Raw genomic sequence first — 104,477 nt, 5'->3', positions numbered from 1 at the left:
AAACAGGTTGACTGTATGGTATACTAGTGTGGGTTTCTATCTAGAATCCACCCATACCACCCATGCCGCCCATACCACCCATACCGCCCATGTCGGGTGGCATGCCGCCGCCTGCAGGGCCATCATCTTTCTTCTCAGGCTTGTCTGCAATCATGGCTTCCGTTGTGATTAGTAGTCCTGCAACAGATGCCGCATCTTGTAAGGCAGCGCGAACGACTTTAGCCGGATCAATTATTCCAGCTTTGACCATGTCTCTGTATTTTTCAGTTTGGGCGTCAAAGCCAAACCGGTTGTCTTTAGACTCTAGGATTTTTCCAATGACAATGGATCCATCCGTACCAGCATTCTCAGCGATATTTCTTAGTGGCATACGAAGTGCTTTATTCACAATTTCTATACCAACTTGCTGGTCAGGGTTATCACCTTGAAGTTTCGGTAGTCCCTTTGAGCTATATATTAATGTGATGCCGCCGCCGGGAACAATTCCTTCCTCCACAGCAGCACGAGTTGAATGCAAAGCATCCTCAACTCGGTCCTTACGCTCTTTTACTTCAATCTCGGTTATGCCACCGACTTTTATGATAGCTACACCACCGGCAAGCTTAGCCAGCCGTTCCTGAAGCTTTTCCCTATCATAATCGGAAGTGGTTTCTTCAATTTGAGCTTTGATTTGATTGATCCGGCCATCAATGCCCTTCTTTTTACCCGCACCATCAACGATGGTGGAATTTTCCTTATCAATCATCACCCTTTTGGCACGGCCCAGCATGTCGAGAGAAACATTTTCCAGTTTTATGCCAACGTCTTCCGAGATAACTTGACCTCCCGTAAGGACTGCGATGTCTTCTAGCATTGCTTTCCTTCGATCGCCAAATCCTGGAGCTTTTACACCAGCAATTTTGAGGCCACCACGCAATTTATTAACAACGAGTGTGGCCAGTGCCTCACCTTCAATATCCTCCGCAATAATTAAGAGCGGTTGACTAGATTTCACCACTGATTCCAGTAAAGGAAGTAGCGATTGCAGATTTGATAACTTCTTTTCGTGAATAAGAATATATGGATCTTCTAACTCACAGGTCATCTTCTCAGGGTTGGTAATGAAATATGGAGACAAATAACCGCGATCAAATTGCATTCCCTCCACTACATCAAGCTCTGTATCTAGACCCTTAGCTTCTTCAACGGTGATGACGCCTTCTTTGCCAACCTTCTCCATTGCCTCGGCTATGATATCACCAACGTCACTCTCGCCATTTGCAGAAATTGTACCAACTTGGGCAATTTCTTGCTGACTAGCAACACGCCGGGCTGTTTTGGCAACATGTCCCAAGACATTTGTAACGGCTTTGTCGATACCACGTTTAAGGTCCATTGGGTTCATACCAGCAGCCACAGCTTTAGACCCTTCGCGGACAATTGCTTGGGCTAGTACTGTGGCGGTTGTGGTTCCATCGCCCGCGACGTCACTCGTCTTACTGGCGACTTCGCGCACCATTTGCGCCCCCATATTTTCGAATTTATCGCTGAGCTCAATTTCTTTAGCAACCGTCACACCGTCCTTTGTAACTCGGGGTGCTCCGAAAGATTTATCGAGAACAACATTACGGCCCTTCGGGCCCAAAGTAACCTTGACTGCGTTTGCCAAGGTATCTACGCCGCGAAGCATACGTTCGCGGGCGTCAGCACTAAATTTTACATCTTTAGCAGGCATGTTCCTAATTCCTTACTCGATGATGCCCATTATATCGGATTCCTTCATTATCAACAGTTCTTCACCTTCAACTGTTACTTCGGTTCCCGACCATTTTCCAAAAAGTATCGTGTCGCCTTTCTTAACATCCAGCGGCATGACTTTTCCATTATCGTCGCGGGCCCCAGAACCTGCGGCTACGACTTTGCCCTGCATGGGCTTCTCCTTGGCGGTGTCAGGGATAATTATACCCCCTGCACTCCGCTCGTCCTCCTCCACGCGCCTAACCATTACGCGGTCGTGTAGCGGCCTGATTTTCATCCGTGCCTCTCCAAATCTATAGTTTCCTTTGTAAATCCACTAATAGCACTCTGATACAGCGAGTGCCAACTCAACTATAAGGCCATATAGGAACTGGGAGGGGAACTGTCAAGGATTAGAGGCCTTCTAACACCAAATATTTTAAAATAAGCTCGGTTTTGCGCTTAGTGGCCCAAAACTCGATTGAAATTTGGCTTTTTTCCCTGGTTCCATGCTCACTTTAAGTAACAAATCAGTTTTTCCTTCAATACGGGACAAAACTACTCCGTTGCGGTACAACCACGCTAGAGCAGACCCGTCAGACATCGGTATTTTAATTTCAAAAATTTGGCGTTGCTTCATGAGGATTGCGTCTATTGATCTTAATAATTCATCACATCCCAGACCTGTTTTACTGGAAATTGATACTACATTCTTTTTCTTTTTTTTCGCATACAACTCAGAAATCGATGTATTATCAATAAGTAAATCAATTTTATTAAGAACTTCAATCATCTTGAGATTATTATCTCCATCCTCGATACCCAGCTCCTTTAACGTCTTCTGAACATCACGTTTTTGGTTCAGATTATCAGGATCAGAGAAATCCCTGACATGGAGAAATATGCTTGCGTGACATAGCTCCTCTAGCGTAGCCCGAAATGCGGCGATTAATTCAGTTGGGATATCCCCAATGAAGCCCACCGTATCAGATAGAATAACCGGGGACCCGGAAGGTAAGACAATTTTACACATCTTTGGGTCTAGAGTGGCGAAAAGTTGATTAGCAGTGTAGGTATTGGACCTACTTAAGCGATTAAATAAGGTTGATTTTCCAGCGTTCGTGTAGCCAACTAAAGCCACTAGGGGTAGGGGAATTTTTTCTCTTGGTATTCTTTGCACCTGACGGGTTTTTACAACTTTATTGAGGGTTGCTCGGATTTGATTTCTCCGTTGGTCAATTTGTCTACGATCGGCTTCAATTTGAGATTCGCCTGGGCCTGCTAAAAATCCACGTCCGCCGCGTTGCCGCTCTAGATGGGTCCAGGCTCTAACTAACCTACTTCTTTGATAATCAAGGGCTGCGAGTTCCACTTGGAGGCGTCCTTCGTGAGTATTAGCCCTAGTTTGGAATATTTCTAGAATGATTCCGGTGCGGTCAATAACCTTGCATTTCCATTCAGTTTCTAATTTGCGTTGCTGAACTGGCGAGAGCTTACCATCTACAAACACTAATTCTATTTTCTGATTATCGATGTTTACTGCTAGAGATTTTATTGTACCTGTTCCAAAAAGTGTTGAGGGACTTAGTCGTCTAATTTTAACGATTTTCGCGTCAACCACTAGAAGGTCGATTGACTTGGCAAGGGCTACGGCCTCTTGAATCCCGCGCTCTGGGTCACGATATGCGTTTTTTGAACAGAAAATATCGGGACGAATTATAACAGTTCGGGTCAAATGCGATTACTCTGTCGCTTTTGGCAATTCTTTAGATCCACTTGATCTTTGCCTGTCATTAGTCATTCATCTTCGAAGAGGCTTAATTCATCAGACGGCATAATTGTAGAAATTGCGTGTTTATAAATTAACTGAGTTTGAGATTCACGCTTGAGTATAATTGAAAAATTATCAAACCAAGCAATACTACCTTGCAGCTTTACTCCATTAACGAGAAATATTGTGACAGGTACACGTTGTTTCCTGACATTGTTCAAGAAAATATCCTGAACATTTTGATTCTTTTCTGCGGCCACGATGGGTTTCCTCCAAAACTCCAGTTGAAGTGTACTTACCCCTGTCATCCGGGAGACACATACTTCGTTTCCTCAATCCGCTTAACAGCTAATAATAGCACAGGCTAACTTAGCTGTTATTAAATAAAACAATTTTCTAACTATATAAAGTTATATGTATTTCAATAGGTTAAGATAGTAATTGGTATATTCAGAGAATTTTATAGGTGCTAAAAGATATTTCATTCGGTTCCGAAATTGAAATTAAGGGTCACCTCATAACTTTTTTGTAAAGTCATTATATAGAGTTTGTATCGCAGTAGTGACGGGGCCACATTTACCCGTACCAATTTTATGCCCATCAATTTCAATAATAGGCACTACAAATGAACTTGTGCTGGTCATGAAGGCTTCAGAAGCAGCTTTAGCTTGAGTAACCGTAAAAGGTGCTTCCAACACCTGTATACCATTCGATGTTGCTAGATCAATAATTCTATTGCGGGTGACACCACTCAGCATTTTGACCCCTTCAGGATGGGTCACTACCTGGCTAGTTTGGGTAACAATCCACGCGTTTGAACTACTGCCTTCAATTACAATTTCTTTTCCCCCACTCTCCACCAACCAGGCTTCAAAAGCGCCTCTCTGCGCCGCTTGATTTTTGGCCAATACGTTGGGAAGCAAGGACACAGATTTTATATCAGGACGTTTCCATCTAATATCTTCTGTGGTGATAACTGAGACACCTTGTTTGGCATGTTTACCGCCATTAGGTTTTGAGTGTTTTGCAGTTATTACTACTGACTCTTTAATTAGGTTCGGAATCACATGGTTTCTTGGTGCCGATCCTCGAGAAATTTGAAGATAAATAAGGCCTGATTTCAATCGGTTCTGCCGTATTATTTCTTTGATATTTGAATGTAAAGCGCTAACAGACATAGGCAGATTCATCTTAAGCTCGGTTAATGAACGAGAAAGACGTTTATAATGCATTTGCGAGTCTACTAAGTTACCGGAAATGACTGCAATTACTTCGTATACGCCGTCGCTAAACTGAGTAGAACGATCTTCCACATGGAGGCAAGCCTTGTTGTGTGGAAGATATCTACCATTCACGTATGAAATTTGGGACATTTGTTCTTCAATTCCGCCAAAAAGAAAAATTAAGAAGTACTAGAACACACAAAATTTCCAACCGCCCCATTAACATTCCTAACATCAAACCTAATTGTGCTACCCAGGGAAGTTCTAGAAGAAAGTTAGTCTCCTCAGAAATTTCAATGATATTAGGCCCATTATTGGTTACAGTTGCAATGGCTAACGTTATTGCCTGAGGAAATTCTATATTATTCAATGACAAGAAAGCCGTGAGCAGGCTTATTAGTCCAATAAAGCTGATGGAAAATACAGATAATACTTTCATCGAGTCTGTGGAGATGGAATGACCTCCATAATTTATTGGGGTTACGGAATGGGGATGGATCAAGCGGTATAACTCTTGTTTGGATTGTTGCAGAAAAAAAGTAAGTCTTGCAATTTTGAACCCGCCGGACGTCGAACTTCCGCTCCCCCCTAAAGCCGCTAAAAATAGAAGTAATAAAAAATAAAAATCTGGAATAAAAGTATCCGGTTGGGGGGAAGGATAACCGGTCGTTGTTACGATTGAGATTATTTGCATCATTGCGTTGTAAAAGTTCAAGATTCCTTTTGTGGAATCGTCAACAATTGCTACGGCAATACATGCACTGAGAAGGATTAATATAAGAAAATTCTGGCTCTCCTGGTCTTGTAAATAGTTTCTTAAGGATCCCGATAAAGCTTTTCCATGTATTACAAAATTCATAGCACCAAGTACCATAAATAACATTATAACAATTTCTACCGCCCTATTCCCAGATTCCAGCGGGCTATCACTTTCAACTAGAAAACCACCCGTGGATACAGTGCTCATAGCATAACAAACTGATTCAAATAATGGCAGGCCCGAAACAAACAGTGACAGAGCGCAAACAATGCTGATAACTAAATAGACTGTTAGCAGAGTTATTAAAGTCTTCTTAAAAGATGATTGTGGGAACAAATTGTGTTTCTCATGGCCATCTTTGGCGGCTTTGAGCGCTCCTCCAAATCCCAAATATGGAAGCGCCCAAATAACCAAAATCAAAGTACTATACCCGCCCATCCACTGGAGAATGGCTCGCCATAAAAGTTCACTTTGGCTGAGAAGTTCTGGTTTTGGATGCAAACTCATGCCGGTTGTTGTGAGCCCGGAGAGGGCCTCAAAACTAGCATAAAAGAAGGGTTGGAAGCTTCCGCATAGATAGAGTGGCAATGCGCCCAGAATGGTCGCAGTAGTCGCGATTATGGGGATTAGAATCGCCAAATCCCTCTTGCCCAGAGCAATTTTTACCCGATTTGTGGTTAGCAATGCAGTGACACCAATAAACAGTGAAACACCTAGGCTAACAGCAAAAGCATGCTGTGATATGTGTTCTTCGCTCGCTATGGCAAATACCAGAGGAGCTAGCATCCAAAAGGCCTTAATCAGGCATACTATGCCAAAGACACGCAAGATTGATGAAGGATGCATTAGGTTAGAAGGTTCTTAATATATTAAAAATAACCAAAGGCGACTGAGAATAATTTTTCTACTGCTTTAATAGCCTCTTTAGGGGAAAAAATAATAACTCTGTCACCCGTTTGAATCATAGTTTGTCCCCTTGGAATTATCACTTGATTGTCACGAAGAAGCGCGCCTACTAGCACCCCGCGAGGTAATTTGGCGTCTTGTAGTGGTACCCCTATAACAGGAGCTGATTCCAAGGCATCGGCCTCAATGACTTCGGCGTTTCCACTCTGCAGGGAGTGAAGCGAATGAATTCTTCCCCTCCGAATGTGCTCTAGAATACGGGAGACTGTAATATCACGAGGACTTATGGCTGTATCAATTCCTAAGGGCGATATTAGGGGCGCATAAGTAGTTTCATTGATCAGCGCTACGGCACTAAAGCAACCATAGCGCTTGGCTAATACGGATGATAGAATATTCACCTCGTCATCATCGCTTACTGCGATAATTGTATCAGTCCCAGCTATATTAACCTCTTCTAAAATTTCCTTTTCCAGAGCGTCTCCATGTATAACAATCGTGGCGTCTAGTTCCTCGGCAACTTTTTGCGCTCGTTCTTTATTAGATTCTATTAATTTAATATTTATTCCTTGCGCATTTTTTTGAAGGTTTTTGCAGAGTTGTAACCCAATATTTCCTGCTCCAATTATGACAATGTTTTGAGCGGGAACTTCTTCGTGTCCAAATATCTGCATTGCTCGACCTACGTGAGCACTGTCAGCTATGAAATAAATTTCGTCTTTGGGAAGAAGTTGTTCCATTTCCTTGGGATGGATATGTTCTTCTTCTCTAATTATGTAAACCACTGTAATATTGAGATCCGGGAACAATTCAGTTAATTGCTTGAGTGGGGTGTTTATTACTGGACAATCTTCATTTAATCTCATGCCAACCAATTTAATGCGGCCCTCTGAAAATCCTATAATCTCAGTGGCGCCTGGAGATTCAAGAAGACGTCCTATGGATTCTACAACCTCATTTTCTGGAGATATGATGACATCTATTGGCATTTGATCCCTGCTGAAAAGGTGCTGCCAATTTGGTTCGAGATATGCGTGGTGCCGAATTCTAGCAATTTTGATTGGTATATTAAAAAGTGTGTGGGCAACTTGGCAAGCAACCATATTAATTTCATCAACCTGAGTGACGGCTATCAACATATCAGTAGTTTCGGCGCCAGCTAACTGCAGTATGTCTGGATATGATGCAAACCCTTGGAGGGTCATAACATCTAATGCGTCATTTACTTTACGTAAGCGCTCATAGTCGTGGTCTATTACGATGACATCATTATCTTCGGCACTTAATTGCCGTGCAATGTCAAACCCTACCTGCCCTGCCCCACAAACTATTACTTTCACCTTATTAATTCCTTATAGATGCGAACATTTCCGAATGAATTTTAAAGTTTTTCACTTGGATAAATGCCCAGAGCCTTTAACTTACGATGTAATGCCGAACGTTCCATCCCTATGAAGGCTGCAGTTCGAGAAATATTATGTCCAAATCGGCTAATTTGAGACTCCAGATATTGTCGTTCAAATATTTCCCGCGCTTCTCTTAGCGTCAACGCCATAACTTCTTTTGCTTTATCTGGTCGTAAAGCCGTTGGAGTAGATTGGGTTAATTCTGGCGGTAACATAGATGGATCAAGTGGGGTTTGTTCGCCACCCGGAGCCATAATCAATAACCATTCTACAACGTTTTTTAATTGCCTTACATTTCCCGGCCACTCACAAGTTTGCATAACAGCTATGGCATCCTCTGTGAATTTTCTCCCAGGTATTCCTGTTGTTTCTGAGGCAAGATCCATAAAATACTTCAGTAATTCAGGAAGATCCTCTGGCCGCTCTCGCAAAGCGGGAACCTGAATTGGAACCACGCTAAGCCGATAGTATAAATCTTCCCTGAAATTTTTCTTAGTTATTTCTTCCAATAAATTTCGACTACTTGCTGCTATCACTCTAACATCTACTAATACTTTCTTGCTTCCACCCACCCGAACAAAACTTTGCTCCTGTAAAACTCTTAAAATTTTTCCCTGTGTCTCAATTGGCATATCCCCCACCTCATCGATAAAAAGGGTGCCTCCATGTGACTGCTCAAGTGTGCCAATATGAATTGATCCATTAGCAGATGAACCGGCTTGCTCAGAACCGAATAACTCCTTTTCAACAATTTCAGGAGTCATCGACGCCGAATTTAATGCCACAAAAGGGCTGTCAGAACGTGGGGATTTCTGATGAATGATACGCGCAATAAACTCTTTGCCACTGCCCGGAGGCCCTCCAATCAAAACTCTACTTTGTGTGGGGGCTACACGTTCAACCAACTGTCTAACCATACTTATTGGGGTTGACGTTCCTATAATGTCTAATTTAGTACCAGTTTTTCGACGGAGTTCGATGTTCTCTTTTTCTAATTTGTTTCTTTCAAGTGCTCTTTGTACAATCAACAATAAACGTTCAACTTCGAATGGTTTCTCAATAAAATCGTAGGCACCTAAGCGAATGGCTTTAACAGCTGTCTCGATATTTCCGTGACCACTTATCATAATAACAGGAATCCCTTCATGTAATTCCTTAATTTTAGCTAAAATTTCTAGTCCGTCAGCAGGGCTCCCTTCTAACCAAATGTCTAAAAGTATCAGCGATGGAATTCGTTTGTGTATCTCAGAAAAAGTTGTGGAACTATCCCATGCCTCTCGGGTTTCTATGCCGTTATCACTGAGGACGCCGGAGACCAATGAACGAATATCACCTTCATCATCCACTACCAAAATGTCGGTTGCCATTCAATTTTCCAACTATAAGTTATTACGTTTATTTTTTTACTATGGTGTGTTTTTTGATATGCCAGTCATGTTATCAATGGGAAATCTTAAGGAAATAGATGCGCCTCCACCAGGACGATCATTTAAGTTTAGTACACCACCGTGATCTTCGATGATTTTCTTAACAATAGCTAAGCCTAGACCGGTTCCTTTGTCTCGGGTTGTGATATACGGCTCCACCAGACGATCAATTAGTTGTTTTGGAAGACCGCACCCATTATCTTCCACCATTAATTCAAGTTCGGTTGTGCCGATTCTAACAAGTTTTACATCGATCTTTTTGGGGGAACGACCGCTGTCAGGAAGATGCTCAACCGCATCTATGGCATTCAAAATAAGATTGTTAATTGCTTGACTGAATTGTTTGTGGTCACAAGAAACATGAATCGCATCTTCCATAGGCGTTGTCGTAAATTCTATCTGTGGAGTCGCCAATCGGTGCATACTTACAACACCTTTTATTAATTCAGCAATATTGACTCGCTCCCGAACAGGAGCGGGCATACGTGCAAACGTTGAAAATTCATCAACCATGCTGCGTATAGATGCTACTTGCCTAACTATGGTTTCTGTGCACATTGCAAATATGTCTTTATCTTTATCAATATCCGACAAAAACTTTCTCTTTAATCGTTCTGCTGACAATTGAATGGGGGTTAAGGGATTTTTGATTTCATGAGCGATTCGTCGCGCAACATCACTCCAGGCTGCTGCCCTTTGAGCATTTACAAGTTCAGTAATGTCGTCAAATGTTACCACATAACCAAGCGTTGTATGTCTCTCTTTTTGGGCATTCATGCGTACTAATAAAGTTCGAACTCTTCCTTTTCTGTTTATCCGAATTTGATCTTGAACCATGGTCTGCTGAGAATCTTGAAGATCTTCCATCAGCGGCATGAATTCTGGAAGAACATTATTAATCATTAACCCTATTAGTTCATCCGGCTGCGCCATAAGAAGATCAAGTGCCGCACGATTGGGGATAAAAATTTTTCTATTTTGATCCAAACCAATCACACCAGAGGAAACACCTAACAGTACAGTTTCTGTAAATCTTCGGCGTTCATCAAGCTGCTGATTTGCATTGATAAGATCTTTTCTTTGACGTTGTAGCTGGCTCGTCATCCGGTTAAATGCTCTATTAAGCGAACCGATTTCATCACCTTCCACCCCTTCGGAAACTCTGGTGGTCAGATCTCCAGCACGGACCTTTTCGGCTGCGACGACAAGATCTGATATCTCACGAACTAAACGGTTTGCAAACATCATTCCAATCCAGATAGCCACAAATAATAATAACAAAGCCACCATAAGATATAGTAGTGTGAAAATAATTTGGATGTTGGAGGACTTACTTTGCAATGCTTCGTATTCGTTTACTGCAATAGTCACTCTTTCTAGATGTTCAAGAACTTCGCGATCTACAAAGCGCCCAATATAAACAAACGTACCCGGGATATTGTCTAACCGGGCGAGAGCCCTTACCCTATCGCTGCTATCGCTGGTGGCGATAATAATTTCGCCTCTAGAGGCTTGCTCGAGAAAATTGTTTGACAAGGAATCGAAGGTCAGCAAGAAACTTAGCTTAGTACTAGCTAGGACCTTTCCGTCCCTCCTAATTACGATAGCTTCGGATACCGATCGCTCGTCTGCTAAAGAATTTAGTAATTTACTAAAATCAGAAAAATTAGCAGTTATCTCTACATCCGTGCGGTTGATGGCAGCTGCTATGGATAATACATCAGCTTTTATAAACTCTTGATGGTCCTTGATATAGGCAGAGGCAACGGCACGTGATCTCTGAAATGCTGTGACTACCCGTTCGTTAAACCAGGCCTCCAGCCCAAAATTGAAAAAGGAAATTGAAAATACTGCAACGACAACGGCGGGAGTCGCAGCAACTAAACCAAATAAAGTAAGCATTCTGGAGTGAAGCCGGGACCCAATAGAGCCCTTTCTTCGTTCGTTCCATAGCCTATTTACTCGGAGTGCTAATAATGCACCTAGAGCCAAAAGGAGCACCAGATCAACATTCAACAGAATTAAAATAGTTAATGGATCTGCTCCCTCAGCAGAGACGGCTCCAGTTAAGGCGGAGTATGTGGCCAAACCAAAAAAGATAGAGGTAATTACAACAGAAATTGCAAATTTTCTTGAAGCAAAAATAACCTTCATTTGGGCAAAAATCTTTGCTCTGTACGTCGATTTTTTATTGGAAGACTGCAATGTTGATGCCATTCTTATCTGTTTCCACGGGCAACTCGGACATCTAGTTTGCGAATTTTCGCTCGTAATGTATTGCGGTTGATCCCTAAAACTTCCGCGGCCTTTATTTGGTTACCTTTCGTAGCCGCTAGTGTCCTACTTATTAGTGGCTGTTCTATCTCTCGAAGAATTCGCTCATACAATCCACTGGCAGGCAGAGTATTTTTATGAGCTGTAAAATATTTTTCCAAGTGCTTGTCTATGGTTTGTGCCAATCCATCACCTGGTGTTTCCTTAATTTCCTTTTGATTTTCATAAGTATCGAGTAAAGAGGTTTTTACGATCTCATCGCTAATGAGTTCATCAGTGTATAGAACACACACTCTTTGAACAAAGTTTTTAAGTTCCCTTATGTTCCCTGGCCATTTGTATATCTTTAATCTGGAAATAGCCTCTGGTGAAAAGCGGCTAGAAGATGCCTTGGAAGTGTGAAAAAGCTGCACGAAATATTGAATTAAAGTTGGGATATCTTCTGCCCTCTCCCTAAGCGGAGGCAATCGTAGAGGAACAACATTGAGACGGTAAAAAAGATCCTCTCGAAATAATCCTTGAGCAACCAGACTTCGCAAATTCCTTTTTGTCGCTGTAATTATCCTTACATCAGAAGGTACGAGCCCCTGTCCTCCAACCGGGCTATATGCGTTTTCCCGTAAAAGCTTTAACATTTTAGCTTGTGCTTCCAGAGACAAAATTGAGATTTCATCTAGGAATAATGTGCCTTTCTCAGCTAAACTTAGTTTTCCGGGTGAGATAATTCTTTCTCCCGAAATACGATGTTCATGTCCAAAAATTGCTTTGGTAATAAGTTCAGATGGAACCGATTCAAGTTTTACACTGACAAATAATAAGTTTCGGCGTTGGCTGCAATCGTGAATGTTCTTTGCAAGCAGTTCCCTACCAGTGCCCGATTCACCCGAAATAATTACAGTTGAATCAGAGTTGGTTAATCGAGCAATTGACCTGTAGATATCTTGCATAGCCGGGGAATTCCCGAGAAGGGGAAGCTTATCTACTATCCCCTTAGAAACCTTAGTGTTTTGAGAAATTTGTACATTTTTGAAGGTTGAGAGACTCTTGATAAGCCCGATTAGTTCATCAAGATCAAATGGTTTTGATACGTGCTTAAACAAATTTCCCTGTTCGTTGTTAGTCGAGGAAAAGACATTATTTGTGCTTAGCAGAATTATTGGAAGTTTGGGTCGAGACTGACTTATTTGGGACACTAAATCAGCTCCGTTTCCAAGGGTCAGTGTTGCGTCGACAATCGCAACCTCTCCTTGTCCTTTCGAGATCCATTTCATTAACTCATAGGAAGATGAGGTTGATCTCACATGATGTCCTGCCCTACTTAAGGCTCGAGATATTACTGTTCTTACTGAAGGATCTCCCTCCGCTACTAGTATTTTTTTTATCGTTTCGTCCAATTTTTGGGCAACCTTAGTTTGAACCGATGTTTTTTGCAGAATGTACTGGAAGAAAAACCGTTATGGTGGTTTTTTGAAAAGTAGCATCTAATTCGACAATACCGCCATGGTCATCAATAATTTTAGCTACCAAAGCTAACCCCAAGCCAGTTCTATTTGGTTTTGTAGTAACAAATGGCTCAAAGATAGACTTTTCGATGTCTTCAGGGATTCCTATGCCATTGTCGGTTATACTCACTGCTATCGGCAATTCAAATTTTTCACGGCCCCCCAGAACTGACGCTAGTGAACCATGCCGATAACTTGTTACAATTTTTATTAGCCCTTTGTCTTTATCAAGCGCTTCGTAGGAATTTTTAACCATATTATCAAACACTTGTATCAGTTGCTCTCTATTTCCAAATACTAAAGGCAACGACGGGTCGTAATTTTCCTCTATTAGGACAGTTTTTTCTAAATTCGGTGTCAATTTTTCTTTCACATGACCTAAGACATCATGAATATTTACAGCACTTCGGGTTAATGGCCTATCGTCTGAAAAAAGTTCCATTCGATCTACAAGATCCTTTATTCGGTCAGTCGCATCCCAAATTAATTCTGTTAATTCCTTATCCGAGTCTGATACGGATTCTCCCAGTAATTGAGCTGCGCCACGAATTCCAGAGAGAGGATTTTTTACCTCACGAGAAAAAATAGCCGTAAGGCCAGAGATTGATCTGGCTGCTCTACCAAGTAGATTTTGGCCATCTAGTTCGCTTGCCAGAGAACATTCTTGAATGCTTGCAATTGCGAATTGGGAGTTTTCGGTGGGCCCCGATACTCTCACATCAACTTTTTGCTTTTTTACTCTGGGCCCCGCTAGCATAAGCCCGAATTCTCGAACACTATGTCGTTCACTAAAAGCTCGCTGTAGAAGCGATACTAACTCACCGTCTTCATCAATTAAGGTAGTTATAGTTTTATGAATAAGAAAGCCTGAACTCAAGCCAAACAAAAGTTCAGCGGCTGCATTGGCCATTTTTATATTTAGGGATTCGTCAAATACGATGATTGCTGTTGGAAGGTTTTGAAGTACTTCAACTGGAGACGGCTCAGCATCCGATAAGTTCATTAAACTCTTCATGAGTTTACCCTGTCTCAAGGCGTGCAAGCCTTTGAGTTGTGTTTACGGCAGATTCCAGAAGTGATTGGATACTTTTAAGGTTTGGGGCCCTTAGCAAGGACTTACGAACCTCCTGGGAGAGGAGTAAATTTTGAGCGTACCAAGCAAGGTGTTTCTTAGCTATCCGAAAGCCGCGCTCAAACCCATAGAACGTTAGCATCTCTTCCAAATGTAATAGAATTTTTTGGAGTATTACTCCGTGGGGTGGGTCGGCAAGTTGCGATCCCGTTTTCAAATAATGATTGACTTGATTTAGAAACCAAGGTCTTCCTTGACAGCCTCTTCCTATCATCACCCCTTGGCATCCCGATAGAAGTTGCATTTTTTTGGCGTCTAAAATTGTGGTGATGTCTCCATTCCCTATCACCGGAATGGAAACCGCATTAACGACTTCTCCAATAAATCTCCAGTCAGATTTACCCGCATAAAACTGGGATCGGGTTCTTCCATGAACTGTAATCATTTTTGCTCCACAATCCTCAGCAATTTTTGATAGCTTCGGAGCATTTCGATTTTTATTATCCCATCCAGTCCTCATTTTAACAGTAACTGGAACTTGTACTGCTTTAACTAAAGAAGAAATAATCTGGGCGACAAGGGATTCTTCTTGCATTAACGCGGACCCTGCTAATCCCCCTACTACCTTCCGTGCAGGGCATCCTAAATTGACATCAATAGCACTCGCCCCTAGGTCCTGGCAGAATAGTCCACATTCAGACATTACTGATGGATCCCTGCCCAATAGTTGAACTACGGTAGGTGGACCATTTGATTTATTATTGTTCAAACCAGTCAATTTTAATTGCTGTTTAGAGATTATTTTGGTAGCGACCATTTCTGTATACAGAAGTCCCACCCCAAAAGAACCAACTAAACGGCGAAATGGGAGGTCAGTAACCCCTGACATCGGTGCCAACAGCGTGGGGTTACTTATATTGATGGGGCCAAGTTTTAAGGGCATAGTGAAAACCGATTGCCTAATGTTTAGGCATTTTTACTCCTCTATCGCGCTCTCGGCAATGTTATTTAGCCTATAAATTACTCAAAAAATATCAGCCATAAAGATTTTCATTTGAAAATATGATAATAGGCACAGAGTACCTCTTAGGATTCAGGCTTTAGAGCTTTATATGAAAGAAAAGCAACCCACAGTAGCCCTAGTTTTGGCGGGAGGCCAGGGAACCCGAGCAGGTGTCGGCCTGCCCAAACAGTACCGTAATTTAGCGGGTAAACCGCTTCTGCGCTGGTCGCTGGAAACATTGTGTCGGCACCAGAAAATAGATCATGTTAAAGTGGTAATACGTCCAAATGATGAGCCACTCTATCGCGATGTGACTGCTGGTCTACAATTAATGGAGCCAGTTTACGGTGGGGAGACCCGTTATGAATCTGCCCGTAATGGAGTCCAAAGCTTGAAGGAGCTCGCTCCAGGAATTATTTTGATTCATGATGGTGCTCGTCCCTTTATCACCCCAACATTGCTAGATCAATTGATCTCAAGTTTAACTTCTAGAGTGGCAGTTGTTCCGGGGATACAAATAATTGATGCGGTTAAGAAAGTTGATAATGGCCTGGTTGAGCAGGCAGTAGATCTATCAAACTTATGGCGAATACAAACCCCACAAGCATTTCAATTTGATGCTATTTTCTCCGCATATCAGCTGGTCTCTGAACATAATTTCAGAGATGATGCGGGGGTTGCTCAACACTCGGGTATCACAGTTAACGTGATAGAAGGATTGGAGGAGAATATCAAAATTACGATTCCTAGAGATTTTGAGAAGGCCTCGAAAATAATGGCAGAGGAGCGATTACAAATTCATGTAGTGACAGGATTTGATGCTCATAAATTTGGATTAGGTGATCATGTGACACTTTGCGGAATAAAGATACCCTGTTCTCATGGATTAATTGGCCATTCAGATGCAGATGTGGCGCTTCATGCTTTAGTTGACGCCTTATTAAGCGGTATTGATGGTGGGGATATTGGGCAACACTTCCCTAGTAACGAAGAAAAGTGGCGAAATCGAGCTTCTGATGAGTTTCTTTCATATACTATGAAACTGGTAAATGAAAACAGTGTAAAAATTAATCACATAGACATGACAGTTATTTGCAATGAACCGCGCATTTCGGAATTTAGGGATGCGATGCGCAATAAATTAAGTCAATTGGTGAACGTATCTAAGAAAAGGATTAGTATAAAAGGAACTACCACTGATGGGTTAGGGTTTACTGGTCGAGGCGAGGGGATTGCTGTCCAAGCAACAGTTACAATGGTTGTAGATAATGAGCAGTAATCAGCCATCATTACCGCGCTGGCATCCTGTAACAATATTACTGACATGGTTCTACAGTGGTTTTTCTTCTGTCGCTCCAGGGACCTGTGGTTCACTCGCTGCAATTCCTTTTGCCTGGATTGTTCTCACCCTCTTCGGCACATACACTTTTCTAATAATTCTATGTTTTCTATTGGTGCTTGGCATCTGGTCATCCCACTGGGCGCTGCAAAAACTAAAAGAAAAAGACCCTAAAATTATAGTTTTGGATGAAGTGATAGGACAAGGTCTAGTCCTTGCTGTGGCTCCTATTACTCCAGTCTCATACTTGCTGGCCTTTATACTATTTCGACTATTTGATATATACAAACCTTGGCCAATTCACCTAATTGATAACAAAATGAAGGGAGCGCTTGGTGTAATGTTGGACGATGTAATTGCCGGTCTTTATGGTGCAGTTACACTTCTCATAATTTTAGAGTTAATGGGATGAGCAGTGCTGTTTAACAATACTTTAAGACAAAAGGCAGAGTTGCTTTTAAGTCAGTTCCAAGAGCTCGGTTTGTGTCTGGTTACAGCGGAATCTTGCACTGGGGGCTTAGTGAGTTCTTGCCTTACTGCAATTCCTGGGGCGTCCGAAGTAGTTGAGGGTGGGATAGTGTCCTATTCAAACCAGGCTAAGCAGGCCTTACTCGGCGTCCCTACTCCTCTCATAATTTCACATGGAGCTGTTAGCAAGGAAGTTGTGTGTGCCATGGCTGAGGGTGCCCTCACTCGCACTAGAGCGGATATTTCAGTTGCTATCACCGGTATAGCTGGGCCTGGGGGTGGAACTAAAGAGAAACCGGTAGGGCTAGTATATTTTGGAGTTGCCTGGGCCAATAAGCCTACAAAATTTATATCACGCCAATTCAAAGGGAATCGGTCACAAATTCAATTGGATAGTGTGGATATGGCCATCGATTTCCTCCTTAAATCGGTGCAAAAATTATAAACTTATGCACGGATAGAACTGTTTAATCTAGTTCCGTTGGAATTGAAACTTCCAGTGGAGGACCATATTTTTTTCTGGCCCGTGCTTCAAAGCAATTCACCATCTTTTGTACGGCCTCATAAAACAAAACCCCCATGACCTTGTTTAAGAATATAGACTTAAACTCAAAATCGACACAGAAGATAATCCTACAAGAATCATGATCATTAGTTTCAAAGGACCATACGTTATGCATTCTCCGAAATGGCCCATATGTTGGAGTTACTTGTATTGAATATGGTCGTTCAAATCTCACGCACGATCCAAAACGCTCCTTGAGTAACTTAAAACCAATCAATAATTCCGCTTCAAATGATGTATCTTCAATATTTGTTACACAGGAAGACAAACACCAAGGCAAAAACTCAGGATACGATTGGACATCAAGAACGAGGTCGAACATCTGATCCTGAGTGTAACCAACAGTTTTAATTTGGCGGTGCTTGGGCACAATTGTTAACACTTTCTGCGGGCCGCTTGGAGAGAAATAAAATCATCGTCTGCATGATATGAGGAGCGCGTCAGTGGCGAGGCAGAAACCATGAGAAACCCCTTGCTGTAAGCCATGGATTCGTAAACTTTAAATTCGGAAGGAGATACATACCTATAAACTTTTCGGTGTTTCAAAGAAGGTCGCAGGTATTGGCCGATTGTAATAAAGTCTACACAATGTTGACGCATATCATCCATTACCTGTGCCAGTTCATTTATTGATTCCCCTAAGCCGACCATAAGCCCCGATTTGGTAAAAATATTCGTGTTTATCTCTTTTGCAGATTTTAATAAGCTAAGTGAGTGTTGATAATCAGCTCCCGGCCTTACTTTCTTATACAAGGAAGGAACGGTTTCGAGATTATGGTTGAATACATCAGGTTGTGCGCTCAAGACAGTTTGAATAGCTCCTACTTTTCGCCGAAAATCTGGGGTTAAGACTTCTATTGTAGTAGTCGGACATTTTTGTTTTGTAGCTAGAATAGTTTGCTTAAAGTGATAGGCACCGCCATCAGGCAAGTCATCACGATCCACTGATGTAATCACTATATGCTTTAAGCCAAGCCTTTTTGCTACTAAGGCAACCCGACTAGGTTCATCAGTATCGATGACTTGGGGTTTTCCCGTAGCAATATTACAAAAGCTGCATTTCCGAGTACAGACATCACCCAGTATCATGACTGTAGCATGATTATTTGACCAACACTCCCCAATATTTGGACACGCAGCTTCTTCACAGACGGTATTCAAATTAAATTTCCTGACCAGCTGTTTAGTTTTGACGTATTCGCTAGTAGTTGGTGCCTTTACCTTTATCCAGTTTGGTTTTTTGTTTTCCGCCCGCATATTTTTACTAAATATGAAGGGCTTTATCATAGGCATCGAGCACGGATTCGTGCATAATCTCAGAGAGAGTCGGATGAGGAAATATGGTATGCATTAAGTCTTCCTCTGTACATTCCAGCCCCATTGCGATGACAAAGCCGTGGACCAACTCAGTAACCTCAGGGCCAACCATGTGAGCCCCAAGTAACTCCCCAGTTACTGCATCAAATATTGTTTTAATTAAGCCCTCAGGCTCCCCTAAAGCCACAGCCTTCCCGTTGCCTCGGAAGGGGAACCGACCAATTTTTAGCTCTTTATTAGCCTCTGTTGCTTTTTGTTCCGTTAAACCGATGCTAGCAACTTGCGGCCGGGAATAGGTACACCCCGGAATTTGGTTATAATCCAGCTGCCTGATATCTGGCAATCCTGCTATTTTTTCAACACATACAACTGCTTCATGGCTGGCCTTATGCGCTAGCCATGGTGGGCCGACTACATCACCAATAGCATATATATGACTTTCAGATGTTTCCATCCAATGGTTAACTTTGATATGTCCTTCAATTGTTTGTATCTTTGTGTTTTCCAAACCCAGACCATCAATATTTGCTGCTATTCCAATCGCCACGATAGATTTCTCCGCCTCGATGCAAATTTCTGTGCCATCGTTTTTTTCTATCAGTATCGACAACACACCACCAGTACTTCCAATAGACTTTACAGTAGACGAAGTGTGAATTGTAATGCCACCTTTTGCAAATTTCTCTGCAACGAAAGCTGAGATTTCGTTGTCTTCGGCAGGAAGGATAGAGCTAAGAGATTCGATCAGGGTCACTGAACTACCCATGTCTCTGTAGAAACTAGCAAATTCAACGCCGATAGCCCCAGATCCGATAACAACTAGGGATGCTGGAATAGCCTCTGGAACCATTGCTTTCTTATATGTCCAAATATTTGGGTCATTTTCAGGCGCAGACGATAATAATTTGGGGTGTGCACCTGTTGAAATGACAATGTCTTTTGCACTTATTGAAAAATTTTCCTTTTCATTGGCTACCTCGACTATCCCAGGTGCAGAAATTCTTCCAACCCCCATGAATATCGTAACTTTATTTTTTTGTAGGAGGTATTTAACTCCTTTACTTAGTTTATTTGCTACCAGTCGCGACCGATCGACAACGCTCCCCGCATCAAAATTGACATTATCAGCAGAAAACCCAAACTCACCCAATCGGGACATTAAGTTGTTAATCTCTGCACTTCGTAACAATGCTTTGCTAGGAATACAGCCCCAGTTCAAACAAATTCCGCCCAGGTGTTCTTTCTCTATAACCGCAGTTTTCAACCCCAACTGAGCGGCGCGAATAGCGGCCACATATCCCCCAGGGCCGCCTCCAATAATAACAATGTCAAATTTCTCAATACTCATCTAGAGCATCAAAGTTAACGGGTTTTCGATAAAGCCCTTAATGGCACCTAATAATTCAGCGCCGGTGGCGCCGTTGATAACCCTATGATCACATGAAAGAGTGCAATCGACACAGGTTGCTATTGCTATTGCAGAATTTTTAACGACTGGTTTTTCTGTTGATGCGCCGATCGCTAAAATGCCGGCTTGTGGGGGATTAATCACGGCGGAAAATTCTCTGACACCATACATTCCAAGGTTTGATATTGAAAATGTACCTCCTTGATATTGCTCCGGTAACAATTCCCCAGCCCTTGCTTTCTTAGCAAGCTCTTTCATCTCTGCAGAAATTGAGGCCAACCCTTTATTTCCAGCGTCTTTCACCACAGGAGTCAGCAAACCTCCTGGGACTGCGACTGCTACCGCCACGTCCACCCTCTCGTAATAGATTGTTTCTTCCAGGCCCCAACTGGCGTTAGCTGTGGGTAATGATTTGAGAGCCAAAGCGGTGGCACGGATAAAAAAATCGTTTATGGAGAGAGAGAGTTCTTCCTCATTATTAAGTTGAGTTCGAATATCAAGTAATTTGTCTATCTCCACTCCTATTGTCATATAAAAGTGGGGAATTGTAGACTTCGATTCGCTAAGCCTCTGAGCTATTACCCTTCGCATACTGGTATTACTGGCCGTATGGAACGGGTTATCCAGAACTACAGATTCCTGAGACTTCGCCATGGTGCCTTTGGGTTTCTTCTCAGAGAAATTTGGCTGTTGAAAACTTTTATTCACGGCTTCAAGAACATCCCCTTTTACAATACGGCCTTTTGGACCTGTTCCTCTAATAGTAGAGAGGTCTAGATTTTCCTGGAGAGCCATCTTTTTTGCTAGTGGGCTGGCCAGAATTCGCCCTTCAGAATTTACATTGTGATGGGTTTGCTCGTCCTTAACACTTTCTTCTGTTTTGCCGGCTAGAGGGGGTTGAGTAAGCTTAGTCTCAGTTAGGGCACTTATTAAAGGACTATTCTTTACTTCGTTCACCACACCTTCTTCTGCGATGATCCCAATAGGAGTATTTATCGGAATGCCGTCCGTTCCCTCGGGGATCAATATTTTTTCCAGGGTCCCATCGTCGATCGCTTCTATCTCCATGGTTGCTTTGTCAGTTTCAACTTCTGCTAGTACGTCTCCCGCCCTAATGGTTTCTCCCTCCTTTTTCAGCCATTTAGCCAAGGTCCCCTCTGTCATGGTAGGGGATAAAGCTGGTAATAATACTTCAACTGCCATGATTGTGACTCCCAATGGAACAAGTCCATTCGGTGATTTTGGAAGTATTTTTGTTAATGTTATTCATTGCATACTTTCAATAGCGCTAATAATTTTATCTACACTTGGTATGGCCATTCCCTCCAAGTTCGCGGCATACGGCAAAGGAACGTCTTTGGAAGTTACTCTCATAATAGGAGCATCAAGGTAGTCAAAAGCCTCGTTCTGCACCTGAAAGGCGATCTCTGCTGCAATACTCATTGAGGGCCACCCCTCATCAACTACAAGCAGACGATTGGTTTTCTTAACCGATTTAATAATTGTTTTCATATCAAGGGGTCGCAAGCTCCGTAGATCAATAACCTCACATGAGGTGCCGCTTTGGTCTAGAGTATTCGCGGCCTCCAAACTCCATTCTACACCTCGGGAGAAGGATATTATAGAGGCATCAGAGCCGGGATGGAGAACTTTTGCCACCCCTATTGCTTCCGGGTCAGTGTTCTCTTCCTCTAACTCAAATGTTTTGCCGTACAATAGCTCATTTTCTAAAAATATCACCGGGTCTGGATCTCTGATTGCAGCTTTAAGAAGGCCCTTAGCGTCAGACGCTGAGTACGGGGCCACAACTTTTAGGCCGGGAACCTGGGCAAACCAACTCGAAAAATCCTGTGAGTGTTGAGCTGCCACACGGGCCGCGGAACCGTTAGGTCCTCTAAAAACAATCGGGCAAGTCACCCGTCCACCTGACATATAGCGGGTCTTTGCCGCGGAATTAACTAGGTGATCCATCGCCTGTAATGCGAAATTAAACGTCATAAACTCAACTATTGGCTTTAGCCCCATGAAGGCGGCACCTACCCCCACCCCAGCAAAGCCAGCTTCAGTTATTGGGGTATCGATAACCCTCCGGGGGCCAAATTCGCTGAGTAATCCCTGTGTAACTTTATATGCGCCATCGTACTCTCCAACTTCTTCGCCCATCAGGAATACGTCATCATCCCGTCTCATTTCCTCAGCCATAGCTTCATTAAGTGCTTGTCTTACACTAATATCAGTCATCTGTGCTGGCCCTCGCGGCATAGACATCAGTGTACAATTCAGACGGACTTGGTTGCTCTGCCTGCTGAGCTGATTCCGCTGCATTTTGTACATCTGACCTAATTTTTTGGTCGATCTCTTTTAGATTCTCCATCTTTAAGATGCCTTTTTCACTTATCACTTGTTCGAGCTGAGTTATTGGATCGCGTTTTTCCCTGACCTCTTTAACTTCCTCCTTAGGCCTATATTTTGCCGGGTCTGAAATGGAATGTCCCCGATATCTATAAGTATTCATCTCAACAATCATTGGACCATTGCCCGCGCGCACAAAGGAGGCCGCCTCAAGGGCGGAATCTCTCACGGCTAGGACATTCATGCCGTCGCATTTGATTCCAGGTATTCCCAATCCCTCTCCATGCCGAAAAAACTCTGTCTGGGCGGTTGCACGGGCGGTAGAGGTGCCCATACCATATTGGTTATTCTCGATGACATAGACAATCGGGAGATTCCATAATGCAGCCATATTGTAGCTCTCATAAACTTGGCCCTGATTGGCTGCCCCGTCGCCAAGGAAAGTGAAGCAAATATTTGAAAGACTACGATATTTTAATGATAGTGCGATACCGGTCCCAATAGGCACTTGAGCCCCAACAATACCATGACCTCCATAAAACCCGTTTTCCGGTGAGAACATATGCATGGAACCACCTTTACCTTTAGAACTCCCCAAGATCTTTCCAGCTAACTCGGACAAGACTCTTTCTATTTTTTCTCCCCTTGCAAGCATATGCCCATGACATCGATAGCTGGTTATCATAGGGTCTTGACGAGTTATCGCATTTTCAACTCCTACTACTACGGCTTCCTGGCCAACATACAAATGCAAAAATCCACCTATTAGACCCATTCCATAGAGTTGCCCTACTCGTTCTTCAAATCGGCGAATTAACAACATTTGCCTATAGTACTTGACCAGGTCATCATTGCCTGCAATCAAGCCGGCGCTGTTTTGGGTATCCTTGGGAAGGGGGTTCTTGGTGGCCATCTGTTCCTTATCGCTTAATAGCCTTCGCCAGTAGGCACAGACAAAATTCTAAAACTGTTATATAGCACGGGCAAGCATCTGAAGATTCCAGAAAACTTACGTTTATTCTTTCGCACAGATTGTATCATAAGGTTCTGTTCAATCGAATATCGTTAATTGAGAATACTTCAGTTCAGGCTAAGTCACTCATAAAATACCACCACCTCGTCATATCTCCCGTAGTTCAGGACTCTACGGGAGCGCTCCGTTAGCATGTCTAAATCAACTGTATCTGGCCTCAAGAGAGACACTCGATGTTCTAATTGTTGACGTTTTTCCGTTTTCAAAGCTAGAATCTTGGCTGTATCCTGAATTTCCTTTGACACTAATAGGTAGGCAATAGCACCATTTTCACCCTGTATAAGATGATAACCCAAATATACACCTATACCCCCTAAGGCTATTGCACGCAAAGATCCCAATAAGTATTTCGATATTATTTTTCGCATCGCTTAATCGGTTATTCTTAACGATTGTCCCTTAATTTTTTCCTACACTGTGGCGTTGATACCTGCATAGTGTCCACACATATCCAATTCTTCCTCAATCCGCAAAAGTTGATTATATTTGGCAACGCGGTCTGTTCGACTAACCGAGCCGGTCTTTATTTGGCCACTGTTAGTTGCTACGGCGAGGTCTGCAATAGTAGTATCCTCGGTTTCGCCTGACCGGTGAGACACGATAGCCTGCATTTGAGCGGTTTGAGCCATTTCGACTGCTTCCAAGGTCTCAGTAATTGTGCCAATCTGATTCATTTTGATAAGCACGGCATTTGCTGCTTGTTTATCAATCCCTTCCTTTATACGATTCGTATTTGTTACAAATAGATCATCGCCGACTATCTGAACTTTATCACCTAGCCGGCCAGTTATTTTAGACCAACCTTCCCAATCATCTTCTCCCAATGGGTCCTCAATCGAAATAATTGGGAATGTGCGACATAGAGTCTCTTGATAATCAATAAATTGGTCTTGTGTAAATTCGGCACCCTCACCACTCAACTGGTACTTACCATTAACAATTAACTCCGTCGCAGCCACATCAAGAGCCAATCCAACATCTGAACCTGGTTTAAGGCCAGCTCGTATAATAGCCTCCATTATCAGGTCCAGACTTTCTGAATTATTTTTAAGTTTTGGAGCGAAGCCTCCTTCATCGCCAACAGCAGTACTATAACCTTTGCTCTCTAGGTCACTCTTCAGCGATTGAAAAACCTCTACACCCCATCTAAGAGCTTCAGAGAAAGAAGGAGCCCCAGTTGGCACTATCATAAATTCTTGAATATCGAGAGAATTGTTAGCATGCATACCACCATTTATAATATTCATCATAGGTACGGGTAACTTTCGCGCCTTAACGCCTCCGAGGTAACGATAGAGTGGTTGTTTGCAGGCATTGGCTGCAACTTTAGCAATCGCTATACTCACGGCAAGGATTGCATTTGCTCCCAAGCGCCCTTTATTGGGTGTACCATCTAAATCTATAAGGACCCTATCCAAGCGGTTTTGCTCCAGCGCATCTCTTCCAACTAATGTATCCGCTATTTCTCCATTTATAGCGTTGACTGCATTTTGCACTCCCATCCCACGAAAAAAAATTTGTTCACCATCTCTTAATTCTATAGCTTCATAGCTTCCGGTAGATGCCCCAGAAGGGGCCGAACCCCTTGCTATTTCCCCGCTCTCTACTCGGATTTCTGCTTCTACCGTTGGATTTCCTCGACAATCCAGAATTTGTCGAGCGTTAACTTGTGTGATGGTAGTCATTGCACTTACTTCCCCAATCCATAGAGAGTATCTTTGGTTATGCGATCTATAGCAATCAAACTGGACAATAATTTTTCCAGTTTTTTCAGAGGCACCATATTTGGACCATCGGAAGGAGCGTTGTCCGGGTCTTCATGTGTCTCAATAAAGATAGCCGCTACCCCAGCGGCTACAGCCGCACGGGCAAGTAACGGCACGTATTGCCGTTCACCACCACTTCGATCGCCCTCCCCTCCTGGTTGTTGTACTGAATGAGTGGCATCAAACACTACAGGATAACCTTGCTCCGAAAGAACGGAAAGTGAACGCATGTCAGAAACCAACCTGTTATAGCCGAAACTGGCTCCGCGTTCGCATAGCAAAATTTTTTCATTACCAGTTTTTGCTATTTTTGAAGCAACACTTTTCATATCCCACGGCGCAAGAAATTGGCCTTTTTTTACGTTGACCACTCTTTGAGTGTGTGCAGCAGCTATCAGGAGATCAGTTTGGCGACATAGAAAGGCAGGTATTTGGAGTACGTCAACGACTTCAGCAACGGGGTTACATTGCTCCGCCGTGTGGACATCCGTTAAAACAGGGCAATTAAATTTTTCTCGAAGGTCCGCGAGGATCGGTAAACCCAATTCCATCCCAAGGCCCCTGAAAGAATTAAGGCTAGTCCTGTTTCCCTTGTCAAAGGATGTTTTATAGACAAAACCAAGTCCAAGCTTAGAAGTTATTTCCACAAGAGCCTGACACATTTCAAGGGCGTGCGCTTTGCTTTCCAAAGCACATGGGCCGGCTATCAGAACAAACTCAAGGTCATTTCCTACAACGGTATTTCCAATCCTAATGTGCTTGTGTTTATTTATCATTTGAATTTTACTTTCTCAAACTAAACGAGATTTTTTCATTGCAGCTTCTACAAAGGACGAAAATAACGGATGAGGCTCAAAAGGTTTAGATTTTAATTCGGGATGGAACTGAACTCCCACAAACCAAGGGTGATCAGGTATCTCAACGGCCTCTGGAAGGAGACCATCGGGTGAGGATGCTGAAAAAAACAGTCCAGCCTTGTTGAGCAAACTCTCGTACTTGGGATTTACTTCGTAACGATGCCTGTGACGTTCACTTATATTAGTACGATTATATACTCTTGCGAGTAAGGTCTTATCCTTAATTAGTGCCTGGTAGGCTCCCAACCGCATTGTTCCCCCCAAATCATCACCCGTACTACGTAGCTCTATATTGCCCTCCTCTGTAACCCATTCATTTAACAAGGCAATTACCGGCTCAGGTGTTGGGCCAAATTCCGTCGAGGAGGCATTCTCAAGTCCTGCAACATTGCGAGCAATTTCTAGGACCGCAAGTTGCATTCCAAAACAAATACCGAAATATGGAAGTTTCCGTTCGCGCGCAAACTGGATCGCTGCGATCTTTCCTTCGATGCCTCTCCCTCCGAATCCGCCTGGAACCAGAATCCCATGGACGTTTTCAAGCAAGTGGAGATTCTTTTCATCTTCCAAAATTTCAGAGTCCAACCATTCAATTTGGACTTTTAACTTGTTTTTAAGACCCCCATGGGTCAGAGCTTCCGACAGGGAAATGTATGCATCCCGAAGACCAGTGTATTTTCCCACAACCGCGATAGTTACTTCACCATCAGGATTTCGCAGGCACTCATTTATTTTTTTCCAGGGATTAACGTTGATCGACGACTTAAATCCTAATCCAAATCGTTTCAGTACTTGGCTATCCAGACCTACCGAATGATAGTTTTCAGGAACCTCGTATATTGAATTAACATCAACAGCTGCAATTACGTCGTCCTTCCCAACATTACAAAACAATGCAATTTTGTTTCGCTCAGAATCGGGTATAATCTGGGTACACCGGCAGAGTAAAATGTCCGCCTGTATTCCCAAACTTCTCAATTCCTTTACCGAATGTTGAGTTGGTTTAGTTTTAAGTTCTCCTGCCGAGGCGATGTAAGGGATCAGCGTTAAATGTAGAAATAAAGTAAGCTCTGATCCTAGATCGTTTCGTAGCTGTCTAATTGCCTCAAGAAATGGTTGGCTCTCTATATCACCCACAGTGCCTCCGATTTCACACAAAAGAAAATCAACATTGCCTGTATCAGACATAATCATTCTCTTTATTTCATCGGTGACATGAGGGATGACCTGAACAGTACCTCCCAGATACTCTCCTTTTCTCTCGTTCGCTATAACATTGGAATATATACGACCAGCCGTCGCATTATCACTTTGTCGGGCGGAAACACCGGTAAACCTCTCATAGTGACCCAAGTCGAGATCAGTCTCCGCCCCATCATCAGTTACGAATACCTCTCCGTGCTGATACGGGCTCATAGTACCGGGATCAACATTTAAGTAAGGATCAAATTTGCGCAAACGGACGGAATAGCCACGCGCCTGGAGTAATGCAGCCAGGGAAGCTGATGCGAGCCCTTTCCCAAGTGAAGATACCACGCCGCCGGTCACAAAAATGAATCGCGTCATGGAGCAACAGGATAATCTATTATGGTGCCTTTACCAATAAAAACTGGCAGATGGCTAATTTTTAGTTCACTCTTCGATCGGCGCCGTAGGCCCCTCATCTGAGCTTTCGTATTCGATAGAATTCTCATCTGTGTCTCCAATTCCATCCAAAATTGATGGAGACTGGGAGTTTCTTGCAGCCAAAATAGCAAGTAGGAGGCTAGTGATAATAAAACAGGTCGCTATAATCGTTGTTGTCCGAGTTAACAAATTTGCTGACTGTCGGCCGGAAAGTAAATTTCCGAACCCGGCACCGCCCCCATCACCTCCGCCCAGGCCGCCCAGAGCGCCTCCATCACTCCGCTGAAGCAAGATCACAGTCACAAGGGCTACTGCAAGTATCAAATGTATAACAAGAAACACCGTAGTCATTTATTTCTCCTAGCAGAAAAAGCCTACTTATTGCCGGCTCGCGTTCAATTTTTCCTACGAATCATTTTAATAGGCCAAACAGATATCGCAGAAAGCCTCTCCTTTTAGGCTGGCGCCGCCAACAAGGCAACCATCCACGTTAGGAATTCTAATTATTTCCCTTACATTATCCGGATTAACCGAACCTCCGTACAGAAGCCGAATAGATCCGTAGTTTTGGGTACATTTAGTCTGAAGAGATTGGCGAATAGCAAGGTGCATCTGGCTAATTTGAGTGGTTGTAGGAGTTTTTCCCGTCCCAATGGCCCAAATGGGCTCATAAGCAACCACAACCTGTGACGGCTCTAATCCGACAGGGAGCGAGCGGTTAATCTGTGCCTGAACAGTTCTTTGAGCCCTCCCTTCCTGCCGCTCTTTTAGGCTTTCTCCAACACAAACAATGGGTATTAGCCCTTGATGAATAGCTTGTACCGCCTTACGTTTAACCATTGCATTGGTTTCTCGAAGCCTTGTGCGCCTTTCAGAGTGCCCCAGCACGACATATCGACAGCCGATGTCGGATAGCATTCTCGGAGAAACATCACCTGTATATGCTCCCACTTCGTACTCAGAGCAATCCTGAGAACCTAGATTTATCCATTTGTTTTTATTCAATAATTTTTCTACGTGCTGCAGCAAGGTAAATGGTGGACAAACCACAATTTCACATTTTGGAGCATTATCCGACAAACCAGCGTTGAGCTCTGTCAAGAGTGCCTCAGCGCTACCCACATCACCATTCATTTTCCAATTTCCAGCAACTAGCGGTGATTGCTTTAATTGTTTCTTCATATAAATAGCACCTTTTACAGTTACATCTTCCCAGGGCTAGGGGTTCCAAAACATTAAGGCCCCTACCTACATATTGACAGTTGCCCAAACCATCGAGATTCTTATCATGTAAAGAGCAACCTTAATACGAGCTTTTTGGAAAAATAAAGGATTAAACAGCGAACTAAAATGTTACAAAATTTATTTTCTAATCTGAAATCTCTGACAATTAAACTGTTTCTAGGGCTAATAGCGCTTAGCTTCGCAGTTTGGGGCGTCGGGGACATTTTCCAAGGTGGCAGTGATCCTACAGTTGCTACCATAGGCAAGACAGACATCAAAGCCTCGCAGGTCGCTCAAACTTATAATCGAGAATTAGAGCAACTCCGACGTTTAACCAATGGTCAAATTGATGCGGAACAGGCCAGAGCTCTGGGGATAGTGGAAAACACACTTCAACAACTGATTAGTAAGGGAGCCATAGATCAACAAACCAAAGAATTTGGAATGGCTGCATCTGACAAAATCGTTGCTAAAGAAATTAAAAAATCACCAAATTTTCATAATGAATTAGGTCAATTCGACAAGGCAATTTTCCAATACTCGGTAGGCCAGAGCGGTATGACTGAGGATAGCTTCATTGAGACTGTAAGAAACGATATTGTGCGCAATCAACTGGTGGGTGCTCTACTCAGCGGCTCACATGCCCCGACAAGCCTCTCCCAGATTTTATACAAGCATGCGACAGAAAAACGATCAGTCGCTTTTGTTATAATAGGCCAGGAGCAAGTGGGAAAAGCACCTCACCCATCTGCCAGTGAAATTTATGATTTTTATAAAGAAAATCCGCAGGAGTTTACTTCAGAACCCTACCGCTCCGCAAGTTATGTCGAGTTACGGCCATTTGATTTCACAGAAGAAATACAGATCTCCGAGGAGACACTTCTATCCGAGTACGAATATCAAATTGATCGGTTTACCACCGAACCAAAAGTTGACATTAACCTTATAGTTTTTCCGGATAGAGATACCGCCCTCTCGGCCGTTGATATGATAAATGCAGGCCAAGATTTCATCTCTATAGGAACATCAATGACGGATTTGAGTGAAGACGACCTTGATTTAGGATTAGTTGGACGGAGTGCTCTCTTGCCCGAGTTAGCTGACGTTGCATTCAATACCATCCCAGGAAACATTACGGCCCCTATTAAGACAGATTTTGGCTGGAACATTCTAAAGGTGAACGCAATCCAAAATGGTGGAGTTGAGGGTTTTTCGGAGGCCAAATCAATAATTCGCGAGGAGCTAGCAACGGAAGAAGCCATAGAATTAGTTTATGAATTAAGCAATCGACTTGAGGATCACCTGGCTGCTGGACGCACTCTGGAGGAGGCTGCTCGATTATTGGGCTTAAATGTCAAACTAATCCCTCCAATAACTATATCGGGATTCGGTCAAAATGGAGATATGGTCGAGAATCTTCCACCCTCGGGGGAGTTGCTCCCAACCGTTTTTGCCAGCCAAATGGGTGAAGATATCCCCATTTTAGAAGCGGAGGCTAATTCAATTTACAAAATCCGAGTAAATGAGATTTTCCCTAGAGCTCTTCTTCCTCTCGAATCAGTGGAAGATTTAGTTGTTACCTCTTGGCAAAGTGCCTGGCGCGACAAAAAGGCTCTTGAGTTGGCGTCTCAGTTCATTAATACAGCGACCGAATTGGGATTCAATGATGCCATACTCCAAATGGGAATCGATCCTTTACTCGTAACAGAATTGACCCGGGATGGAGAGGGACTAAAATTAAATCTTGAACAACAATCATTACGTTTTTTGTTCGAGTTGCCCCTTGATGGTATTAGTGGCACTTTAAGATTGGGACCGGAAAAATATGCTGTAGCGAGCGTCACGCAAATTATTCAAAATGAAGTAATAGATGAGGATGAGCTTGAGATAACCGCTCGGGAGTTAAACGCCTCGTTGCAAACTGATTTACTAACAGGGCTCCAAACGGCTTTGCGTGAAAAATATAAGCTGACAGTAGATGAAAAAGTTTTGAGTAATTTGTTTTAAGCCAATGTTAGCTCAAAACTCAATTTATCCGGACTTTGCCGAATTTTCTGAGAAGTACGACATCAAACGCCCCCAGGTCGTGTATTCCACCCTAGTGGCAGATTTAGAGACGCCTGTCTCTGCGATGCTAAAAATTGCAGCGCAGAGCCAATATTCTTTCTTGCTTGAATCGGTTGAGGGTGGATCAGTTCGAGGCCGTTATTCGATTATTGGCCTTGAACCTGACGTCATTTGGAAGTGCCACAAGAATACTCCGGAGATTAATAGAAAGGCCCTGTCAGACACCCAAACCTTTATCACTGAAACCAGAGGAGCATTAGATTCTCTGCGGCAATTGTTAGAGGAATCGGAAATAAAGTTGCCAGCAAACTTACCTCCAATGGCTGCTGGCTTAGTTGGATACATGGGGTATGATACCGTCCGTTTAATGGAAAATATTCCAGACAATAATCCATCTGGTCTTGCTGTACCCGATGGGCTATTTATTAGACCTACCATTATGGCAATTTTTGATTCAGTTTTAGACACACTCACCATTGTCACTCCAGTACGGCATAATTCTACAAAAACTGCGAAACAGGCTTTTGATCAAGCTCTAGCTCGACTCAGCAATGTGACGGACAAGTTCTCCCGTAATATAATGCCGGAGAAACGTTCGATTAAACGAGAAACCAACACCCTCAATCCAGTGTCAAATCTAGGATCTGAAACATATAAAAAAATCGTTAATCAAGCCAAAGAATATATTGCCGCAGGAGATGTGTTCCAGGTGGTCTTATCTCAACGATTTAGTGTCCCGTTTAGGCAACACCCCTTTACTCTTTACCGATCACTGCGAAGGCTAAACCCTTCGCCCTTCCTCTTTTACTTAAACTTTGATGAGTTTGCTGTGGTTGGGTCTAGTCCGGAAATCTTGGTGCGCCTCCGTGACGATCAGGTGACTATTAGACCTCTTGCAGGAACGCGAAGACGTGGAGAGAACTTAAATGAAGACCAGTCCCTTGCCACTGAACTTAAAAATGATCCCAAAGAAATTGCAGAGCACCTGATGTTACTAGATTTGGGCCGAAATGATGTCGGTCGGGTCACCAAAATTGGAACTGTGCACGTAACCGAACAAATGGGTGTCGAGTATTACAGTCATGTCATGCATCTAGTTTCAAACGTGGAGGGCATGGTCAAAGAAGGACTATCGGCGGTAGACGTGCTAGTGGGAGGGTTCCCCGCTGGAACGGTCAGCGGCGCTCCAAAAGTTCGTGCCATGGAAATAATCGATGGCCTAGAACAGGAACGGCGGGGCATATATGCGGGATGCGTGGGATATTTCTCAGCCAATGGAACTATGGACACTTGCATTGCTCTCCGCACGGCCATCGTAAAAGATGGGGTCATGCATGTTCAAGCAGGAGCCGGAATAGTTGCCGACAGTGTTCCGGAACTTGAAGACGAAGAATGCTGGAACAAAGCTAGTGCACTAATTCGCGCCGCGGAGCAAGCTATAGATGATTCATCTGAGGAAAACTCACCACCTTAAACTTTATCCTCCACTACCATACACCAAACCTTTATTCTACTACGCTGCTGATTTGCACTAATGTGTAACCTCGCATCACAGCATCCGGGATCCAGTCTTGTAATACTGAAAATGTTTCTGCATAGGGATGCCCGATAACCACAGCGACCCCATTCTTACGCGCAAATTTCTCAGCCAAAAACAACTGCTTCTTGATCGCAATTTTTGAACGATCATTGTCCAAGAAAATATTTCTTGAAATAGTTTTAACCTTCTTTTTTCTTGCAACAATATGCCCTTTTGTTGCGGGAGTTGTTCGCGAGTCTAAAAAAATCATATCCCGCGCTTTGAGTTCCTCCATCACTATGAGCATAGCATTCTCGTCCTGTGTAAACTTGCTTCCCATATGGTTATTTAGGCCTATGGCTCCTGGCACTTGAGTGATTGCTAAACGTAATTGTTGAAGCACTTCCTTAAATGTCATAGTTAAAAGTAGTGCGCTTGGTCCTGGATTAATAGAGGGGTCGAGCGGTTCCATTGGCATATGGATTAAGACTTCGTGCCCCAATTCAACGGCACGAGTGGCTAGAGTAGTACTAGTTGGCGAGTTGGGAAGAAATGCAAGGCCGATTGAATTAGGAAGCGAGAGCGCTTGTTCGGTCAAAATCCGGTTTGGACCAAGATCATCTATAACTATTGCTATTCTTGGTCTTAACAAACCTTTGTCCGAATCTTGTTTTTCGAGGCGTGCCTCATTGGTAGTTATTAGATCACCTCCATCTTCTGCATTAACAATCCCAAGCGAAAAAGAAACTATTGCCCCGAACAAAAAGAAAGTTCCAATAGAAAAACACGAAACTCCTTTACAAATAAAGCGTTTAGAGCATCTATATTCATAAGAAATAACTTTTTGCTTGATCATAACGCTGTCCTTAGGGTTTGGACGGGGTAATTTTGAGGTAGCGGGCGTCCGTGTTTTTTAATTGTGCTACAATTAACCTTCTTTGATATTTAGGTAAATTGCTTGAAAATGTACACGCAAAGGGTGTCAATCGCGAAGGGAGTGGCATAATGCTTAGTGAGGCCGTAAATTTTGGATTTATTTAAATTCTTTATATTTTTATATAAGTTATTGATATGTATGTATTAATAGATAACTATGATAGCTTTACCTATAACCTTGTGCACTTTCTTGGGGAATTAGGGGCCGAGGTATCCGTCTTTCGAAATGATTCGATCACACCCGGGAAGATTTTGAAACTCTCTCCCGAGGGAATTATTCTTTCGCCAGGGCCACGCGACCCGAGTAGAGCAGGCATATGTCTAGAAACGATAAAGATGGCAGCAGGGACCATTCCAATCCTTGGCGTGTGCTTGGGTCACCAGTCAATCGGGCAAGCATTTGGCGCAAAAATTGTTCGAGCCCCTACACTAATGCATGGCAAATTAAGTAAAATTATTCACGATGGAGTTGAAATATTTTCTGGTCTTAAAAAACCCTTTCTCGCCACGAGATATCATTCATTAATGGTGAGTGAGGTGGGTTTACCAGCCGTCCTGCGGGTTACCGCTCGGACGGAAGATGGAGTAATCATGGGACTTAGGCACCAACATTTTCCCATTTTTGGCGTACAGTTTCATCCTGAAAGCATAGCTTCAGAGCATGGCCATCATTTGCTTAAAAACTTTTTGCAGATAACAAGTCCCCAGGGTGAGAAAATTGACCGGTGATCTTAAGCCGCTTTTGGCTAAACTAGCGACTGGCTGCTCCTTAGATGAAAGAGAGGCCTACACAGCGTTCGACATAGTTATGTCAGGGTCTGCCACCCCGAGCCAAATTGGTGCTCTTTGTATGGCGATGCGTGTCCGTGGAGAGACAGTTGAAGAAATAGCTGGGGCAGCCAAAACCATGCGGCATAAGGCTCTAACCATCGAATCTCCTGAAGGCGCAGTGGACACGGCGGGTACCGGTGGCGATGGAATGAGAACATATAATGTATCTACTGCATCGGCTATCTTAGCTGCTGCCTGCGGTGTACCTGTCGCGAAGCACGGGAATAAAGCTATGTCTTCTAAATCGGGATCAGCCGATGTGCTAAGCAGTCTTGGTGTTAATGTGTACGCGCCAATGGAATTGGTTCGTGAAAGTTTGTGGCACCACAATATAGGTTTTTTTATGGCACCCCGACACCATGATGCAATGAGGCATGTAGCTCCGACCCGGACTGAACTTGGTACCCGCACAATCTTTAACCTTCTTGGACCACTTTCAAATCCAGCCAATACCAAAAGACAGTTGGTTGGAGTATTTGATCAGAAATGGTGCCGGCCGTTGGCGGAGGTTTTCGGAAAGTTAGGAGCCAAACACGTCTGGGTTGTTCATGGTATGGATGGTATGGATGAGTTGACAATTTCAGGCCCTTCATATGTGTCCTGTTACAACAATGGTGAAATTATTGATTTTGAGGTTAAACCAGAAGATGCAAACCTAAAGTCTCAAGACATCCAACAACTAAGAGGAGGAGATCCTTTAACAAACTCAAAAGCCATTCTAGACTTGCTGGAGGGAAAAAAGAGCACCTATCAAGATGTCGTGCTCCTAAATACAGCCGCAACACTCATAGTGGGTGGAAAGGTGAAAACCTTATCGGAGGGAGTTGAGGTCGCTGTTGGAGCGATTTATTCCGGGAAAGCCAAAGAAACCCTAAAACAACTAATCAAAACATCAAATAAAAAGCTTTCGGAGAAAGCTTAATGCCTAATGTATTAGCCGAAATATGTGCCGAGAAAAGAAGGTGGATTGCCGCTTCTAAAAACAGGTATTCCGAGAACTATTTATTACAACATCTAGGATCCTCGGATCCGCCCCGAAGTTTCGCTGATGCTCTAAAGGACAAGGTTGCAGTGACCGGTGTGGGACTCGTGACAGAATTAAAAAAAGCTTCGCCTAGCAGGGGGCTTATTAGAAACGAATTTACGCCAAGTCAATTGGCGGTAGATTACCACAAAGGCGGTGCAGCCTGTCTTTCTGTATTAACAGACAAGCCTTACTTTCAAGGTTGTAATGAACACCTTGTCGAAGCCCGTTCTGCAGTAGAAATTCCCGTTCTTAGAAAAGATTTCATAATTGATCCGTACCAAGTAATAGAATCCCGGGCTTTGGGAGCTGACTGCATCCTTTTAATAATGGCAGCCCTGGAAGATCATCAGTGCCAGGAATTAACCACTTGTGCTGAGGAACTCAAACTCGATATTTTGATTGAAATTCACGATGCTGAGGAGTTGTCGAGGGCTCTAAAAATTAAAGGAAGTTTCTTAATAGGAATTAATAATAGGGATCTCAAAACCTTAGAAGTAGATCTTAAAAATACAGAGGAGTTAGCTCCAAAAGTACCTAAAAACTATGAAATAATTTGCGAAAGTGGTATCTCTAATTTTGCAGACATTCAACGGGTCCGCGCTATTGGAGTATCTCGATTCTTGGTGGGCGAAAGCCTCATGCGTCAACAAAACTTAACCGAAGCCACGAAAGTGTTACTTGGAAAAAAACAAGAAGAACTCTAACCTTTTTGGACAAATGCAAGATGGATAAACTGAACCACTTTGATTCTGACGGAAAAGCAATCATGATTGACGTTGGGGCTAAGGCAATCACCGAAAGAATAGCTTCGGCTGAAGCAAATATTGTAATGTCTTCCGAGACTTTATTAATGATAAAAGAGGGTGAACACAAAAAAGGCGATGTGTTAGGAGTGGCACGATTGGCCGGCATAATGGCTGCAAAAAAGACCAGCGCTCTAATTCCCTTATGCCATCCTTTGGCATTAACCTCGATTACCGTTGATTTAGAATGTATCCCTGAAGAAAATTTAGTTAAAATACTGTCGACATGTAAGTTAAGCGGCCAAACAGGCGTAGAGATGGAGGCACTAACGTCAGCTTCCGTTGCTGCCTTGACCATATACGATATGTGTAAATCCGTCGATCGCTCAATGAAAATCACAAACGTGCGCCTATTGCATAAATCCGGAGGAAAATCCGGTACCTTTTTTGCTTAAAACCAATGATTAGTGTTCAAGAAGCCAAAGAAAAAATAATAACATCGTTCTCTGAGCTCCCTGCAGAGGATATTAGCTTAGACATGGCATTGGGTCGGGTATTAGCGAAAACGTTGGTTGCTCGACGCACCCAACCCCCTTGTGATCTATCATCAATGGATGGATATGCAGTTAGATGCGGTGACTTTTCTAAACTTCCTCACGATCTTCGTTGTATAGGTGAAGCACCTGCTGGAACTATGTTTGAAGGAAATGTTGGCCCTGGAGAAACGGTCCGCATATTTACAGGTGGCCCTATACCATCCGGAGCAGATGCGGTGGTGCTGCAAGAAGATACAAACGCGAATGATGAGTTCATAACCATAAATGAAAAGCCGACGCCCGGGCAATATATCAGGAGGGCCGGACTAGATTTTTCCGCAGGCGTTGATCAGCTTTTGCCAGGACGCTTTTTAAGAGTCCGCGACATTGGATTAGCCGCTGCCATGAACCATCCTTGGGTTTCGGTTCGCCGTCGCCCTTTGATTACTATCTTGGCTACTGGAGATGAAATTGTTCGCCCAGGAGAGCCATTAAGCCAAAACCAGATTGTTAGTTCGAATTCTATTTGTCTCAAGGCATTTGTTGAAAATTGTGGAGCGACTGGGATAAACCTGGGCATAGCTAATGACGACACTTTAGCTTTAGATAGAATGATAGGGGGGGCGATAGGTTCAGATTTGCTGATTACAACTGGGGGAATCTCCGTTGGCGACTACGATTTAGTTCGGCAAGCCCTAGTCTCAAAAGGCCTAACTGTGGATTTTTGGAAAGTTGCAATGCGTCCAGGAAAACCTGTAATGTTCGGAAAATTTGGGCAGGTACCTGTTTTAGGCCTGCCAGGAAATCCCGTCTCAGCATTAGTCTGCTCTTTAATTTTTGTTAAACCAATTATTGAGAAATTGTTAGGCATCGTGGAACCTAATATAGGAAAATCCTATGCCACTCTTACTACCCCCCTGCCGGCCAATGATCAAAGACAGGATTATTTACGGGCAAAACTTAATTCTGAGAAAGATGGTACTTTATTCGTTACACCTTTCCCCAAACAAGATAGTTCCATGGTATCATTATTAGCATCCTCTGACTGCCTGATTGTAAGGGCTCCGAGAGCCAGGGCGGCCGTGGAAGGCGAACGTGTCGAGATTATGACCTTCCCAAAAGGAAATGCTGCAGTTTGACAGGATGAGCGCTCAACACCAAATTGGGTTAGAGTTCCTCAAATTCAAGCCACACAAACCCTATCCGTTGACTAGGCCAAAGAACTAAAGTAGAACATCATGGAATGTTTGTGTTTTGTTCTTTGTGGGATCTAAGATTTTGCTTACTCGAAAACAACAACGACTTCTAACTTATATCGTCGAACGGCTGGATTTAGACGGGGTTTCTCCATCTTTTGAAGAAATGAAATCATTTTTAGGTTTACGCTCTAAGTCAGGGGTTCATCGCCTTGTAAAGGCCCTAGAGGAAAGAGGGTTTATTGAAAGATTGCCAAACAGGGCTCGCGCCTTACGTGTAAAAACGCACCCAAGGGATAATTTAATAATATCGCAATCGGGCCAAAGAACTGTTCTGGATGTTGTTAATCGGGGAAAATCCCCTAAAATTGTAAAAGGAAACTTTCCTGGTCGCGGAGCGGCAAAAAATAGCGTTGATCTATCAGAAAGTCAGGTTACCACTGTACCGCTTCTGGGGCGGATTGCAGCTGGGACTCCGATAGAGGCCCTGCAAAACCCTGGAAACCATATTACCCTCCCCGACAACTTGAACTCTGATAAAGATCATTACGCCCTTGAGGTGTCAGGCGACTCTATGACGGGGGTCGGTATCATGGATGGCGATATAGTAATTATTGAAAAGTGTGAAACAGCCGACAATGGCTCTATTATTGTAGCTCTTATTCAAGAGCAGGAGGCTACCCTTAAACGATTAAGGCGAAAAGGTAATTCGGTTGCTCTAGAATCGGCGAATCCATCCTACGAAACCAGAATATTCGGTCCTGAACAGGTAAAGATTCAAGGTATTTTAAGAGCTCTTCTAAGAAAATATTAAGGTGGAAACATCCGAGACGAAGAGTTCTAGCTGTCAGCACTAGCGTTTTTGAATTCTACTACCAGAAATTATGTGTTTGCGCTAAATAGAGCATATATAATTTTATTCAAAATTTGCACCGGACATAGATATGTCAGTAATAACTAGATTTGCTCCATCGCCCACTGGATTTCTTCATATTGGTGGTGCTCGCACGGCTTTGTTTAATTGGCTGTTTGCACGTCATCATGAAGGTAAATTTTTACTTCGGATAGAGGATACTGATAAACAACGTTCAACCCAAGAAGCAATTTTGGAAATTCAGAAAGGATTGAATTGGTTGGGTCTAACATGGGACAACGAAATTATTTTTCAATCTGCCAACGAAGCCCGCCATCGTGAAATGGCCAACTATTTGCTTGAGAATGATTTAGCCTATAAATGCTTCTCGACACCAGAAGAACTGGCTGAGATGCGTTTACGGGCAAGGACTGAAGGTGGTCAACAAGGCTACAATGGATATTGGAGAGATAAAGGGCCTGAAGATTGGCCATCAGGTGTGTCCCCTACTATTAGGTTCAAGTCTCCCGAAACTGGCGAAACTAGAATTAATGATCAGGTTCAAGGAGAGGTAATTATTAAGAATTCTCAGCTCGACGACATGGTCATCCTCAGGAGCGATGGTACACCAACATATATTCTTGCTGCAGTGGTCGATGACCATGATATGCAGGTCAGCCACATAATTAGAGGAGACGACCATCTGGTCAACGCCGCGCGGCAGTCACAACTGTATAATGCATTTGGCTGGAATATTCCCATTTATGCTCATATTCCACTTATTCATGGTTCAGACGGTTCGAAATTATCCAAAAGGCATGGTGCTCTTGCTGTAAGTTCCTACAAGGACAAGGGGTTTCTCCCGGAATCTTTGCAAAACTACCTCCTCCGACTAGGTTGGTCCCATGGAGACCACGAAATTATAACAATGTCCCAAGCAATTACATGGTTTAACTTGAAGCAGGTTGGTAAAAGCGCGGCAAGATTTAACCTGGATAAGCTTGAAAATCTAAATTCCTATTATCTTCAGAAACTACCAACTTCGAGAGCACTTGATATTATAGTAAGCGGGCTTTCCAAAAAACTTGGACGGAGTGTGACTAAGAAACAAAAAGAATGTCTAAAACTCGGAGTGCCTGGCTTATTATCTCGTGCTAAAACTATTGCGAATCTCGTTGCTAGCGCACAGTTCTACGTGGCCCAACGACCTATTCCACTTGACGAAAAAGCTAAGAAAGCTCTTCTCCAACCAGGTCTCAGTGCGATCTTAAACAAATTAATGCCCATACTTGAAAAAAATAAAGAATGGGAAGCATCAAATATTGAATCAGAAATGCGTGATTTAGCGGAACAATCTGGCGTTAAACTCGGTTCGCTAGCCCAACCTCTCCGAGTTGCTGTTACTGGAACAACTGTGTCTCCAAGTGTATTTGAAGTACTTATGGCTTTGGGCAAAGAAGAATCTATGGCTAGGATCTCCGACATCCAAAAGATCGTTTCAAAGTGACGCTAATCCCTAAAAATGGGCTAGAAACATGCTTTTTTCATAACTCAATTAGCCGTATTATCAGTTCATATAATGGGGTTGAAACCCTGCAGATAACTCAGGCCATTTCTAATGTTAATTCAAGGAGAATGTGATCATGCCAGACAACAAGACTAATAGGGCAGATTACACATTAACATTAACCGATAAGAAATCAGGGAAAGACTTTGAATTACCAGTATTAATGGGAACAATGGGCCCTAATGTCATCGATGTTAGAAAACTATATTCTGAAACCGGAATGTTTACCTATGATCCTGGATTTACTTCCACCGGAAGCGCTTACTCAGCTATAACTTATATTGACGGCGAAAAAGGAATTCTTCTTCATCGTGGATACTCAATAGAAGAACTTGCCCGGGATAGTAATTTCTTGGAGGTATGTTTTTTATTGCTTAATGGAGAATTACCTACGGCGGCTGAGTTTTCGGATTTTGATCGCGAAGTTACTTATCATTCTATGCTCAATGAGCAAGTAACTTATTTTTTGCGTGGGTTCAGGCGAGATGCTCATCCAATGGCAATAATGATTGGAGTTGTTGGTGCTCTTTCTGCCTTCTATCACGACAATATCGATATAAATGATACTGCGCAGAGGGAGATCACCAAACATCGGATATTAGCAAAAATGCCCACCATTGCTGCTATGGCTTATAAATATTCGATTGGCCAACCATTTATTTATCCAAGAAATGACCTAACCTACTCTGAAAATTTTCTTCACATGATGTTTGCAGTTCCGGCAGAGGAATATCCCGTAAGTAGTGTGTTAGCCCGCGCCATTGATCGGTTATTTATCCTCCATGCGGATCATGAACAAAACGCGTCCACATCAACCGTTCGCTTAGCAGGTTCCTCTGGCGCTAACCCATTCGCCTGCATAGCTGCAGGAATAGCATCACTTTGGGGTCCGGCTCATGGTGGTGCTAACGAGGCGGTCATTAAGATGCTTGAAGAAATTGGCGAAGCTGAAAGAATTCCTGAATTTATAAGACGGGCCAAAGATAAAGATGACCCTTTTCGTCTGATGGGTTTTGGCCATCGCGTCTATAAAAACTATGATCCTAGAGCAACGGTGATGCGACAAAGTGCCCACGAGGTTCTGGAAGAACTAGGTTCAAGGGATGAACCTCTCTTAAAGCTTGCAATTGAGTTAGAAAAATTGGCTCTTGAGGACTCCTATTTCGTCGAGCGTAAATTATTTCCCAATGTAGATTTTTATTCAGGAATAATCTTGAGGGCTATGGGTATCCCTACAGACCTATTTACCGTCTTGTTTGCTGTTGCCCGGACCGTTGGGTGGCTAGCCCAATGGGACGAAATGATCTGTGATCCAGGACAAAAAATTGGTAGACCAAGGCAACTGTATACCGGTCCTGCTGAACGTCCATTCATTCCTATATCCGCCCGCTAAGTTATAACTACTAATTGGATTCCATATGGAACAAGTTGTTACTTCTCTATCAATTCTAGTTGGTAACCATCTGGATCTTCAATAAATGCGATGATGGTGGTTCCATGTTTCATGGGACCTGGTTCCCGAATTATTTTAGCACCGCTCTCACGGAGATGGCGACATACTGAATTTATGTCTGGAACCCCAAGGGCAATATGCCCATAGCCTGTACCAACATCATATGCTATTTCCTGGTCCCAGTTATGGGTGAGTTCTATGACTGCACCCGACTCCTCCGGTCCATAGCCTAAAAATGCTAGTGTAAAACGTCCTGTTTGGAAATCTTGGCGTCTTAAAAGAGTCATTCCAAGAGTTTTGGTATAAAACTCGATTGAAGCCTCCAAGTTTTTGACACGCAACATAGTATGTAGTATGCGAGCATTTATACTGGTCATCTTAATCTCCACAAAAATATTATTTGGGTGCTAAAACAGCATCCCTCACAACGGAAGCTGCTTTGGAATAACCACCGTCAGTTCCACTATTTAACTCTTTCAAGGCAAGTAATTGTTCAGAAATTTGTTTTTGTCTTCTCACTCTGTCGACCAATAATTTAGTTATGGCATCAGATAGCCTCATGGGGCTACACTCCCCTTGCAAAAACTCTGGCAATATTCTTCTGCCTGTAGCGATGTTGAGTAGTGAAACGTGTGAAACCTTAAGCAATCGGCGTGCGACAAAAGCTGTAATTGGTGCAACTTTATATCCAACAACCACGGGTACCTTGGCTGCTGCCAATTCTGTAGTGATTGTTCCGGAGGCAGCCAAGGCCACGTCGCACGCTTTTTGGGCGCCCTTTCGGTCCGAAAAGGAATCAATCAAGATAACATTTATATGCCAAGCGCTTGTCATAGAACTGACGAGAGGACTGAGATATGGAATGGTTGTTATTACGATTTCTAAGTCAGGAAAATTCACTAAAAGCCGTTTGACTGTTTTCTCAAAAATCGGAAGCATCCGCAAGACCTCGGCCTTGCGGCTTCCAGGGAATAGGCCCAATACGACCTTGTCTGATATGTTATGTTTCGCCCTAAACTCTACACCCAATCCATCTGGTAACTCTTCAGTGACAGGATGTCCAACGAAGGTGCATTTCATATTCCCATAGTTAAAGTATTGCGGCTCAAAGGGAAGGAGGACCATTAAATGATCATAAAACTTAGACATCTTTTTAGCGCGAGATGGTCGCCACGCCCAAACAGTTGGCGCAACATAATGGATTTTAGGAAAATTTAGATCTTGAAGTAATTCAATCAACCTAAAATTGAATCCTGGAGAGTCTATAGTAACTAAAACATCAGGGTTAACCCTTCGGATTTCTTCAGCAGTATCCTTTAGCCTTTTCCGCAGAACAGAAACTCGTGGCAAGATCTCCACAAGCCCCATTACAGATAAATCAGACATCGGGAACAAACTCTTTAGACCATTTGAAGTCATTTGTTCGCCACCAACGCCCCAGAATGATAAACGTTCTCCACACTGTTTTTTCAAGGATGCCATTAGGCCTCCCCCCAACTGATCCCCTGAGGGTTCCCCAGCTACCAAGAAAACTCGTTTTTCTGATTCTTTAGATATGATTATTGGGGTTCCCTATTATTTGTATTTACGCCTATAAGAAAAATGCCATATTTATCTGCAAGTTCAATAACTTTCCTACGTTGAACTATAAGGGAGGCGCATGCTTGCAGTGCAATTCCCCCGAGCCCAGATTCTTGAACTCTTTTTATGGTGTATGGGCCTATGGTGGGGAGGTCAGCTCTTGGATCCTGAAAGGACTTTCTTACCTTTATCAAGGTTCCTTTTTCCCCAGCTTTGGATAACAAACCACACCTAGAGATAAGGCAATCTGTTCCTTCTGCAGCTTCTATGCCTAAAATCAAACCTTGCTGAACCACAACTGCTTGCCCAATATCCAAATCACCTATGGCTGTAGCGACGCTCAATCCTACGGCAATGTCTTTCCGCACTTGGGGGGATGGGGAATACCGACCTATATTCCCAACGGGAGTCAATAAACCAGGCAACACTTGTTCAACTCCAACCACACGGAAACCTTCCTTCTCCAACTCCGTAATTGCGATCTTCAGGACATCCCCATCTCCTTGTCTGCCTGATAAAAATCGTGGCAGTAGCTTCATGGCTCGTAAATCTGGCCGGACCTCCTGCCAGCTTGGGCGCTTTATTGAGCCCACCATTACTATTTCCTTGACTGCTTGCCTTTTGAGTTCAGAAAGTAGCTCCCCAATAGCTCCCAAACGAATAATTTTATGAGGAGTTCCTTGTAGCTTACCCGGATCTGCATTGCCCTTAATGCCAACAACAAAATACTGACGTCCGGAATGACTACAAGCGGAGCACAGCTCGTTAACTAACTCGCCACCTCCGGCAATTATACCTAATTTAGGCCGCACGATTAAATTTTGGTCGGCAAATAGCTCTCGAAGTATCCGCTCCAGATTGGATGAATTGGATTATTTCCATTACCGGTTCAACTTCGCCAAAACTTTCTAAAACATCCTCCATGCGTTCACTCATTGTACCTTCTTCAGCAAATAGAAGACGATATGCTTTACGCATTTCGTGTATAGCTTCGCGAGAGAATCCTCTACGTTTTAATCCTACGACATTCAAACCCGATAAATGTGCTCGGTTACCCATCGCGGAACCGTAGGGAATCACATCATTTTCTACGCCGGACATACCGCCAATCATAGCGTGCCTACCAATTCGAACGAATTGGTGAATTGCGCTTAACCCACCTAAAATAGCAAAGTCACCAACTTCAACGTGGCCTGCCAAGGTCGCATTATTTGCAAGTATTACGTTATCACCGACATGACAATCATGAGCCACGTGCGCTCCAACCATAAAAAGACAATGGTTGCCAACTCGGGTAACCATTCCGCCTCCCCCCGTTCCGGGGTTCATAGTAACGTGTTCCCTTATGACATTCCCTGATCCAATCTCAAGAGTTGATTGCTCACCCTTATACTTCAGATCTTGCGGCTGGAGACCTATAGACGCAAATGGAAATATATGGTTATTGGATCCAAATTTTGTATTGCCGCCTATGACTACGTGCGGTTCGATGCGACAGCCATCTTCAAGCACCACATTCGGACCCACAACTGAGTAGGGACCAATAATCACAGATGAATGGATTTGCGCTTTTTCATCGACAATCGCCGTTTCATGAATGCTGCCTGCAGCTATGACTTTCTCTGAAGAGAATGATGTCATTTTTACCGCTTAACCTCTTCGTCTGATATCATAGCCGTAATTATTGCCTCCGCCACCAGCGTTTCAGCTACTTTGGCTTCACAGAATAACTTCCAAACATTACCACGGTTTCTTCGCTTAACGGCATGAATCAAAAGTTGATCACCTGGGACCACGGGTTTCCTGAAACGTGCGCCGTCGATACTCATAAAATATACAAGCTTTCCATTGGCATCTCCCCCCAGAGTATGAACAACCAACAAAGCAGATGTCTGAGCCATTGATTCAATAATCAAAACACCTGGCATAACCGGTGCAACAGGAAAGTGTCCTTGAAAGAAAGGCTCATTGTAGGTCACATTTTTTAGGCCTATGGCACTATGGTCAGCCCGGATTTCACAAATTCGATCAACGAGCAAAAATGGGTAACGATGAGGGATCATCGACATGATTTGGCTAACATCGATTGTTTGCTGCAGCTCGGCGCCTTTATTATCTTTCATATCCGCCCCCTTTTAAGTCGGCGCTTAACCAAATTACTCAACATACCCACCTGTCTGCGCCATTGCCGAATTGGTACAGCTGGAATACCTCCAAAAATGCCAGGCCCTTTAAGGTCACGGGTTACCCCCGATTTTCCCGCTATTGTCACCCCGTTTCCCAAGTTTATGTGTCCAGCGATAGCAGTTTGGCCACCAACAACAACAAAATCTCCTAATATGGTACTGCCAGCCACGCCAGCTTGACCAGCTAAAACACAGTTGCTCCCCAATTGAACGTTATGGCCGATTTGCACCAAATTATCTATCATGCAGCCATCACCTATAATAGTATCCCTTAAAGCTCCTCGATCAATTGTCGTATTAGCTCCGATACGCACATTATTTCCTATAACCACTTTACCTATCTGGGGAACCTGGGTATGACCTGAAGCTTCCATGGCAAATCCAAAACCAGGTTGTCCAATTCTTGCGCCTGGAAAGACACTAACGCCGTTTCCCATATGACAATGGGAAACAGTAACATTTGATTTTATATAGCAGTCATCCCCAATGATTACATCTTTTCCGATAATGGTATTTGCACCGATTAAACAATTTTTACCGATTTGCACTCTCTCGTAAATTTTAGCGCCATTTTGAATCTCGCTGCCTTTTCCTATCAGACAATCTTGATGAAGCCAAGCTCCGGCATCTACTCCAGGATTCAGCGGTTCTTCTAATGGGTGAAACATTCGACTAACCAAGGCGAACGCTTTCTGTGGATTATCTGAAAAGAGTAACGTGACCCCTTTTGGGGCTGCTCTTGGGACCTTTCGGTGCACGATTACGGCATTAGCCCGAGTATTGCAAAAATACTTATAATACTTGCGATTTTCTAGAAAACTAACTTCTTCCCTTGTTGCTGTTTGGAGAGAAGCTACACCTTTTATGAGTTCGGAGCCCTTTCTTGAATCTGACAGCACGGCACCAATCTCATGACAGATCTCGTTCAGTGAAAATGGGCCCAAGGTTTTAGAATTTTGGATGGTCACTTTGTTGACACCGCTACTCCGCGGTCTCCTCTATAAGAGTTATTTCGACCACTGGTAAACGGGCATTCAACACCGTTAAAACTTCCTGTGAAAACTCATAGTCTGTATTGACCATCAATAATTGTGTCTTGTCCAAGACTAGAGTGTAGCCTTTTGCTTCCGCTATTTCTGCGATTATTTGTATAGTTTGTATATCTATCTGCCTCATGCCGTACTGGAGCATAGCATCAAGCTGTTTATTTATTTTCGCAACATCGCGTTGTAAGCCTTCCACAAGAGTTGCAAACTCATTTTCTCGCTCAGAATAAGCCTCAGGAGTAAGAATAGCACGTTGCCTGCCCAACTCCTCCTGTTGAGCTCTTAATTCATTTTCCCTAGCACCAATTTCTTCGCGATAAGCCTTCTCCATAGCTTCAAACTCTTTACGCACGCTCTCACCAGCAAGAGAATCCTGCATGATCTTCTGTCTATCCACAACGCCAATTCGAACCTTAGGTTCAACTGTATTCTCTTCCTGTGCAGACACCTTACTCCCAGAAAAATTAAGGCATAGAAGGGTTAGTATGAAAAAAAAACGGTAAGAATTCAGAAAATGTATGATCATTATATCCTTGTTCCTATAAAGCCGACCATTAATACAAAGAGCCAATTCCAAAAGATATGTATTCTGTCTCATCAAATGTTTCACTAAGAACTGGACGGGCATAGTTTAGACTTATTGGTCCAAATGGCGAGTCCCATGCCAATCCTACTCCGACTGAAGCCCGAAGACTTCCTGTATCTTGTAAAAATGCCGAACTAGCCTCATCAACCTTGGTTAAACTACCAAAAGTGGTAAAGGCTCGGCCGCTTAGACCCAGTTCCCTTGGTAAGCCCAATGGAACAGACATCTGAGCAGTAGTCTGGTATAGCAGATTTCCACCCACAGTATTATCGGTACTTATATCGCGAGGCCCCACCCCCCCTGACTTAAAACCTCTAAAATTTTGGCCTCCTAGAAAAAACCGATCCGAAATCGATATTCTTTCTCCTGAAAAGCCATTTATGAGGCCAATTTCGCCGGTTAACGAACCTATCCAATCCTCCGTCCATAGCTTTTTGTATACTCCGGCCTCAATCTTGTTCCTCAGCCATTTCCGGTCTCCTCCCAGTCCAGCTAAATCTGAGACTAAGCCAATAAAATAGCCTTCTTTTGGATTAATTTTGTTATCTAACTCCTTATAAAAAATCGATTGTCCTAAGGTTGAAACTATCGACTCTCCAGCATTTTCAATAACAACGCTGCTAGCTAAAAGTGAGGGAATAATTTCCTCATTTCTCAAGCCATAGCGCACTTGCTGATACAGAAATTCACCAAGGGGATAGCTAGCACGAATCCCAAAACCTAAAAGGTCTCTGTTAAAAGAGCTTTCTCTAAACTCTCTTTTCGTCTTATAAACATCAAAGCCTGCGGATACCTCTCGGTTTAAGAAATATGGTTCGTCAAGGCTTGCTTCAATATTTTGATCTAAACCCGAGATTTGAAATTGTAAGCTTAAGTTTTGACCACGCCCTAATAAATTTTTTTCTCTAATTCCAGCAGAACCGATTAGCCCACTATCACTCGACACCCCAGCGCCAAATGTTAGTTCTCCAGTGGATTGTTCCTGCACATGTATCTTAAGTTCGGACCTATCGGGGGTTGATCCCGATGTATGTTGAATATCAACATTTTTGAAAAAACCTAATTCTTCAATCAACTGTTTAGAGCGCCTGACCTTAGCCGCATTGAATGCATCACCCTCCGCTATCCGCACATTTCTACGAATTACTCGATCAAGAGTTCTAACATTTCCAGTTATCTCCACTCGTTCTACATATACCCTCTGGCCTTCACCTACGTCGTATGCAATTGAAATTGTGCCCGCAACACGATTCCGTTCGACGCGAGGCAGCACCTCAACAAAAGCGTGTCCTTGCTCCCCTATCACCTTGGTTAATTCTTGGATACTCGATTCCACCGCATCAAAGTTATACCAATCGCCCTTTTTGGTCTTGACCAAGCGTCGTAATGGAAAGGTTTCCACTTCTTCTAAGGAGGTGTTAATAGTGATATCGTCAATCTTGTATCGACGTCCTTCATCCAATACGAAGGTTACAAAAAAACCGCTCTTATCATCAGTTAATTCTGAGATTGAGGTTTTCACCTGGAAATCTGCGAAACCATTGTTGAGGTAAAACCTGCGTAGAAGTTCTCCGTCAAAGTTAATCCGATCCGGATCGTAAGTATCGTCAGTGGATAGAAAACGCCACCAGCGTGTTTCTTTTGTTCGAATTACTTCTCTCAGCTTTCTATTGCTAAAATTTTTGTTCCCTACAAAGATAATGCGCTGAATACCAGTCTGTTCGCCTTCAACAATTTCATACACTAGATCAACCCGGTTCTGTTCAAGCTCAATAATTCGTGGTTCAATCCGTGCGGAGAATCTGCCGGAGCTCCTGTATAGCTGGAGCAATCTCGTAAGGTCTTTCTGAATCTTAGTTCGAGTATAAACCACTCGGGGACGCAGGCTGACCTCTGCCTCTAGCGTAGAATCTTTTATTCGTTTATTGCCTTCAAATACTATTCGATTAATTATGGGGTTTTCGCTAATATTTATGATCAGCGTTTGTCCCTCGCGAGCGATGTTGACATCAGCAAACAAGCCTGTAGCAAAAAGGTCTTTCAGCGAGCGGTCGATTAATACGGGATCAAAAGTTGATCCTTTAGTCACTGAAATGTATGACATTATAGTAGAGCGTTCTATCCTTTGATTGCCCAATATGGTGATACCTTGAATAACACCTACTTGTTCATCCTGGGCAGCTATAGGCGGAAGTATAATTCCTAATAGACCAAAACTCATGGCTAAAGAAAGAATGCTTTTCCGCAATCTTGACACAATCTTAAGTCTTCTCACAACGACTAATCCAAACATACACAAATCAACTAATTATCTGAGAAAAAAACTCAACAACGTTGGGTCGAGAAAGGTCATTAAAAATAGCAAACGCCATTATCATGATAACAATGGCAAAACCCATTCTAAAAAAATATTCCTGGATTCTTGCCCCCAGTGGTTTCCCACGAACCAATTCCACAAAATAAAATAACAAATGCCCTCCATCTAACATCGGGATAGGAAAAAAGTTTATTAGCCCAAGGGTAATCGACAAAACTACGACGAATCCAAAAAATGAAACCGGGCCGTTGGCAGCCTGAGCTCCAGACAACTGGGCAATCAAAATTGGACCACCAAGTTCCTTTGCACTCCTTGTAAGTGTAATAATTTGTCCAATTCCTTGTAACGTTTGAATTGAAATGGAGTAGGTGTGGGTAACCGCCTCAACAACAGATGCCGCGAAAGATACTTTCTCTACCTCTCGGCCATCCACGCTTACCCCCAATAATCCGATCTCATGAGTATTGCCTGTAATAGGATCCACGAACTCTGAACGGGCCGGGGCGACAGGAAGAAAAATTAGCTTTCCTTCCCGATCTATTGTGAAATCTAGCATCTTTCCAGGATTGAACATTACGACTTGTTGAACTTCCTCAAATCGATTTATTTTCTTATTCCCTATTTTCACTATGCGGTCACCAGGCTGAATACCAGACAAATCAGCAACGCTTCCTTCCATTACCACATCAATTACAGGCGGAGTATAGGACCTTCCCACTACCGAGAAAATTAAGGTCGAGATCACTACCGCTAACAACAAATTGGCTAATGGGCCGGCGGCCACAATTGCACTTTTCTGTCCGAGAGATTTGTAATGGAACGATAGTTTGCGCTCTTCATCGCTCATTTCCGCATCTGCTGACTGATCTTTCTCTCCCGAATAACCTAAATCGCCATAAAATTTTACGTACCCCCCAAGTGGGAGGAAACTGAATTTCCATCGAGTTCCAGCTTTATCCGTTACGCCAAAAATTTCCCGCCCAAATCCAACTGAAAAAACCTCAACCTTCACTCCACACATTTTTGCTACAGAATAGTGACCGAGCTCATGAATGAAAACTACCAGGGTCAAAACCACCAAAAACCAAAAAATATTGTGGGCAAAACCAGTCATTAGCTCCATAAGCTATTTTCCTCCAACGGGTCTATTTTGCTCATCAGTCTAGAGCAGCTATCAGATTCCGTGCCATGCGACGGGCCTCATTATCTATGGACATGATTTCTTCTATGCTGTCAGCTTTATTATACTGAATTCTTGCCAGACTAGCCTCAACTATCTTAAGAATTGATATAAAAGATATTTCGTATTGGAGAAAAGCCTGCACTGCTACTTCGTTGGCAGCATTCATTACTATCGCGGACCCTCCCCCCTCCTCCAATACCTCATTGGCTAGTCGCAAGGCAGGGAATTGCTGTTGGGATGCTCGGCGGAACGTTAGTTTTCCTACATCGGTAATATCCAGCCTGGACCCCCTTAACGGCATCCTTCTGGGCCAACTCAACGCATAAGCGATTGGGATCTTCATGTCGGGATTCCCAAGATGGGCAAGAAACGAACCATCCCAGTAGGAGACCATGCTATGGATGATAGATTCCGGATGAATTAAAACAGATATTTGATTGATATTAATAGGAAATAAGTGAAAGGCCTCTATCACTTCCAAAGCCTTATTCATCATAGTCGCGGAATCCACCGATATTTTTGGACCCATGTCCCAATTGGGATGTTTCACTGCTTGCTCCGGGGTTACACGTTGCAAATCATCCTTGTTACAATCTAAGAAAGGTCCTCCAGACGCCGTAAGGTATATCTTTTCGACGCTTTCCGGATTGTTGAAATCAAAGCTTTGAAAAACCCCATTATGTTCGGAATCCACAGGCAACAAAGTTGCCCCACTTTTTTTTGCCTCAAAAGCCAATAATTCTCCTGCACAAACCAAACTTTCTTTATTGGCAAGCGCGACGGTTCCACCATGGGCAATTGTTGTTAATACTGGTTTTAATCCTGCCGCTCCCACTATAGCCGCCATGGTCCAGTTAGTTTTAAGAGACGCGGCCTCGAGCAACCCCTCATCCCCCGCACCTAACCTACTTTTGGTGCCCGATAAGAGTCTTTTTAGCTCACGATATTTCTCCTTATTAGCAATTACTACAAATTCTGGTTCTAACGCATACGCCTGTTGAGCCAACAACTCAACGCTTTCATGGGCGGTAATGGCCAGTACGCGGTACTTAGTCGATGTAGACTGTAATACAGAGATTGTGTCGGAGCCAATTGACCCCGTTGAGCCTAAAATACTTATTGTTCGCGGTTCTTCCTGCTTGTTCATACTTTTGTGGCAATCAGTCAGTCTAAATCAATGAGTAACATCATGGCCGTAAATACTGGCGCACTCACCATAAAACCATCTAGTCTATCTAGTAGTCCCCCATGTCCGGGAATACTTTTACCACTGTCTTTAACACCCATCTGTCGTTTCAGCCAAGATTCAACGAGATCTCCTATTTGTGCTGCTCCTGCTACTAGGATAGCAAGCCCTGTCCACTCCCAAAGCTTTAGCGCCATAGGAAAGTCATACCAAAGCACTCCAAACAGTGTTCCAAAGAGACCAGCACAAATCACCCCTCCGAGTAGTCCCGCCCATGTTTTACCAGGGCTGATTCGTGGCGCAAGCCTGGGACCACCCACCATTTTCCCAAAGAAATAAGCGCCCGTATCTGTCGAGCAAACAACAATAAGCAACCAAAACATTAGTGCCAAGCCTATCTGCGGAAATTCCCGTATCCAAATAACACAGGCGCAAGGTAAGAATACATAAATTGACCCCAAGAGGCTCAAAACCTTGCTACAATTATTTCTAATTCCAACCAAAAAGTTAACAAAAACCGCCCCAACTACGCAAAGAAAAGCCATCCAAAGATTAGACGACCAAAATACCAAAATAGATAACCCCAACAAAGCCGGGCCGACATAACTAATGCTAGTTATCTGGCCTAGTCCAATCAATCTATTCCACTCTCGCATCAGGAAGTTTCCTAGAAGGCCTACAAAAATAGCAAATATCCATGAACCATTCCATATCACCAAAATTGGAATTGGCAATATACAAACTGCCGAGAAAAGCCGCAGTTGAAGGTTTCGTGAAAATTTCAAGTTAACTTCTGGTCCCACCATAACGCCGATCTCTCTCCGAAAACTCCTTGATAGCTAACAAAAAGTCTCGCTCTTCAAAATCTGGCCAAAGGGTGTCAACAAATACGAGTTCAGAATAGGCAGACTGCCATAAAAGAAAGTTACTTATTCTGCGTTCCCCACTTGTTCTAATCAGCAAATCTGGTTCGGGGATTCCTACAGTTTCAAGATAAGTTTCAAATTTTTTCTCATCAAGATTATCTATATCAAATTTCTCAACAGCAACATCTGCGACAATACTTTTTACCGCCCTCATGATTTCCTGTCTTCCGCCATAATCGAGGGCAACCGTAAGATTAAGTTTATTATTTCTTTTTGTACGATTCTCAGCAGAGCGAATTAATTTTTGGATATCCCCTTCAAGTCTCTTTTTTTCACCTATAACTTTCAGTCGAACACCGGAGTCAGATAATTTATCAATTTCATCCCGCAAGTAAAAACGCAGAAGACCCATGAGAGTTTGAACTTCACTCTTTGGTCTCTTCCAATTCTCCGAAGAAAACGCAAATAGGGTCAGATATGAAATCCCAAGTCGGCAGCATACTTCCACTGCCATTTGTACTGTTTGTGCTCCCTTGCGATGACCAGCAGATCTGGGAAGCGAATTTCTTGTAGCCCATCGACCATTCCCATCCATAATTATGGCTACGTGTCGAGGTAGACGAGACTCATCCTCATGGGCTGGAACAGCCATTCTACTAGACCTGCAAGATCTCTTGCTCTTTACTTTCCAAAAGCTCGGTCACTTTAGCAATATTTGTGTCTGTGAGTTTCTGGACTTCAGCAGAAATCGTATGATGCTCATCCTTGGATATGATCCCTGAGCGCTCCTCTTTTTTTAGAATATCCATCCCGTCTCTCCGTACATTACGAACTGAAATACGGGCTTGTTCTGCATATTGATGCGCGATTTTTGCCAACTCTTTCCTTCGTTCCTCCGTGAGCTCTGGTATTGGAACTCTAATCAGTTGCCCCTCTGAAACAGGGTTCACACCCAAATTTCCTGACAAAATACCCGTCTCCACGGCCTTAACCAAGGTTTTATCCCATACTTGGACTGTTAATAGACGAGGCTCGGGAGCGCTTATCGTAGCCACTTGACTCAAAGGCGTACTACTTCCATAGGCTTCAACTACTATTGGCTCGAGCAACCCTACGGAGGCACGCCCCGTGCGTAGTCCCTGTAGTTCCTCGACAAAAACAGCAATTGCTCCCTGCATTCGCCTCCCTAAATCATCTATTTCGAAATCAGACATAACAGATTTCTCCCGATTACTCAGTTGAACCATCTATCAATGTAAATTTACCATTTCCATCAATAATTTCCTTAAACGCACCATTATCGTGTATCGAGAAAATCATTATAGGAATGTTGTTGTCCCTAGCCAAAGAAATAGCTGCAGCATCCATAACTTTAAGGTCTTCCCGCAGTACTCGGGTAAAAGAAAGTCTATCATATCTTTCTGCAGATGGCTCTAGTTTGGGATCTTTCGTATAAACCCCATCCACTTGGGTGCCCTTTAATAGGAGATCACACGACATTTCAGCTGCACGAAGCGCCGCTGCTGTGTCGGTAGTAAAAAAGGGATTACCCGTGCCGGCCGCAAAGATAACTATCCTGCCTTTCGTCAAATGCCGAACTGCCTTTCGTCGAATATATGGCTCACAAATACTATTTATAGGAATAGCCGATTGCACCCGTGTATCCGCCCCAATCCCCTCGAGAACACTTTGCATTGCCAGGGAATTTATGACAGTCGCCAACATGCCCATGCCATCTGCAGTAGTGCGCTCTATCCCCATTTCCGAGCCAGATAATCCACGAAAAATATTTCCTGCTCCAACAACTAGGCACACCTGTACACCAGTAGAGTGTACCGCAAAAATATCTTCAGCAATCCTGTGAAGGGAATCGTAATCTAGGCCAAAATCTCTTTCCCCCATAAGGGATTCACCGGATACTTTCAGCAACACCCGGTTAGGTTTGCCTTTTTTCAGGGGACGTTTCATTAAGGCGGACACTCGTCTACAATCCTATCAACATATTGAGTCTTCTAAAATCATTTCTAGATTGATCTAACGGGTTTAGTCATCAGGAAGATGGCAAAAAATAAAGTTTTACTACCAAAACCTTCATAAAATACTTTGCCAAACCAGAGCAGTGTATCTACTTCTTGATCTGCGCAGCAACTTCTGCCGCAAAGTCCTCTGTCTCCTTCTCGACTCCTTCGCCAAGTTCAAATCGGACAAACTCAGTAATACTGACGTCCACCCCTGATTCCTTTTCAAATTTTTCAACAACTTTCTTAATTTTAGTTTCTCCATCGACAACATAGGTCTGATCTTCGAGTGAGGCCTCCTCATAGTATTTACGTAGCCGACCTTCTACCATTTTCTCTATTATTTGAGGAGTCTTTCCACTGCCTTGAGCTTGTTCCCGGAGAACCGCTCGTTCTCTCTCTATCAAAACTTCATCAATAGCGTCTTTATTTACAGCTATAGGACGAGCTGCACAGATATGCATAGCTAACTTTCGCCCAAACTCATTGAGTGCATTCTTATCTGCAGTAGACTGGAGACCAACTAGTACCCCTATTTTACCAGCATGTGGCACTACTGTGTTATGCAAGTAACCTGCCACAACGCCCTGCTCCACTTCCAGTCGGGCGCTTCTTCTTAAAACCATATTTTCCCCAATTCTTGCCACCATCTCTAACAGTTCCTCGCCAACAGAACGTCCCGAATCAGGAAAATGCGCCCCGGAAAGAACTTCCACTTCTTTGCCATTTGTCAACGCCACCTCAGCCGTTTTTACCGCATATTCTTGAAACTCAGCATTACGCGCAACAAAGTCAGTTTCTGAATTTACTTCCACCATTGAACCCACGCCATCCCGTAGCGACAAAGCTATTAAGCCTTCCGATGCCACCCTGGCTGCCTTTTTCGCCGCAGATGAAAGTCCTTTCTTTCTTAACCAATCTATGGCTTGCTCAATATCACCTTGGGTCTCCGTAAGTGCCTTCTTACAGTCCATCATCCCAGCACTAGTCAATTCCCTCAGTTCTTTTACTAGGGAGGCATTAATTTGTGACATCTGTTACCTCTTATTGGTGTTGGCGTATTTCCAAAAATTATGGTCTCGGATCATCATGCTTAATCCAATTTTTAATCACTCTTTTTTTCACTCAAGCTAGGATCAATCACCTCACTTGTTGCCGTATAAGGTTCGGACTGTTCCCCTGGGTCTGACTGACCCACGCCACTAAGAGATTTCTCCTCTTCCTTCAGATCAGGAAGGCCTTCCTCTACAATTTCCTCATTGGCCCCTATATCCACTCCCGATGCTGCCAACTCCTTCTGCAAACCTGATAAAATTGATTGAGTTATAAGCTCACAGTAGGTAGTAATGGACCTAGTCGCATCATCATTACCAGGGATAGGAAATTGGACACCTTCGGGATTAGAATTACTATCTACCACAGCTATGACTGGAATGTTCAACTTATTAGCCTCATGAACAGCAATCTCTTCTTTGTTCGTATCGATGACAACAATCACATCAGGCAGTCCGCCCATTTCCCGAATACCTCCAAGCGATCGCTCTAGCTTCTCGCGCTCTCTTGTGAGGTTTAATAACTCTTTCTTTGTGAGGCCTAAATTTTCTTCTGAAAGCTGTTCATCAAGTTTTTTCAGTCTAGATATCGAGTTAGAGATCGTTTTCCAATTTGTGAGCATGCCTCCTAGCCAACGATGATTTACAAAGTATTGCCCACATCGGCCAGCTGCCTCCGCAATTGGCGTTGCCGCCTGTCTCTTGGTTCCCACAAATAGTACCCGTCCACCATTAGATGCGATTTCATGGACAAATTCGAGCGCTCTATAGAGTAGAGGAACTGTTTGTTGCAGATCTATAATATGAACACCATTTCGAACCCCAAATAAGTATGAGTTCATTTTTGGGTTCCATCGACTGGTTTGATGTCCAAAATGAACACCAGATTCCAACAATTGTCGCATAGTAAACGTTGGCACCGCCATTAATTAACTCCTTTTCCGGTTAAGCCACCATGAGTATAGAGTTTGCACAATATGGCTAAAGGCAAACACCGGACGGTCCGAGAACATTAGAAGTCCCCAGCCAAACTCACGTGAGAATTTCTTAAACAATAGACCCTGAGAATTAACCTGCTCCAACCCAGATGGCAAGACCCAAAACATGGTCTATCTAACGCTCTAGAACATCTATCACTCCAGGCACCGATTTGAGTGCCGCCCTAAAAGCGGGGCTTCCCGAGTAAGTACCAGCAATTTCTACCTCAACTTCTGTGTTCTGGCCGAGCCGTTGAATTAGTAGTAACTGACCCTTACCACCCTGATCTCTTTCAATAACCGATTTTAAGGCATCTATCTCCATATCTTCTTTAAGATAAACAGTTAAGGTATTGTTTTTCATATTTATTTTATCATCCAACAAATCTATTTTTTGGGCGACCAATCGTAGTGTATCGTCATCTCTCTGCACTGAAACCTCTATCAGTAGGGCTGTGCCCGTTTCTAGTAGCTCTCGTTTACGGGAAAGTAATTCGGAGAAAATGGTCACTTCAAAGGTGGCGGTCTGGTCAGAGACTTCAAGAAAGGCATACCTTCCCCTCCGGGAATTGCGTTCTCTTCGTTTCTGAACCACGATCGTTATTTTTTTTCTATTGCCACCAGAATCACTTGTCATCCCTTCTTCGACTAGAGATTTATAAGAAATCGCCCCAAGCCCCTCGATCAAGGATCCATAGGCATCTAAAGGATGAGATGACAGATAAAAACCTAGTGCATCCGCTTCTTCCCGCAAACGTTCAAAGGGAGCCCATTCCTCGACAATAGCTAGGTCGGGCGTATGAGTTGTGAGGCCTTGGCCATCTTGAAACAGGCTTTCCTGCCCCTTTCCTGTCTGGCCAGCGACCCAATCCCCATACCGAATAAGCGTTTCAGCCGATTCTACTACTTGGGCCCTATTTGTATTAAAGCAATCAAAAGCCCCAGCTTTAGCCAAATTTATAAATTGTCGTTTGTTTAGTGCAATTTTTCCGAGCCGCTTAGCGAAGTCAAAAAGATTTTTGAAATGTCCCCTTTCATTTCGCTCCGACACTATTTCATCAACTACGCCAACCCCCACATTCTTGACAGCTGACAATGCGTACCGAATTTTATTTGCTTTATCGGTTTTTTCAGATGTCTCGACACAAAACTCACTATTAGATAAATTGATACTTGGAGGCGCCAGTTCCACACCCAAACGAACGAGCTCCTGTCTCAAAGCCCCAATTTTATCCGTATTTCCTTGTTCCAGTGTCATTAGGGCAGCCATAAACTCGATTGGATGATGAGCCTTTAGAAAAGCGGTCTGATAGCCTACTAGCGCGTATGCAGCAGCGTGGCTTTTATTAAATCCATAACCAGCAAATGCATTCACTTGATCAAACGTTGAAATGGCTTCAACCTTTGTCATCCCATTTTTCTCAGCTCCATCAACAAAACTTTGGCGTTGAGCATCCATTTCTGTTTGGTCTTTCTTTCCCATGGCTCGTCGCAGCAAATCTGCCTCACCAAGTGTGAACCCAGAAAGTTGTTGTGCTATCTGCATTACCTGTTCTTGATAAATCATGATTCCATAGGTCTCGTGAAGAATAGGCTTTAAGCTATCATGTAAATATTCGACCTTTTCGCGTCCATGTTTACGTTCAATATAACTTGGAATATTACTCATGGGGCCTGGTCGATAGAGAGCGACCACGGCAATGATGTCTTCAAATCGGTCTGGCTTAAGCTTACGTAAAACTTCACGCATTCCGTTGCTCTCCATTTGAAAAACACCAATGGTTTCACCTGAAGATAAGAGAGCAAATGTTAAACTATCATTTAATGGGAGACTTACTAAGTCAATTTCAAAACCAGACGATTTAACTAGCCTTAAAGCTTTTTGAAGAACTGTGAGTGTCTTAAGTCCTAAAAAGTCAAATTTTACCAATCCCGCCTTTTCAACATCCTTCATATTAAATTGTGTTACTGCCATTTGAGAGCGGGGATCTCTATATAAGGGTACGAGTTCCTCCAGTGCTCTATCGCCAATTACCACACCGGCCGCATGGGTGGAAGCATGCCTGTACAGGCCTTCTAACTTTAGAGCAATACTTATGAGTCGGCCGACCCCTTGTTCTTCCTTCCGAGCTTCTACAAGTCTTGGTTCACCATTTATGGCCTCTTGCAAAGTCACCGGGGCCGCCGGATTATTAGGAATCAATTTACATAGGCGATCGACCTGACCATAAGGCATACCCAGGACCCGACCTACATCCCTCATAACTGCTCGCGCTTGAAGTTTTCCAAAAGTAATTATTTGAGCGACTTGATTTTCCCCATACTGTTCTTGAACATGATGGATGACCTCATCACGCCTTTCCTGACAAAAATCAATATCAAAGTCCGGCATTGAGACTCGTTCTGGATTCAAAAACCTCTCAAATAAAAGACCAAACTTTATGGGATCCAAATCAGTTATTCCAAGAGACCAGGCTACGACCGAGCCTGCTCCAGAGCCTCGTCCTGGTCCAACAGCAATATCTTGGGCTTTGGCCCAGTTAATAAATTCAGAAACAATCAAAAAGTAACCAGCAAATCCCATGCTTTCAATAACCTCTAATTCATAGGATAGGCGCTCTTTGTAAATCTGTGTATTAGCCGATGGGATCCTTTCGTTATCAAGACGAGCTTTAAGTCCTTGCCGACACAAATTAGTTATCAGATTATTCTCACTACCATCATCTGCCGCGCCGCCAGCCCGAGGTAGCATAGGGGAACGTTCCTCAACCATGTAACTGCATCTTTGTGCAATCACAAGAGTGTTACCAATAGCTATCGGGAGGTCAGAAAATAACCGTTCCATCTCCTCAGCCGACTTAAAATAGTGCTCCGTTGTGGATCTTCTTCTAGAGTCATCATGAAGTGTTTTACCTTCGGAGATACAGAGCAAAGCTTCATGAGCCTCGTACATATCGGGGTCAGAAAAAAATACTTCATTGGTGGCAACTATTGGAATTTTTATCTTTTGAGCTAAATCTAAGAAGATCGATTCCGTTCTAATTTCTTCGCTTTGTTTGTGGCGCATAATTTCCACATACAAACGATCATCAAATACTTCCTTTAAGAAATTTAATAATTTTTCTGCTATTTCATTCTGTCCATTTAGGATAGCACGCCCGACCCCTCCCTTTGGCCCACCCGTAAGAGCTATTAAACCTTGGTTATGATCAGCGAGCTCCTCATAAGAAATTTGTGGAAACTGTGCTTCACCCACTTGTAAGAATGATCGACTTACCAGCTTTATAAGATTCTCATAACCTTTTTTATCTTTGACAAATAAAACTAGTTCTTCTGGCCGGTTCCTGGAACTCCCCTCTCCATAATCAGCCGATACCATTCCAATTTGGCATCCAATAATCGGCTGAACACCTTTTTTGGCACACATCGCAGAAAATTCAAGCGCCCCGAACAAATTTCCACTATCTGTAATACCTACAGCTGGCATTTGACCTCTTTTAGCCAACATTGCCAGTTCGGGAATTTTTACAGCTCCCTCAGAGAGCGAATAGGCGCTATGTACCCGAAGATGGACAAATGGTGAATGAGGCATCGAGCAGTTCCACTACAAACCTAGATCAGTTGCAATACTCTACGAAATTTACCCCCCACACAAATGATTTATTTCGTGTAAAATCAGAGCTCTTCACGGACAGGGACCGTCTTTATCATCCTCTCCAAACCAAGGATAAAACCCAACTTAATAAGTAAAGTTGACCTATGATACGCGTTTACCTAATCCTATTTCCGGTAGAGAGAAAGCATGGTCCAAACGCGCCACTAATTCAGGATTGTGTGTAGCAACTATCGCTCCTACCGCCTCGCTCGCAAGAATTTCAAAAAGGACATCAGTAACTTTCTCCGCAGTTTCCATGTCAAGATTACCCGTAGGCTCGTCTGCTATTATTAGCTTCGGCTTATTAGCTAATGCTCGTGCTATTGCAATTCTCTGTTGTTCCCCACCAGATAGTTGTCCCGGTTTATGCTCAGACCGAGAAATCAGCCCAACCTTCTCTAGCAATAACTTTGAACGATCTCTGGCCTCTTTTTTTGATCTTCCTGCAATTATCTGCGGCAAAATAACGTTATCAATAGCAGAAAATTCAGACAACAAATGGTGGAATTGATAAACAAATCCTAAGTATTTCCGTCGAAGGATGGTCTTGTCATGGTCCTTCATTAAGCTGCTATTAAGGCCGTCTAGAAATACGTGGCCAGAATCAGGAGGTTCAAGAAGGCCAACTATATGAAGCATTGTTGATTTTCCCGACCCAGAAGGACCTAATATACCAACAGATTCGCCCGCTTCCACATTGATCGAAATATTTTTTAGAACTTCAATAGTTCTGGAGCCTTGTTGGAAGCTCCTGCAAACATTATCCAACTGAACAATTGTTTTACTTTTTGCCTCATTCATAACGAAGGACTTCCACCGGATCTAACTTTGACGCTCGCCATGAAGGGTAGATAGTAGCTCCGAAAGAGAGAAATAAACTAATTCCTACAACTAAAATTACCTCACTTACATCGACTATTGCAGGCAAATTAGAAAGAAACCGGATTTCTGGAGACCATAACTCGGTTCCAGAGAAACCTTCCAGAAAAATTCGTATCTCATCAATATTATAGCTGAAATAAAGACCAAGCACTAAACCTAAAATAGTGCCAACACTCCCAATCGATGCACCCGTGATAATAAAGACCCTCATTATGGACCCCCGAGTAACACCAATCGTTCGCAAAATAGCAATACCTTTGGTTTTGCTGTTAACCAGCATGATCAGACTGGAAAGTATATTAAACGCGGCTACCAGAATAATTAATGTTAATATCAAAAACATGACATTGCGTTCTACCTGAAGCGCATTAAAAAAATGCGAGTGAATTTGTTTCCATGTATAAACCCTGAGGTCGTTATTAATAACGGCCCCAACTCTAATACCACTATGGTTCGCAAACTCGGGATCTTTAAGGAATACATCAATTTTATTTACATGGTCGTCTTGTAAAAAGAATTTTTGAGAATGCGATAAGGGCATGTATATTATTCCAGCATCGTATTCATACATCCCTATATCAAATAAAGCTAAAATATTGTAAGCACGTGATCTAGGAACTTCACCCATGATAGTGTTGCGCCCCTTTGCAGAAAGTATAGTTACGCTATCCCCTATTTTAACGCCAAGGGAATTAGCTAAACGTCTCCCTATTACAATGCCATTCCCCCCATCAAATTCCTCCATACTCCCAGCTATGATGCCCGTTAAAAGAAGATCTGTTGGTCGGAAATCGAGTTTTCGTACACCTCGGACAACTGCGCCTCGAGCGTTACCATTCCCGGTGATCAAAACCTGCCCTTCCACGATAGCAACAGCATGAGTTACATCGGGCAGTCCTGTAACAGATTTTATTGTCTCATCAAAATTTTTAATTCCTATTTGTCCAGATTTTGCTTCAATACTTATATGTCCATTTATACCCAGAACTCTTGTTAGAAGTTCATGACGGAAACCATTCATCACCGACAAAACAATAATCAATGTAGCTACACCAAGAGCAATACCAATCAACGAAAACCAGGCGATTAAAGAAATAAAGCCATCACCATTTCTAGATTTAAGATAACGGGCCGCCACCCAGAATTCAAAACTTCTGAACATTAGCAACATCCGTTCTATATTTTACGCTTATCAAGCTCTGTAAAGCCCTTTTGATTAGTCAATAACTTTGGATAGAGCACCAGGCAGATCGCTCTCGAAGCGCTCACTAGTTGCTCTTATCTTCACCTCTACCATTTTATTTTTAGCACTTTTTGGGCCAACTATTACTTGGAAAGGCAGTCCAATTAAATCCATATTTACAAATTTAGCTCCTGCTCTTGCATCCCTATCATCGTACAACACATCAATTTTTAACTCCTTTAATCGGGCATATAACTCTTCACATATTTCATCACAATCTTTAGAACCTACTTTCAAATTAATAATGCCTATTCTATATGGGGCCACAGGCGTCGGCCATATGATCCCATTTTCATCATGATTAGCTTCTATAATTGCCCCTACTAAGCGAGAAACACCAATACCATAGGAACCCATTTCTAACCCCACCATATCCCCGTTGGAGTCCAGGACCTGTGCCTTCATTGAATCCGAATATTTCTTCCCAAAATAAAATATATGACCCACTTCTATACCTCTACCTTCGCGCTGGTTCTCTGAAGGCACCTGCTCGTCAAAGAGTATGCTATTATGTTGTTCATCGGTAGCCGCGTATAACTTGGTCCAGAGTGCAACATCTTGTGAAAGGTCAGAAGTATAATCCACCTCCTGTTTTAAGACATCAAAACCCAAATAATCCGAATGAAAAAATACCTTACTTTCACCAGTCTCAGCTAATATTATAAATTCATGGCTCATACTCCCGCCTATTGGACCAGAATCCGCACGCATTGGAATAGCCTTTAGTCCCATTCGAGCAAAGGTTCTAAGGTACGAGATAAACATCTTATTATATGACGTTCGAGCCAAATTAGGACTTAAGTCAAATGAATAGCCATCCTTCATCAAAAATTCTCGCCCACGCATTACCCCAAAGCGCGGACGAACCTCATCCCTAAATTTCCACTGGATATGAAAGAGTGTCTTGGGTAAATCTTTATAACTAGAAATGGAATCGGATACTATTTCCGTAATTTGTTCTTCATTTGTTGGGCCATACAGCATATCTCGATTGTTGCGATCCTTTATGCGGAGCATCTCTGGGCCATAAGCTTCATACCTTCCACTTCGTTTCCATAATTCAGCAAGTTGAAGTGTTGGCATCAGCATTTCATGAGCACCAGCACGATTTTGCTCCGCTCGAACAATCTCAGATATCTTTTGTAACACTCGATAACCCATAGGCAGCCAAGAATAAATTCCTGCGCTAGCTTGGCGAATAAGGCCTGCTCGTAGCATTAAGCGGTGGGAGTTTATCTGAGCCTCAGCTGGTGTCTCCCGTAAAGTTGGCAGAAAGTAATTAGTCAATCGCATTGAAATTTCACCCCGCTACTACTCACTAAAACTCTCCAGTTATAAAAGCGCCAAATCTTTGAGAGAAATTATGCCGGCATCCATGCAGACACGCAAAATTCCTGTAAATACTATGCTAACAGCGGTCGTAATTCCCATCTTTAGCCACAATTGTGGCTTCTCTGGTGCCCCCACCTCCATGCGGTCCTCAGGATTCTCGACTCGTTTTACCCCAAAAGGCAAGGTTGTAAATAAAACAAGCCACCAAGTAATGAAAAATGTAAAAAGAGTGGTTAAATTACTCATTCTTAGAATGCCTTATTATATCTGTTATTAGATTTCCTCGAGCTCGATTAGAGTCCCCAAAAAATCTCTAGGATGCAAGAAAACAACCGGTTTTCCATGAGCCCCAATCTTGGGGATACCATCTCCCAGAACACGAAGCCCTTTCTTGGTCAAAAATTCTAATGCTTCATCTATACTATGGACCTCAAAACAAAGATGATGAATACTACCATTTGGGTTCTTCTCTAAGAATGTAGAAATGGGTGAACCATCACCAAGCGGGTGCATAAGTTCAATCTTTGTATTACCAAGATCCACGAAAAGTATAGACACACCATGCTCGGGTAATGATTTGACACCACTTACCTTAGCCCCCAACGCACCTTCGTAAACAAGCTTTGCTTTACAAAGATCTGGAACTACAATCGCCACATGGTTTAGTTTTTCAATCATAAAATAATTTTTCTCTTCTTTTGAGCTTAAAAAGAATTATAAAACTATATCCTACAACGTTACACTTTTATAGATTCCTCAATTCTCATGATTTCTACTACAATCTCTGGCTTAATTTCCCAATTATTTTTAATCACCCTGCGAAGAACTTTTTTTATTTCCTTAGCCAAAAGATTGTCAGAGCCCATAATCTCTTCTGGGAATTCTTTGAGAGAATTTTCAACAACCACAGATAAATCTTTAGCTACATTTTCATTAGTGTCATTAAACACCCCACGACTTATAAAATTAGGGGATTTTTTTAGATCACCCTTAGAGCCGAGCAGCAATGTCAAACCAATTAAGCCCCCGTGCATTAGCTTTTTTCTCTCTTTGATTAGAGTACTATCAACTGGCACAACTTGTGAGCCATTAAGAGCCAACCTACCCGATTCGACCTCATCAATGACCCGCGCTTTTCCGGGAGCAAGGTGGACCAAAGAACCATTATTTACCTGAATTGCTAGTGGAATCTGTAACTTTTTAGCAAGCTTGGCGTGTTCCGCTATATGACGTCGTTCACCGTGCACTGGAATTGCAATCTTTGGCCGAGTCAATGCATACATTTCAGCCAATTCGATCTTGGATGGATGGCCGGAAACATGCACCAGAGCATCTCTTTCCGTTACCACATCGACACCTAGCACAGATAATCGATTTTGCAATCGTCCAATCATTTTCTCATTTCCAGGAATAATTTTAGAAGAAAAAATGATTGTATCACCTGACTTAAGGTTAATGTTTCGGTTCTGACCATAGGAAATACGTGAGAGCGCACCCCGAGGTTCCCCCTGCGACCCGGTGCAAATCAATAAAACTTTATCTCGAGGCAGAAAACTAACATCTTTTTCAGAAATGAAATCAGGCAATTCACTTAAGTAACCAGCTTTACGAGCCACTTGTATTGTTCGGATTAAACTTCTTCCGATAAGCACTGCGTGGCGGTCATTTCTGATAGCGGCCTCGACAATTGTCTTTATTCGAGCCACATTAGAAGCAAAGGTAGTAACTCCTACTATCCCCTCCGTCTCCCCAATAATTTTATCAAATGTATCTCCTAGCAAACTTTCGGATCCCGACTCCTTCTCCTCAAATACATTGGTTGAATCGCAGACAACGGCTAAAACACCTTCATCACCAATGCGGGACAAAGTCCCGCTATCAAAAGTTTTCCCTATTAATGGTTGTCGATCTATTTTAAAATCTCCAGTATGCACGACTGTACCTAACGCAGTTCTCAGAGCTATCGCATTGGGCTCAGGGATTGAGTGAGTGGTGCTTATGAATTCAAGATCAAAAGGTCCAACAGAAAATCTCTCTCCCAACGACACTTTAGTTATGCCTACTTCATTCCTAAAATTAGTCTCTGATAACTTTGAATGAAGCAATTCTGCCGTAAATGGTGTGGCATAGATAGGACATCTAAGCTGGGGCCATAAATATTTAATGGCACCCAAATGGTCCTCATGCCCATGGGTCAACACCAAACCTAGTAAATCTTTACGGCGATCAACAATGAATTGTGGGTCTGGCATTATAGTATCTATTCCTGGCAGTCGATCTTCGCCAAATGCCACTCCTAAATCGACCATTAGCCATTTTTCCTCAAAGCCATATAGATTTAGGTTCATTCCAATTTCTTCAGCACCTCCAAGCGGGAGAAATAGAAGCTCTTTTTCAATTTTCATTTTGGTGAGCTCGCAATATTTTCGTAAAGCAGTCTCAACCCGTTAAGTGTTAAATTCTCATCGATTGAATCAATTACCTCGCACGAAGTTTGGAACAACGGAGCTAATCCTCCAGTGGCTATCACTGTCATTTTCGTATCAAATTCTATATTAATTCTCGACACGAGCCCTTCAATCAAACTTACATACCCCCAAAACATGCCAGATTGCATCGCAGATACAGTATTCTTGCCCAAAATATGTTCGGGTCTTTTAATTGAAATGGAAGGGAGGCGGGCAGCTGCCCGATCTAAAGCATCTAATGACAAGTTGACGCCAGGCGCAATTATACCCCCGGCGTAGGCCCCATCCTCTCTAACTACATCAAAGGTAGTAGCGGTCCCAAAATCAATAACTATTAACCCTCCTGTATAATACTCATGAGCAGCAACTGCGTTAACGAGTCTATCAGCACCAACCTCAGCAGGGTTATCAATTAAAACAGGGATAGGCACATCTTCCGCAGACTCTATGCAAATTGGAGTGACACCAAAATAACGCTTACATAATTCCCTTAATTGGAAGCTAATAGAAGGCACGACGTTGGTAATGGCCGTAGCCTCTACCTCATCTATATTGAATCCACTTAAAGAAAATAAATTTATGAGCCAAACACCATATTCGTCTGCTGTAGTTCTGCTATTGGTATTCATGCGCCACTGATTAAGAATTTTATCATTCTCAAATAACGCAAAAACCACATTGGTATTCCCTCCATCTATGCATAGCAGCAGCCGACGCTTCATGCTTTTAACTCCGGAAAGATATCTCCAGAAGTAATCACCACTTTTTCCCCCTCATCAGTTGTCATCACCAAAGATCCGTCTGCATTAAGATCAGAAAATATACCAGTGTGGGATGTCTCTCCCAGCTTAGCTGTTATTCTCCGTCCCACGCCTATGGAGCGCTCTATCCATGCCTCTCTGATAGGGTTAAAACCTTCTACCTCCCAGACATTTTTCCAACGCTTAAAATGACGCAAGAAAGATAGTAAAACCTCTCTTAAAGTCAGATTGGATGATCCTTCAAATGATAGACTGGTAGCTGGGTAATCCACCTCTTCTGGAAAACTTTCTACGTTTACACCGGCTCCAATAATCAGCCACTTGACATTTCCGGAGCTATCACTGCTGGATTCAAGCAGAAACCCACAGCACTTCCTTTGATTAAGCAATATATCATTAGGCCATTTAACCCTAACCTCTACCATCGGCGGCAATAAAGCGCCCAAGGCATCACACATTGCAACAGCAGAGACAAATGAGACTTCCAGTGCCTTACTCACTTTGCATTTAGGCTTGATTAACATGGAAAAATATAAATTCCCTTTTGGGGAGCTCCAAGTCCGTCCTCGACGCCCTTTTCCCGAAGACTGTGATGAGGCTTGAATTATTAATCCTTCAGCCGACCCATCTTCAGCCATTTTCCTACATTCTACATTAGTGCTATCCGTCTCCTCCAATGTATGAAGAACGTAGCCTGGCATCAGCTTTTCCATTAATTCAATATACCTAATATTAATTAAAAAGAGATCCCGCCGCCCTACCCGCATGGTCAACGATAATGGAATGGTTCACGAAGAAAAAAAGTGTGAACACGGCAGCCGTGCCAATAATTATATTTAACTCAGGATTACTCAATTGATCTAGTTCCTGTTTAGATTCATCGAAGTACATTACTTTAATAATTCGCAGGTAGTAATATGCCCCAATTATAGTAGATAGCGCAGCAATTAATACTAACCAATACATCTCTGCCTGTAGGATGGATATAAAGAGGTAAAACTTAGCAAAAAATCCCGCCATTGGAGGTATGCCAGCTAAGCCCAACAACATTATAGCAAACGCTAAAGAAAAGATTGGTTGATTTCTTCCTATGCCAGAAAGATCGGAAATTTGTTCCAAGTGAAAGTTATTCACTTTTGCCGCTAAGATGCACCCAAACGTCCCAATCACCAAAACAAGGTATACAGCCAAATAAATAAGTACGCTACTAATGGCAAATTCTGAACCCAAACCAATTCCCATTAAAACATATCCAACGTGGGCGATGGTGCTATAAGCCATAAGTCTTTTGATATTATTCTGAAGCACAGCCAATAGGCTGCCAAGTACCATTGAAGCTATTGCTAAGAACCAAATAATCTGTTGCCATTGATGAATTGCATCCGGAAAGGCCTCAAGAAGCAGCCGTGTCAAAAGACTAAGAGCAGCTATTTTTGGTCCTACAGAAAAAAACATAGTTATCGGTGTAGGCGAACCTTCATATACATCAGGGGTCCACATATGGAATGGCACGGCCGATACCTTAAAAGCAAGCCCACAACACACCAGTACCAAACCAAAAAGAAGCGGAGAAAGTTCAGCACCAGGTATTGCGGCTGCGGCTGCTATTAGTTCAAATGAAGTGCTGCCAACAGCACCATATATAAAACTGCACCCATAAAGCAGGATGCCAGAGGATAATGCCCCCAGCACAAAAAACTTCAATCCCGCCTCCGATGACCTCTCAGAATTCCGATCAAATGCTGCTAGGGCGTAAAGTGAAAGGCTTTGAAGCTCAACTGCTAAATACAGTGCCATCAGGTCAGTTGCCAATACCATTAACAACATGCCTAAAGCAGAAAATCCTATGAGAATTGGGTATTCATTTTGTATAAGGTTTGACGTTTTTCGATAAGCTACTGATACTAATAATGTCATAATTACTGAGACAATAATTAGTGTTTGTGCAAATCTCCCATATGCGTCCAAAATAAGAAGTTCAGAAAATAATTTGACCTTCTCAGAATCTCGTACAACAACGAGGATTGCGACTATTGCTAGCAAGGCTATCATTAAACGGGTCACAAGGGGCTCGCCCGCTTTATCGCGAAATGCCCCAAAAACCAACAAAATAAGCAAGCCTGCCGTTAGAAGAATTTCAGGACGCAGTTGCAGCACATCTAAACTTATATTCATTGAAGATAATTCATTTTACTTTTGAAAAATTTTTAATTTCTAGGCTTGGTTGACTAAGAAGAAGTAATTTCTCTACAGATAAATGCATAGTGTTAAGCACTGGTCTTGGGTAAAATCCGATCAATAGTATTGCAATAACCAAGGGAAGAAAAATAGAACGTTCACGAATACTTAGATCTGAAAGCACACTTATTTTTTCTGTCGTGTTAGTCCCGAAAATAACCCGCTTGTAAAGCCAAAGCATATAAGCCGCTCCAAGAATAACACCTAAACCGGAAAAAAGTGCGGTCCATGTACTTATTGAGAAGATCCCTACCAAAACCAACATCTCTCCAACAAAACCTGATGTGCCGGGCAAACCAATAGCAGCTAAAGAAAATACCATAAGAACAAAAGCATACACGGGCATCTTATCAACCAACCCACCATAATCTTTGATCAATCGGGAATGGGTTCTATCGTATAATACTCCCACCGATAGAAACAAAGAGGCCGAAACCAACCCGTGACTCAACATTATGAAAAGTGCCCCTTCAACACCTTGAGTGGTTAGAGAGAACAACCCGATGGTTACGAACCCCATGTGAGCTACTGATGAATACGCTATTAGTTTCTTCATATCCTCCTGCACAAAAGCGACCAATGAGGTATAAATTATGGCGATCACACTCAAAATAAAAACAAACGGAGTGAAATACGCGGTGGCATCCGGGAACATAGGTAATGAGAACCGAATAAATCCGTAACCACCAAGCTTTAAGAGCACGCCCGCAAGTATTACAGAACCAGCTGTGGGCGCCTCCACGTGCGCCTCGGGTAACCAGGTATGGAAAGGCCACATTGGTATCTTTACGGCAAATGAAGCAAAGACAAGCAGCCATAACCAAATCTGAAAACTGAATGGAAACTCGTTTTTCATTAACGTTGGAATACTGCTCGACCCTGCCTCCAGGTACAGCAGAATAATGGCAACGAGAAACAAGACCGACCCGGCCAGTGTATATAAAAAAAACTTCAAGGCCGCCCTTATCCTACCAGCCCCCCCCCAAATCCCAATGATAATGAACATTGGGATAAGAAGACCCTCAAAGAACATATAAAATAAAATAGTATCGAGCGCACAAAAGGCACCCAGAATCATGGTTTCCAATAACAGAAACCCAACCATATACTCCCGCACACGATTAGTTATCACTTCCCAGCTGCACAAGATACAGATGAAGCTTAAAAACGATGTAAGAACAATATAAATAATGGAAATGCCATCAATTCCCAAAGAATAAGATATCCCTAAACTTGGGATCCAAGCCTTCTCTTCTGAGAATTGAAAATTGGAAATAGTTGCATCAAATTGGGTCCATAAAAAACAAGCTAATAAAAAAGTGATGCCTGTGGACCATAACGTGACGGCTTTTACATTGGTGGCTACCAATTCTTGATCGCCGCGTACCAGACACACAAACAGGGCTCCGATTAACGGTTGAAATATCAATATACTAAGAACGGGCCAATCCATTAGATAACTGTTTCCCATAGAAGATAGATACCCAATAGGCAGGCGACCCCAATAATCATCACAAAAGCATAGTGGTAAATATAGCCTGTTTGACCCTGACTCAATCTTTGGGAAGATCTCACAACTACGCTAGCAACGCCTTGGGGACCCAAAGAATCTATAACGGATTCATCAATCGCCTTCCACAAGCCATAACCAATTCTCTTTAAAAAATTTGTTAAAACTACATCGTACAGGTAATCAAAGAACAACTTGTTGACCAACAACTGACGTACAAATGCTACTCGAGATAAATAGTGAACAAGAGGCCCACGGTACTTGCTTAACAGCAGCCAACAGGCCACCAAACCACCTAAGGTCATAATGATGGGTAGAAGTTTTACCCATACTGGTGAATTGTGTACAAATTTTATTCCCGCATGATGATCAGAAACATATAGTGCATTCCCCCAAAATAAACTGTTTTCTTCTACCATGCTTAAGCCAAAATAACCCGCACCAATCGCTCCGATAGCCAGCAGAATGAGTGGAATCGTCATTGATTTAGGCGACTCATGTATCCGAGCAAAAACCTTTTCGTCCTCTCCAAATTTTCCATGAAAACTCAGTAATATCACTTTACACGAATAAAAAGCTGTCATCGCCACTGAAGCTATTCCCAGCCAGAACACTAACGTCCCCACCAACGAATGGGAGGAATATGCGGATTCTAAAATCAGGTCTTTTGAAAAATAACCGGAAAAAGGGGGTAAACCAATTAATGCCCATGATCCAACCAACATTACCCCGTACGTTGTCGGGATTAAACGCCACACCCCACCCATTTTTCGCATATCTTGTTCACCCGAAAAGGCGTGAATGACTGAGCCTGCTCCAAGAAATAGAAGCGCCTTAAAGAAAGCATGGGTAAACAAATGAAATATTGCAGCAGAATACGCAGAAAGACCACAAGCAAAGAACATATAGCCAAGTTGACTACACGTTGAATACGCTACAACACGTTTTATGTCCACCTGCACTAACGCTATGCTCGCCGCCATGAAAGCCGTTAATCCACCAACTAGGGTAACAACCAACAGAGCTGCTTCGGAAAGTTCAAATAAAGGAGAGCATCTCGCAACCAGAAAAACTCCAGCCGTCACCATTGTGGCGGCATGGATTAAGGCTGAGACTGGGGTCGGTCCCTCCATTGCGTCAGCCAGCCAAGTATGTAGACCAATCTGTGCCGATTTACCCATAGCCCCGAAGAAGAGCAACAAACAAATTACTGTAATAGCCTCAAAGGAGAACCCGCAAAATTGGATTTTTTGTCCGGATACTTCTGGCGCAAGACGAAACACACTTCCAAACTCTAATGTGTCGAAGACCATAAAGATAGCGGCAATTCCCAGAATTAGCCCTAAATCCCCTACCCGATTAACGAGAAATGCTTTCAAGGCAGCGGTATTTGCTGATTTTTTAGTACACCAAAAACCTATCAACAAATAACTACAAAGCCCCACACCTTCCCATCCAAAAAATAGTTGTAGGAAGTTATTTGATGTTACGAGAACCAACATTGAGAAGGTAAATAGAGAGAGATAGCACATGAATCGCGGAACGTGCGGATCCTTTCTCATGTACCCTATAGAATATATGTGAACCAATGCAGATACGGTTGTCACAATAAAAATCATCAACGCACTTAATGAATCAATATAAATTCCCCAAGAAGCCGAAAATGAACCTGATTCTATCCATTCAAAAAGTTGGATTGAATAAATCGTTCCATTGTTTATGGTTGTCGTTAAAATCCAACAACTAATTATCGCTGACAGCACAATGGAGCCACAAGTAACTGCTTGTGCTCCTGTCTTTCTTAGGGATTTGCCAAACAAAGCCACCAAAATAGACGCAAGCAAAGGAAGAAAAATGCACAGAAATACCACCGCATTCACCCCTTCATGAGGTTAATATTATCAACCTGAATCGATTTCTGATGCCGGCTGAAGGCAACCAAGATAGCCAAACCAATTGATATCTCTGCTGCGGCAACGGTCAAAACAAACATAGTGAATACTTGGCCTACTATGTCTCCTAGATGAACTGAAAATGCTACTAAATTCAAATTTACGCCTAGCAAGATCAGTTCTAGTGACATTAATATCGCGATAATACTTTTTCTGTTTATGAATATACCAAAGATACCTAGTGTGAAAACGATTGAGGCCAACACTAGATAATGGGTTAAGCCAATGGTCATTTGGCGCCACTGTACGGCTTTATTTTTCTTATTTCGATCGCGTCCTGCTTACCTCGTTCAACTTGCTCGCCAATCTCCTGCCTTTGAACATCTTTTCCAGTTCTCAAAGTAAGAACAATAGCGGCAACCATTGCAACGAGTAGAATTAAACCAGACAGCTGAAACAAATAAAAATATTTAGTATAAAGAACTTTACCCAACTCCTCAGTATTTGTAAGACTTCCCCGTGGATCGGAAATCACTCCCGTTGGTGGCTCAAACAAATGTGAAGAAAAAGAAAATGACACCAGAACAAACTCGGCTAGAAGCACTGCCGTCAGCACACTCCCAATTGGAAAATATTCTGAAAACCCTGATTTAATCTTAGTTTTACTGATGTTTAACATCATAACCACAAACATAAACAGAACAGCCACCGCACCAACGTAAACAATCACAAGAATCATAGCCAAAAATTCTGCACCTAGAGTTACAAATAGGATCGCGACGTTAAGAAATACGCAAATCAACCATAAAACAGAGTGGATTGTATTTCTTGAAAAGACCACCATGGTTGCCGCAAAAATAGTGACAGAGGAAACAAGATAAAAAGTAATGATAATCAACATTCAGAAATCCACTGCCTGGAAAAGGAAATAGAATCTTGCATATCTTGAACTAGTTCCTCTACATAAATACACAAGCTCATTGATACTGTTCTTCATTTTCTAAATTTTTAGCAATTTGCGGCTCCCACCGGTCACCGTTTTCCAATAATTTTTGTTTCGTGAAATATAACTCTTCCCTAGTCTCAGTTGAAAATTCGTAATTGGGCCCTTGCACAATGGCATCGACAGGGCAGGATTCTTGACAAAAACCACAATAAATACATTTAACCATATCTATATCGTATCGGGTGGTTTTTCGGCTTCCGTCGTCTCTAGGCTGAACTTCAATGGTTATTGCCTGGGCCGGACATATCGCCTCACATAATTTACATCCTATGCAGCGTTCTTCCCCGTTTGGATAACGGCGCAAAGCGTGTTCGCCTCTAAATCTTGGACTCAGCCTTCCCTTTTCATGTGGATAATTAAGAGTAACTTTTTTTCGAAAGACATACCTAAGGGTAAGCAAAAGTCCTTTAACGATTTCTATCAGAAATATCCAACGAATTTTATGGCTCAACATGACTTTACTTAACCTCTACAACCATTCTGTGAATGCACCAAATTGTCCATCCAGTGCTAAAACGATGGCTGACGTAATTACTAAGCTTAACAAAGAGAATGGAAGAAAGACTTTCCAACCAAGTCTCATTAATTGATCGTAGCGATATCGAGGAAGAGTGGCCCTCACCCACAAAAAACAAAAAAGTAAAATAATTATTTTGGTTAAAAACCATATAATACCCGGAACCTGGTTTAAGGGGCTAACATCGATTGGCGGAAGCCAACCACCAAAAAATAAAATGGTAGTCATCGCACTCATCAAAATCATCGCAGCGTACTCTCCAAGAAAAAACAAAGCAAAGGGCATTGATGAATACTCAACAAAATACCCAGCCACTAGGGAAGCATCATCCTCAGGAAGGTCAAAAGGATGTCGATTGGTCTCCGCTAACGTAGACACAAAGAAAATAATAAACATCGGAAACAATGGAAAAAAGAACCAAATCTTTTGTTGGGCATTAACTATCGTAGTAAGATTAAGCGATCCAACGCACACCAGTACAGTTACTATAACGAATCCCATAGAGACCTCATAAGACACCATTTGTGCAGCGGAACGAAGAGCCCCTAGAAATGCATACCTTGAATTGCTTGCCCATCCCGCAATCAACACCCCATAGACACTTAAAGAGGAAATGGCGATTAGGTATAAAACTCCAACATTTATATCTGATAGCACCCACCCTTCATCAAATGGTATAACCGCCCAAGCCGCAAAACTAAGAACAAATGTAATCATAGGAGCTAGAACAAAGATTATTTGATTTGCACCCGTTGGAACAATTGTTTCCTTCAAGAAAAGTTTGATCCCGTCAGCTATAGGTTGAAGTAGCCCAAAGGGGCCCACTGTATTAGGTCCACGCCTAAGTTGAATTGCTCCAATTAGTTTTCGTTCAAAATAAGTTAAATACGCCACCGCTATTAAGAGGGGCACAATAATTAAAAGGACTTGGAAGACTAATTTTCCGCTTGGCAAAAGAAAGTTGTGCAGAAAATATTCCATCAGTCTGCACTATTGGCAGACGGATCTACCCGATGTGTTGCCAAAAACCATTTTGTACACTCAAGCATTGTATTAGAAGCGCGGGATATAGGATCTGTCATGAAATAGTTTTTAACCGCGCTGCTATATGGGGTTGTGTCCCCGAAAGACCCTTGCAATCCAAACTCACTCCATTCGGATTTTGATATTACGTTGGGATTTCCCAGATCTGGACAAATCTGGCTCATTTTTGCCCTTAAGGCACTAAAAGTATCATAGGGCAATGTAACGCCAAGCCTAGCAGAAAGGGCCCTCAAAATAGCCCAGTCCTCCCTGGCGTCTCCTGGCGGTTGGGTTGCTGCTCTGCCGTATTGCGGTCGGCCTTCTGTATTAACATAGCACCCTTCCTTCTCCGTATACGCAGCTCCAGGTAACACGACATCAGCAATATTTGCTCCCCTGTCTCCATGGTGGCCTTGGTACACAATGAACAATCCCTTCAGGGAATCTGGACATATCTCATCCACGCCCAAAAGGTAAAGCAACTTAAGAGGCGTTTCTCGAAAATCTCCAGAAAGTATTTGGCGTGCGCCTATTCCATTCGGAGATGGCACTAGTCCAAGATCCAATCCACCTACCCTTGCCGCCGCAGTGTGCAAAACATTAAAGCCGTTCCATCCCTCCCGAACCAAATCATATTTCTCAGCAATTACCTTGCTAGACCATAAGATGTTTTCTCCGTCGGCCCGAGCTAGCGCCCCCTGCCCAATAATTAGCATTGGAGTCAAAGCCCTTTCTAATTGTTCACAAAAAGGGTGCTTCCCTTCGCTAATCTCACATAACACCTGATTCCCAGACCCCAATTCTTCAACTGGGTAACTTAAATCAACTGGTTTTCCTATGTTAGCGACAGGATAATCCCCATCTAACCATCTTGCTCGCAATCTAGTATTTATGATTGGTGCTTCCAATCTTGGATTGCTTCCTATCAATAAACACAAGTCACTTTGATCGATACCAGCAATGGAAGTATTAAAGATGTAGCTACACCTTGGCTGAGCCTGCAGAACAGCACCATCCTGTCTACAATCAATATTGGGACAATTTAGTGCAGAAAATAAATCTTTTAACGCTAGCATTGACTCCGCATCACAAAGATCACCCGCCAAAGCAGCAAGCTCAGTGCCATCCAGCTTTTCTACCTCCCTGCGAATACGCTCAAAAGCGATATCCCAACTCACAGGAGTTAATTTACCATCCGCTTGTCGTACATATGGCTTATCCAATCGTTGCTTTCGTAGACCATCATAAGCAAATCGTGTTTTATCGCCAATCCACTCCTGATTAACGTCCTCATGGAGTCGTGGAGTAATCCTCATCACTTGTTTATCCCGAACATCTATCCGAATATTACTACCAACAGCGTCAAGCACATCGACGGATTCTGTTTCTAACAACTCCCAAGGTCGAGCAACAAAAGCGTATGGTTTTGAGGTCAATGCACCGACTGGACATAAGTCAATAATATTACCAAACATCTCTGAGCAATCTGACCCGTGTTCGAGACTTGCCGTAATCTCCATGTCCTCACCACGACCAAACCCACCTATATTAGGCACCCCAGCGACCTCCTCCATGAAACGCACACATCTTGTGCAATGGATACATCTCGTCATATGAGTTTTAATCAGAGGGCCAAAATCTTTTTCACTTACGGCCCGTTTTTCCTCGAAAAAACGACTTGAATCCCGCCCATATCCCAAAGCTTGATCTTGTAAATCGCACTCACCTCCCTGATCACACACAGGGCAATCCAAGGGATGATTAATCAATAAAAATTCCATTACACCCTTACGGGCAAGATGAACCATTTCAGACCCCGTTCTTACCGACATATTTTGTGCCACGGGCATTGCACACGAAGCTATAGGTTTAGGAGTTCCCTCAACTTCAACAAGACACATTCGACAATTTCCTGCTATGGACAAACGTTCATGAAAACAAAAATGCGGTATTTCAACGCCTGCAACATTGCACGCCTGCATTACTGTAGTACCTGATTCAACCTGATATTCGATCCCATCAATTAAAATCTTGACCATCGCTTTAACCAGTGTTTGTTCCTTGCATATCTATGATTCTCTGTTCCATTTCTGTTCGAAAATGCCGCACTAAACCCTGTATTGGCCAAGCTGCAGCATCACCAAGAGCGCAAATAGTATGTCCCTCAATCTGTTTGCTTACATTTTCAATAAGTGAAATATCTTCAATCTTGGCGGTTCCGTCTGTAAAACGTTTCATCATCCTTGAGAGCCAACCCGTACCTTCTCGACACGGGGTACATTGGCCACAACTTTCATGTTTGTAGAATTGTGACAACCGCCATATAGCCGCTATTATATCCGTAGACTTATCCATGACTATTACGGCTGCAGTGCCTAATCCCGATTGGACATCCGCCAGCGCATCAAAATCCATGATTACATTATCACAAACAGATTTTGGTATGAGAGGTACCGATGAACCCCCAGGTATAACGGCCAGAAGATTCTCCCATCCTCCCCTAACGCCCCCAGCATGTTTGTCGATTAGTTCACGCAGAGGAATACCCATTTCTTCCTCAATGTTGCATGGTTTTTCCACATGCCCTGAAATACAAAAAACTTTAGTTCCTGAATTTCGTTCACGTCCAAATTTTAAAAACCATGAAGCTCCCCTTCTCATTATTGTCGAAATAACCGCTATGGTTTCTACGTTGTTAACAGTTGTGGGACACCCCCAAAGACCCGCACTGGCCGGGAAAGGAGGTTTTAATCTTGGCTGTCCTTTCTTCCCCTCCAGGCTCTCTATCAATGCCGTCTCTTCGCCACAAATATAGGCTCCAGCTCCCCGGTGTATATACACATCATGTAAAAACCCCGAGCCACATGCATTTTTTCCTAATAGACCTTGGTCATAGGCCTCGTCGATTGCTGCCTGAAGTATTTCCCCCTCTTTAACAAACTCACCTCGGATATAGATGTAAGTTCTGTTTGCTCCAATCGCAAAGCCGGCTATCAAACATCCTTCGAGTAGTTTATGTGGTTCATTTCGGAGTATGTCGCGGTCCTTGCAGGTTCCCGGTTCACTTTCATCTGCATTAACGACAAGATATGAAGGTCGCTCATCTTTATCCGCCGGCATAAACGACCATTTGAGTCCCGTCGGAAAGCCAGCTCCTCCCCTGCCTCTCAGGCCAGATTTCTTTACTTCCGCAATGATATTATCGCGGCCCAATTTAAGTATTCCATTAATATTGTTCCAATCTCCGCGGGCCTTGGCCGCGTAAATATTAGATTGCCCGGCACCATCCAGATTTCCAAATATTTTTTCACTTTCCCGTAACATCCTACTTTCCTATAACCTTTCCCCTTAGATCTGAGTCCCAAACTGTCTTTCGGCATAGGCCTGTCGCCTTTATTCAATCTTCAATCCGGATCTCAGACCCTCGATGACAGACAATAATTTCTCACTCGTCAGATCTTGATAATATTGATCGTTTATCTGTACGACAGGAGCATTTACACAAGCACCTAAGCACTCCACTTCAACCAATGTAAAAAGCTTATCTTTACTAGTTTCCTCGATTTCGATTTCAAGGTGGTTTTTTAGAACATCAAGAAGAGAGTCACTTCCTCTCAACCAACATGGGGTGGTTTTACACATTTGAATTAAAAATTTTCCGCGAGGTCTCTGTCTAAACATTGTATAGAAGCTGGCAACTTCAAATGCCCTTATCTCAGATATACCTACAAGGTCAGCCACATAACGAATGGCCTCCTTTGGCAACCAATTATCGTGTTGACGTTGAGCAAGGTCTAACAAGGGAATCAAAGCACTACTAGCTCTCCCTTCTGGATATTTAGCAATAATTTTCTCTGCGGCCAGTTTATTCTCAGCAGTGAATGAAAATTCTTGCATCCTTTCGTCTGGCGGATGAGACAGATTGCTATTCACCTATCAACCTCACCAAATACTATGTCCATACTAGCTATACAGGCGACCACATCAGCTAACTGATGGCCTTTGACCATAAAATCCAAGCCCTGCAAATGCGCAAATCCTGGAGCACGAATTTTACACCGATATGGTTTATTGCTTCCATCTGAGACAAGAAATACGCCAAATTCACCTTTCGGCGCTTCAACCGCAGCATAAGTCTCGCCGCGAGGCACGTGGTAACCTTCAGTGTACAACTTAAAGTGGTGGATAAGGGATTCCATTGAATTTTTCATATCAGCTCTTTTTGGTGGTGAAATCTTGTTATTACTAACCATTACTTCACCTTGAGGTAGCTCAACCAAACATTGTTTGATAATCCGCAGACTTTGCCTCATTTCCTCTAGGCGAATGAGATAACGATCATAGCAATCTCCATTTTTACCCACAGGTACGTCAAAATCCATACTCGCATAAACATCATAGGGTTGTGCTTTTCTTAGGTCCCACGCCACTCCACTTCCCCTCAGCATTACACCGCTAAAACCCCAATCGAGGGCTTGTTCCTTTGAAACAACGCCTATGTCGACGTTTCTCTGTTTCCAGATCCTGTTGTTGGTCAGCAAGGTCTCTACGTCATCTAGAATTTTAGGGAATTCATCCGACCATCTTTCAATATCAGCAATAAGATCATAGGGCAGATCTTTATGGACTCCACCCGGACGTATATATGCTGCATGCAATCGCGCTCCTGAAACGCGTTCATAAAACTCCATCAACTTTTCCCTTTCTTCAAACATCCAGAGAAAAGGCGTCATGGCTCCTATATCTAAGGCATTGGCACTTATTTGTAATAAATGATTCAATACGCGCGTAATTTCGTGAAAAAGAACACGGATATATTGGGCGCGAATTGGGATTTCACAACCTAGTAATTTCTCCACCGCCAGGCTAAAGCAATGTTCTTGTCCCATAGAGGATACATAGTCTAAGCGATCAAAATACGGCAGAGCTTGCAGGTAATTCTTATGTTCTATGAGTTTTTCTGTCCCTCGGTGCAGCAATCCAATGTGAGGATCTGCCCTTTGACACACCTCACCATCCATCTCCAAGACTAACCGCAACACCCCATGGGCCGCTGGATGTTGGGGGCCAAAATTAAAATTAAAATTTTTAATATCAGAGGTCGACATTACTTTTCTTCGTCATCGATCTTTGGTCCGCCAAAAGTGTTTCTCGGATCATTTAATATCTGCGAAGCACCCTCCCAAGGACTAGTGAAGTCAAACGACCTATATTCCTGCGCAAGATCAACAGCGCCGTAAGCAACTCTCTGTGCCTCACCGTCATAACGCAATTCTACAAAACCCGTAAGTGGGAAATCCTTTCTCAAAGGGTGTCCATAAAACCCATAATCTGTTAGTAAGCGCCTTAGGTCGGGGTGATCATCAAAAGAAATACCATACATATCCCAGACTTCCCTCTCATACCAGTTAGCAGCACTGAATATATTAATCACCGACGGAACACTAGCGTTCTCCTTAATTTGGATTTTTAGTCGAATTCTCCTATTAAAAGTAAGACTGAGGAGTTGATAGATCACCTCAAATCGTTGCGTCCTTTCTGGATAGTCAACAGCAAATAAATCCGTTAGCTGTTTGAACTGAAAATTCCCCTCATCCCTTAAAACTGTTAAGTGTTTGCGCAGATTTGCTGCATCACTGTGTAGACATAATTCGTTTCCCACGATATCAACAGATACTGAACTCAAGTTAAGAGCCTTCAATAAATGCGTCTTTAATTTTTCTAAGGATGACATAGTTCAGGAACTACCCAATTGATCTAAGCTCACCTAATAATCGTGCTTGTACGTCGTATTTTCTTTTGTAACTGGAGTATACCATAAACAAGGGCTTCAGCCGTCGGTGGGCACCCCGGGACGTATATATCCACTGGTATAATGCGGTCACACCCCCTAACAACTGAGTAAGAATAATGGTAATAGCCCCCACCATTCGCGCAACTACCCATGGAAATTACATATCGTGGTTCCGCCATCTGGTCATAAACTTTTCTTAAGGCTGGTGCCATTTTGTTAGTCAACGTTCCAGCTACAATCATAACATCTGATTGTCTTGGACTTGGGCGAAAGACTACGCCAAAACGATCTAGGTCATACCTGCTTGCCCCAGCTTGCATCATTTCAACCGCACAACAAGCTAAACCAAAAGTCATCGGCCAAAGTGAGCCTGATCTTGCCCAACCTACAAGCCGCTCCACTTTGGTCAAAACGAATCCTTTTTCCGCAAAAGTAGCTGATTCGGCAAGCAGAACTCCATCATTCTTAGGTTCTTGCTTTATTCCCACTGAAGAGCCCCCTTACGCCACTCATATATAAAACCAACAGTCAAAATTGCCAAAAACGTCATCATAGAAATAAAGCCGAAGGGACCTATCTCCGTAAGAACAACTGCCCACGGAAACAAAAAAGCTATTTCTAAATCAAAAATCACAAAAAGAATTGCTACAAGGTAAAACCTAACATCGAAACGCTCTCGGGAGTCTGCAAACGGCTCGAATCCACACTCATAGGATGATAATTTCTCTTTGTCAGGGGCTTGCCTCGCCACAATCAGTGATCCCACAACCATCGCAGTTGCTAGAACGGTCGCCACCCCAAAAAATACGATGATTGGTAGGTATTCTGTCAGCTCCGTCTGCATAGGACCAATCTGCTTCCTTGGCCAAAAAGTGCCACAATTATCCCTCAGCATTAGCATCGCGTGCTCAGAATTGTTGTTAATGCACGCTACAGATAAAGCCTCGTGTAGCACATAGGCTCAAGTGTTTTCAACTTGCAAAACTCCTCTGGACATACCTTTTTCTCAATTACTTTGAAATATATAAATTTCCCAGACCTGATGCACTATTCATACTTAACTAGGAACAGATATCCCTAAAAAATTCCTATAGAATCACCAGTCTGAACAAGTATTCCGTTCATGATTCGCTTCATCTCCTTGATATTAGAAATCACACCAATATCCCCGCTAAGAGTCTCCAATCGGCAGTATAGTTCCAAATCGTTGGACCCCAACAAATTTTCGCTCAGTCTTCAAGGACGTTACCCAAAAGGAATGAGACGCTCTCTCAAAATCCCAGTATAGTTTTCATTGCCGGAACACCTGATGCCAATAACTACGCCTGACCATTCTTCAATCAAAATAGCCGGTTGTATTTCTCATAGCTAGAGCGCGAATACTCGCTCAAGTTTTCTTAGGAGAATGGCGGGAGGGACGAGACTCGAACTCGCGGCCTCCGGCGTGACAGGCCGGCGCTCTACCCAAACTGAGCTACACCCCCATAGAGGTCCTAAGAAGGCTCCTGCTTTACGCTAGCCGCTACTCAGTGTCAACCGCCCCAAGTGCAGGATGAGGCCGCGCCGATGGACAAGGTGGTGGGCGATGACGGGATCGAACCGCCGACCCCCTCGGTGTAAACGAGGTGCTCTCCCAGCTGAGCTAATCGCCCTAGACCTCCATATTACCTGTAATAAAACATGGTTTCCCTTCAGACGGGGAAATGCCAGCGACCATCGGTCACTGGCACTCCATAGTCTTTNACAAACCGCGCAACCCAGATTACTTACTTTAGTTTAGTGCCTCTTTTAACGCCTTCCCGGCCTTAAATTTAGCATGGTTGGAGGCAGGAATAGTTATCTCCTCCCCAGTCCGAGGATTGCGCCCCTTGGTTTGAGCGCGCCGCGAAACNCTAAAAGTGCCAAATCCAACCAATCGAACATCACCGCCATCTTTTAATGTCCCAGTAATAGAATCTAGAACCGAGTCAACAGCCTTAGTGGCATCTGATTTGGACAATCCGGAGGCACCTGAGACGGCACCAATTAAGTCATTCTTATTCACAGTCGGTCCCCTTTTAATCCCGTTGTTCAATAGTTTGCTTGAGTGGCGGGCGCCCCCACACACCCTTCCACTCCAATTTTCCGCGGGTTTTCAGACCGCGCCTTGTTGTAACCCCCACACTGTAGCCGTCAGNAACAGAACTCGTCAACGCAAACCTAATGTAAATATAAGAGTATTTTTAGGCCAAAGATTGAAACGACAGCAAATACATCGGATTATAAGCTCAATGCGTTAATAACGGATCACTATTTCGCCCTTCTGACGGCCCAGATACACTTTCCACCTCGTCCACCTCATTCCATTTAATAGGCGTTAAAGCNTTGGTCAGAGCTAGTTTAAGCACCTCATCTACGTTGGATACCGGAATAATTTTCAGGCCCTTTTTCACGTTTTCAGGTATTTCAGCCAAATCTTTCTCGTTATCAGATGGTATCAGCACCGTTTTGAGTCCCCCACGGAGAGCAGCTAAGAGCTTCTCTTTCAGCCCTCCAATAGGTAACACTCGGCCACGCAAAGTAACTTCACCAGTCATAGCCACAGAGCTAGAAACAGGGATTCCCGTCAAAATCGACACAATTGAAGTGGTAATTGCTATTCCTGCGGATGGACCATCCTTGGGCGTAGCCCCTTCCGGTACATGAACATGAATATCAAATTTCTGGAATAATGGCGGTTTAATCCCAAACTCTGCTGATCTTGAACGCACATAAGACCAAGCAGCCTGAACCGATTCTTGCATAACTTCACCAAGTTTTCCGGTCGGTATTATCTTGCCTTTACCTGGCATAGACACAGTCTCAATCAACAAAAGATCACCCCCGGTCTCCGTGTATGCTAGCCCATTAGTTATTCCAATACTGTCGTCATGGTCTATTTCACCATGCCGATACCGCCTCACTCCGGCATATGTCTCTAAATTCCGCACAGTAACCTTGATGTTCTTAGCACTTGTTAACAAGATCTCCTTTACGGCTTTACGAGTTAGATTAGCTAACTCTCTTTCCAAACTACGGACCCCCGCTTCTCTGGTATAATAACGGATAAGGTCACGGAGCGCCGATTCAGATATTTCCCACTCACTCTCTTGCACGCCATTTCTTTTCATTAAGCGGGGGATCAGATGTCGAGTTGCTATGGCAACCTTCTCATCCTCTGTATAACCAGAGAGATGAATAACCTCCATGCGGTCCAGTAATGGTGCTGGAATCCTCGAGGTATTCGCTGTTGTCAAGAACATGATCTCACTAAGATCATAGTCAACTTCTAAGTAATGGTCATTAAAAGCAATGTTTTGCTCAGGATCTAATACTTCCANTAAAGCCGAAGCTGGGTCTCCCCTAAAATCAGCCCCCATTTTATCTACCTCATCCAATAAGAACAGTGGATTAGATGTCTTCGCTTTTTTTAATCCTTGGATCACNTTCCCAGGCAAGGATCCAATGTAAGTTCTTCTATGGCCCCTAATCTCAGCCTCGTCGCGAACTCCACCTAAACTCATTCGCACAAAGTTTCTACCTGTTGACCTGGCGATGGATTGCCCTAGTGAAGTCTTTCCAACACCCGGCGGCCCAACTAGACACAGGATCGGCCCCTGCATCTTCTTGGTCCGCAGTTGGACTGCCAAATACTCAGTTATGCGCTCCTTAACTTTGGCTAAGCCATAATGGTCATCGTCCAGCACCTTCTGGGCAGCCCTCAGATCTTTTTTTATACGCGACCGTTTCTTCCATGGAATACTCAACAGCCAATCAAGATAATTCCTTACCACTGTAGCCTCAGCTGACATGGGGCTCATGTTGCGGAGCTTTTTTATCTCGACGAGAGCTTTTTCTTTGGCCTCTTTACTAAGTTTAGTTTTCTCAATCTTATCTTCAAGTTCGGCAATTTCATCCTTGCCATCATCCCCGTCACCTAGTTCCTTCTGGATAGCCTTCATTTGCTCATTCAGATAGTATTCCCGTTGGGTTTTCTCCATTTGCCTTTTGACACGGGACCTTATCTTTTTTTCAACTCGCATTACCCCTATCTCGCCTTCTATCAGCGAATAAACTTTCTCTAACCTCTCGTTAACTGNCTCTAACTCTAGAAGTTCTTGTTTCGCCGCAACCTTTATAGACAGATGCGAGGCCACGGTATCCGCAAGTCGAGAAGGGGTCTCTATTTGACTAAGTGAAACAAGTACTTCAGGGGGTATTTTCTTATTTAACTTCAGATAATTCTCAAATTGGGACACAGTGGAGCGCATCAAAGCATCGAGCTCACTTGGATTGCTCTCCGGCTCATCTAAAATTGAGGCGTTGACCTCAAAAAATGCGGCATTTTCTGCGAAATTTGCAATTTGGGCCCTCTTTCCGCCCTCAACCAAGACTTTAACCGTCCCATCCGGCAGTTTAAGCAACTGCAACACCGTTCCAATAGTGCCGACTCGGTAAATATCGTTTTCCTCTGGATCATCTTGCCCAGCCTTCTTTTGGGCTGCTAAAAAAATATGCTTATCTGTCTTCATCACCTCTTCTAGTGCACGAACAGATCTTTCACGTCCCACGAAAAGTGGAACTATCATGTGGGGAAAAACCACTATATCCCGCAAAGGAAGTAACGGATAACTTGTTAGTTCACTCATTTTACCTCTTCACGTTACCACGGACGACAAATTATTGTATTTTCACAGTTTCTAATGAAACTCATATAACTCCCACCACCAAGTAGCCCATCTACCTCTCCCATTTGATTCTAAATGGAGATGGCTTTACGTTTTTTCAAGTCTACAGAACACAAGAACACAGAGTTAAGATGCTGAGGAACCCATATCTTCATGGCGTTCTGAATAGATTTGTAGAGGTTGAGACCGCCCCTCAATCACTTCCTTATTAATCACAACCTCTTCAACCCCATCCATCTTTGGCAAATCAAACATTGTATCCAACAATGCATTTTCAAGAATCGATCGTAAGCCACGAGCACCTGTTTTTCGACTTATAGCTTTTTGGGCCACCTCAGCTAATGCATCGTCGGAAAAAGATAGTTTCACATCTTCCATATCAAATAATTTTTGGTACTGTTTCACGAGAGCGTTCTTTGGCTGGCTTAATATCTCAATGAGAGCACTCTCATCAAGGTCATCAATTGTAGCAACGACAGGCAGGCGCCCCACAAACTCAGGGATCAAACCAAACTTTAATAGATCTTCTGGTTCCACTTGCCTTAGCACTTCCCCACTTCGACGCTCGTCAGGAGGCTTAACATCAGCACCAAAGCCTATCGAGGTTCCTTGCCCGCGCTCAGAAATAATTCTCTCCAGACCAGAAAAAGCCCCGCCGCATACAAAAAGAATATTTGTAGTGTCTACCTGTAAGAACTCCTGCTGAGGATGCTTGCGTCCGCCCTGAGGAGGCACACTTGCCACAGTACCCTCCATAATTTTTAACAATGCCTGTTGAACGCCTTCTCCAGAAACATCCCGAGTTATAGAAGGATTGTCTGATTTTCGAGAAATCTTATCTATTTCATCTATGTAAACAATGCCGCGTTGAGCTCTTTCAACGTTATAATCAGAAGCTTGAAGCAACTTCAAAATTATATTTTCTACATCTTCACCCACATACCCCGCTTCCGTAAGAGTAGTAGCATCAGCCATGGTNAATGGCACATCCAAGATTCTCGCCAAGGTTTCAGCTAATAGCGTTTTGCCACACCCCGTTGGGCCCACCAGAAGGATATTAGACTTGGCTAATTCAACATCATCGTTTTTAGAACCATGGGAAATTCGTTTGTAATGATTGTGAACAGCAACNGAAAGCACTCTCTTTGCTCGCTCCTGTCCGATCACATAATCATTTAAGACCTCCCAAATCTCTGAAGGCGTAGGCACTCCATCTTCTGATTTAACAACGTCATTCTTATGCTCTTCCCTGATGATTTCCATGCATAGTTCGACACATTCATCACAGATGAAAACTGTTGGCCCTGCAATAAGTTTCCGCACCTCATGCTGACTCTTTCCACAGAAAGAACAATACAAGGTGTTTTTGCTATCTGTGTTACTACTCTTGGTCATCTAGATTCCATTCCGCTGTCTTAAATTTTTAAAGTCGCGTTTACCTAACTTATCCAACCAAACAACTGCATTTTTTAAAAATAATCAGAAACTTTTCAGATTAGCTTGTCAGGCCCTCCTTAGCAGACCCACGATTTCCAATTCTCCCATATTCCAACCAAAATTCTTATACAAATTTTACTGCTTTTCAAGCAGTTGCCTTCGGCCTTGTCTCCACCACTTGGTCAATTAATCCGAAATCTTTCGCATCCTCAGCCGTTAAAAAATGGTCTCTTTCCATGGCATCTTCGATAGCCTTCAGCTTTTTGCCAGTGTGCTTAGCATAAATCTCATTCAGTCTGGAACGCAGTGAAAGAATTTCTCTAGCGTGAATCTCAATATCTGAAGCCTGTCCAGAAAACCCCCCAGACGGTTGATGGATCATAATTCTTGCGTTAGGAACCGAATATCTGGACCCTTTGGCACCAGCTGTAAGCAAAAGGGATCCCATGGAAGCTGCTTGACCAATGCACAATGTCGAAACCTTGGGAGTAATATACTGAATCGTGTCGTAAATAGCTAACCCTGATGAAACAATACCTCCAGGTGAGTTTATATAAAAAGAGATATCTTTTTCAGGATTCTCAGCTTCTAAAAATAGAAATTGAGCTGTAATTACAGAGGCCACATGGTCGTCCACAGGTCCTGTTAAGAATATAATTCTTTCCTTCAAAAGCCTAGAATAAATATCATAGGCGCGCTCTCCACGATTAGTCTGCTCAACAACCATAGGCACTAGTGCACTCATGTATGTATCTCTAGGATGACCCATCTCTATACCTCGACACGTTATACGGTTTTCTTTTTGGCAGGGCTTCGGGCAGCGCGTTTCTTCTTAGGAGCAACTTTCTCAGATGTTTTTTTCACTGATTTCTTTTTGCTAGTTCGTTTCTTTTTAGTAGGCCTCTCGGCAGGGTCCTCGAGGCTAGCATAGAGGGCATCTACGGTTACAATCTCTTCAGAAATTTCCGCCATCTCAACGACAAAATCAATCACTTTATCTTCAAACAGCGGCGCGTGAACACTACTTAAGGCTTCTGGATTAGAACCAAAATAATCTGCTACTTCTTTCTCGCGGCCAGGAAAACGTCTAGCTTGATCAATTATTGCCCTATTTAATTCCTCCCGTTCGACAGTTATGTCATTCTCACGTCCAATTTCCGACAATAGCAAAGCTAGTCTGATCCGCCGTACAGCAATATGGTTATACTCACTCCGGAGTTCCTCCTCTGATTTACCCAACTTTTCCAGGTCAGTATCGCTCTGTTTCATATCCTGTTGAAACTGTCCCCAAATACCTTCGAACTCTTTTTCGACCATTCCCGATGGGACATTGAAATCATATTTTTCCGCAAAAGAATCCAGAATCTCCCGTTTTAGTCGGTTTCGGCTTTGCTCATCGTAGCCCCGCTGTAATTCCGCTTTCGCCGCTTCTCGGAGAGCTCCTATTGTCTCTAGTCCCAGTTTTTTGGCCAAATCATCATCTATTTTTAGTTCGTCGGGTTCCAAATGTTTTTTCACTACAACGTCAAAGATCGCCTGGCTTCCCCGGACCTTCTCATCAGGATAATTATCGGGTAAAACAACCTTTACCGACTTCTCATCCCCCGGCTTCAACCCTAAAATCTCATCATCAAACCCGGGCAAAAAAGAATTATTACCAAGACGTAAGTTGTAATCGGTCCCCTGGGCGCTCTGGAGCGGCTCACCATCAACCATACCATTAAAATCAATAACCAGGATCTCTCCAGATTTAGATTTGCGTNCCCGCTTTACTTCTGAGAACCCTCTGCTCTGCTCAGCAAGCCGTTCCACCGCGGAATCGACCTCCGAGTCTTTTGGGTCAGATTTAAGTCTAGTAAATTTAAGGCTTTTTAGTTCAGGGACATCAATATCAGGCAGGACCTCAACTTGCAGCACATACTCAAGGTCCTTTCCCTCCTCGAATGTTTTAACTTCAATTTGAGGTTGTAAGGCCGGCCTAACACCCTGTTCTTCAAGAACTTGCTGAGAAGTTTGGTCGACCATGCCTTGCAATACCTCTCCCATAACAGAGTCGACATAACGTTGCCTNAAAATCCCTATTGGCACCTTTCCGGGCCGAAATCCATTAATTTTGATGGTCTTTTGAAGTTCCTCAAGNCGCGCACTTATCTTGCCGGACACTTCATTTTTGGAGACCAAAACTTGGTACTCATGCCTTAAACCTTCAGAACTTGTCTCTGTTACTTGCATCGTCTGTTACGCCTATGTTCAAAAATCTACCAACCGCACCCTAATATCATCCGAAGCCGCTTCCATGCCCACATCGGAGAGACAGTGGAACTAAGTAAATGCGTATTTGATTGCCTCAATATAGATGGCACTTGTAGCACACTGCTCTCCTTAGGCAAATTTTCGCATCCGCCAACCTTAGTGTGATCAAAACATATAGTGCTAAGTTGTTGCAATATTAAATACAATTCATGTACCAAAGGGTCGCCGAGTTTCAAGATCCCCGAAAGATCTTATTTTATTGTCTTGTCACTAAAGCTAATAATGGATTTACTCGGCATCAGTGCGGGCGTGGCGGAACTGGCAGACGCGCTAGGTTTAGGTCCTAGTGGCCGAAAGGCCGTGGGGGTTCAAGTCCCTTCGCCCGCACCATTTAGCCNCAACTTGATGTTTCTTATGACGTTATCGAGCTTGTAAGCAGGCCGTTGCTACGGCACNAATAATCGCATTTGAGTCAAGGCCATAAGAAGCATACAGATCCAAAATATCTCCAGATTGCCCAAAAGTACTCACCCCTAGAGGATATATACGATGGCCTCGCACAGAGCCCAGCCACGCTAACGTCGCCGGATGGCCATCAATGACCGTTATTAAGGCCGCCGAATTTGGCACTATTTCAAGGACCTCTTCTATAAAAGCGGGGCCAGTGTCTCTCTCACNAGATTGCCGACCTCTTACACTTTGCCAATTCTCGTAGATTCGGTCTGGCGAAGTTATGGCCAACAATCCGGCACTCGGTTCATCCTCCAATACCTCATGAAAAGCATGTTCTACTTCGGGAGCCACAGCCCCGCAGTAAACAAGAACAAAAGAGGCCTCACTCGTAGGTTTTTGCCGCCAATAGGCCCCTGAAATTATCTGGCTAACCGTCTCCTCACTTAAACTGCGATCAGGTTGCTCCAGAGGCCTAGTAGAGAGCCTAAGATAGATTGAGCCCCCATCGTCTGTCTGCATATGACGAAAGCCCCACTGCATAATGATAGCCAGTTCATCCGCGTATGTCGGCTCGAAATAAGTCAGTCCTGGTTGACCTATACCAACCAGCGGGGTCCCTATAGATTGGTGGGCGCCACCCTCTGGTGCTAATGTTATGCCTGAAGGGGTCCCTACTAGCATAAACCGTGCGTCCTGATAACAGGCATAATTAAGGGCATCCAGCCCTCTTGCAATGAAAGGATCGTATAGTGTTCCAATAGGCAAAAGTCGCACACCGAACCACTCTGCCGAGAGACCGAGGGCCGCCAACATTAAAAACAGATTATTCTCCGCAATACCGAGCTCTATATGTTGCCCGGCAGGCGACATAATCCAGCTCTGCGCNGAAACAACCTCTTCACTACTAAATATGTCGGGCTTCTCTTGTCGGTCGAAGATATGTTTTCTATTTACCCACGGCCCAAGATTCGTCGAAACAGTAACATCTGGCGAAGTTGAAACAAGTCGCTGAGAAAACTCGCTATCCTCTTTCCCTAACTCGTTTAAAATTCTTCCAAAAGATTCCTGTGTAGACGTGTTTGCAGTTTCACGAAATTCTAATCTTGAAGGCACAATAATAGGACCTGCTTGATGTTGCCGTTGCTCCCTGCAAGAAAACGGAACCCTTTTGATAAAGCCTCTTAAATCATCCTTGTGTTCCGAGAGCCCCGCGAAATGCTCCCATTCCTCCCCTTCCCGGACACCACATTGGTTTCTAAATTTCTCCATCTGCTCTAGGCTCATCAAGCCTGCATGATTATCCTTGTGACCCGCCAAGGGAAGCCCATAACCTTTAATAGTGTATGCAATGATGCATGTCGGCCGATCTGAAGCTGCTGCCGCCCCATAGGCGTCGAGAACCGATCCCATATCGTGCCCTGCCAGATTTGTCATAAGAGAATGTAACTCAACATCATCATACTCATCTAGCAGCCCCGCCATACCAGAAGCATCTCCAATGTCCAACTTAAGGCGTTCCCGCCAGGCTGCACCCCCTTTGAAGGTTAGAGCCGAATATAACTGATTTGGGCAATCATCAATCCATGAAAGCAATGCGTTGCCGCCGGGTTTAGAAGCAGCTTGTCGCAATAAATTTCCATATTTGATAGTCTCTACATTCCAATCCATAGACTGGAACAAGTCACTGAGGCGAGAAAACACCTGATCCGTCACGACACTGTCCAAACTCTGACGATTGTAGTCTATGATCCACCAAAGATTTTGGATGTTATGCTTTCGGCCTTCAAATAACGCCTCAAAAACGTTGCCCTCATCGAGTTCCGCGTCTCCAAAAAGAGAAATCATCCTTCCATCCAATTCTTGCGCTGAAGGAAAGTTATGAGCTCGAACATAATCTTGAGCGAGGGATGCAAATAGCGTCAACGCTCCGCCCAATCCTACCGAACCCGTAGAAATATCAACATCGTCTCCATCTTTGGTTCGTGACGGGTAAGATTGCGCACCCCCAAACCCTCTGAAATTCTTCAGATTGTTCTTGCTTTGGCGTCCAAGCAAATATTGGATAGCATGAAACACCGGGCTTGCATGAGGTTTGACCGCCACCCGATCCTCAGCTCTCAATACCCAAAAATATAAAGCCGTCATCAGGGTTACAACAGATGCACACGAGGCTTGGTGTCCGCCTACCTTTAATCCATCGCGCATCGGCCTAATGTGATTTGCCTCATGGATGGTCCAGGACGAAAGCCACAGAACTTTCTTCTCTATCGCCTTTAACAACTTGAGATCAGCGGCGGAAACCTTGTTAAGTTCATTGCGGTCACTCGCCACGATTATACCTTCCTTTCAGGGTCCAAAACTAAGGGGCGTATTGTGTGTCAAATATAGCAAAAAATTAATGACAGTATCTTGCGTTTTAGACTAAATATAGTAATGTTAATGCAATTATATTTTAATTTTTTATTTAATATTGACTTTTTATGCCAAAACGTGGGTTAAATAATATCGATCGTAAAATACTTGCCGCATTGCAAGAGAACGCCCGAATTTCGAATGTCGATTTGGCTGAAACGGTGGGACTTTCCCCTTCCCCTTGTCTGCGGAGGGTCAAAATGCTGGAGAAGCAGGGCGTCATAGACAAATACGTTTGCCTGCTCGACCAAGCGCAAGCAGGCTATCCAGTAAACGTATTCGTAAGCGTAAGTTTGGAACGACAAATCGAAACTGCTCTAGACGAATTTGAGTCAGCGGTCGCCAAAAGGCCTGAAGTAATGGAATGCTATTTAATGACAGGAGATGCAGACTATCTCCTGCGGATTGTCACTGTTGACTTAGCAAGCTACGAAAAATTTTTAGTTGACCACCTTACCCGCATACCCGGCGTCAGGAGCATAAAGTCCAGCTTTTCTCTTAAGCAAGTCTCCTACCGAACAGCCTTGCCACTGAACTGAGTTCTCAAAAAATTTTCTTATATATTTGATTCCTTTAGGAAGATAACTCCCGCTGCTTTAATTCGTGCAACCGCTTGGACTCTCCAGCCAACAATGATAGGAGTATTTGGTCCTGTTCGAGGTACGCTGTATTCGGAGATTGGAAATGCCGGTTAACAGATTCTTTTACCATTTGCTGCGCTATTCTTGGCTTTAACTTGATTTCGTCAGCTAAACGGCGCGCGGTAAGTTTTGGATCCTCACTTACTTCCTCACATAAACCCCATTGGAGCGCGGTGGAGGCATTAATCTTTCGCGAGAGCGCTCCAATTAATTTAGTCCGGGCAGGCCCGACCAAATCCCCCAACCTAGCTAGTGTATTCCAACTGAATGTCAAACCAAGTTCTACTTCAGGGGCGTAAAAATAAGCCTCCGGACTTAAAACTCTGAAGTCACAGGCGACCGCCAAAGATGTTCCTCCTCCAATAGCCGCNCCGTTTACGGCAGCTATCGTCAAGGATGGCAGGTTTTCCCAAGCTTCACAGAGGTCAGCACCCAGCCGCACTAATTTTCTTGCCTCAGCCAGAGGTACCGCTTCTATACGGCCCACCTCATTTATATCATTTCCAGCGCTAAAAACTGAACCATTAGCTGCCAGGATGACACAAGAACAAGTAGTACTTTTACCTATCGTCCTGGCAACATCAGTCAGTTCTTCTTTCATTAAATTGGATAGAGCGTTCCGTTTCTCTGTTCTATTCATGGTCACCACAATAACTTCCTTCTCGTCCGAGACTTCCAAAGTATCATAGTCGTAGGTCATTTTACGAACTCCTTCCCCTTCTTCTCGCTAATAGAAATTACAGCTCATAAACGATTTTATAATTTTCTCATAACTATCAATTTCATATTGATAAATAATCTTCCAATTCCTGGAAAACCTTCGGTATTTGTTTAACCAAATCATCTGCTATTAGTCCGGGCCCCACGTAGGTCGCTGCACGGGAATGGCACCACACCGCAATGCAACTTGCGTCAAACGGACTACAACCCTGAGCCAAAAACCCTAGCACAATTCCTGATAGCACATCGCCCGTGCCGGCTGTCGCCAGACTTATTGGAGCATTGAAATTAACGACCGCTTTACCATCTGGCTCGGCTATTACGGTATCATTCCCTTTATAAATAATAGTGGCACCACTGGTTTTAGCTGCAGCCCGCGTCAAACTAATCTTGTCCCCATAGTGGAGATCTCTGAACAACCTTGCAAACTCACCAGAATGTGGCGTNAGCACAGTGTCAGNGGAAATTAGATCAAATAAGATTGTTGGGTTGGGAGAAAAGGATGTGAGAGCATCGGCGTCTAGGACAACCTTTTTTGATGATGAAAGAATTGTTTTGGTCCAAAGTCGCGTTTGTTCACTGACCCCGCAACCTGGTCCAATTAGAACAACATTTTTACGATCATCGCTTAGAAAATCCTCCAGGTCGGGTAATTTATCTACCCCTTCCAATAATAATGAAGCCGGAGCACACGAATACTGCTCCAAAGCCTCTGTAGGTGCCAGNAACGTTGCCAACCCACTACCTCCGCGCAAGGAGGCCTCTGCTGCCANGCGAGCTGCCCCTGTTGAATTTTTAGAACCCCCACCCACAATTACCGAATGTCCCCTATGATACTTATGATTTTCAGGCTTAAGGCGGGGAATTTTGTCCCACCAAAGATTTGGACCATTTATTTTGATACTTAGTGCATCGTTACCGAGATTATTCTCCCTCACGCCAATGTCCCTAACCACAATTTGACCACAAATACTTTTTCCGGGTAGCANAAAATGAGCTGGTTTAGGTAATCCAAGGGCAACCGTTAAGTTGGCCTGTAAAGAGCCACCTAACACAGCTCCAGTATCTGAGGAAACTCCCGAGGGGATATCCACTGCTACTACATCGATGTTCAGTGAGTTAATTTTCTTAAAGAAACAGCATAGCCGAGGATCTAACTCCCTCTTTAGCCCGATGCCAAACACCGCATCTACTACTAAGGAATAATTTTCTAATTGGACTGTCTCTATGTCGGCACACGGATCGCCCCAACGTTCTAACATAATTTGGGCGTTGCCCTCAAAATCCTTATCTGGAAAACATCGAACAACGTCTACNATCCACATGTTTTGTTGCAGCAGACATGCCGCACCTAAACCATCTCCAGCATTTTGCCCAGGACCACACAGAATTAGAGCTTTGCGCGGCGTCCATCGAGCTGTGATTTCCGAGACGATTGACTGACAGGCATTCTCCATCAAATCCAATGTTGTTAGGCCATCGCACAACGCTGATTCCTCTGCGCTGTACATCTGGGATGCTGTTACAATGGGCATTCCCCCTAGGTTCATAGGTAAACTCATGTCAAGCCTTCCACTTCTTCTACTGTAGATCCCTTTTTATCTTCTCCAGACTAAAGTAAACACAACCTTGTTTAATTCATAAATTAAGGTGAAGATTGTCCTCTGTTAATTATACAGAAATGCTAATTTAATTTTCACGAAGTACCCTCGATAATTTGAAAAATTTGCCCATGGAATCTAAACCCTCAAAGGCCCGCCGAAGCTTACTTTTTGTTCCCGGCAATAGGCTGAACTTGCTTCCTAAGGCCATTAAGGCCCGGCCAGATATTATTTGTATCGACCTAGAGGACTCTATTCCACCTGAACAAAAGTCCAGAGCTCGCACAGAAGTTCTGGAATTTTTTAAAACCACCTCCGCTCATCCAAAGATAGAACTGGTGATGAGAATTAATAGTCTTCAGACACACGAGGGAATACGGGATATTGATCACATCATGACGAGCTCTCATCCCCCATTAGCGTTAATGTTTACTAAATTAAATCATGCTGCCGAAATAATCCTGCTTGATAAGCTTTTATCAAGTGCCCTGCTAAAAAAAATTCGCTTCCACGTGATAATAGAAACCAACTCAAGCCTAGAGAATGTAATTTCGATAGCCAATGCCTCTGATAGAATAGACTGCTTATTATTTGGTGGAGTAGACATGGCAGCCGAACTAAGAACCACCTTTGACTGGGAGAGTTTATTATATTCGCGGTCCCGCATAGTGCATGCAGCAGCTTCGGCAAACATCGATTCTATGGACATGCCAGCACTCAATATCGAGAACCTTGAGGAGTTGGAAACAACTGCAAAAGCCGCAACAAAGCTAGGTTTCACCGGTAAGGCCGCGATACATCCATCACACATAGCAATAATCAACCAATGTTTTTCGCCGAACCCCAAGGCCGTGGAGGAGGCTAGNAAAGTTGTCGCTGCATATGAAAATAGTACCAACGGACTAGCTGTAGTCGATGGCAAACTTCTAGAAAAACCCTTTATCCGATCTATGTACCGAATTCTGGCCCTATCAAAACAGGGTCAATAGCCTTGAGCCCTAGAACCCATGAGCTTAAAAGAGCCTTATTAGGGGCAATTGGTTTCTCTATCATCCTACTCTTGGAAACTGGATGCCTGACCACACCACCTACTCCAGTCATACGAGAGGCGCATCCCCAACCAGGTTTCTGCGAAAAAACGGACGCAGAACTTCGCGCCTTTGTCATAGAAATGAATGTTAAGGGGTTTACCTCTGCGACCGCTGTAGCCACCACATTGGGTGGTAACATCTTTATTTTGACTAATCGACATAACTTGCCCGAAGAAATATTGTTGGAAAATATTTCCTTCAGAAACAATAAATATCAGTATTCCAACGCGGCAGGCATACTCCAACTTGGCATTAGTTACGCTATGGAACAAGGATTGGGCATTGCTAATGACTATGCAATTTTAGTTCCAGCCAAACCCCACATTTTCCACCCACTACCATTATATTTTTCGAGGTATTCAGGGGAAGTGGTAGTGCCAAGTTACGCCGCCCGACTGTATACCGTGGGGAGGGGTAGCCAGTGGTACACGGACCACCTTTTTGATCGTCTTGATGTATTTCTGGANAAAGGAGCATCCGGAGCGCCTGTATTAACCTGCCAGGGTGAAATAGCAGGACTATATACTGCATTAATCCGCCCTGAAGATTTTGAACGAGCAGGGTTCAAAGCTATTTCTACTCCGAGCGTCACTATTATTAAACACATTAAACAACAGGAGTAAGAGACATTCTAGTCAGGCTAAAAAATCTATGATCGCTGCAAATGTTGCCTCTGCTGCCTCCTCTGGCATGAAGTGCCCGCAATCTATACCCCAACCCCTAACATCATGTGCACATTTTTTCCATTCTTTAACCACATCCAAGTGCATACTTGGCCACCCGGGATGCTGACTTTGCCCAGATCCCCAGAGAGCGAGAACCGGGCATGTAATCTTTTTATCACCATCTTCTAAATCGTGCCGCATATCCAGATTGACAGCCCTATAATCCTCACACATGCTGTGGATGGCTCCCGTCCGGGTAAATGACTTTAGGTACTCTTGGTATGCTTCTTCCGAAATAGCGCCTGGAACAGACGCCCAATGGTCTAACAGCCATCGTAAATAAAAGTCCCGACTATTCCCAATTAGGGTTTCTGCGAGAGGTTCTGGCTGCAACATTAAAAACCAATGGAAGTATGCTTGGGCAGTAGCTCGGTCTACGGATGTAAATATTTGGGTAGTTGGAACAACATCCAGAGACACAAGCTTGCGAACCGTCCCGGGATAATCCAAAGCTAATCTATGCCCTACCCGAGCTCCCCGATCATGCCCGACAAGGTAAAAATTATCATGTCCCAGCTGTTTCATTACCTGAATTTGGTCCTCGGCAGAGGCTCGTTTAGAAAACCCAGCGTGATCCTTTCCTCCTGGCGGCTTCCCGCTTTCTCCGTAACCTCGTAGATCAGTCGCGATAACCGTATGGCTCTCGGCAAGCATTGGAGCAATTTTATGCCACATAACATGAGACTGTGGATAACCATGCAATAAAAGCACGGGGTCACCTGACCCTCCGATAACCAAATTAATTTCTGTACCGGTTGTTTTTAAGCGCTTTCGCTCAAATTTTTCAAAAAAAGCCAATCCAATGAACCTTTCCTTTAATGGAAAGCTAACATATCTTTNTTTAATAATTAATGCGGACAGGAAAATAAATTCCTACAATCTTGTGGATTATAACAAGGATGTGCAATGCTAATTGCCCACTTCAGTGATATCCATGTGGCCCCAGAAGGAAAGTCGGCCTTGCATGGCATCAACACGCGCTCGACCCTTGCTCATTGTGTCGAACACATCAACAATCTGGATCCACAACCCGACGTCATTTTAATTACGGGAGACTTAACTTCGGAAGGATCTCCGGATGAATACGCGGTTCTACGATCCTATCTCTCTCTACTAGATCAGCCATATTTTCTTATTCCNGGCAACCATGACAANAGAAAAAACCTTCGTGCAGCATTTTCGGATTTCCCCCACATCGGCGGATCCGGNGATTTTATTAACTACACAGTGGAAGACTACTCTGTCCGCCTGATAGGACTAGATACCCTGCTCCCCGGCAGTGAATCTGGGATATTATGCGACCAAAGACTGAATTGGCTGGATAAAGTACTCGTAAAATCGCCAGACCGCCAAACTCTGCTCTTTATGCACCATCCCCCATTTATGTCTGGCTTACCTAAGATGGATAAAATGAGACTGAAGGACTCTAAAAAATTTGCCGACGTCCTCCAAAAACACTCTCAAATTGAAATGATTTTATGTGGACATCTACATAGACCGGTACAAACAATATGGGAGAACATTCCAACGCTAGTGGCAACGTCTATCTCAAAACAGTTTCCATTAAATTTAGGGGGAGAAGAAATGGAGGCCATAATCCCCGAACCCACGGGTCTTTACCTCCATTTGCTCACTGAGGAGGGCTTAGTAACCCATACCAGCCTGCTGCCATCCTCCCGGTAACATTCTCAACTAGTTACTTGGTGTGATCCTCTGAGGGTTCATCCCTCTGCTCCTCTTCGTGATCGAAAAGTCTTTCTCGCACTTTGTGCAGAAAGTTGCCTGGCTCGTCTAGTGGACTTGATTGTCGGGCTGTTTCCTTAATCTCTCCAGCCGCAAACTTTATGTTGCTTTTAGCCCTTTCCGCCACGTTTTTTAGAACAGGCTTTACATCCTGCTCAAAAGTAGAGGACGCCTTTTCCTGTACCCGGGGATCTGTGACAATACGTTTGGCAATATTAAACAATAAACTGCGAAACATTATAAGGCCTCCCCTCTCCTCTCCTTTTTCACGAACTTTAGAAGTTATCTAACTCGNGACAATGAATTGCGGTTAAACTCTGTTTCATCCAAACCAGACCCTAGTAAATAATCCTTGAATATAAGTGTAGTTGATTTACCTGTCAGATGATTTTCCACGTACATCTTCTGGGCCCTCCAATACTGGCCCAAATATAGCTGATACTCACTGAGGCTCATCGTCTTTAACAAGGCATCTTTCCGATCATAAAACTCTATCATCCAGGGAATATAATCTTCCTGATCAATCCAGACTATGCGCCGTTTGTAGCCTGAGTTCTCATAAACTGGATACTGCTCCACTACAAAGCATACCTTCTCTCCGCAGGGCTCATCACGTAGCCATTTGTAGGTATATTTAGCCACCTCTTGCGAACTCATGTCCTCATAAGAAAATTCGCTTCCCATAAATGGTCCAGATTTATTAGCTGACGAAATTCTTTTGACGCGCTCTAATGCAGGAAGATAAAGCCATTGATCGTCTGGCTCATGTATCCGGGTAAAACTCAAGAAAGCAGTTCCTTTAACATCTCTTGGCCTATCAAAAACCGTGAGACTTTTATCTCCTAATTGATCGTCAACTACTTCTAATGATTTAATCCTCAACTCCCGGGTACTCTTCTCCCCATGGCGGTTGTTTAAGATCATCTGCAGAGTAACCGAGCTATCAGACCAGCCCTGATCGCGCCTATCACCTTCCAGGGCTATCGCCATGCCTTTTTCTTCGGCTGTCTCAGCACTAACATAAGGGGCCCCTATCACAAGAAATCCTAATAAGGGTAGGGCCAATGACAAGTGAACCAATGGTCTCAACGTATTCTCCTCACTCAGGGTATCAAAAGAGTTATATCAATCGTATCCTAATCATAACCTTAATAAAATTTGATAGATAGCACTTATGAAAAGCTTTCGAAAGGATCGCAAATTCCTAATAATGTTGGCAATTAACAAATACAGGAATTAAAAATACCATAGAGAAACATGAGGCACTTGCTGGATGTGCTCTGTCTTGGTATAGCCATAGGACGTTCCCCGGTAGCTCAGTTGGTAGAGCAGACGGCTGTTAACCGTCTTGTCGCTGGTTCGAGTCCGGCCCGGGGAGCCATTTTTTGGATTTTTTAATCGGACCTGCCATGACAATTCCACCGATCTGGGCAGATACGAAAACCTCAAAAACCCCATATTGAACCATCTAGCCTACCCGCTAGAATGCAATTAATGGTCCAAACAATCGAGACAGGAGAAACCAATGTCCGGAGAGAAAACAACCATTCCCCTAGAGCTCAATGTGGATTCTCAAGAAATGTTATCAAAAATAGTTGCACAATATGACCTTTCAGACACGTCAAAGGCGATCCGTTGCCTGCTAGACTATGTAGCAGAGGATGGAGATTGGGACACCATATTTAAGAAAATCAGGTGTCGCCGATGCTAGTGAAAGAAACCGCCCACTGAACCTGGCGCCTTATCGTGGACAAGATTTGGGAACCTTCCCTTAACCGCAATGACTAAGCTAAAGTTATATCAAAAATTCCGCTCATAACATCGTCTACTGGATCATTATTGAGTTTTACAGTTACCCCTTGTTTCTGGACGATGTTCAACTGCCCCAACAAGTAGTCCGTTTCGTTTAGAGCCTGATCCGCAAAATACATTTGCGTTGTTAAACTGGGCCCTTGAGGCCTTGTCAGTCGAAAATGAATATGTGGAGGACGCGTCCAGCGCCTCGTCACCTTATAACTACCCGGTTTAATACTTACGAAACTATATCGTCCAAAATTGTCAGTCTGTATTTTCGCGTACCCTTGAAAATTGGGATCCAATGGACGGTTCTCCCCAGTATCCTGAGGATGAAAATAACGTCCTGCTGAGTTAGCCTGCCAAATTTCTAGTAAGCTTCCCGCAATTGGACTACAGCTACCATCACGCACCTGACCTGAAATCCGGATTACCTCTCCAGCGGCTCGCGAACTTCCTCCAACAACCCTAGTAAGATCATTATCTTGCTCCTCAGCATTGATTGGGTAAAATGGGCCCTCAGGTTGTGTGCTTGTAGTCACACAATTCGCCCGGCTAATTGAAGAAAAAGGTACTGTCAGACTGGCAGATAGCAATCCTGCCAGTACCGAACGTCGTTTGATCATATAAATTTGTCCAACAAAAATTACTTTGCCTAGAGGCCGTAAATTAAAAAATTTCAGGGGTCAGCCTTTTACACCTCCGGCGCCCCAACCAGCAACTAAATAACGTTGAACTACAACAAAGAAAATGAGAGCAGGAAGTGTAACCATTACTCCCGCCGCCATTATTACCCCCCAGTCCAGAAAAGAAGAATCCATTAAATCTTGCACCCCAACAGGTAGTGTTTTCAACCTGTCGGAAGAAATCATTATTCGTGCAAAGAGATAGTCATTCCAGGCCACTATGAAGGTGAAAATTGAGGTAGCTATCACACCAGGCAGAGCTAGGGGAAAGATCACGTATCGTACTGCTTGGGGACGGGTGGCGCCGTCGATCAGGGCCGCCTCTTCAAGTTCCAGCGGTATGGATTGGAAAAAAGAACGTAACAACCATAGGCTAAATGGCAATGCAAAAGCAGAATACCCAAGAATTAATCCAAGGTGACTGTTGTTTAGGCCAAGGCCACGCATAAGTATAAAAAATGGCACCACGATCATGATTGGAGCCATCATGTACGTGAACAAGGTTGTAGTAGCGAACGTCTCTCGTCCCCAAAATTGAAACCTTGTTATACTATACCCAGCCAGAGTTGACACAAAAATGCAGAGAATAGTTGCCGTTGCAGCTACCATTATACTGTTCTGCAGGTAGTCCAGAAAATTAGTCGTGGAAAAAAGGCGAGCATACGCATCCAACGATGGCTCACCCGTCCAAAACGTTGGAGGAGATGCAAGGATTTCCTTATCGGGCTTAATTGAGGTAAGTGCCATCCAAAACAGAGGCGCTGCACACAATATGGTTAATAGAAGTGCAAAAAGATAAATTATAGTCTGGCGCATCCACGGCATATACAAAAGTCTGTCCATATTATAAATCTCTTGAAGGTCGAAATAGCTTAAAGTAGGGAACTGCTACAGCAACCAGGATAAGAACCATGATTACGGCCATGGCTGCCCCTGCTCCAACTTGCAGCTGACCAAATGTCTTGATGTAGGTGTAGACCGGCAAAGTCCGTATGAAACGGCCGGTACCCCCGGTACCACCCCCTAAAAGCCAGACGATATCAAATTTGGTAAACATGAAAATAAAGCGCAGCATGACTACCACAAAAAGGATTGTGCGCAATTGAGGCAGGGTTACGTGGTAAAACCGTTTCCATGCACTTGCCCCATCAACAGAGGCNGCATCGTATAACTCAGGATTAATTGTTTGAAGCCGAGCTAAAACGGTTATCAGTACGAATGGAAAAAATGTCCAAGTACTAACTAATATTAGAGAAATGAGGATAACGCTGGGGCCTAACCACGCAACCGGACCGGAAATCAAACCAACTGTTTCCAAGATGTAGTTGAGAAGGCCGTAACTATCGTTGAGTGTCCAGCGCCATATAAGCACAACAACGATGGTAGGAACCACATAGGGAAACAGGGCAATCCCGCGAACCAGGGACCTACCCTTAAAGGATTCTGATAACAGTAGGGCCGCACCAACACCCAACACAATCTGTAGGGCTACACTACCAAACCCATACAAAGTTCCCAGCCAAAAGCTTTCCCAGAACTGTGGATCAACAAATAGGTTTTTATAATTTGCAAGACCNACAAAAGTTTCGACCGGCAAGTACGCNTGCTTGTGATGAAAGCTCAACCAAACNGCGTATCCAACNGGGTACAACACNAGAGAGNTCACCATTAGTACAGCNGGAATAATTAGAANTATNCCCCAGTACCGGTCTGGGATTCTTCGGGCCTTTCTCGAGGCAACCAGAGCGCTTTTATCGGTCATTTGGGTAATTCCATAGACAGTGAAGGAGGCCTGCAGGCCATCACCAACGTTTGTAGCCCATATCTTCTATCAATTTCTCAGCAAGTTTCTGCGCCCTTTCCGCTGCCTCCCTCGGAGTTCTCCGCTCTGTAATTACGTCAGACACCATATCAACGAGAATTCCTGACCCAGCAACCTCGCCCAAATATGGCAGTTTTAAGTCATCCCATTCGATCACTGAACGAGAATTTCCCTCAGAAATGAACTTTTGTTGAACATCAACCCAGAATCCCCAAGTCTCAAATTCGGGAGTTTGCTGCAGATACGCCACGTCCTCATACAGCGTCTTGTCAATTGGTAAAAGGTGAATTGGGACCGACTGCGCATACCTTCGATAATTATCGTGTTCATAAAAAAACTTCANAAAATCTATAGCCTCATCCGGATATTGCGCATGATCAAAAACCATCCACTGNTCCCCATCNANCTGNGTCATAAATTNNGTGCCTGAAGGACCGATTGGTTTGGAATCAAACACCCCTATATCTCCATTCGCTACCACTTCGGGGGCATACTTTTCGAACTCAATTGCACCACGCCCCCACCCCATGATGCTCGCAACCTTTCCCTGCGCCAGCATGGTAAAGGTTTCTGGGTAGGAGTGGTTCATCCAGCCTGGCCACAGGCAACAGTCACTGACTTCCTTATAAAACTCGAGCATTTCAATCATCGGTTGCTCGGTAAATGTGGGGCGCCCATCAGGATCGTACATCCGGCCGCCGTTCGAGCCGGTCCACATCAAAACCTCTTCGTTAATAAAATTCCCCTCGCCAGCCAAACCTAAGCCATACTGATCGATGGTGCCGTCNCCATCCGTATCAACAGTTAATTTCTTTAATTGGACCAGCCACTCATCCCAGGTCCTTGGTGCAACCGCATCGTCTAAACCAGATTGGCGGTATAAATCTTTTCTGTAAACGATAGCATCAGCCCCAATNCAGTGCGGTAATCCGTAGTAATGCCCATCCTCACTTCTACTGACCCGTTTTACAATTTCAAAAATATTCTCTTCACCAATTGAATCAACTACGTCATCTAGCGGGCGCAAAAGACCAACCTCTGAAAGCAACAGTGCTAGACCAGAATAGCCATGAGCCGCATCGGGTGGGGCGCCGGCCGCCAGTGCCGCCTGAAGTTTCTGAAGCAAGGAATTCCATCCAATCGCCTCTTGCTCAATCCGAATACCCGGGTTGAGTTGCTCATAATCGGCAATAATGTCCCGCATAGCCGAAAGTGTTCTATTATTGGGTTCGGTATGCCAAATTCTAACAATCTTGTCATCGGCAGATGAATGCGTCACGCCAGCTATAAGCAGAACAAGCAAACTTGCTAAACTCAAACCTATTTTACAA

Annotated in this window: 97 protein-coding genes and 4 tRNA genes; 20 read left to right on the top strand and 81 right to left on the bottom strand. The window is 43.4% G+C overall.

The features are described 5' to 3' along the window. Positions 1-40 precede the first annotated feature (40 nt). The 12 genes from groL to CMM32_12010 all read right to left on the bottom strand — a co-directional run bounded on the left by groL (position 41) and on the right by CMM32_12010 (position 15,000). The gene (gene groL, locus CMM32_12065; GenBank protein ID MBT07625.1) at positions 41-1,714 is read right to left on the bottom strand and encodes a chaperonin GroEL; all 1,674 of its coding nucleotides are present in this window, start codon (positions 1,712-1,714) and stop codon (positions 41-43) included. A gap of 12 nt (positions 1,715-1,726) precedes the next feature. After that, complete coding sequence (locus CMM32_12060) at positions 1,727-2,014, bottom strand: co-chaperone GroES (GenBank protein ID MBT07624.1); 288 nt, start codon at positions 2,012-2,014, stop codon at positions 1,727-1,729. 141 nt (positions 2,015-2,155) lie between these two features. Further along, positions 2,156-3,421, bottom strand: a complete 1,266-nt coding sequence (gene hflX, locus CMM32_12055) for a GTPase HflX (GenBank protein MBT07623.1) — start codon at positions 3,419-3,421, stop codon at positions 2,156-2,158. A 92-nt stretch (positions 3,422-3,513) separates the two neighbouring features. Further along, a complete protein-coding gene (locus tag CMM32_12050; GenBank protein ID MBT07622.1) occupies positions 3,514-3,747 on the bottom strand; it encodes an RNA chaperone Hfq in 234 nt (77 codons plus the stop codon). A 255-nt stretch (positions 3,748-4,002) separates the two neighbouring features. Next, positions 4,003-4,860 carry a D-amino acid aminotransferase gene (locus CMM32_12045; protein MBT07621.1) on the bottom strand — a complete coding sequence of 286 codons (858 nt, stop codon included), beginning with the start codon at positions 4,858-4,860 and terminating at the stop codon, positions 4,003-4,005. Between the two features lie 7 nt (positions 4,861-4,867). After that, positions 4,868-6,316 carry a hypothetical protein gene (locus CMM32_12040; protein MBT07620.1) on the bottom strand — a complete coding sequence of 483 codons (1,449 nt, stop codon included), beginning with the start codon at positions 6,314-6,316 and terminating at the stop codon, positions 4,868-4,870. 23 nt (positions 6,317-6,339) lie between these two features. Next, positions 6,340-7,716, bottom strand: a complete 1,377-nt coding sequence (locus tag CMM32_12035) for a Trk system potassium transporter TrkA (protein ID MBT07619.1) — start codon at positions 7,714-7,716, stop codon at positions 6,340-6,342. A gap of 41 nt (positions 7,717-7,757) precedes the next feature. Next, positions 7,758-9,149, bottom strand: coding sequence for a sigma-54-dependent Fis family transcriptional regulator (locus CMM32_12030; protein ID MBT07618.1), 1,392 nt, complete (start codon positions 9,147-9,149; stop codon positions 7,758-7,760). A gap of 39 nt (positions 9,150-9,188) precedes the next feature. Further along, on the bottom strand, positions 9,189-11,426 hold the full coding sequence (locus tag CMM32_12025; protein ID MBT07617.1) for a two-component sensor histidine kinase: 2,238 nt from the start codon (positions 11,424-11,426) through the stop codon (positions 9,189-9,191). A gap of 2 nt (positions 11,427-11,428) precedes the next feature. Next, positions 11,429-12,877 (bottom strand): nitrogen regulation protein NR(I), encoded by a 1,449-nt coding sequence (locus tag CMM32_12020; GenBank protein MBT07616.1) that lies wholly within the window; start codon positions 12,875-12,877, stop codon positions 11,429-11,431. Between the two features lie 13 nt (positions 12,878-12,890). Then, complete coding sequence (locus CMM32_12015; protein MBT07615.1) at positions 12,891-14,000, bottom strand: two-component sensor histidine kinase; 1,110 nt, start codon at positions 13,998-14,000, stop codon at positions 12,891-12,893. A 4-nt stretch (positions 14,001-14,004) separates the two neighbouring features. Further along, positions 14,005-15,000: a tRNA dihydrouridine synthase DusB gene (locus CMM32_12010; GenBank protein ID MBT07614.1), complete on the bottom strand. Its 996-nt coding sequence runs from the start codon at positions 14,998-15,000 to the stop codon at positions 14,005-14,007. Between the two features lie 169 nt (positions 15,001-15,169). Here CMM32_12010 and ispDF point away from each other — a divergent pair, with 169 nt between their 5' ends. Genes ispDF through CMM32_11995 form a run of 3 tightly spaced genes read left to right on the top strand, consistent with a single transcriptional unit; the run spans position 15,170 to position 17,312 of the window. Beyond that, positions 15,170-16,339 (top strand): bifunctional 2-C-methyl-D-erythritol 4-phosphate cytidylyltransferase/2-C-methyl-D-erythritol 2,4-cyclodiphosphate synthase, encoded by a 1,170-nt coding sequence (gene ispDF / locus CMM32_12005; GenBank protein MBT07613.1) that lies wholly within the window; start codon positions 15,170-15,172, stop codon positions 16,337-16,339. After that, a complete protein-coding gene (locus CMM32_12000; protein ID MBT07612.1) occupies positions 16,329-16,811 on the top strand; it encodes a phosphatidylglycerophosphatase A in 483 nt (160 codons plus the stop codon). Before ispDF ends, CMM32_12000 begins: the two co-directional genes overlap by 11 nt. A 6-nt stretch (positions 16,812-16,817) precedes the next feature. Continuing rightward, positions 16,818-17,312: a damage-inducible protein CinA gene (locus CMM32_11995; GenBank protein ID MBT07611.1), complete on the top strand. Its 495-nt coding sequence runs from the start codon at positions 16,818-16,820 to the stop codon at positions 17,310-17,312. Between the two features lie 22 nt (positions 17,313-17,334). Here CMM32_11995 and CMM32_11990 read toward each other — a convergent pair whose 3' ends face one another. The 12 genes from CMM32_11990 to CMM32_11935 form a co-directional block, all read right to left on the bottom strand. After that, a complete protein-coding gene (locus tag CMM32_11990; GenBank protein MBT07610.1) occupies positions 17,335-17,802 on the bottom strand; it encodes a ubiquinone-binding protein in 468 nt (155 codons plus the stop codon). Between the two features lie 5 nt (positions 17,803-17,807). Beyond that, entirely contained in the window at positions 17,808-18,725 is a 918-nt protein-coding gene (gene lipA / locus CMM32_11985) for a lipoyl synthase (protein ID MBT07609.1), read from the bottom strand. Continuing rightward, positions 18,697-20,097, bottom strand: coding sequence for a dihydrolipoyl dehydrogenase (lpdA, locus tag CMM32_11980; protein ID MBT07608.1), 1,401 nt, complete (start codon positions 20,095-20,097; stop codon positions 18,697-18,699). The genes lipA and lpdA overlap by 29 nt, the downstream gene beginning before the upstream one ends. Further along, positions 20,098-21,360 carry a pyruvate dehydrogenase complex dihydrolipoamide acetyltransferase gene (locus CMM32_11975; protein ID MBT07607.1) on the bottom strand — a complete coding sequence of 421 codons (1,263 nt, stop codon included), beginning with the start codon at positions 21,358-21,360 and terminating at the stop codon, positions 20,098-20,100. It lies immediately after the preceding gene. 63 nt (positions 21,361-21,423) lie between these two features. Next, positions 21,424-22,491 carry a pyruvate dehydrogenase complex E1 component subunit beta gene (locus CMM32_11970; GenBank protein ID MBT07606.1) on the bottom strand — a complete coding sequence of 356 codons (1,068 nt, stop codon included), beginning with the start codon at positions 22,489-22,491 and terminating at the stop codon, positions 21,424-21,426. Continuing rightward, positions 22,391-23,422: a pyruvate dehydrogenase (acetyl-transferring) E1 component subunit alpha gene (pdhA, locus tag CMM32_11965; protein MBT07605.1), complete on the bottom strand. Its 1,032-nt coding sequence runs from the start codon at positions 23,420-23,422 to the stop codon at positions 22,391-22,393. The genes CMM32_11970 and pdhA overlap by 101 nt, the downstream gene beginning before the upstream one ends. 182 nt (positions 23,423-23,604) lie before the next feature. Further along, on the bottom strand, positions 23,605-23,910 hold the full coding sequence (locus tag CMM32_11960; GenBank protein MBT07604.1) for a septum formation initiator: 306 nt from the start codon (positions 23,908-23,910) through the stop codon (positions 23,605-23,607). Positions 23,911-23,952: 42 nt separating this feature from the next. Then, positions 23,953-25,227: a phosphopyruvate hydratase gene (locus CMM32_11955; protein MBT07603.1), complete on the bottom strand. Its 1,275-nt coding sequence runs from the start codon at positions 25,225-25,227 to the stop codon at positions 23,953-23,955. Positions 25,228-25,232: 5 nt separating this feature from the next. Next, positions 25,233-26,081 (bottom strand): 3-deoxy-8-phosphooctulonate synthase, encoded by an 849-nt coding sequence (locus CMM32_11950; protein ID MBT07602.1) that lies wholly within the window; start codon positions 26,079-26,081, stop codon positions 25,233-25,235. Between the two features lie 18 nt (positions 26,082-26,099). Further along, on the bottom strand, positions 26,100-27,731 hold the full coding sequence (locus CMM32_11945) for a CTP synthetase (GenBank protein ID MBT07601.1): 1,632 nt from the start codon (positions 27,729-27,731) through the stop codon (positions 26,100-26,102). A 66-nt stretch (positions 27,732-27,797) separates the two neighbouring features. Beyond that, on the bottom strand, positions 27,798-28,142 hold the full coding sequence (locus tag CMM32_11940) for a preprotein translocase subunit SecG (GenBank protein MBT07600.1): 345 nt from the start codon (positions 28,140-28,142) through the stop codon (positions 27,798-27,800). Positions 28,143-28,208: 66 nt separating this feature from the next. Further along, the gene (locus CMM32_11935; GenBank protein ID MBT07599.1) at positions 28,209-28,973 is read right to left on the bottom strand and encodes a triose-phosphate isomerase; all 765 of its coding nucleotides are present in this window, start codon (positions 28,971-28,973) and stop codon (positions 28,209-28,211) included. A gap of 168 nt (positions 28,974-29,141) precedes the next feature. On the opposite strand from CMM32_11935, the gene CMM32_11930 reads away from it, so the two are divergent. Next, positions 29,142-31,022 carry a hypothetical protein gene (locus CMM32_11930; GenBank protein MBT07598.1) on the top strand — a complete coding sequence of 627 codons (1,881 nt, stop codon included), beginning with the start codon at positions 29,142-29,144 and terminating at the stop codon, positions 31,020-31,022. 4 nt (positions 31,023-31,026) lie between these two features. Continuing rightward, positions 31,027-32,556 (top strand): anthranilate synthase component I, encoded by a 1,530-nt coding sequence (gene trpE / locus CMM32_11925; protein MBT07597.1) that lies wholly within the window; start codon positions 31,027-31,029, stop codon positions 32,554-32,556. A gap of 31 nt (positions 32,557-32,587) precedes the next feature. On the opposite strand, the gene CMM32_11920 is transcribed toward trpE, so the two are convergent. Continuing rightward, positions 32,588-33,457 carry a hypothetical protein gene (locus tag CMM32_11920; GenBank protein MBT07596.1) on the bottom strand — a complete coding sequence of 290 codons (870 nt, stop codon included), beginning with the start codon at positions 33,455-33,457 and terminating at the stop codon, positions 32,588-32,590. 215 nt (positions 33,458-33,672) lie between these two features. On the opposite strand from CMM32_11920, the gene CMM32_11915 reads away from it, so the two are divergent. The 8 genes from CMM32_11915 (at position 33,673) to gltA (ending at position 41,683) form a co-directional block, all read left to right on the top strand. Continuing rightward, positions 33,673-34,266 carry an aminodeoxychorismate/anthranilate synthase component II gene (locus CMM32_11915; protein MBT07595.1) on the top strand — a complete coding sequence of 198 codons (594 nt, stop codon included), beginning with the start codon at positions 33,673-33,675 and terminating at the stop codon, positions 34,264-34,266. Then, the gene (gene trpD / locus CMM32_11910) at positions 34,256-35,290 is read left to right on the top strand and encodes an anthranilate phosphoribosyltransferase (GenBank protein ID MBT07594.1); all 1,035 of its coding nucleotides are present in this window, start codon (positions 34,256-34,258) and stop codon (positions 35,288-35,290) included. Before CMM32_11915 ends, trpD begins: the two co-directional genes overlap by 11 nt. Continuing rightward, on the top strand, positions 35,290-36,099 hold the full coding sequence (locus CMM32_11905) for an indole-3-glycerol-phosphate synthase (GenBank protein MBT07593.1): 810 nt from the start codon (positions 35,290-35,292) through the stop codon (positions 36,097-36,099). Before trpD ends, CMM32_11905 begins: the two co-directional genes overlap by 1 nt. 20 nt (positions 36,100-36,119) lie before the next feature. Next, positions 36,120-36,593, top strand: a complete 474-nt coding sequence (gene moaC, locus CMM32_11900) for a cyclic pyranopterin monophosphate synthase MoaC (GenBank protein ID MBT07592.1) — start codon at positions 36,120-36,122, stop codon at positions 36,591-36,593. Between the two features lie 5 nt (positions 36,594-36,598). Next, complete coding sequence (locus tag CMM32_11895; GenBank protein MBT07591.1) at positions 36,599-37,813, top strand: molybdopterin molybdenumtransferase MoeA; 1,215 nt, start codon at positions 36,599-36,601, stop codon at positions 37,811-37,813. A 139-nt stretch (positions 37,814-37,952) separates the two neighbouring features. After that, positions 37,953-38,684 carry a repressor LexA gene (locus CMM32_11890; protein ID MBT07590.1) on the top strand — a complete coding sequence of 244 codons (732 nt, stop codon included), beginning with the start codon at positions 37,953-37,955 and terminating at the stop codon, positions 38,682-38,684. A 130-nt stretch (positions 38,685-38,814) separates the two neighbouring features. Next, a complete protein-coding gene (locus CMM32_11885; GenBank protein ID MBT07589.1) occupies positions 38,815-40,230 on the top strand; it encodes a glutamate--tRNA ligase in 1,416 nt (471 codons plus the stop codon). Positions 40,231-40,366: 136 nt separating this feature from the next. Beyond that, positions 40,367-41,683, top strand: a complete 1,317-nt coding sequence (gene gltA, locus CMM32_11880) for a citrate (Si)-synthase (protein ID MBT07588.1) — start codon at positions 40,367-40,369, stop codon at positions 41,681-41,683. A 38-nt stretch (positions 41,684-41,721) separates the two neighbouring features. Here the strand turns inward: gltA and gloA are convergent, their stop codons facing one another. The 46 genes from gloA to CMM32_11650 form a co-directional block, all read right to left on the bottom strand. Further along, on the bottom strand, positions 41,722-42,120 hold the full coding sequence (gloA, locus tag CMM32_11875) for a lactoylglutathione lyase (GenBank protein MBT07587.1): 399 nt from the start codon (positions 42,118-42,120) through the stop codon (positions 41,722-41,724). Between the two features lie 19 nt (positions 42,121-42,139). Next, positions 42,140-43,306 carry a lipid-A-disaccharide synthase gene (gene lpxB / locus CMM32_11870; protein MBT07586.1) on the bottom strand — a complete coding sequence of 389 codons (1,167 nt, stop codon included), beginning with the start codon at positions 43,304-43,306 and terminating at the stop codon, positions 42,140-42,142. Beyond that, positions 43,303-44,181: a UDP-2,3-diacylglucosamine pyrophosphatase gene (locus CMM32_11865; GenBank protein ID MBT07585.1), complete on the bottom strand. Its 879-nt coding sequence runs from the start codon at positions 44,179-44,181 to the stop codon at positions 43,303-43,305. The genes lpxB and CMM32_11865 overlap by 4 nt, the downstream gene beginning before the upstream one ends. Beyond that, complete coding sequence (locus CMM32_11860; GenBank protein ID MBT07584.1) at positions 44,126-44,965, bottom strand: acyl-[acyl-carrier-protein]--UDP-N-acetylglucosamine O-acyltransferase; 840 nt, start codon at positions 44,963-44,965, stop codon at positions 44,126-44,128. Before CMM32_11860 ends, CMM32_11865 begins: the two co-directional genes overlap by 56 nt. A 2-nt stretch (positions 44,966-44,967) precedes the next feature. Further along, positions 44,968-45,447, bottom strand: a complete 480-nt coding sequence (gene fabZ, locus CMM32_11855) for a 3-hydroxyacyl-[acyl-carrier-protein] dehydratase FabZ (GenBank protein MBT07583.1) — start codon at positions 45,445-45,447, stop codon at positions 44,968-44,970. Continuing rightward, positions 45,444-46,478, bottom strand: coding sequence for a UDP-3-O-(3-hydroxymyristoyl)glucosamine N-acyltransferase (gene lpxD / locus CMM32_11850; GenBank protein ID MBT07582.1), 1,035 nt, complete (start codon positions 46,476-46,478; stop codon positions 45,444-45,446). Before lpxD ends, fabZ begins: the two co-directional genes overlap by 4 nt. A 13-nt stretch (positions 46,479-46,491) precedes the next feature. Then, a complete protein-coding gene (locus CMM32_11845) occupies positions 46,492-47,184 on the bottom strand; it encodes a hypothetical protein (protein MBT07581.1) in 693 nt (230 codons plus the stop codon). Next, the gene (gene bamA, locus CMM32_11840) at positions 47,111-49,363 is read right to left on the bottom strand and encodes an outer membrane protein assembly factor BamA (protein ID MBT07580.1); all 2,253 of its coding nucleotides are present in this window, start codon (positions 49,361-49,363) and stop codon (positions 47,111-47,113) included. The genes CMM32_11845 and bamA overlap by 74 nt, the downstream gene beginning before the upstream one ends. 79 nt (positions 49,364-49,442) lie before the next feature. After that, positions 49,443-50,582 carry an RIP metalloprotease RseP gene (gene rseP, locus CMM32_11835; protein MBT07579.1) on the bottom strand — a complete coding sequence of 380 codons (1,140 nt, stop codon included), beginning with the start codon at positions 50,580-50,582 and terminating at the stop codon, positions 49,443-49,445. 34 nt (positions 50,583-50,616) lie between these two features. Next, a complete protein-coding gene (locus tag CMM32_11830) occupies positions 50,617-51,789 on the bottom strand; it encodes a 1-deoxy-D-xylulose-5-phosphate reductoisomerase (protein MBT07578.1) in 1,173 nt (390 codons plus the stop codon). A gap of 17 nt (positions 51,790-51,806) precedes the next feature. Continuing rightward, a complete protein-coding gene (locus CMM32_11825) occupies positions 51,807-52,634 on the bottom strand; it encodes a phosphatidate cytidylyltransferase (GenBank protein ID MBT07577.1) in 828 nt (275 codons plus the stop codon). Beyond that, entirely contained in the window at positions 52,615-53,346 is a 732-nt protein-coding gene (locus CMM32_11820; protein MBT07576.1) for a di-trans,poly-cis-decaprenylcistransferase, read from the bottom strand. Before CMM32_11820 ends, CMM32_11825 begins: the two co-directional genes overlap by 20 nt. 4 nt (positions 53,347-53,350) lie before the next feature. Beyond that, positions 53,351-53,908 (bottom strand): ribosome recycling factor, encoded by a 558-nt coding sequence (locus CMM32_11815; protein MBT07575.1) that lies wholly within the window; start codon positions 53,906-53,908, stop codon positions 53,351-53,353. A gap of 16 nt (positions 53,909-53,924) precedes the next feature. Beyond that, positions 53,925-54,662 (bottom strand): UMP kinase, encoded by a 738-nt coding sequence (locus tag CMM32_11810; GenBank protein MBT07574.1) that lies wholly within the window; start codon positions 54,660-54,662, stop codon positions 53,925-53,927. A 157-nt stretch (positions 54,663-54,819) separates the two neighbouring features. After that, positions 54,820-55,746, bottom strand: a complete 927-nt coding sequence (locus CMM32_11805; GenBank protein ID MBT07573.1) for an elongation factor Ts — start codon at positions 55,744-55,746, stop codon at positions 54,820-54,822. A 71-nt stretch (positions 55,747-55,817) separates the two neighbouring features. Next, a complete protein-coding gene (gene rpsB, locus CMM32_11800) occupies positions 55,818-56,690 on the bottom strand; it encodes a 30S ribosomal protein S2 (protein MBT07572.1) in 873 nt (290 codons plus the stop codon). 187 nt (positions 56,691-56,877) lie between these two features. Beyond that, positions 56,878-60,333 carry a DNA polymerase III subunit alpha gene (locus CMM32_11795; GenBank protein ID MBT07571.1) on the bottom strand — a complete coding sequence of 1,152 codons (3,456 nt, stop codon included), beginning with the start codon at positions 60,331-60,333 and terminating at the stop codon, positions 56,878-56,880. A gap of 165 nt (positions 60,334-60,498) precedes the next feature. Further along, positions 60,499-61,197, bottom strand: coding sequence for an ABC transporter (locus tag CMM32_11790; protein ID MBT07570.1), 699 nt, complete (start codon positions 61,195-61,197; stop codon positions 60,499-60,501). Then, the gene (locus tag CMM32_11785; GenBank protein ID MBT07569.1) at positions 61,190-62,440 is read right to left on the bottom strand and encodes a lipoprotein-releasing system transmembrane subunit LolC; all 1,251 of its coding nucleotides are present in this window, start codon (positions 62,438-62,440) and stop codon (positions 61,190-61,192) included. The genes CMM32_11790 and CMM32_11785 overlap by 8 nt, the downstream gene beginning before the upstream one ends. Before the next feature lie 54 nt (positions 62,441-62,494). Next, positions 62,495-63,814: a proline--tRNA ligase gene (locus CMM32_11780; GenBank protein ID MBT07568.1), complete on the bottom strand. Its 1,320-nt coding sequence runs from the start codon at positions 63,812-63,814 to the stop codon at positions 62,495-62,497. Positions 63,815-63,853: 39 nt separating this feature from the next. Next, positions 63,854-64,099, bottom strand: a complete 246-nt coding sequence (locus tag CMM32_11775) for a hypothetical protein (protein MBT07567.1) — start codon at positions 64,097-64,099, stop codon at positions 63,854-63,856. A gap of 27 nt (positions 64,100-64,126) precedes the next feature. Continuing rightward, on the bottom strand, positions 64,127-64,531 hold the full coding sequence (gene mce, locus CMM32_11770; GenBank protein MBT07566.1) for a methylmalonyl-CoA epimerase: 405 nt from the start codon (positions 64,529-64,531) through the stop codon (positions 64,127-64,129). Positions 64,532-64,590: 59 nt separating this feature from the next. Beyond that, positions 64,591-66,258 (bottom strand): hypothetical protein, encoded by a 1,668-nt coding sequence (locus CMM32_11765; protein ID MBT07565.1) that lies wholly within the window; start codon positions 66,256-66,258, stop codon positions 64,591-64,593. After that, a complete protein-coding gene (locus CMM32_11760) occupies positions 66,255-67,031 on the bottom strand; it encodes a pantothenate kinase (GenBank protein MBT07564.1) in 777 nt (258 codons plus the stop codon). The genes CMM32_11765 and CMM32_11760 overlap by 4 nt, the downstream gene beginning before the upstream one ends. An 8-nt stretch (positions 67,032-67,039) precedes the next feature. After that, a complete protein-coding gene (locus CMM32_11755; GenBank protein ID MBT07563.1) occupies positions 67,040-67,849 on the bottom strand; it encodes a biotin--[acetyl-CoA-carboxylase] ligase in 810 nt (269 codons plus the stop codon). After that, a complete protein-coding gene (locus CMM32_11750) occupies positions 67,815-69,257 on the bottom strand; it encodes an NADH-quinone oxidoreductase subunit NuoN (protein ID MBT07562.1) in 1,443 nt (480 codons plus the stop codon). The genes CMM32_11755 and CMM32_11750 overlap by 35 nt, the downstream gene beginning before the upstream one ends. A gap of 10 nt (positions 69,258-69,267) precedes the next feature. Beyond that, the gene (locus tag CMM32_11745; GenBank protein ID MBT07561.1) at positions 69,268-70,773 is read right to left on the bottom strand and encodes an NADH-quinone oxidoreductase subunit M; all 1,506 of its coding nucleotides are present in this window, start codon (positions 70,771-70,773) and stop codon (positions 69,268-69,270) included. Beyond that, the gene (locus tag CMM32_11740; GenBank protein MBT07560.1) at positions 70,773-72,701 is read right to left on the bottom strand and encodes an NADH-quinone oxidoreductase subunit L; all 1,929 of its coding nucleotides are present in this window, start codon (positions 72,699-72,701) and stop codon (positions 70,773-70,775) included. The genes CMM32_11745 and CMM32_11740 overlap by 1 nt, the downstream gene beginning before the upstream one ends. Positions 72,702-72,706: 5 nt before the next feature. After that, a complete protein-coding gene (locus CMM32_11735; protein MBT07559.1) occupies positions 72,707-73,015 on the bottom strand; it encodes an NADH-quinone oxidoreductase subunit NuoK in 309 nt (102 codons plus the stop codon). After that, positions 73,012-73,623, bottom strand: coding sequence for an NADH:ubiquinone oxidoreductase subunit J (locus CMM32_11730; GenBank protein ID MBT07558.1), 612 nt, complete (start codon positions 73,621-73,623; stop codon positions 73,012-73,014). Before CMM32_11730 ends, CMM32_11735 begins: the two co-directional genes overlap by 4 nt. A 76-nt stretch (positions 73,624-73,699) precedes the next feature. Next, complete coding sequence (locus CMM32_11725; GenBank protein ID MBT07557.1) at positions 73,700-74,182, bottom strand: NADH-quinone oxidoreductase subunit NuoI; 483 nt, start codon at positions 74,180-74,182, stop codon at positions 73,700-73,702. Between the two features lie 15 nt (positions 74,183-74,197). Continuing rightward, entirely contained in the window at positions 74,198-75,226 is a 1,029-nt protein-coding gene (locus tag CMM32_11720; GenBank protein MBT07556.1) for an NADH-quinone oxidoreductase subunit NuoH, read from the bottom strand. Next, positions 75,226-77,307: an NADH-quinone oxidoreductase subunit G gene (locus tag CMM32_11715; GenBank protein MBT07555.1), complete on the bottom strand. Its 2,082-nt coding sequence runs from the start codon at positions 77,305-77,307 to the stop codon at positions 75,226-75,228. Before CMM32_11715 ends, CMM32_11720 begins: the two co-directional genes overlap by 1 nt. Positions 77,308-77,311: 4 nt before the next feature. Continuing rightward, on the bottom strand, positions 77,312-78,592 hold the full coding sequence (locus CMM32_11710) for an NADH-quinone oxidoreductase subunit F (protein ID MBT07554.1): 1,281 nt from the start codon (positions 78,590-78,592) through the stop codon (positions 77,312-77,314). Positions 78,593-78,661: 69 nt separating this feature from the next. Then, positions 78,662-79,165: an NADH-quinone oxidoreductase subunit NuoE gene (locus tag CMM32_11705; protein ID MBT07553.1), complete on the bottom strand. Its 504-nt coding sequence runs from the start codon at positions 79,163-79,165 to the stop codon at positions 78,662-78,664. A 32-nt stretch (positions 79,166-79,197) separates the two neighbouring features. After that, positions 79,198-80,376: an NADH-quinone oxidoreductase subunit D gene (locus tag CMM32_11700; GenBank protein MBT07552.1), complete on the bottom strand. Its 1,179-nt coding sequence runs from the start codon at positions 80,374-80,376 to the stop codon at positions 79,198-79,200. Beyond that, on the bottom strand, positions 80,376-81,002 hold the full coding sequence (locus tag CMM32_11695; protein MBT07551.1) for an NADH-quinone oxidoreductase subunit C: 627 nt from the start codon (positions 81,000-81,002) through the stop codon (positions 80,376-80,378). The genes CMM32_11700 and CMM32_11695 overlap by 1 nt, the downstream gene beginning before the upstream one ends. A 29-nt stretch (positions 81,003-81,031) precedes the next feature. After that, entirely contained in the window at positions 81,032-81,514 is a 483-nt protein-coding gene (locus tag CMM32_11690; protein ID MBT07550.1) for an NADH-quinone oxidoreductase subunit B, read from the bottom strand. Positions 81,515-81,540: 26 nt separating this feature from the next. Next, on the bottom strand, positions 81,541-81,906 hold the full coding sequence (locus tag CMM32_11685) for an NADH-quinone oxidoreductase subunit A (protein ID MBT07549.1): 366 nt from the start codon (positions 81,904-81,906) through the stop codon (positions 81,541-81,543). Positions 81,907-82,468: 562 nt separating this feature from the next. Further along, positions 82,469-82,546: transfer RNA gene (locus tag CMM32_11680), tRNA-Asp, on the bottom strand. Positions 82,547-82,638: 92 nt separating this feature from the next. Then, positions 82,639-82,714, bottom strand: a tRNA-Val gene (locus CMM32_11675). Between the two features lie 119 nt (positions 82,715-82,833). Next, entirely contained in the window at positions 82,834-83,106 is a 273-nt protein-coding gene (locus tag CMM32_11670) for a DNA-binding protein HU (protein MBT07548.1), read from the bottom strand. A 223-nt stretch (positions 83,107-83,329) separates the two neighbouring features. After that, positions 83,330-85,729, bottom strand: a complete 2,400-nt coding sequence (locus tag CMM32_11665; protein ID MBT07547.1) for an endopeptidase La — start codon at positions 85,727-85,729, stop codon at positions 83,330-83,332. Between the two features lie 165 nt (positions 85,730-85,894). Beyond that, a complete protein-coding gene (locus CMM32_11660) occupies positions 85,895-87,163 on the bottom strand; it encodes an ATP-dependent Clp protease ATP-binding subunit ClpX (GenBank protein MBT07546.1) in 1,269 nt (422 codons plus the stop codon). A gap of 187 nt (positions 87,164-87,350) precedes the next feature. Then, entirely contained in the window at positions 87,351-87,974 is a 624-nt protein-coding gene (gene clpP / locus CMM32_11655) for an ATP-dependent Clp endopeptidase, proteolytic subunit ClpP (protein MBT07545.1), read from the bottom strand. A gap of 17 nt (positions 87,975-87,991) precedes the next feature. Then, positions 87,992-89,437: a trigger factor gene (locus tag CMM32_11650; GenBank protein ID MBT07544.1), complete on the bottom strand. Its 1,446-nt coding sequence runs from the start codon at positions 89,435-89,437 to the stop codon at positions 87,992-87,994. Positions 89,438-89,761: 324 nt separating this feature from the next. Here CMM32_11650 and CMM32_11645 point away from each other — a divergent pair. After that, positions 89,762-89,848 (top strand) — tRNA-Leu (locus CMM32_11645). Positions 89,849-89,878: 30 nt separating this feature from the next. Here CMM32_11645 and CMM32_11640 read toward each other — a convergent pair. Then, complete coding sequence (locus tag CMM32_11640) at positions 89,879-92,242, bottom strand: transketolase (GenBank protein ID MBT07543.1); 2,364 nt, start codon at positions 92,240-92,242, stop codon at positions 89,879-89,881. Between the two features lie 149 nt (positions 92,243-92,391). On the opposite strand from CMM32_11640, the gene CMM32_11635 reads away from it, so the two are divergent. Next, entirely contained in the window at positions 92,392-92,862 is a 471-nt protein-coding gene (locus CMM32_11635; protein MBT07542.1) for an ArsR family transcriptional regulator, read from the top strand. A gap of 34 nt (positions 92,863-92,896) precedes the next feature. Here the strand turns inward: CMM32_11635 and CMM32_11630 are convergent, their stop codons facing one another. Then, a complete protein-coding gene (locus CMM32_11630; protein MBT07541.1) occupies positions 92,897-93,664 on the bottom strand; it encodes an enoyl-CoA hydratase in 768 nt (255 codons plus the stop codon). An 82-nt stretch (positions 93,665-93,746) separates the two neighbouring features. Next, on the bottom strand, positions 93,747-95,246 hold the full coding sequence (locus CMM32_11625; protein ID MBT07540.1) for a bifunctional ADP-dependent NAD(P)H-hydrate dehydratase/NAD(P)H-hydrate epimerase: 1,500 nt from the start codon (positions 95,244-95,246) through the stop codon (positions 93,747-93,749). 170 nt (positions 95,247-95,416) lie between these two features. Between CMM32_11625 and CMM32_11620 the strand changes: the two genes are divergently transcribed. Then, positions 95,417-96,274: a CoA ester lyase gene (locus CMM32_11620; protein ID MBT07539.1), complete on the top strand. Its 858-nt coding sequence runs from the start codon at positions 95,417-95,419 to the stop codon at positions 96,272-96,274. Between the two features lie 2 nt (positions 96,275-96,276). Then, positions 96,277-96,999, top strand: coding sequence for a hypothetical protein (locus CMM32_11615; protein MBT07538.1), 723 nt, complete (start codon positions 96,277-96,279; stop codon positions 96,997-96,999). A 12-nt stretch (positions 97,000-97,011) separates the two neighbouring features. Here the strand turns inward: CMM32_11615 and CMM32_11610 are convergent, their stop codons facing one another. Continuing rightward, the gene (locus tag CMM32_11610) at positions 97,012-97,899 is read right to left on the bottom strand and encodes an alpha/beta hydrolase (protein MBT07537.1); all 888 of its coding nucleotides are present in this window, start codon (positions 97,897-97,899) and stop codon (positions 97,012-97,014) included. Between the two features lie 108 nt (positions 97,900-98,007). On the opposite strand from CMM32_11610, the gene CMM32_11605 reads away from it, so the two are divergent. Then, the gene (locus CMM32_11605) at positions 98,008-98,784 is read left to right on the top strand and encodes a phosphodiesterase (protein MBT07536.1); all 777 of its coding nucleotides are present in this window, start codon (positions 98,008-98,010) and stop codon (positions 98,782-98,784) included. Positions 98,785-98,797: 13 nt separating this feature from the next. Here the strand turns inward: CMM32_11605 and CMM32_11600 are convergent, their stop codons facing one another. Further along, the gene (locus CMM32_11600; protein ID MBT07535.1) at positions 98,798-99,082 is read right to left on the bottom strand and encodes a hypothetical protein; all 285 of its coding nucleotides are present in this window, start codon (positions 99,080-99,082) and stop codon (positions 98,798-98,800) included. A 44-nt stretch (positions 99,083-99,126) separates the two neighbouring features. Continuing rightward, the gene (locus CMM32_11595) at positions 99,127-99,834 is read right to left on the bottom strand and encodes an outer membrane lipoprotein-sorting protein (GenBank protein ID MBT07534.1); all 708 of its coding nucleotides are present in this window, start codon (positions 99,832-99,834) and stop codon (positions 99,127-99,129) included. Positions 99,835-100,149: 315 nt separating this feature from the next. Between CMM32_11595 and CMM32_11590 the strand changes: the two genes are divergently transcribed. Next, positions 100,150-100,225: transfer RNA gene (locus tag CMM32_11590), tRNA-Asn, on the top strand. 144 nt (positions 100,226-100,369) lie between these two features. Continuing rightward, on the top strand, positions 100,370-100,555 hold the full coding sequence (locus tag CMM32_11585; GenBank protein MBT07533.1) for a hypothetical protein: 186 nt from the start codon (positions 100,370-100,372) through the stop codon (positions 100,553-100,555). A 73-nt stretch (positions 100,556-100,628) separates the two neighbouring features. Here the strand turns inward: CMM32_11585 and CMM32_11580 are convergent, their stop codons facing one another. The 4 genes from CMM32_11580 to CMM32_11565 form a co-directional block, all read right to left on the bottom strand. Beyond that, a complete protein-coding gene (locus tag CMM32_11580) occupies positions 100,629-101,264 on the bottom strand; it encodes a hypothetical protein (GenBank protein MBT07532.1) in 636 nt (211 codons plus the stop codon). A gap of 60 nt (positions 101,265-101,324) precedes the next feature. After that, on the bottom strand, positions 101,325-102,167 hold the full coding sequence (locus CMM32_11575; GenBank protein MBT07531.1) for an ABC transporter permease: 843 nt from the start codon (positions 102,165-102,167) through the stop codon (positions 101,325-101,327). Between the two features lies 1 nt (position 102,168). Next, positions 102,169-103,086 carry a hypothetical protein gene (locus CMM32_11570; GenBank protein ID MBT07530.1) on the bottom strand — a complete coding sequence of 306 codons (918 nt, stop codon included), beginning with the start codon at positions 103,084-103,086 and terminating at the stop codon, positions 102,169-102,171. A gap of 40 nt (positions 103,087-103,126) precedes the next feature. Continuing rightward, positions 103,127-104,477: hypothetical protein (locus CMM32_11565; protein MBT07529.1), on the bottom strand; the 1,351-nt coding region annotated here is incomplete at its 5' end.

The organism is Rhodospirillaceae bacterium, from assembly GCA_002728255.1.
In the GTDB taxonomy this organism is placed as follows: domain Bacteria; phylum Pseudomonadota; class Alphaproteobacteria; order UBA7887; family UBA7887.
The sequence above is the reverse complement of the archived record's forward strand: the minus strand, read 5'-3'. Positions and strand labels throughout refer to the sequence as shown.

Excerpts from the sequence above, each read along its gene's own strand:
- groL (MBT07625.1), bottom strand. The coding sequence starts at position 1,714 with ATGCCTGCTAAAGATGTAAAATTTAGTGCTGACGCCCGCGAACGTATG.
- CMM32_12060 (MBT07624.1), bottom strand. The coding sequence starts at position 2,014 with ATGAAAATCAGGCCGCTACACGACCGCGTAATGGTTAGGCGCGTGGAG.
- CMM32_12045 (MBT07621.1), bottom strand. The coding sequence starts at position 4,860 with ATGTCCCAAATTTCATACGTGAATGGTAGATATCTTCCACACAACAAG.
- CMM32_12040 (MBT07620.1), bottom strand. The coding sequence starts at position 6,316 with ATGCATCCTTCATCAATCTTGCGTGTCTTTGGCATAGTATGCCTGATT.
- CMM32_12030 (MBT07618.1), bottom strand. The coding sequence starts at position 9,149 with ATGGCAACCGACATTTTGGTAGTGGATGATGAAGGTGATATTCGTTCA.
- CMM32_12025 (MBT07617.1), bottom strand. The coding sequence starts at position 11,426 with ATGGCATCAACATTGCAGTCTTCCAATAAAAAATCGACGTACAGAGCA.
- CMM32_12015 (MBT07615.1), bottom strand. The coding sequence starts at position 14,000 with ATGAAGAGTTTAATGAACTTATCGGATGCTGAGCCGTCTCCAGTTGAA.
- CMM32_12010 (MBT07614.1), bottom strand. The coding sequence starts at position 15,000 with ATGCCCTTAAAACTTGGCCCCATCAATATAAGTAACCCCACGCTGTTG.
- ispDF (MBT07613.1), top strand. The coding sequence starts at position 15,170 with ATGAAAGAAAAGCAACCCACAGTAGCCCTAGTTTTGGCGGGAGGCCAG.
- CMM32_12000 (MBT07612.1), top strand. The coding sequence starts at position 16,329 with ATGAGCAGTAATCAGCCATCATTACCGCGCTGGCATCCTGTAACAATA.
- lipA (MBT07609.1), bottom strand. The coding sequence starts at position 18,725 with ATGCCTATGATAAAGCCCTTCATATTTAGTAAAAATATGCGGGCGGAA.
- lpdA (MBT07608.1), bottom strand. The coding sequence starts at position 20,097 with ATGAGTATTGAGAAATTTGACATTGTTATTATTGGAGGCGGCCCTGGG.
- CMM32_11975 (MBT07607.1), bottom strand. The coding sequence starts at position 21,360 with ATGGCAGTTGAAGTATTATTACCAGCTTTATCCCCTACCATGACAGAG.
- CMM32_11970 (MBT07606.1), bottom strand. The coding sequence starts at position 22,491 with ATGTACAAAATGCAGCGGAATCAGCTCAGCAGGCAGAGCAACCAAGTC.
- pdhA (MBT07605.1), bottom strand. The coding sequence starts at position 23,422 with ATGGCCACCAAGAACCCCCTTCCCAAGGATACCCAAAACAGCGCCGGC.
- CMM32_11960 (MBT07604.1), bottom strand. The coding sequence starts at position 23,910 with ATGCGAAAAATAATATCGAAATACTTATTGGGATCTTTGCGTGCAATA.
- CMM32_11955 (MBT07603.1), bottom strand. The coding sequence starts at position 25,227 with ATGACTACCATCACACAAGTTAACGCTCGACAAATTCTGGATTGTCGA.
- CMM32_11945 (MBT07601.1), bottom strand. The coding sequence starts at position 27,731 with ATGACGCGATTCATTTTTGTGACCGGCGGCGTGGTATCTTCACTTGGG.
- CMM32_11940 (MBT07600.1), bottom strand. The coding sequence starts at position 28,142 with ATGACTACGGTGTTTCTTGTTATACATTTGATACTTGCAGTAGCCCTT.
- CMM32_11935 (MBT07599.1), bottom strand. The coding sequence starts at position 28,973 with ATGAAGAAACAATTAAAGCAATCACCGCTAGTTGCTGGAAATTGGAAA.
- CMM32_11930 (MBT07598.1), top strand. The coding sequence starts at position 29,142 with ATGTTACAAAATTTATTTTCTAATCTGAAATCTCTGACAATTAAACTG.
- trpE (MBT07597.1), top strand. The coding sequence starts at position 31,027 with ATGTTAGCTCAAAACTCAATTTATCCGGACTTTGCCGAATTTTCTGAG.
- CMM32_11920 (MBT07596.1), bottom strand. The coding sequence starts at position 33,457 with ATGATCAAGCAAAAAGTTATTTCTTATGAATATAGATGCTCTAAACGC.
- CMM32_11915 (MBT07595.1), top strand. The coding sequence starts at position 33,673 with ATGTATGTATTAATAGATAACTATGATAGCTTTACCTATAACCTTGTG.
- CMM32_11905 (MBT07593.1), top strand. The coding sequence starts at position 35,290 with ATGCCTAATGTATTAGCCGAAATATGTGCCGAGAAAAGAAGGTGGATT.
- moaC (MBT07592.1), top strand. The coding sequence starts at position 36,120 with ATGGATAAACTGAACCACTTTGATTCTGACGGAAAAGCAATCATGATT.
- CMM32_11895 (MBT07591.1), top strand. The coding sequence starts at position 36,599 with ATGATTAGTGTTCAAGAAGCCAAAGAAAAAATAATAACATCGTTCTCT.
- CMM32_11885 (MBT07589.1), top strand. The coding sequence starts at position 38,815 with ATGTCAGTAATAACTAGATTTGCTCCATCGCCCACTGGATTTCTTCAT.
- gltA (MBT07588.1), top strand. The coding sequence starts at position 40,367 with ATGCCAGACAACAAGACTAATAGGGCAGATTACACATTAACATTAACC.
- gloA (MBT07587.1), bottom strand. The coding sequence starts at position 42,120 with ATGACCAGTATAAATGCTCGCATACTACATACTATGTTGCGTGTCAAA.
- CMM32_11860 (MBT07584.1), bottom strand. The coding sequence starts at position 44,965 with ATGACATCATTCTCTTCAGAGAAAGTCATAGCTGCAGGCAGCATTCAT.
- fabZ (MBT07583.1), bottom strand. The coding sequence starts at position 45,447 with ATGAAAGATAATAAAGGCGCCGAGCTGCAGCAAACAATCGATGTTAGC.
- CMM32_11845 (MBT07581.1), bottom strand. The coding sequence starts at position 47,184 with ATGCCCGTCCAGTTCTTAGTGAAACATTTGATGAGACAGAATACATAT.
- bamA (MBT07580.1), bottom strand. The coding sequence starts at position 49,363 with ATGAGTTTTGGTCTATTAGGAATTATACTTCCGCCTATAGCTGCCCAG.
- rseP (MBT07579.1), bottom strand. The coding sequence starts at position 50,582 with ATGGAGCTAATGACTGGTTTTGCCCACAATATTTTTTGGTTTTTGGTG.
- CMM32_11830 (MBT07578.1), bottom strand. The coding sequence starts at position 51,789 with ATGAACAAGCAGGAAGAACCGCGAACAATAAGTATTTTAGGCTCAACG.
- CMM32_11825 (MBT07577.1), bottom strand. The coding sequence starts at position 52,634 with ATGGTGGGACCAGAAGTTAACTTGAAATTTTCACGAAACCTTCAACTG.
- CMM32_11820 (MBT07576.1), bottom strand. The coding sequence starts at position 53,346 with ATGGCTGTTCCAGCCCATGAGGATGAGTCTCGTCTACCTCGACACGTA.
- CMM32_11815 (MBT07575.1), bottom strand. The coding sequence starts at position 53,908 with ATGTCTGATTTCGAAATAGATGATTTAGGGAGGCGAATGCAGGGAGCA.
- CMM32_11810 (MBT07574.1), bottom strand. The coding sequence starts at position 54,662 with ATGAAACGTCCCCTGAAAAAAGGCAAACCTAACCGGGTGTTGCTGAAA.
- CMM32_11805 (MBT07573.1), bottom strand. The coding sequence starts at position 55,746 with ATGTCACAAATTAATGCCTCCCTAGTAAAAGAACTGAGGGAATTGACT.
- rpsB (MBT07572.1), bottom strand. The coding sequence starts at position 56,690 with ATGGCGGTGCCAACGTTTACTATGCGACAATTGTTGGAATCTGGTGTT.
- CMM32_11795 (MBT07571.1), bottom strand. The coding sequence starts at position 60,333 with ATGCCTCATTCACCATTTGTCCATCTTCGGGTACATAGCGCCTATTCG.
- CMM32_11790 (MBT07570.1), bottom strand. The coding sequence starts at position 61,197 with ATGAATGAGGCAAAAAGTAAAACAATTGTTCAGTTGGATAATGTTTGC.
- CMM32_11785 (MBT07569.1), bottom strand. The coding sequence starts at position 62,440 with ATGTTCAGAAGTTTTGAATTCTGGGTGGCGGCCCGTTATCTTAAATCT.
- CMM32_11780 (MBT07568.1), bottom strand. The coding sequence starts at position 63,814 with ATGCGATTGACTAATTACTTTCTGCCAACTTTACGGGAGACACCAGCT.
- CMM32_11775 (MBT07567.1), bottom strand. The coding sequence starts at position 64,099 with ATGAGTAATTTAACCACTCTTTTTACATTTTTCATTACTTGGTGGCTT.
- mce (MBT07566.1), bottom strand. The coding sequence starts at position 64,531 with ATGATTGAAAAACTAAACCATGTGGCGATTGTAGTTCCAGATCTTTGT.
- CMM32_11765 (MBT07565.1), bottom strand. The coding sequence starts at position 66,258 with ATGAAAATTGAAAAAGAGCTTCTATTTCTCCCGCTTGGAGGTGCTGAA.
- CMM32_11755 (MBT07563.1), bottom strand. The coding sequence starts at position 67,849 with ATGCGGGTAGGGCGGCGGGATCTCTTTTTAATTAATATTAGGTATATT.
- CMM32_11750 (MBT07562.1), bottom strand. The coding sequence starts at position 69,257 with ATGAATATAAGTTTAGATGTGCTGCAACTGCGTCCTGAAATTCTTCTA.
- CMM32_11745 (MBT07561.1), bottom strand. The coding sequence starts at position 70,773 with ATGGATTGGCCCGTTCTTAGTATATTGATATTTCAACCGTTAATCGGA.
- CMM32_11735 (MBT07559.1), bottom strand. The coding sequence starts at position 73,015 with ATGACCATTGGCTTAACCCATTATCTAGTGTTGGCCTCAATCGTTTTC.
- CMM32_11730 (MBT07558.1), bottom strand. The coding sequence starts at position 73,623 with ATGTTGATTATCATTACTTTTTATCTTGTTTCCTCTGTCACTATTTTT.
- CMM32_11725 (MBT07557.1), bottom strand. The coding sequence starts at position 74,182 with ATGTTGAGCCATAAAATTCGTTGGATATTTCTGATAGAAATCGTTAAA.
- CMM32_11720 (MBT07556.1), bottom strand. The coding sequence starts at position 75,226 with ATGGAATATTTTCTGCACAACTTTCTTTTGCCAAGCGGAAAATTAGTC.
- CMM32_11715 (MBT07555.1), bottom strand. The coding sequence starts at position 77,307 with ATGGTCAAGATTTTAATTGATGGGATCGAATATCAGGTTGAATCAGGT.
- CMM32_11710 (MBT07554.1), bottom strand. The coding sequence starts at position 78,592 with ATGTTACGGGAAAGTGAAAAAATATTTGGAAATCTGGATGGTGCCGGG.
- CMM32_11705 (MBT07553.1), bottom strand. The coding sequence starts at position 79,165 with ATGCAAGAATTTTCATTCACTGCTGAGAATAAACTGGCCGCAGAGAAA.
- CMM32_11700 (MBT07552.1), bottom strand. The coding sequence starts at position 80,376 with ATGTCGACCTCTGATATTAAAAATTTTAATTTTAATTTTGGCCCCCAA.
- CMM32_11695 (MBT07551.1), bottom strand. The coding sequence starts at position 81,002 with ATGTCATCCTTAGAAAAATTAAAGACGCATTTATTGAAGGCTCTTAAC.
- CMM32_11685 (MBT07549.1), bottom strand. The coding sequence starts at position 81,906 with ATGCAGACGGAGCTGACAGAATACCTACCAATCATCGTATTTTTTGGG.
- clpP (MBT07545.1), bottom strand. The coding sequence starts at position 87,974 with ATGGGTCATCCTAGAGATACATACATGAGTGCACTAGTGCCTATGGTT.
- CMM32_11635 (MBT07542.1), top strand. The coding sequence starts at position 92,392 with ATGCCAAAACGTGGGTTAAATAATATCGATCGTAAAATACTTGCCGCA.
- CMM32_11600 (MBT07535.1), bottom strand. The coding sequence starts at position 99,082 with ATGTTTCGCAGTTTATTGTTTAATATTGCCAAACGTATTGTCACAGAT.
- CMM32_11585 (MBT07533.1), top strand. The coding sequence starts at position 100,370 with ATGTCCGGAGAGAAAACAACCATTCCCCTAGAGCTCAATGTGGATTCT.
- CMM32_11580 (MBT07532.1), bottom strand. The coding sequence starts at position 101,264 with ATGATCAAACGACGTTCGGTACTGGCAGGATTGCTATCTGCCAGTCTG.
- CMM32_11575 (MBT07531.1), bottom strand. The coding sequence starts at position 102,167 with ATGGACAGACTTTTGTATATGCCGTGGATGCGCCAGACTATAATTTAT.